Here is a 115,343-nt window from a genome sequence, read left to right as displayed (position 1 = left end):
AAAGGTGGAGATCCTCATGGAACAAGCTTTAAAAATTACAGGCGTATTATCTGACCCAACTCGTTATTACATTTATAAATATATTTCTCAAAAACATAGTTACGTAACTGTACAAGAAATTGCAGATGAGTTTGACATTCATCCAAACGTAGCACGTTTACATTTATCTAAATTAGAAGATGTTCATATGCTGAAATCGGAAACGAAAAAAACTGGAAAAGGCGGAAGACCAAGCAGATTATATGTATTATCTGAAGATGTGATTCAATTACAATTTCCATTCCGCGATTATCAATTGTTAGCAAGAATAGCATTTAATTCTTTACTTAGTCTTGGCGCCGCTGGTGAAAAAGCGCTATACGAAACAGGAAAACAATTCGGGGCCGAGTTAATGCAACAACATATGCAGCGTTTACATGTGAATGAAGATGCTTTAACAGTAGAGCAAAAAGTCCAAATTGCAAAAGAAGCTTTCTCAACAGCTGGTTTATCACCTGCATTTGAATTAAGTGCAGATGGAACGAAAATTTTCTACGATGTACACAATTGTCCATTTAAAGAGGTTGCTGTTCATCACCCAACTGAAATTTGTAATATGCACGGAGATATGATGAAAGGGATTTTTGAAATCCTATTCCCTAACACGGAATTAACACGAAATGATAGTCTACTAGATGGATGTAAATCTTGTAATTACAAACTAACAATTTAATTTTCTCATATAAAAAGAAGCCAATTATAATTGGCTTCTTTTTATATGAACGAATATTTACAATAGTAAGAAAAATAAACTATAATGAGGTGAGGTTTACTTTTTTTAGAAAAGGAGGGAGATGGCATGGAGCGCATGTTTCGCGTTCTCGGCTTTTGGACTGGAATTTTCTCGGTTATGTTTTACGTAGGGGATATGCATTCGACCGCACTACTATTTTTAGGACAAACAGGTTTCTTCGTACTTTTAAGCTATTTAAATTTAACAGAGCGTATGTATATATACGTATTCGGGGCATATTTAACTGTTTTCTTCATAGGATTTACATACTACACGACGTTTTTACTTGTCCCTGGAGCTGGACATTAAAGATGGCATTTTGCCATCTTTTTTTTAATTCCGCAATTCCCTAGTTGACTTATAGGTTTTATTACCTTATATTCTATATAACAGATTGGAATTAGGGGGAATCAACATGAATACACTGCTTGTCGGAATTAACGTTGCAGTCATGCTCATCTTAGTTGGCGTATTATATTATATGCAACGTAAGCATGTATCTTTTAATAAACGTGTATTTACTGCTTTAGGAGTCGGAATTATATTCGGTCTTATATTACAATTTATTTATGAGCCAACTTCTAAAGTAATTATTGAATCAAATACTTGGTTTAGCTTGATCGGTAACGGTTATGTGAAATTACTTCAAATGATCGTTATGCCACTTATTTTAGTATCTATTATTTCCGCATTTACAAAATTACAGTTAACGAAAAACCTTGGTAAAATTAGTGGTCTTATTATCGGAATTTTAATTCTTACTACAGGAATCGCTGCAGCTGTCGGTATTGCTGCAAGTGCAGGATTTGATGTATCAGCAACAGGCTTACAACAAGGTGATGCAGAATCCGCTCGTCTGAAGTTAGTTGAAGAAAGATTTACTTCTATTGAAAAAACAACAATTCCAGATAAATTATTAGAGCTGTTGCCTACAAATCCGTTTCTTGATTTAACAGGTGCTCGTCCAACATCAACAATTTCTGTTGTAATATTTGCAGCCTTTATCGGTATCGCCTTTATAGGGGTAAAACGAAAATATCCAGAACAAGCAGAACTATTTAAGAAAATGCTTGATGCTGTATATGCAATCGTAATGCGTATGGTAACATTAATTTTACGTCTTACTCCATACGGCGTATTAGCTCTTATGGCAAAAACAGTTGCTGGTAGCGACATTAATGCTATTTTAAAACTTGGTAACTTCGTGTTAGCGTCTTACGTGGCACTTATCTTAATGTTCGTTATCCACTTATTATTAATTGCTCTATCTGGTTTAAATCCAATTCAATATTTAAAAAAGGTGTTCCCTGTATTAACATTTGCATTCACATCTCGCTCTAGTGCTGGTGCAATGCCATTAAATATTGAAGCGCAAAAAGAAAAGCTTGGTATTTCCGAAGGGATTGCAAACTTCGCAGCATCATTTGGAGTATCTATCGGACAAAACGGTTGCGCAGGTATTTATCCAGCAATGCTTGCAATGATGGTCGCTCCAACTGTAGGAATCGATCCATTACAACCACAATTTATTTTAACTTTAATCGCTGTCGTTGCTATTAGCTCATTCGGTGTTGCCGGTGTTGGTGGCGGTGCAACATTCGCAGCGTTAATCGTACTATCTACAATGAACTTACCAATCGGTATTGTCGCTCTTGTTATCTCAGTTGAACCATTAATCGATATGGGTCGTACAGCTCTTAACGTAAGTGGTTCTATGACAGCAGGTCTTATTTCTAGTAAATGGCTTGGTGAATTAGATCAAGATACGTACAATCAAGATGATACAAAAACTGGTGAAATTGCTTCATAATAAAAAGGACGCTAACAAAAACTGTTAGCGTCCTTTTTTAGTTCTTTTCATCTTCCTCTTTATCTTTTATACATAAGGCATAACATATTGTTTCAAACACTATGTATAAAGCTCTACCAATTACTTCAGCCATGACAAGAACACCACTTATATATCATTACGTATAGATATAACGAAATTATACCATTTTTCATTTTTTTAATAACTATTAATTATAAACTAAAGACTAACTATTATTCCTCATCTGCAAACTGTAAAAACTCTTCCAACCGCTCCTTTAACTCCTCCTCTATCTCACAATAAGATTCATCAACAAGTTCACCACTTAACTTACTTCCCCAAAACCTTATTTGAAGCGGTACTCTTAAAAAATAATTACAACATTCCCAGATAGGAACTGTATAAAATTCAGTCATCTCTCCTTCTTCATCTAATACAGCTATCGAAATGGATGAATAATATCCTGTTTCAAAAGGATCTTCTTTATCTCTGATGAGTTCTATAAATAATTCCATGTTTTTTTCTATGTACAAATGTGAATAATCTTTAAAAAGTTTAAATGATATTCTCTCTATTTCCTTCTCCATACACTGAATTTGCTCTTTTAACTCCAATGTGAAATCTCGTTCTTTATACTTCATTTCCGTCTCCTTACACATAGAAAAAGAGAATACAATAACATATTCTCTTTTCTCAAATATATTTCATTATCTCACAGCCCGTCCTTCTTACAAATAACCATTTTGTTCGCACCATTTATGAAATTGTCCTACGTCTACTCCAACTAACACGATATCCTTTAGCTCTACATCAATGATTTGTTCTCCAATTACAATAGCAAACTGCGATTCTAATTTTGTCTCGCTGTTCTTTACAATTCCAATTCGGTTCCGATGCGGTCCATCTTTTATATATGCTTTTTGTCCTACAATATCAAAGTTCAAGTCTCTCACCTCTTTTATTGCGCTTAAATTTGAAATACGAACTCAAATTCGGAAAATTCCCTTTCCTTGCACTATTTCTCTATATATATGACGAAACAATAAAAGAGTCCTCCCTTCTTTACAATTATTTTTTCTTTGTTTCATTTTTGTGATTGAAACGTAAAGTTTATAATAAAATACACTTGGAAGCGCTTTCTATGTAATTTTTTATGTTATAATATATGAGTAGAACTTCGCAAAGAGGGTTAAAAAAAATGAATACAAAAATGATTAAAAAAGTAATTGACGCATTAAAAGTATATGGCTTTCAGAATGTATCATTCTGTGACAAAACGAAACAATTTTTATTTCATAACGAAATGGATATTATGAGCGGCTATGCAGAAATAACATATAGTAGTCAATTTGAAAAATTCAACGTACAAATTCATCCGATTGAAACACATCACCAAGCAGAGTTACAAGAGGTTGAAAGACATATACAGGCCTGTATAAGAAAAGTGGAATATTTAAACGCACTTCTTAGCGGACAAACAAAACTAGATGACAAAATTATTATAATGTAAAAAAAAGAACGTGAGAATATCACGTTCTTTTTTTTACATTATACGTTCATCTTTTCCTTCAATTGTAATCCTGTAATGGATTCTAACACATCCATTGCTTCTCCAAATGTCATATCAAAAATTGTCTTATCTTCTATGTATGGAAATTGTCTAAAGCGTTTTTCTAACATTTTCACGGCGTCCGACGTAAAGTGTACACTATCAATGCCAAATTCTGTTTCAAGAAGAACAATCCAATCTAACACATGAAAACCTAATCCATTTACGAATGAAATAAGTTTTTCTTCTGGCTGTGAAGATAAGAATACGTGTCGTTCCATCTCATCGAAAAGTTCTTCACCTAAAACTTCTGCTAATTCATCATCATGTTCGCGTTCAATAATCTCTTCATATCCGTAATCATCCACAAGCTCTTCTACTTCTTCACTATCCTCACAAAGCAATTGACTAAGAACGGCCTCTTTCTTAAATTCACTATTTTGTACGACTTCTAAAAAGCTCGTTTCCCATCCATTTTCTAATTTCATATTATATACTCCTTTATATACGTTTCTTATCATCACTGTACCCAAAAGATCACTTTTATAACCTTTTAGGTCATTACTATTATTTCACATGATTCATAACATGAGATGCAAATTCAGTTGCATCTCCTTCAAAAATATTTATTTCTGGCAAATGATAGAACGTTGTTTGAAGCGGGTTTCTTTCATGATATACATATATCTTTTTCTCTAGCGCAATCGCCATTCCAAACTCTGTATGGCTCCCGTTTCCGCCATCTAATATAAGTAAAAAGACATCCGCTTCTTTAATAGCATTCTTTTCTGCCTGACCAATTTCTCTTAATTGATCTTGATTCACTGCTCTTTCGTTTCTTGTCCAATCATATGTATGGTGCCATCCTGCATGTTTCAGTTCATTTGCTATAGAACGTACAAGATGTTTATTTTGGAATCCTGAGGCGACATAAAAATTCATTTATATACACTCCTTCATTATGTACGGGAAACTCCTTTTAGCGTTAATTGCTATAAACATAATAAAGAACGACTTCAAAAAAAAAATCCCCATCTTTAAAACTTATTTGCGTTTAAATGATGGGATTCTTCATGCTCTTCTTTTATTTTCTTCTTTTTATAACTTTCATCAGCTAACATTTCTAGTTCAGCTGTTATTTCTGATTTTTCAAGCTCTCTTTCTTGCGAAAATTTCCTTGAAATATAAACAATAACACTACCAACGTACAACACAAAGCATATAATAAGTGCAGTATTTTCATAGAGACTTAGCTCCAACACAGTCACTCCTAATCCATTCGTATTTTCACGCTTCATTAATTGGAATTTCCCTACTAATCCATTTGTTACCCCGCATTAACGGGCAGTAAAACCCCCACCTCAAAATTCAGCAAAAATAAAGAAGTTAGGTGTGGGATTAACTACCCGTAAAAGCCCGATTGGTTCAACTAATAATCAGTGGGGGATTAACCCCTCCCCACTGATTAAAGTTTCACTTTATTGTAACATAAAAATATCAATCCTTGGAATCTTTCATCCTACTAAAAAAGACATGATTGTTTCATCATGCCTCTGAAATATGTTGAATGATTGTTTGAATTGCTTCTTTTCCATTATATTTTTTTAGTGCTGTTTTATACATCTCATTATTTTGATTTAATTCTTCGACATGCTTTATAAGTGATTTCACAGTCACATCTTCTTCATACACTACGGAAGCATATCCTTGTCTTTCAAAAGACTCTGCATTTAGTATTTGATCTCCACGACTTGCAAATTTCGATAGCGGAATTAAAACCATCGGCTTTTGCAATGTTAAAAACTCAAAAATTGCATTAGAGCCCGCACGTGAAATAACAAAGTCTGTTATCGCTAATATGTCTGGCAGTTCCCCATGTATATATTCAAATTGTTTATATCCTTCTTTATTTTGTAAGCTTTCATCAAGATTACCTTTTCCGCAAAGATGAACAATTTGATATTTTTTCAGAAGTTCTGGTAACGCTTCTCGAACCGTTTCATTAATTTTCTTTGCGCCCAAACTTCCTCCCATAATTGTAATAACTGGCTTTTTACGTGAAAAACCTAAAAACGCTAAACCTTTTTCACGATTTCCCTTTAGCACTTCTTCACGTACAGGAGATCCTGTATAGATTACTTTTTCTTTCGGTAAATGTTTCGCAGCTTCTTCAAATGTAACAAATATTTTCGAAGCAAAACGGAGCGCAATTTTGTTTGCTAGTCCTGGCGTCATATCAGATTCATGTAATAAAACAGGGACTCTATTTAGCCAGCCTCCAATTACGACTGGTACAGATACGAAACCACCTTTTGAAAAAATCACATCCGGTTTTAGTTTTCGAATCCTTACATACGCATCCATAACACCCTTCATTACAAGAAAAGGATCTTTTATATTTTTTAAATCAAAATAACGACGTAGCTTGCCGCTTGCAATACTATAATACGGAATGCCTTCCTTTTCTATAATCGTTTTCTCAATTCCTTGATGAGAACCAATATAAGAAATATCCCAATTCTGTTCTTGTAAATGTGGAATGATGGCTAAATTAGGTGTTACATGACCTGCCGAACCGCCACCTGTAAAGACTATTTTCTTCATACGTCTCCCCCTTCTACACTATAATACACTAAAATATCTTGCCTCAGGGTGAGAAAATACCATAGCCGTTACAGACGCTTCTGGCTCCATCATAAATCCTTCCGTTAATGAAATACCTATTTCTTCTGGATGAATAAGGCGAAATAACTTTTCTTGATCCGCAAGTTCTGGACATGCTGGATAACCGAAAGACACGCGTATCCCTCTATATTTCGTACGGAAGCGTTCTTCCATCGTCAGTTCAGGTGAGTCCGGAATACCCCAGCGGTCACGGATAAGCATATGTGTTTTTTCAGCAAGTCCTTCTGCTAGTTCAAGCGCTAACGATTGGATCGCATGGCTGCGTAAATAATCACCCTTCGCCTTCCACTCTTCAGCAATGTCCCGAACGCCTTCCCCAACTGTAACAGATAGGAAAGCAACATAGTCCATCTCATCTCCAACTGGTCGTAAATAATCACCTAAAGTACGATATGGTGCTTTTCCTTGTCTTGGGAATGTGAAACGCTCTATAACACGCGTATGATCTTTTGGATCATATATTACAATGTTTTGTCCGTCACTTTGCGCTGGGAAAAATTGATATACCGCTTTCGGTTTTAACCAAGATCGTCCTTCCTGCAATAATTCATCTATTAAATCATTTAATTCGTGTGCTCTCTTATCTCCCTCTCGCAAAAGCTTCTTCACATTTCCTTTTAATCCAAGGTGATGTCCAAGTAGCATTTGTCTATTTAAAAATGGAGCGAGATGTGCAACTGGAATATCTCGTAATACAATTCGCTTTGTTGAATCAGGTATCATAACCTCAGCCTTCGGTAATGGTTCAATTACTGCTGGAATTTCTACTTTCTTCTCCTCTTTTTTTACGATATGAAGATGACGCTCTTTTTTATCTTGTTTCATCTTCTCGCGCTCTTCTTCTTTTTGAAGCTTATTAATAATATCAAGCCCCGTCATCGCATCACTCGCATAGCATACGAGCCCTGTATATGATGGGGATATACGGTTATCTGTAAACTTTCTCGTTAACGCTGCCCCGCCTACAACGATTGGAATATCAATATTTGCCGCTTTTAAATCTTCAGCAGTCGTTACCATTTGTTGCGCTGATTTTACTAATAAACCAGAAAGGCCAATAATGTCAGGCTTCTTTTCTTGTACTTCTTGTACAATTCGATCTGAGCGAACATTGATTCCTAAATTAATAATCTCATATCCGTTATTCGATAAAATAATTTCAACGAGGTTTTTCCCAATATCATGTACGTCACCTTTAACAGTTGCTAATAATACTTTCCCTTTTTTCGCACTCTCGCTAGATTCCATATGTGGCTCTAAATAGCTTACGGCAGCTTTCATACTTTCAGCACTTTGCAATACTTCGGCAACGATAAGCTCATTATTATTAAATAATCGTCCCACCTCATCCATTCCTGTCATAAGTGGGCCATTAATAATATCCAAAGGTTTTCTTCCTTCTGTAAGTGCGAGACTTAAATCTTCTTGTAGCCCTTGTTTCGTACCTTCTACAATGTAATTTGCCAGCCTTTCATCAAGAGTTAATGTTTCTTGGATAACGACATCTTTCTTTTTTGCCGCACGATAGAAATTTGTAAATTCTTCTAACGTCTCTTGCGTCGTTTCAAAAAGTAATGCATCTGCAAGACGTTTTTCTTCCTCTGGAATTGACGCATACCGTTCTAATTTTTCCGTATTCACAATCGCGTAATCTAATCCTGCTTTCGTTGCATGATATAAAAAGACGGAATTTAATACTTCGCGGCCAGCTGGTGGTAAACCAAATGATATGTTACTTACACCTAAAATCGTTAAACACTCTGGCAAGGCTTCTTTAATAAGGCGAATTCCTTCTATCGTCGCTGCCGCTGAACCAATATATTCTTCATCACCTGTACCTACAGGAAATACAAGTGCATCAAAAATAATATCTGACGGGCGTATACCATATTTCGTTGTCAATAACTCATAACTTCTTTTCGCGATTTCGAGTTTTCGTTCTGCACTAACCGCCATACCATCTTCATCAATTGTTCCTACAACAATAGCAGCACCATATTTCCGAAGAAGCGGCGTCACTTTTTTAAATCGTTCTTCTCCATCTTCTAAATTAATTGAATTAATAACAGCTTTTCCTTGAATATAAGTAAGAGCTCGCTCCATCACATTTTCATCTGTTGAATCAATCATAATTGGTACTTTTAACACTTTCGTAACTTCTGCCAAGAAGTTTTCCATATCTTCTATTTCATCGCGATCAGGATCTGCCATACAAATATCAATAATATGAGCATTTTTCTTCACTTGCGCTCTTGCGACTTCAGCAGCCTCTTCAAATTTCCCTTCTGCTACTAATCGTTTAAATTTACGTGACCCAATAACGTTTGTTCTTTCACCAACAAATAAAGGTCTCATAGAGTCATCATATTGAAGTGCCTCTAATCCACTAACCCCGTGTCCATCTCTTTCGTGGTGTTCACGCGGCTTAAGAGAAACTAATGCAGATTTCATTGCTTTTATATGTTCTGGTGTTGTGCCACAACAACCACCGATAATATTAACCCATCCTTCTTCAGCAAATCGCTTCACTTTTTCAGCGAGTGAAGATGGAGATTCATGATAATGTCCATCTTCATCAGGAAGACCTGCATTGGGATAACAAGAAATGTAACACTCCGACAAATCAGATAGTGAACGAATATGGTCTCTCATAAACTCCGGACCAGTCGCACAGTTTAATCCAACAGATAGTGGCTTCATATGTTCTACTGATAAGTAAAAAGCCTCAATTGTTTGCCCGGCCAGAGTCGTTCCCATCGGTTCAATCGTTCCTGAAATCATAATAGGTACAATTTTATTTAGCTCATCAAAAGCTGCTTGAATTCCAATATAAGCAGCCTTCACGTTACGCATATCTTGACTCGTCTCAACGAGTAATACATCTACGTCGCCATTTAATAAGCCTCTTGCCTGCCTTGTATAGGCTTCAATTAATTCTTCAAACGTTACACCACCAGTAACACTAATCGCTTTCGTTGTCGGCCCCATTGCTCCCGCAACATATACTTCTTTTCCGCTTTCGTTGACCGCTTGCTTTGCTAAACGTGCTGCCTTCTCATTTAGTTCCTCGTCTAAATGAGACAACGCATAATCACTTAATACAATGTTTGTCGCCCCAAATGTATTTGTTTCAATAATATCCGCTCCAGCTTCAATATAAGCTTTATGAATCTTTAAAATGACATCAGGTCTTGTTTCTACTAAATATTCATTACACCCTTCGTACTCTTCTCCTCCGAAATCTTCCGCAGTTAAGTCCTCTTGCTGGATCATTGTTCCCATTGCACCATCTAATATTAAGATGTTATTTTGTAATTTTTCTTCTATACATTTCATCAGTTAATACCTTCTTTCACTTCTTGCTTTTCTCTCACATATTTAACAAGATGTTCTGTAATTTCATATTTTAGAAATGGTGTAATAAGATAAATGCCGTTAAAATATTTCATCGCCACATCGATCAATTCTTGTGAAATGCGAATCCCTTCCTCAATTGCTGCCTCTTTCGTTTCATGTCCATCCATTCTCTCCCTTATTTCTTCAGGTAGAGTAATACCCGGCACCTCAAAATGAAGGAAATCTGCATTCCTTTTACTTATTAATGGCATAATCCCAATAAAAATAGGTTGTTCCAAATGCTTTGTCGCTTCATACACTTCTTCAATTAACGCGATATCATAAATTGGCTGAGTTAAGAAATATTCCGCTCCAGCATCTATTTTCCGTCCCATCCGCTTAACCGCTGCTTTTAAATGTCTTACATGCGGATTAAACGCACCTCCCACTGAAAACCTTGTTGCTGGACCTATTGATTTCCCTAAAATCGAGCGTCCGTCGTTCATTTCTTTAATCATTTTAATGAGCTCAATAGAGGACAAATCATATACAGAAGTGGCACCTGGAAAATCACCAACGCGTGCTGGATCACCAGTTAAAGCTAACACTTCTTCCATACCTAACGCCGATAAGCCTAATAAATGAGACTGTAGTCCAATGACGTTATGATCTCTACACGTTAAATGCGTCAATACCGGAATATCGTGCTTCGTTAATAATGCCCCCATTGCCATATTCGAGATGCGAGGCGATGCTAATGAATTATCTGCTAGAGTAATAGCATCTGCCCCAGCTCTTTTCAATGCTCTTGCTCCTTCAAAAAATCGCTGCGTATCTAATGTTTTCGGTGGATCTAATTCCACTACTACTGTCGTTTGTTTTTTTGCTTTCTCTGCTAATGTGACATGAGCTTTTGAACGTTTCTCGTGTGTATGAACTACTTTCGGTCTTTGAATCGTATCCTTTTCTATTACAGGTGTAACATTTGCAATTGCACGTTTCATACTTTCAATATGTTCTGGAGTCGTGCCACAACAACCACCTAATAACCGAATACCTTGCTCAATAAATTTCGGTGTCATCGCTTCGAAATAAGCTGGACTTCCCTCATATACGTAACGTCCCTCCACATAATTTGGGAGACCTGCATTCGGATATGCTGACAAGTACCCATTTTGCGGAATCGATATCATTTTAAAAGCTTCCGTCATGTGAAGTGGCCCTAGTTGACAGTTCAATCCAACAACATTTGCACCGTAATCTAAAAGTTGTTTTAATATTTCATTTACATCATTTCCATTTTGAGTTGTACCTGCCTCATGCAATGCTAATTGAGCTACAATTGGAATATTCGTTTGTTTTCGTAACACCTGAACAGCATGAAGTAATTCAAACTCATCATAGAAAGTCTCTAATAGCAGTCCATCAACCTGTTCTTCTAGTAATGCACTTGCCTGCTCAAGTAGCATAAATTCTCGCTCCATATCAGTTGTTGTAACAGCTCCGATATGTTTCATGCCACCAATTGTTCCTAAAATTGCATTTCTCTCTGTCACAGATGCTTTCGCCAATTTTACTGCCGCTCTATTAATTTCAGTAACTTGATTTTCTAAACCATACATACGTAATTTCGCTTCATTTGCTCCGTACGTATTTGTTTGAATTACATCAGCCCCAGCAGCTACATATTGCTTATGAATCGATATAATTAAATCCGGATCAGATATATTTAATTCTTCAAAACTACTTTGCAAGCCATGTGAATGTAATAACGTTCCAACCGCGCCATCACCTATTACAATTCCTTTTGATAATAAATCTAGTAATTTCACAAATCTCCCTCATTTCTATCAATATAAAAACCCCCTCTTCACTTTGAAGAGGGGGACATAATCAATCCTCCTCTTATCATGCAAAACATTCGTTTTGCAGGTATTAGCACCGTTTCAAACATTTTGTTTGAAGGTTGCTGGGTTTCACAGGGCCTTTCCCTCCACCGCTCTCAATAAGAGTTTGTCTTTATTATTTTATTTATGTAGCTAAAAGGAAATACGTTCCCCTTTTAACAATGTTTGTTAATTTTTTAATAAATTTAGCATGCACAAATGCAAAAGTCAATGACACTTGCGGAAAAATAAAAATTATTTAAAATAAAGTTGCAATTCAATTATCTTTTGTTGTAAAGTTAAAAACATAATAAAATTTCATACGAACATTCTTATCTAGAGAGGTAGAGGGACTGGCCCTATGACGCCTCAGCAACCATTAACATTTGTTAATAAGGTGCTAATTCCAGCAAATTGTGAAAGATTTGACAGATGAGAAGAAGACTCTATTCAAACCGAAAGCCTTCTTCTTTAGAAGGCTTTTTTTATTTTATCCCGCATTAACGGGCAGTAAGATTCCCAACTCAAAATTCAGCTAGAACAAAGAAGTTAGGTGGGAATCGACTGCCCGTAAAAGCCCGATTGGTGAGGGCTGATAATCAGTGGGGGATGCCCCCTCACTGATTAAAGTTTCACTTTACATTCACTTAATTGTTAATTTAAAAAGGAGGAATTTTCACATGTCAACTATTGAAACAAAACTAGCACAAATTGGAAACCGGAGCGAAACTACAACAGGAACTGTTAACCCACCTGTTTATTTTTCAACTGCTTATCGTCACGAAGGAATAGGTAACTCTACTGGCTTTGACTATTCACGAACTGGCAATCCAACTCGTGGTCTTTTAGAGCAGGCAATCGCAGACTTAGAATATGGTGAACAAGGTTATGCCTGTAGTTCAGGGATGGCAGCTGTTCTCCTCGTCCTCTCCCTATTCCGTTCTGGAGACGAACTTATTGTATCCGAAGATTTATACGGGGGCACTTATCGATTATTTTCTGAGCATGAAAAAAAGTGGAACGTTCGATGTAGATACGTAAATACACAATCTATTAAACAAATTGAGCAAGCTATCACAACTGAAACGAAGGCTATTTTCATAGAAACTCCAACTAATCCGTTAATGCAAGTTACCGATATTGCCGCTGTCGCAACCGTAGCGAAAAGACACGGACTACTTCTTATTGTAGACAACACATTCTATACGCCTTATATACAGCAGCCATTAACAGAAGGTGCCGACATTGTACTTCATAGCGCAACGAAATATTTAGGGGGACATAACGATGTCCTAAGCGGACTTGTCGTTGCAAGAGGAAAGGAACTTTGTGAGGAAATCGCTCATTATCATAATGCCTCTGGTGCGGTCTTAAGTCCATTTGACTCATGGCTATTAATTCGTGGTATGAAAACGTTAGCGCTTCGCATGAGACAACATGAAGAAAATGCAAAAGCAGTTGTTGCTTATTTAAATGATGAAGACGGGGTGACAGATGTATTTTATCCTGGAAGAGGCGGCATGATCTCATTTCGTCTGAAAGATGAAACATGGATTAATCCATTCTTACAATCTTTATCCTTAATTACATTTGCTGAAAGTCTTGGTGGTGTTGAAAGTTTAATGACGTATCCAGCAACGCAAACACACGCTGATATTCCTGAAGAAATCAGAACAGCAAACGGTGTATGTAATCGTCTTCTGCGATTTTCCGTTGGCATTGAAAATAGTAACGATTTAATTCAAGACTTAAAGCAAGCCATTAAACTTGTAAAAGAAGGTGTAAGAATATGAGTTATTCTATAGATACACTCTTACTGCACAACCAATATAAACATGACTCGCAAACAGGAGCTGTTAACGTTCCCATCTATAATACATCAACATTCCACCAGTTTGATGTAGATACGTTCGGAAAATATGACTATAGTCGCTCTGGTAATCCAACTCGTGAAGCTCTTGAAGATATCATTGCTTTATTAGAAGGAGGAACAAAGGGATTTGCCTTCGCATCAGGAATTGCAGCGATTTCTACTGCATTCCTCCTTCTTTCACAAGGCGATCACGTACTCATTTCAGAGGACGTATACGGAGGCACTTATCGAATTATAACTGAAGTGCTCTCCCGTTACGGTGTGTCACATACATTTGTTGATATGACCAATTTAAAAGAAATAAAGCAAAACATTAAGCCAAATACAAAACTCTTTTATGTGGAAACACCCTCTAATCCACTTTTAAAAGTGACAGATATTCGTGCTGTTTCTAAACTTGCAAAATCTATTGACGCCCTTACTTTTGTTGATAATACATTTTTGACACCACTATTCCAGAAACCACTTGATCTTGGCGCCGATGTCGTTCTTCATAGTGCCACAAAATTCATTGCCGGTCATAGTGATGTTACTGCCGGATTAGCCGTTGTAAAAGATGCCGAACTCGCTCAAAAACTTGGATTTTTACAAAATGCATTTGGCGCTATTTTAGGTCCTCAAGATTGTTCTCTCGTACTTCGCGGTCTAAAAACATTGCATGTACGTCTTGAGCATTCAGCTGCAAACGCCAATAAAATTGCACATTATTTACAAGAGCACGCTAGAGTTAAAAATGTCTATTATCCTGGCTTACAAACACATCTTGGATTTGATATTCAACAATCTCAAGCTACATCAGCTGGAGCTGTCCTATCTTTCACCTTACAATCAGAAGACGCACTCCGCCAATTTTTATCAAAAATAAAATTACCTGTCTTTGCAGTTAGTTTAGGAGCTGTCGAATCGATTCTTTCCTATCCAGCTAAAATGTCACATGCAGCACTGTCGCAAGAAGCTCGTGATGAAAGAGGGATTTCTAATTCATTACTTCGGTTATCCGTCGGCCTTGAAAATGTTGACGATTTAATATCCGATTTTGAAAATGCCCTTTCTTATGTAGAAGAACCTGTAAATGCATAGAACGAACAGAAGATATGAAATTAAGTTTTCATATCTTCTTTTTTATGCCGTTACGTATATTTTTTACTTTTCGTATAGTTCATAAAAAAACGAAAGAGCACCATCTATTTCTAAATAATGAATTAATTGATATATTAAGAAGTAAAAAAGGGGCAAAAATAATGGATACTTGTGCAGATGTTTTAATCGTTATCGATTTACAAAATGGAGTATGTTATAGCGAAGAGCATTTATTCGATTTACAAAATTTACTTACAAAAGTAAATAAAAGAATTTCTTCATACAGAAAATCAAATAAACCAATCATTTTTATTCAACATTGTGATGATGATTTAGTACCCGAAAAAGAACTTTGGGCTATTCATGCTGATCTAGATGTTCAGGAACAAGATTTTTTTGTAAGAAAAACACATGCCAATTCATTTTATAAAACAAACTTGAAAGAGATTTTAGAACAATTATCTGTACACCGTATTGAATTTTGTGGTGCCCAAACAGAGTACTGTATGGATGCTACGATTAAATTTTCCCATGGACTAGAATACGAAAACTTCATGGTACAGAAAGCAACCTCTACGTTAAATAATCCGTTTATGTCCGCAAAAGAGACAATTGATTTTTATGAGAACATATGGAACCGCAGATTTTTAAAGCTGATAAAAGATGAACTCTAGAATACATAACTACTTTCTTGGTAATTCTAAAATTTATCAGCTATACTCAAATATTTTGTTATCACCATAAAGAAGCTAACTACATTCAGCTTCTTTTCTTTTAACCTGTTTTATATTCTATATATAGCATTATAATTCCTTTTTCTTATTATTTTAAAAATTTTGTATATTCATTTGAAAGAATAAGAAAATCATGATAAAATTGTGTTACAAATATATCTATATCTTTCAATTTTTAAAACGCATCGAAATTTTCACCCAAAAGTGTCATTTTACAAAACCATGCAAATTTATCTACTTTATTTACATCAGGGTCTCTTTTCTTACAATTTCTTTACTTTAGGAATTTTTTTCTGCAACAACTGTTTTCTTTTCTTTAATTTTTTGGTATGTATAGTATGGTATAACAGCTCACACGGAGGTGGAAAAGAACATGTTAGAAACCTTTCAAAAAGAAATAGAACTATATGAAAGCAATGCAGAATTATTGAAAGTACTTGCTCATCCTGTTCGCTTATGTATTGTAAAAGGATTAATTGAACGTGGTCCAAGCAACGTTTCTACAATGTACACTGGCTTAAACATGCCACAATCTACAATTTCACAGCATTTAGCTAAATTAAAAAGTGCTAAAATCGTTTCAAGTGAAAGAAAAGGATTGGAAATTTATTACAAAGTAGAAAACGAGACAATTATTCAACTCGTTCGTGTATTATTAGGTTAAGAGCTCATAAACAGAGAAAAAGGGCGTATTTTATATTTTTTATCTCATATCTTTAATATAAATATATATCATGAGAGAAAATATATGATGCTACATAATTAAAAAGTCGTATTAAAAAACAAGACACAGAAATATGCTGTGTCTTGTTTTTTTATATTTTCAAATGCTGATCCAAGTGTAACTGTTGCATATGTTTCGTATGTATTACAACATCAAATGCACTCCCTAATCCTCCGCTCAAAATCATAGAACGAACTGCACGATTTTGTTTTTGAGTTTCAGAAAAAGGATTTCGATCTTGGTGACCCGTAAGCTGATCTAATATTCCTGCTGCTAACAAAAACTCCGATTGCTTCTTATGCCATACTATATTCATGCCTTGCAGGCTAAACATCTCTTTCAGCTCGTCCCAATGAATATGAGTAGTAAGATCCATTTCACCTGGATGCGCTAAAGGATTACGGATCAACTTATGCTCATAATATCCTCGTAAACTTCCTTCTTGATGTGCAGGATGCATCCATTCTTCTTTTGTGTATCCATAATCAACGGTAATACATACACCTCGTTGAAACCATTTCGCAATTTCTTCTATATATTCTTCCATCGCAAGTGGCACTTCAAAACGCTGACCTTCAGCAAGATGAATATTATATTTCAATAAGTATCGACCAATATTTTTCTGTAGCGGTCTACATACTTCTGCGAGTTTCCCTTCCTCTGTGTACGTAACACGTACTTCATACAATATTCCATTTCTCTTCTCAATTACTTCAACAGGAAATGCATCAAATAACTCATTCGAAAAAAGAATCCCTTCGAACGATTCTCCCATTTCACTATGCGACGTATAATACGACACATTAGAAAGCGAACAAAGATTTTTCTGCTGTAAGTTTTTATGAAAAGGGCTCATTTCAATCATTGAATAGTTTAAATCAATAAAGGTTTCTGGAGATACTTGCTTCCACTCTTGTAAAACATCATAGGCAAACCTTCCTGTTCCCCCACCAATCTCACAAATATTCGGAGCAACTTCACCATTTTCAACAAGACGAATAAAAAACTTAGCAAATGTTTTTGCAAAAACAGAGGATACGTTGCTACTTGTAAAAAAATCCCCTTGTCTTCCAATTTTTTCACGTTCCTTCATATAATAGCCATGTCCCTCTGTGTACAATACGAGGTTCATATACGTACTATATGAAATTGAATAATCCTTCTCTTTCTCCATCCATTCTTTTAAAATGAGCTCCATCTCCATACTAGCTCCTTACTGTAAAAATGGATTATTTTCTTTTTCAAAACCAATGCTTGTTTCTGGACCATGTCCACATAGCACCGCTGTATCATCTGGTAATACAAATAATTTTTCTTCAATACTTCCAATCAATTCAGCAAAACTTCCACCGGGTAAATCTGTTCTTCCGATGCTCATTTGGAACAATACATCACCAGAAAATACAGCATTCGCCTCTTTACAATAATAAGAAATACTGCCTGGAGAATGTCCTGGCGTCTCAAAAATCTCAAAATTAAATGAACCAATTGCTAATGCACCTTCTGCATCAATAATATGATCTGCTGGTTTTGCTGTAATACTGCGATTCATCATAAAAATTTGAGAACCATTTACAGTTGCATCGCCTAACCAATCTGCTTCTTCTTTATGTACGTACACAGGAATATGAAAAGCGTCTCTTACCGCGTCAACAGCACCAATATGATCAAAGTGAGCATGTGTTAATAAAACAGCAAGTGGCTTTAATTGTTCTTCTTGTAAATATGTAACGAGCTTCTCGCCTTCGTGACCAGGATCAAAGATAATACACTCATTTTGATCATTCGTTAAAATATAAGCATTCGTTTGTAGTGGGCCTAACGGCATTTGTATCCATTTCATATGAAAATCTCCTCCAATTATTAAACTTACTTTCAATGATACAACATTTTTTTCTCTTAGGAAAAGAAAGGATGCTATCTCGACAATCATTTTTAAAACATGTACAATATAAAAGAGTTAATATTCTAAAAACTCATATTGAGGAATGGGTAGACAGAGGAGGATATTGTATGGGCCTTGTTATTATTTTTGCGCTAGTCACTCTGTTAGCTGTATTCGCTACGCTTAGAACTCTTCGCGAAAAAAACTTATTCGCGGGCGGCTTTGCAATTGCAACTGTACTCGTTTTCGGATGGTTTACGATTATGACTGTTCTATATAACGGGTACCCACCAGCAGCTTAATTCATTTACATGTTATTCTTCATCAAGATTTCACACAAAAAGAGGAAGGGTTTCCCCTTCCTCTTTTCATATTTCACAACTTATACCATCTTCGCTTCGTATTTGTGCTTTTTTACAAGCCAAGCTCCTCCGATAACACCTGCATCATTACCAAGTATTGCAATCGCTAACTTTGTGCTCTTTACAGCACGTGAGAAAGCATATTGCTCGAAATAACGTTGAATTGGCTCTAATAGTGCATCTCCAGCTTTAGACACGCCCCCGCCAATAACAATTTTCTCTGGGTTCAACGTACTAGCAAGGTTCGCTACAGCTAATCCTAAATAAGAAGCTACTTTTTCTACTACTTCGCCTGCTAGCTCGTCACCTTGTCCAAGTGCTTCAAACACATCTTTTGATGTAATACGCCCTTCTTCTGCTAACATAGAACGTAGAACACTCTCTTTATTAGTCTCTTGTATTTTTTGCATAGCAACACGCACAATACCCGTTGCAGATGCTACAGTTTCTAAGCAACCAGACTTCCCGCAATTACATGGGAAAGCATTCTCTGTAACTACTGTAATATGTCCAATCTCACCAGCAGCTCCGCTTACGCCGTGTACAATCTCACCATTGGCGATTACACCACCACCAACACCAGTGCCAAGTGTCATACAGATTAAATCTTTTGCTCCTTCACCAGCACCTTTCCACATTTCACCAAGTGCTGCTAAGTTTGCATCATTATCAATAACAACAGGTAATCCTGTTTCTACTTCTAATAAATCTTTTAACGGATAGTTTTTCCATCCTAAATTAACCGCTTCATAAATCATTCCAGACGCCACGTGTACAGGACCAGGAGCTCCCATACCAATACCGATTAACTTGCTTTTCAATTCACCTAACTCTTCTAACTTTTTATCAATAGCTTTCGCTACATCAAGCGTAATATGTTTTCCTTGCTCATTTGTATTCGTAGGTATTTCCCACTTATGTAAAATTTCACCGTACACATTAATAAATGCTAATTTAATCGTTGTACCACCAAGGTCAACCCCAACTAACCATTTCTCTTCCATGTTGCTTACCTACCTTTATCTAATTCTTATTTAGCTCTTTTTGAATTTCTTGCTTCAATAAAAATAAAGCTGTTTGATAGTCTTGTGGATCGATTAACTGTGATTGATTTAATTCACGCAATTCATCTTGCATTAATTGTAAATCTGCAATTCGATCACCTGTATAAATAATCGTACCAAATTTCTTTAGCAATTGTTGAATATCATAAATAGATACCATTTCATCACCCTCTATGCTCACTTACTATAAAAAATTATAATAAGAAAACGTTCACATATTTTATTATAATCAAGAAGAAAAAGTCTCGTCAATTTTTATTTGTCTATACAAGCCCATTTTTAACCATTGTTCCTTTTTCTGTAATAATTTTTTCTACATTTTTATCAAATGGCTCTACTGGAATATGTTCTACCATTTGAAAACTATAAGCTAATGATAGCGTTTTCCCTTTATAATGCACGAGATAACGATCATAATAGCCACCGCCATATCCAATCCGTTCTCCTCGCTCTGTATAAGCTACGCCTGGCACGATTTGAAGATCAATTTCATCTGCATTCACTTCTTCCGTAAGCGCCGGAATTGGTTCACGTAAATTCATATACACTATTTCTAATTGATCAAAATTACTAATTTGCCGGAAAGACATCGTTCGTGTTCCTTTATTACACTTCGGAACAACAACTTTCTTTCCTTCTTCCCAAGCTTTTTCGATAATAGGATATGTATTCACTTCATTTTCCATTGAGAGAGTGATTCCAACTGTTTTAGCTTCAGCCCACTCTTTTTGCGCATACAACGAAAATGCAATTTTCTCTGATAAAGTTATATATCGTTCTTCTGATAAAGAATTCATGTGCTCTATTATTTGTTTACGTAAACGTACTTTCTCTTCTCTCACACACTTTCCCCCTCACAGTGATACTTTGCTCTACGATGATAGTGTATCACTTTTAACAGAGGAATCGAATAAAAAAAGAAGCAGTAGGAAAATATTCCTACTGCTTACTTTGTTTCACGGTGTAACGTAGACTTCTTGTCACGCTTGCAATACTTTTTAAGCTCGATACGCTCAGCGTTGTTACGTTTGTTTTTCTTTGAGATATAGTTACGATCTCCGCATTCTGTACATGCTAGAGTAATATTCACACGCATTCTTATTCCCTCCAGTACTAATAACTTAAATCAGACTATACTATAATACCACTTTTAAAATAAAAATTCTACACCTTTTGATATTGTCTAATTTTTTCTATAAGATTTTTCATGTTTTCCCTTGCTATTACTGGGTTTCTAGCATGCGAATACACTAAAAATTTCGGTTGTTTTGTGTCAGAAACGATATAAGACCACTCTTTTTCTGTATATTTGAACTGTACACCTTCAAATATACCTTCTTCTTTTCTTTCCATATCAGCTAATAATTTCCTCATTACTTTCCCTTTTTCATTCCATGAACATACAACTTCATCACAAAGTAGGTAGAGCGGCGGTGATTGCTCTACTATGCTGAGAAATGTTTTCCCCTGCAATGCTATTAACTCGAATAATTTTCCAATTCGATATAAAATATCTCGCTTCCATCTCGCTTGAAACGACTTTTTTTCATCCTGCGTATAAAATAGAAGGTAACATTCTCCTAATTTCAAAGACATCGGGTAAATATTTCCTGCCGATTCAAGTAATAAATCTGGAATATCTACCTCTTCAAAATCTGTTCCTTGGTAAATATTACTATGATTATCATATAACTCGAAATAATTTCCTTGCTCTGAAAACATAAGTGCCATATTTGCTTTACTTGATTTCATCAAAGCTTTCACATGATCCTTTTGTTCGCCCGCATAAATCCATGTAACTGTGCATCCGAGCCTTTGTAAAAAGAGCATCAGTAAATGTTGTAACATATCATTGCTCTTATTAATAAGAAGATGAAACTTTTGTTTTTGTATTTTCTCAATATCAACGCGCTCTAATACAGCCTCTATATAATCATGTAAAGAAACGTGGACTAGCTTATTTCGCCCCATTTCTTTCTCACATACGTAATAAAACGACTCAGACATATATACTTGTTCTATCGCTTTTTGCTGCTTATACGTTAATTGTACCCCATCCTTACCATATAACTTTATAACAACCTCTTTTTCATTTTCCACTTGAATGAAAACCCCACCAGCACATTGTAAATCCTGTATGCTATACTGAAAAAGCGACTCGTTCATTTCTTTGCATTCCATCGTATGAACCCCGATACCATGAATCGCATGAAGAAAGAGATTTTTATAAGAAGTCGTTTCTATATGTTCTTGACTCCCAATTAATATACTTTCCCCTTTCGCAAAAAGGGACCCGTACGCCATTGCAACCTTTACAATAAATTGAGGAGTGATCTCAACATTACCTCTTCCTACAATGCGGCTTTTTTGCAACCATCCTGCACTCTTTTCACTTTCTTGAACACCAGCCGACCCTACTACCGAATAGCTATCAATCGCCTTATATGGCCATAGTTTTCCCTTTTGCTTAATTACCGTACTTTTACCTATATGACAATGATCCGCTACAATGCTTTTTTGAAACAGTGTAACGTCATCTTCCACCATTGTATGCTCTCCTATTGTCGTTTCTAATAGCTCGCAATACTGCCCAATGTGCGCATTTGCAAAAACAATACTTTTTTGAAGATGAGAATAACTTGAAACAATACTATTTTTTCCGATAATAGAGTACGGTTCAATTACAGCTCCAGCACCAATCTTTGCTCCTTCTCCAATAAAAGAAGGACCGTGAATTTTCGTTCCTTTTCCTATCGTCACACCTTCTCCCATCCATACCATCGGCAATACTTCCGTATAAGGAATTGGTACTTGCAATTTTTTCGTTAACAAATCAAATTGTGCTTGTCGATATTGATCAAATGTACCGATATCTAACCAATAACCTTCTGATAAATATGCAAATAATGCGTTCTTATTTGCCAATAACGGAAACACATCTTGACTGAAATCAAAAAACTCTCGGGGCGGTATGTAAGAAAAAATTTCTGGCTCCATAATATATATACCTGTATTCACAATATTAGAGACTACTTCATTCCAACTCGGTTTTTCTATATATCGTGTAACCTCTTGTTCTTTGTTCATTACAACTAAACCGAATGAGAGTGGGTTTTCTACTTCCTTTACAAACATAGTTACCATTCTTTTCTTTTGTTCATGAAACGTAATTCCTTCTGATAATTGAAAATCAGTTAACGCATCCCCGCTTATGACAACAAACGTTTCATCTAAAAATGTTTCCGCTTGTTTAATACTCCCTGCGGTTCCAAGCGGTGGAGAGTCTTCAAAATAGTACAAGTTAACGCCCCATTTGCTACCGTCACCAAAATATTGCTTAATGGCTGTACTCATATACTGAACAGTAATTGCAATTTCACGAATACCATGCTGACGTAATAATTCAATATTGTATTCCAAAACTGGCTTTTCTAATAATGGCAACATCGGCTTTGGAGTATTACATGTTAATGGTCTAAGGCGTCGTCCTTTTCCTCCAGCTAAAATAACCCCCTTCATATACTTCAGCCTCCACTTATATAATGTTCAGTAACTTCATATACGATATGTATATTATCTACCCCGCATTAACTAGCAGTATAAAATGAAACTTTAATTCGTAGGGATTTTGTGCATCCCCCACTGATTATTAGCCTTGACTACTTGACTCGGGCTTTTACAGGCAGTAAAACTCCCTATATACATGTACCTTTTAAACGCCACAAAAGAAAGCGCTTACCATTAACTTAGTAAAATATTCCTTACTAAGTGAACAAACATATATGTCCTATTTTTTCCATTATATTATGATACATCTTATCATCATAAACTAAAGGAAACAACGAGCTTTTTTTGTCATGTTTTGACTAAAAAAAGCAGGTGATGTTTCACCTGCCTTTTTTCTTTATTCATTTAATAAGTAATGCTTTCCTTTTACTAAATAAAAAACATTTTCAGCAATATTTGTAATATGATCCGCTACACGCTCGATATATCTCGCCACAAAGGATAATTGTGTAATTTGTGTAATTGCTTCTGGTTGTTCTGGAACTGAAGATATAAATTCACGAATCGCTTTCCCATATATTTCATCAACTGAATCATCCATTTCGGCAATTTGTTTCGCAAAAGTTAAATTTTCTTGCTCATATGCTTCTAGCGCTAACTGTAGCATCTTATTTGCAATTGCAAACATTTCATCAAGATTGTGCAAACTAACAACCACTTCTTTTTCCCCAAGACGAATTGTTGATTTCGCAATATTAACAGCATGATCTGCAATACGCTCTAAATCTGTCGCTGTTTTAATTGAAATGAAAATCCTTCTTAAATCACTTGCTACAGGTTGCTGCTTCGTAATAAGCATAAGCGCAAGATCATTTATTTCCTCTTCTAAATTATCCATACGATAATCACCATCTATTACCTCTAACGCTTTCTCTACATCCCTTTTATGAAGACCTTCCATAGCAAGCAATAAAGCTTCCCTCGCTAGCTCTCCAAGCTCAATCACCTTTTGCTGTAACATTTTTAAATCACATTGAAACTGTTCTCTTACCATTGTTTCTTCCCCCTCAATATTATATGCCATTATATATAGATCTCCTACCTAGCCTACTTGTAATAAGCCTTAAGATAGGAGAAGTATTACTTCTCTAATTAAATGAGGTAAAAATAAGAAATACCCTCTGTTAAGAGGGTATTTGCTCTTAGCCTTGCAACGATATCAACCGAATCGGCCTGTAATATAATCTTCTGTACGCTTATCTGAAGGTGTCGTAAATAATTTATTTGTATCTGTATACTCCACAACTTCTCCACTTAAGAAGAAAGCAGTTTTGTCTGAAATACGTGCTGCTTGTTGCATGTTATGCGTTACGATCACAATACTAAAGTCTTTCTTTAACTCTTGAATTAATTCTTCTACTTTTAATGTTGAAATTGGATCTAGTGCCGATGTTGGCTCATCCATTAAAATAACGTCTGGTTCAATTGCTAAACAACGTGCGATACATAGACGCTGTTGCTGTCCACCAGATAAACCGTATGCATTATCATGCAAACGATCTTTTAACTCATCCCAAATCGCTGCTCCACGTAAACTTTTTTCAACAATTTCATCCAATGTTTTCTTATCACGAATACCATGAATTTTCGGGCCATATGCTACATTTTCATAAATAGATTTCGGAAATGGATTTGGCTTTTGGAACACCATTCCCACATGAGTTCTTAATTCTTCAACTGGGTATGATTTTTCAAATATATTGCGCTCTCTATATTCAATTACACCTGTAGTTCGCACGATTGGTACTAACTCTACCATACGATTTAATGTTTTTAAGTACGTTGATTTACCACAACCACTTGGCCCGATAATTGCTGTAACTTCATTCTCATGAATGCTTAAGTTAATATCTTTTAAAGCATGGTCTTCTCCGTACCATAAATTTAAGTTTTTCGTATCAAATACTACTTTCTTTGGTGCAGTCTCGATTTTCTCCTCGTTTTTCACCTGTACATTTACTACTGTTGCTACCATTTGAATTCCCCTTTCATCCATTTCCAACTTATTTTCGATTTCGTAACCATAAGACAAACATATTGATAAAGAGTAATAAACCTAACAAAACAATCATCCCAGCAGCTGCTACATACTGAAATTCTTCTTGCGGTCTACTCATCCAATTAAAAATTTGAATTGGTAAAACTGTAAATCTATCAAACATACTAAATGGAACATAATTTGCAAATGCAAGTGCCCCGATAACTAATAGCGGTGCCGCTTCTCCAATCCCCCTTGATATCGCTAACGTACAACCCGTTATAATTCCCGGGAAAGCAGATGGCAATACAATTTGATACATCGTTTGCCACTTCGTAGCACCTAATCCGTAAGAAGCTTCTAATAATGAACTTGGTACAGATCGTATCGCTTCTTGACTCGCTACAACAACTGTCGGTAAAACGAGTAAACTCATCGTCAGTGCCGCCGCAATAATACTCTCCCCTAAATGAAGAGCATATACAAAAATAGTTAAGCCGAGTAATCCAAATACAACGGAAGGTACTCCTGCTAACGTTTGATTATTAATTTCTATTACCTTTTTAAATATAGATTCCTTCGCATATTGCTCCAAATAAAGAGCAGTTCCAACTCCAAATATAAAGGAGACTGGTATAACAATACTCATGAATAATATTGTTCCTGACAAAGCTGCAGCAATCCCAGCTTCTTTCGGATTACGCGAAGCGAAGTTTGTAAAGAAATCTAACGAAAGGTAACTTATACCTTTTTCAAAAATTTGAAAAAGTAAAATAAGCAGTATTACTATTGAAAACAAAATTGCTATATAAAATAACAACTTGTAAACTCGATCTTTTAAAAAACGTGATGCCATATTTTCTTGTATTTTTTTATGATTCAACATTCGCATATTATGTCACCCTCCTAAAGCGGCGCATAATAGAGTATGAAATGATGTTCATTATAAGAGTAAACAAGAATAACGTTGCGCCTACAGCGTACATGCTGTAATACGTAATTGTTCCATGCGGAGCATCACCTAAGCTCACTTGCACAATATAGGCTGTTAGCGTTTGAATAGAGTGCGTCGGATCGAGCGATACATTCGGTGTAGATCCCGCTGCAATTACAACTATCATCGTTTCACCAATTGCTCTGGAAGCAGCTAATATGATCGCTGCCATAATCCCTGTAAAAGCCGAAGGAAACACGACTTGTTTTACCATCTCAAACCGAGTTGCTCCAAGTGCTAACGAAGCTTCTTTCGTTCCTTTCGCTACAGCTCTCATCGCGTCTTCAGATAGAGATGCAATTGTAGGTATCATCATAAAACCAATAACAATACCTGGACTAATCGCATTAAAAAACTGTAAATCTGGTATAATCCGTTGTAAAAGTGGTGTGACAACTGTTAATGCAAAAAAACCATATACAATTGTCGGGATACCTGCTAATAGTTCTAACATCGGTTTTAATACTTTCCTTGCACCGTTTGAAGCATATTCGCTTAAAAATACAGCACACGCTAAACCGATAGGAATTGCTACGAACATGGCAATTGCTGTTACAAGGAACGTTCCACATATAAGTGGTAATATACCGAATTTAGGATCTTCAAAAAAAGGTAACCATTCTTTTCCCGTCAAAAAGGAGTGTAATGGTATTGTTTGAAAAAACATCAATGTTTCATTTGCCAGTGTGAAAATAATTCCCAGTGTCGTTACAATAGACACGCTAGCAATTATTTTTAGTAATAACGGAACGATTCGATTGATTCGCTGCGTTTTTTTTCTTTGTTTTGTATTTCTTTCAATCAAATGTTGTACAGAAAATGTAATTTGACTTTTGTCATTATGAGCCAAAGATGAAAACCCCTTTCCACCCTGACATTACCTTTTTATTTCTGTTAACATCCGCAGCTGTTCATTGTATTTTTCTTTTGGTAATTTTACATATCCTACCTCTTCAGCGAGATCACCAACATGCTGAATCATAAACTCAATATAATTTGCTACATTCATTTTATTTCGGATAGATGCATCATTCACATAAGCAAATAGCGGCCTAGATAATGGCTTATACTTACCTGATTGAATGGTATCTTTCGTCGGAAGTACACCATTCACTTTTATTGCTCTCACCTTATCTCGATTGGCCATATAATAAGCATATCCTACAAAAGCAATGGCATTTTTATCATTCATTACCCCTTGCATAATAACTTGATCATCTTCAGACAAAGAGACTTTTTTTACAATGCGACTATTTTGTAAGATGACATTTTGAAAATAATCATACGTACCAGAGTCTACACCTGGCGCATAAAACTTCACCTGTTCACGTGGCCATGATGAATGAATTTGTGACCATCGCTTTTCGCTTTCATCTTCACTCCATAATAGACGTAACTCGTCTACCGTCATATTGTCTACCCAAGTATTTTGGCGATTCACAACGATCGTAAGACCATCGTAAGCGACTTCAAACGGTGTAAACTGAATGGAGTTTTTCTTCATTTCATTTTCTTCTACTTGTTTCATTGCTCTCGAAGCATTATTTATGTCTACTTCTCCTTTACTGAAACGATTAAATCCTCCTCCTGTTCCAGAAACACTGATGGAAATTTTCACGTTTGGATGCACCTTTGTATATTCCTCCGCTACTGCTTCTATAACAGGAAAAACTGTTGAGGATCCATCAACTCTCACTTCTCCCATTTCATTTACAGCAAATGCAGTAGACGTGCCAACATAAAGGAAACAAGTCGACAGTATGAAAACTTTAATCGATGCACTTATCCATTTCACGTGTTCTTCCTCCTAGAAGTAACCGGAAATAACAGGATTACAGATATAAGAATACTGCTAAACTATTAATTCGGTTTTAATTGTTTGTAAAAGTTTTGTAAAGTTCCACAAGAATCAACATTAAGTAAAACTTTAATCCGTAGCCATCGTTCATTTTCACTAATGATTGGTCCATAAAACCGTTATCCTCCAGAGGGGGGGCATAAATATCATTTGTGAGGCCTCTTAATTTTCCGATATAATATGCTTGTCCACTTTATTAAAACGTATGCATGAACCATAAAAAAAAGCACACTATCTTTTCAGATAGTGTGCTTTTTTTACAACTTTTTTATTCGTCATCTTGATCTCTATTTTTCTTTTTATTATCTATTTCATCTTTTGAAACTTCGCCATTTTCTACTTTTTTCAAATCAAAGTACGCGTCCATAATGTCACGGCTAATATATCCGTTAATACCTGATTTATCATCTACCCAAGGTACAACAACAGAAAATGCTACTTCAGGATCTTCAAGTGGCGCATAACCTACTAACGTTAAGTTATATGTTTCTTTACGCTCACCGTTTGCCTTTCTACCAATCTCTTTATCTCCGCCATACACAGTTTCAGCTGTACCTGTTTTACCAGCAGCTTTATATTGTGCGCCTGTAAAGTATTTCGCAGCTGTACCACCAGACTCGTTAAATACTTGTCTAAATCCTTCCTGAACACGTTTAATTTGTGATTCAGGCATATCAATACGGTTTAGTACTTTCGGTTCCATTGAATGAACAACTTTTCCAGTTTCTTCTGGTTTCGCTGCCGGTTGACGAATTTCTTTCACAACTTGCGGCTGCATACGGTAACCACCATTTGCAATTGTTGAAATGTACTGCGCTAATTGAAGTGGTGTGTACGTATCATACTGTCCAATTGATAAATCTAATAGGAAACCTGGCTGACTCCCTCTACCTGTTTGACCCGCAGATTCATTCGGTAAATCAATACCTGTTTTTACGCCAAGTCCAAACTGTCCGAAATAATAACGCATCGTATCAAATGCTTTTTGTGGTATATCTAACGTACCACCTCTCACATATTGAACGCCTGCGAGATTCATCGCTGTTTTAAACATATATACGTTAGAAGACATTTTTAATGCTGTCAAATCATTAATATATCCCATATTCTTCCAAGAAGCTTTTTGTGGTGTTCCCTTTAACCTGATTGGTTCATCAAATTGAACTGAACCTGGTTGAATCGCACCTGTTTGATATCCTGTAAGTACTGTCGCACCTTTTACAGTCGATCCCATTGGATAAGAACTTGTCATCGATCCTAATGCGAAATCTTGTACTTTCGTTTCGCCATTTTCATTCACTAACTGTTTCCCTGCCATAGATAAAACTTCACCATTTTTCGGATTCATCATTACAACGAATGCGCGATCTAAAAGAGGTTGCCCACCTTTATATTTCAATAAATTTTTAGTGATAATTTCCTCTACACGCTTTTGTAATTCCATATCGATTGTTAAGTTCAGGTCATTACCTCGTTGCCCTTGTGAGACATTAATCGTTTCTAAAATATTACCGTTTTTATCTGTAATATTTTTCACTTCTGCTTTCGTACCGTGCAGGCTATCTTCATATTGCTGTTCAAGATAACTTTTCCCTACACGATCATTACGATTGTAATCACGAACAAGATAGTAATCTAAACGCTCTTTCGGTAAACCTTCGTCAGAAGTTGTTACACCACCAAGTACACTTCGGAACAAATCACCATCATATGCATATTTTCGTTCCCAATCGACACTCGTATCTACTCCCGACAATTCTGCTAAATTTTCACTAATAATCGCATACTCTTCTGGTGTAGCATCTTTTTTAATAACTTGTGGCGTCATCGCATATCCGCCGTCCATTTTGCTTTTAATCGCTAGTATTTCTAAATCTTTTGCGGATAATTGATTCACTTCTTCTTCTGTCACACGACTTCGTTGACGCTCATCTAATTCTTTATCGTCAATTTTTTTATCTTTTAACTCTTGACGATCTTTATTCGTAATTTTTTCTTTAGCTTCCTCTTTATGCATAGCAAGCCAATAATCTTTTTTATCACGATCTGTTAATTTATCTGTCGGTACTTCAATCAACTCTGCTAGCTTTTTCGCTGTTTCTAAGCGAGCCTCTGCAGTTGATCCTTTCATTTTTGTAAATGTAATCGTACGAACAGCTGCATTATCTACTACAGCTCGCCCATAACGGTCAAATATTTTCCCACGTGGTACAGGATTACTTATCGTCGAGTTTTCTTTCCTCTCCACTTCATTCTTATATTCCTCACCGCGAACAATTTGTACATAACCAAGCCTTACAATAACCGCGGAGAACAATAAAAACACGCAGAAAAACAGCACGTTTAACCGAAAAGGAACGTGAGTCTTTTTCTTTTGTTGTTTCTGCTTCTTGCTCATACAAACCCCCTCTACCAACAGCTATGTAATGTGAAAGGGACACCTTCATACAGGTGTCCTCACTGCTGTCTTACATCTTTTTCTATTCTAGCATAAAACAACCGAGAAGTTAACCTTCTGGTTCTGTTTGATTCTGCGCAGTTGCTTGCGTTACAACACTTGTTTTACTTGCATTTCCCTCATCATATTTGACATTTTTAACTGCAAAATAAATAAGAAAATGTCCTGCACCTAAAATACATAATAAGTAAGGTAAACTTTTTTCGGGCGGAAAGAATAGTACAGCACATAAAAAACTTAAAATCGAGCAAATTCTTCCTGCATTTAACCATAATTCTCGGACAACTACATACTCTACACGCCACTCTCTCGCATTTTTCGCTCTGCCAATTACATCATATGTCATAGATCCGTACGGAACGAGCAAAATAGGGTATGCAACCGCAATACACGCTGCATAAATAAGTAATTTTGCGTATGTAACATTGAATATAACTAAAAATACGACAGCATATAAAATAATGCCTCCAAGCAAAATTGCTTTTTTCCGCCACTCTTTCTTTAACATACGAGTGACTAAGTAGTAACATACAAATGATACAGCAGAATTTACTAAGCTATATTTCCCTAAGGCGAGTTCGCTATCCGTCGCTAAATACACGTACACGGAAATCACAAAAATAAACGTTCCCTCTCTCAACCCTTGGAAAAAATGAGCACGTGTAATTCTTCCCCAATTTTTATCAATCTGCCGCTCTTTCAATACTTGTACAATTTCATACCGTCCTTCACATTCTCTCTTAGATACAAAAAAGCTTAAAATAACAGCAATTGCAAATAACAGTAACGAAAGAAAGAATATGACCGTATAGCCACTCCATTTTTCCATACGTGAAATTGTGTATCCAGCTGCTATCGGTCCAATCATGCCAGAGAAGGATGTAAGAAGTCCAAGAAACCCATTAAAGAAATCTCTTGTTTCTGGTTCTGTAATCTCAAATGTTAATAAGTTAAACGCGAGCCAGTAAAAACCATATCCGACTCCTAAAAGAGCCCCCATTAATAAAATATAGTGAGAAGCGCTTTTTCCCGCTACTAAAACAACGATAAAAAAAATAGCTAACGTGCCTACGCCTATTCGTAACAAGATTGAGCGATCAATACGCTTCGCTAATTTCCCACCTATAAGAAATGTGAGAGGCTGTAATACAACGCTGGCCAAATTATACAAGCCAAGATTCACATAATTTTGTGTTTGTTTCCATAAATAAATGTTAACAAACGTATTCGATAAAGAAATTGCGAGCGTGTATAAACCTCCAATAAGGAGCAATAACACTAAATCCCGATTCACTTCAACGTCACCAATTATATGTTTCCACTTCATACACAACTCTCCTTTACTTCATGTTCTAGTCTTCCAAAGACAAGCCCAATTATGTAAAAGGAAAGCATAGAAAAAAGCTAGGAGCATTCTCCTAGCTTTTTCTATCGTTATTACAATTATTTTGCTTCTTGGTAACGTTTTTCAGCAGCGTTCCAATCTACAACGTTCCAGAATGCACCGATGTAGTCAGGACGACGGTTTTGGTAATTTAAGTAGTAAGCATGTTCCCAAACATCTAAACCTACAACTGGAGTTTTACCTTCAGTTAGAGGAGAATCTTGGTTTGGCGTGCTTGTTACTTCTAACTCACCATTGTTTACTACTAACCAAGCCCAACCAGAACCGAAACGAGTTGCGCCAGCTTTTGCGAATTCTTCTTTGAATGCATCGAAGCTACCGAATTTCGCTTCAATTGCAGTCGCAAGTTCGCCTACTGGTTGTCCGCCGCCGTTTGGAGATAAGATTGTCCAGAAGAATGTATGGTTAGCATGTCCGCCACCATTGTTACGTACTGCTGTACGGATTGCTTCTGGTACTTCGTTTAAGTTTGCAACTAATTCTTCTACGCTTTTGTCAGCTAATTCTGCATGACCTTCTAAAGCAGCGTTTAAGTTTGTAATGTAAGTGTTATGATGTTTTGTATGATGGATGTTCATTGTTTCTTTGTCAAAGTGAGGCTCTAAAGCATCATACGCATAAGGTAAATTTGGTAATTCGTGTTTTGCCATTGTTATATTCCTCCCAGTTTATGTATTGCCACTTAAGTGACATACAACTTCATTCTACCCTAATTGCCATAGGGTGCAAACAAATAAATCGCATTGTCTTGCTATCATTAACGTAGCAAAAATCCCACTTCTTTTCAATTAAAATGCTCATATATTCCGTAAAAAAAGCTCCCTTCTACAAGGAAGCTTCCCACTGACATAATAAACATGTGAAATGGATATGGACCCTGTAGGACTCGAACCTACGACCGGACGGTTATGAGCCGTCTGCTCTAACCAGCTGAGCTAAGGGTCCACAATTATGTATGTAACAACATATTAAATAAAGGAATTCCTATCAGATATATCCTTTAAGAAATGTAAGATAAATTTACCATATGGCAAAGAAAAGTGTCAATTGTATTTTTCTCATATAAAAGAAGAAAATTAATAAAAAGAAATTTAGTTATCTCCACTATATGTAAATATAATATATCTTGAGATTCTCTAGATTCCTACGTTACAATGATTTTATACATACATAAAGGAAGTGAATCTATGTCCATATTTACCCAATTAGCAAAAAGCGTATATTCGCCTAAAGATATGGCGTTATTCCGTTTTCAAAAAATCGGAAAAACCATTTTGTATATTATGCTACTTTGTCTAATCACTACTATTCCAAGAACATTCTTTTACGGTAGCTTTATTCAAGATAGTGTTACCATGGTAAATCAAGCAATTGAAAAAGATTTACCTGATTTTAAAATCGAAAACGGTGAGCTAAAAGCAGATATTGAACAACCTATTCTAAAGGAAGAGGGAGATGCTCTTTTCGTATTTGATCCCAATACAACAGATATAGAAACATATCAAAACAAAACTGGTTTATTTATTTTAAAAGATAAAGTAGTTTCTATAGGAAATGGTCAAACACAAACATACTCCTATAATGATTTATTAGGGACATCTCTTGAGAAGAAAGATTTGCAAGATTTCATTTCTGTATTCGATAGTATTTATCCAATTTTACTAGCCGTTATTGGAGTGTTAGTGTACCTATTCCAATTGTTTATTACTTTCTTAGGAATTACTTTACTTGCGTTTATAGGTTCTGCTATGAGTGGTCAACGTAAATTATCTTATAAGCAAGTATGGGCGTTAACTGCATACAGCTACACAATCCCAACAATCTTCTTTATGATTATGGATCTATTCAAAATTGTTGTACCTGGTTCAACATTCATTTATATCGCAGTTGTTTTAATTGTTCTTTACTTAACGATTAAAGAAGTTCCAAAACCGAAAGAAAAATAAGAACGAAAAAAAATGCCTAAATAGGCATTTTTTTTTTGGACAAGCATATATTCCTAGCAAAGGAGTGAAGAATATGAAGAGATTAGGTATATTCTTATTCGTGCTTGTTCTTGGTTATATATTTTATTACGATATAAAAATCGGCACTTTACCGATGTTAAGTTCATATAAAAAAACAAATGCGGCCCAAACGATAAAACAAGAAAGTACAGACACAAAACAAAAGAAAGAGAACAAAGCAGAAAAAGAAACAGATGTAACTTATAAAACAATTGAAGTCAAAACAGGTGAGACAGTTCTTTCTATTACCGAACAAATTAATAAGAAAAAAATCCCTTCCATTGAAAAGGTAATTGATGACTTTAAACAACTAAACAAAAGTACATCTGCTACAAAAATACAAATTGGAAAGTCTTATAAATTCCCGTTATATCAATAAGCAATCACTTAATCCTTGTCAATTACATAAAGGCGCTGATACAATAGTAAAAGTGAAACCGAGCACTTCGGTTTCTATAGCCCTGTATCACGTATACTTTCATAGATATGAGGGACTAAATAAGAAACTTCTTTTATAAGGAGAGCGATCTATTCGTGAATGAAATGACTCATCGTACAAAAACACGTCCAGTTAAAGTCGGTAATTTAACAATTGGCGGTAATAATGAATTAATTATACAAAGTATGACAACAACAAAAACACATGATGTTGAAGCAACAGTTGCTGAAATTAAACGTTTAGAAGAAGCTGGCTGTCAAGTCGTCCGTGTTGCTGTTCCAGACGAACGCGCAGCAAATGCTATTGCTGATATTAAAAAACAAATCAACATTCCACTTGTTGCTGATATTCATTTTGATTATCGCCTTGCTTTAAAAGCAATTGAAGGTGGCATTGATAAAGTACGTATCAATCCAGGTAACATTGGTCGTCGCCATAAAGTAGAAGCTGTTGTAAATGCAGCAAAAGAACGCGGTATTCCAATCCGTATCGGTGTAAACGCAGGTTCATTAGAACGTCACATTTTAGAAAAGTACGGATATCCAACTGCAGATGGTATGGTCGAGAGCGCCCTACATCACATTAAAATTTTAGAGGACTTAGATTTCCACGATATTATCGTATCTATGAAAGCCTCTGATGTTAACTTAGCAATTGAAGCATACGAAAAAGCTGCTCGTGCTTTTGATTACCCATTACATTTAGGTATTACAGAATCCGGAACATTATTTGCCGGAACTGTAAAAAGTGCCGCTGGTCTTGGCGCAATCTTAAATAAAGGCATCGGAAATACACTACGTATTTCATTAAGTGCTGACCCAGTTGAAGAAGTAAAAGTTGCGCGTGAACTATTAAAGTCATTCGGTCTTGCATCTAATGCAGCAACACTTATTTCTTGTCCAACTTGTGGTCGTATTGAAATTGATTTAATTAGCATCGCTAACGAGGTGGAAGAATACATCTCTACACTAAAAGTACCGATTAAAGTTGCAGTACTTGGTTGCGCTGTAAACGGTCCTGGTGAAGCTCGTGAAGCTGATATCGGTATTGCCGGTGCACGTGGAGAAGGATTATTATTCCGTAAAGGGCAAGTTGTTCGTAAAGTACCAGAAGAAATAATGGTAGAAGAACTGAAAAAAGAAATCGATGTAATTGCTGCTGAAATGGCTGCTGAACGAGAAAAAGAAAAAGAAAAAGAAACACAAGAACAATAAAAAGAAGGTTGCCACAATATTTGTGGGCAACCTTTTTTTTACGTAAAAAAGCTCGTCAGTTATGTAACCGACGAGTTCTTATTTTGCACATTTTGGACAACGGCCGTATATTTCAAACTTATGCCCGGTTACTTCATAACCGTTAAAATCTTTATTCATAAAATCCATCGGGCAGGAAGTAATCTCTTTCGTCCCCCCGCAATCTAAACAAATAAAATGATGATGATGTTCCATAATAGAACATGTAAAACGAAAATGTTTTTCACCATTTAATTCCGTTTGTTCTAAAACACCGATTTCAGCAAACACCGTTAAGTTACGATAAATCGTATCAAAGCTAAGACCTGGATAATCATCCTTCATATGCTCTAAAACGTCTTTCGCCGTTAAATAACGATTGTGAGCTGCAAATAACCTGAGCATTTCTTCCCTTTTCCCAGTATGTTTGTATCCTTTATCTTTCATTAGGCGTAAAGCTTCTGTTAGATTCATATCTATCCCTACTTTATGCAGTTTTTTTCTTTTTCCATAAAATCGCACCAATTAAAATAAGAACTGCTATCATAACAATTGTACCACCTGGTGCTAGATCAAGTTGATATGAAGCAAACATTCCACCAATTACTGCAATTTCACCAAATAAAATGGAAAAGAAAATTGTTTGTTTAAATCCATTCGCAATACGAATACTTGCTGCAACTGGTAACGTCATTAATGATGATACGAGAAGAACCCCTACTACACGCATTGATACTGCAATGACAAGAGCAACCAATATAATGAAAATAAAGTGAATCCACTTTGCACTCAAACCGGTTGATACAGCATATTCCTCATCAAACGATAGTAAAAATAACTCTTTGTATAATAAAGTGATCGTTACAATAACAACAATTGCTACAATGCCGATGATAATTAAATCCGTACTTGTTACAGCACTTACACTCCCAAATAAATAACTAAATAAATCAGTGTTAAATCCATTTGCAAGTGATATAAAAATAACCCCAATCCCCATTCCTGCTGAAAGAATAATCGGAATTGCTAATTCTTGATAATGTTTATATACAGTACGTAATTTTTCAATTAGTAACGCCCCACCAATAGAAAAAATCATTCCCATATATAACGGATTTAAAAATCCTCCTGTGAAAATTGTTTTTTCTAGTAGTAAACTTGCAGCAATACCCGATAATGTCACGTGACTTAATGCATCCGCAATAAGCGACATTCGGCGAATGACAACAAATACACCGATAAGTGGTGCAACAAGTCCTATTAAAACCCCTGCATATAAAGAGTTACGTAAAAAGTCATATTGTAAAAAATCTTGTATCATTATATCCTCCCGTGATGCTCATGCTCGTGTTCTAAACGATGAACATGATGTCCATATAAGACGGACATTTCTGCATCTTCTAACTCTCGGAACTTCTCTACATTTCCATGGAAATGTAGATGTTGGTTTAAGCATGCAACATGTGTTACCTTCTCAGTAACAGCTCCCATATCATGAGTAACGAGAATTAATGTGATTCCTAACCTTTTGTTTAAATCCTCTAATATCTCATAAAAACTTTCTACATTCTTCACATCTATTCCAACAGTGGGCTCGTCCAAAATAAGTAATTCAGGATCACTAACGAGCGCACGAGCAATAAATACACGCTGTTGTTGTCCACCAGAAAGTTCTCCGATATTGCGCCCTTGAAACTCACTCATCCCTACATCAGCAATCGCTTTTTCTACCTTTTCCTTATCGTTTTTCGTGAAAAAGCGAAACAGCCCTTTTTTAGAAACGAGTCCCATTGATACAACTTCAAAAACAGTTGCCGGAAAACCAGAATTAAAGCTATTTGCCTTTTGCGACACATAACCAACTTTGTTCCATTCTTTAAACTTCTTACTATCAACACCAAACAAACGAATACTTCCCTGTTTTGGCTTTAAAACGCCTAATAAACATTTTAGCAAAGTTGATTTCCCAGAACCATTCGGCCCAACTAAACCTAAAAAAGCTCCCTTCGGAACTTGCAAATTAATATCTTCTAACACATTTCGATCTTCATATCGAAATGACAATCCTTCTATTTCTAATATATTATTCATATCATCTCACCTATTTTAATTCAGAATGATTCCGATTTATATCTATTTGAATTATAGTACAGCTTATTATAGTTGTAAACCAATCTGCCTAAAATATATCAATTTTTTCAAGAAACCTTTCTATTATAACAAAAAGCAGAGAAAAATTCTCTGCTTCCGAAAAATATTCCTATAAAATGAAACCTTAATCAGATGAGGCCATCCCCTACTGATTATTTGCCCTCAAATAGCGGGATACATGTTTTTTAGTGAATAGCCGATTTAAACTTTCCACCATTTGTCTCTTGTGTGCTCATAATCGTAACAAACGCATTCGCATCAATTTCATACACAATTGATTTTAACTTTGTCACTTCCAGACGCGTTACAACTGCATAAATAACTTCTTTTTCTTTATCCGTGTAACCGCCTTTCGCTACAAGCTTTGTAGTTCCACGACCAAGACGATGCAAAATCGCATTTGATACTTCCTCATATTGATCTGATACAATTAAAACTGCTTTCGTTTCATCTAAACCTTGAATGACTGTATCAATTGTTTTGAATGCGATATAGTACGTCATTACAGAATACATAGCTTGTTCAACACCAAATACAAATGCTGCCCATGCAAAAATGAATAAGTTCACAAACATTACAAATTCGCCCACAGAGAAAGGTAATTTCTTCGTTAATAAAATACCCATAATTTCTGTTCCGTCCATTGATCCCCCATGGCGAATAACGAGCCCTACACCAATACCTAAAATAAGACCACCAAACACTGTTGCTAAAATTGGCTCTGTTGTAAATGGCGGAACAGCATGTAACGTTGATTCAATAAACGCTAAAGCTACAATACCGAACGCCGAAGATAGCATGAATGTTTTTCCGATTTGCTTATAACCTGAATACATAAATGGGATATTGAGAATAACGACTAAAGTAGAGAAACTTAACCACCAAATATTAGGAGTAAGATAATCTAATATAAGAGAAATACCAATAATTCCACCATCAATAATTTTATTTGGCATTAAAAATAGTTCAATCGCTACCGCTGCGCATGCTGCCCCAAAAATAATCATAACTAAACGATAAATAAGATGGATAACACTTTCTTTTCGATGTTGCTTTTGTTCCATAAGTCCTCCTTATACTCTTTTTCTATAGTTTTGTCCTTATATTATAACATACGCTTCTTTTTCTCATGAAAAAAGAAACTCTACGCGAATATGTACAAGCTACGTACTCATATATTTCGATAGAAGAACGTGTGAAGGAGGATAACTCAATGAACCTCATTAAACAACTTGTAAATAAAAAATTAAATCATATTTCTACAAAAGAGTTATTGAAATATAGTAAAGAGTATGAAGTTTCTATTACGACTGCACAAGCGGATCAAATTGTTTTACTTATGAAAGGTAAGAATATTAACATTTACGATAATGACGAACGGCTAGAGCTCTTAAAACAAATAGCAAAAGTAACCTCCCCTGCTACTGCCCAACAAGTAAATACTTTATTTCAGCAACTACTAAAATAAGGAGGGGAAAATCCCCTCCTTATTGCTTATTGCGCTTTAATTTTCTCAAGAATCCCTTCATCAAAAGTACCATTTTTCAGCATTTCGATTTCTAATTTATATGGTGGCTTCTTATCTTTTTTATCTTCACCTACATATGGCGTTTCAAGAATTTTTGGTACGTGCATTAACTGCGGATGATGCACAATATGATGTAACGCTTTATAACCGATATGACCGAAGCCGATATTTTCATGACGGTCCTTTCCTGCGCCGCATACATTTTTACTATCATTAATATGAAGTACTTGCAAACGATCCATACCAACAATCTTATCAAATTCGTTTAATACGCCGTCAAAATCATTTACAATATCATATCCTGCATCGTGCGTATGACACGTATCAAAGCATACTGATAATTTTTCATTATATTTGACACCATCAATAATCTTTGCAATTTCTTCAAAGCTACGACCGCATTCTGTTCCTTTTCCTGCCATTGTTTCTAACGCAATGTTAACCGTCTGCTCTGGCGTTAATACTTCATTAAGCCCTTTAATAATTTGTTGAATACCAGCATCCGCTCCTGCACCAACGTGCGCTCCTGGGTGAAGAACGATTTGTTTCGCTACACCTAATGCCGATGTTCTTTCAATTTCCATGCGAAGGAAGTCTACACCTAATTGGAATGTTTCTGGCTTCGTCGTATTCCCAAGATTAATAATATATGGCGCATGTACGATAATTTCTTCAATACCGTTTAGTTCCATATGTTTTCTTCCTGCTTCTATATTCAATTCTTCAATTGGTTTTCTTCGTGTATTTTGCGGCGCACCTGTATAAATCATAAACGTCGTTGCACCGTATGAAACAGCCTCTTCACTTGCTGCTAATAACATTTTCTTACCACTCATGGAAACATGAGATCCAATCTTTAACATACAATCACCTCTTCAATATACAATAGATATAATGATAGCATAATTTGTAGAAATATGTAGTGAATTGTTTGTTCCTAAAACACTACGCAAATTGTAACTAGCTACACCGAAACTTTAATCAGTGTTTTTCCATTCCCCACCGATTATTATCCCGCAAATAGCCGGATAAAAAAAGATAAGGGGCTCCCCTTATCTTTTTTTATTGCTATATTTTTTCTTCACTTTGTCACGTTCTGTTGCAAGTTTACGTTTATAGTTTGGTTTTACTTTTTTCGGCTTTTTAATAACTTTCGTTGCCATAACGTCAAGTTCATCATTTGGTTTTTTACGGCTCTTACGACGACGACGTTCACCTAAATCCGCCCACTCATCTCCGCGTAACTCTACATGCTTGAACTCAATATGACGTTGTTTTTCTAAACTATCTAACGCTTCTTCGTTTGCTGGATCATAAATCGTCACTGCAATACCTGAATGCCCCGCACGTGCTGTTCTTCCAACGCGGTGAACGAAGAAATCTAAATCTGATGGAAGTTCGTAGTTAATAACATGACTAATTCCTTCAATATCAATACCACGTGCTGCTAAATCAGTTGCAACAATATATTGGAATTCAAGATCACGAATTTGTTTCATCATTTTTTTACGATCACGCGGTGATAAATCTCCGTGAATTCGTCCAACTTTTAAGCCACGTTCCATTAATCCGTCAGCAACTTGATCCGCCATTTTCTTCGTATTCGTGAAAACAACTGCTAAATACGGTTTAAATTGTAGCAACATTTTGTTCACTAAATCAATTTTGTTACGATGTTTAGAAGGTACTAAATAATGCTCAATATTCCCAGCCGCAACTTGTTTTGGATTAATATGAATATGCTCTGGATTCTCCATATATTTCTTAAGAAACGGTTTTAGTTTTTGAGGAATTGTTGCAGAGAAAACTAGCATTTGCAAGTTTCTAGGCATGCGTGATGCAATTTTGTCTACATCATGAATGAATCCCATATCAAGCATTAAGTCTGCTTCATCGACAATAATAGTATTTGCTTTATGAACAAATAATGCTTGCGCTTCTACTAAATCTTTAATACGTCCTGGTGTTCCAACTACAATATGAGGTTGTTTTTTCAACTTTTCAATTGATCGTTGTTTATCAGTTCCACCAATTAAACAACGTGCTGTAATCATTTGATCTTCCGCACAAAACTTTGTTAATTTCACGATTTCTTCGTAAATTTGTTGTGCTAACTCACGAGTAGGCGCTGTAATAACAAGTTGTACTTCTTCACGACTTGCATTAATTCTGTTCAATGTAGGAAGTAAGTATGCATGTGTTTTCCCAGAACCTGTTTGGGATTGTCCAATTACACTTACACCTTTTTTCACGACCGGGAAAATTTTCTTTTGAATTCCTGTCGGCTCTGTAAAGCGTAGTTCACGAACTGCATCTATTAAAAATGGTTTAAAATCATACTGTGTAAAAGTTTGTTGTGTCATAAGTTACACCTTCTTTCTAAATTTCTACTGCGCGCACAAATCAGTCAAGTCTACATTATATCGAAATCTACAAGTAAAATCCATCTTTAGTTTAGGTTTTTACTTCAAAAACTAACCTTCTTCCCTCTTATTGCATATTGTATGTGTATATACCTAACTGAAGAAAGGAGGATTTCTCACATGTTTCCAAAATCCCATACAAGGCAAATGTATCCGAATCAAGGACAGCAACCTTATACACCATATCCAATTCCACAACTACCACCGATGGCACAAAAAAAGAAAGGGTTCCTTGCTAAACTCTTTAAAAAACACGATCCAACCGAGCCTTTCATGCAAATGGTTCCACCTTATCGACAAATGGATGGACCGCCGCCAATGATGCACCAGCACCAGCAACCGCCGCCTCAATATCAACAACAATACCAATACCAACAACAATATCCGCAGCAATACTCACAACAATATCAACCATACATGCAGCAACATCCAGAGCAAATGATCCCCCCTCAAATGTATGAATCAAATGAAACGCGCGGCGGTGCAGCAACTACAGCAGCATCAAGTAGCGGCATCGGCAGTTTTTTTGCAAATTTAATTTCGAATCCAACTAATATGATAAACAATATTGAAAAAGTATCCCAAGTCGTTCAATCTGTAAGCCCTGTCGTCGAACAGTACGGTCCTATTATGCGTAACCTACCAAGCATTGTTAAAATCCTCACCTCTGGAAAAAGTACGGAAGAAGATCCCACTGAAAATCCAACTGAAGACATAACAGAAAAGGTTGAGGTAGCAACTCCGCCTCCTCCACAAAAAAAAAGAAAAAGAAAAAAAATAGTGATTGAGCCTGTCATAGAAAAAGAATTACGAGAGGAGCCTGTTCAAAAAATAGCAACAAAACCAAAACTATATGTGTAACAATCCTTTGTTTTCTATCCATTCCTCCTTTATAATGTAAAAGACTATGCACAAAAGTATCCCTTGTTTAGAAGGAGAGGATTACTCATATGAAAATTGTTAAAATTTCCCCTCGTGGTTATTGCTACGGTGTTGTGGACGCGATGGTTATTGCACGTAACGCCGCATTAGATACATCATTACCAAGACCTATTTATATTTTAGGTATGATTGTTCACAACAAACATGTAACAGATGCATTCGAAGAAGATGGCATCATTACATTAGACGGTCCAAGTCGATTAGAAATTTTAGATAAAATCGAATCTGGTACTGTTATTTTCACTGCACACGGTGTTTCTCCAGAAGTTAAACAACGTGCAAAAGAAAAAGGTTTAACGACAATCGATGCCACTTGTCCAGATGTTACAAAAACACATGACCTTATTGAAGCAAAGAAAGCTGAAGGTTACCATGTCATTTATATCGGCAAAAAAAATCACCCAGAACCAGAAGGCGCAGTTGGTATTGCACCTGACATCGTTCACCTTATCGAAAGAGCTGATGATTTAAAAACATTAGAAATTCCAACAGATAAAATTTTAGTTACAAATCAAACAACGATGAGCCAATGGGATGTTCAACATTTAATGGAGGACATTCAGAAAAAATTCCCAACAGCAGAATTCCATAAGGAAATTTGTTTAGCAACTCAAGTTCGCCAAGAAGCTGTCGCTAAACAAGCTGATGTTGCAGACTTAACAATTGTTGTCGGTGATCCGAAAAGTAACAACTCCAACCGTTTAGCACAAGTATCACAAGAAATCGCTGGTACGAAAGCATACCGTGTTGCAGACGTAAGTGAGATTAAATTAGAATGGCTACAAGGTGTAGAAAACGTAGCTGTTACAGCAGGTGCTTCTACTCCAACGCCAATTACGAAAGAAGTTATCGCTTTCTTAGATCAATATGATCCAATGAATCCCGCTACATGGGAGAGAGTTCGAAAAGTACCGTTACAAAAAATATTACCTCGTGTAAAAGTGAAAAAAGAACAATAATAAAAACCGTTGCCTATACGAGCAACGGTTTTTATTTTTCTTATACAAATGTAAATGGATCTGTATGTAATTGCGAAGCATGAATGTGTGCATTGAATTTCTTTGCATCCACTTTTTCTTGTAATTGCTTTTGTACACCTTGCTTCATTACTTTTTCAACGTTATGTCCTGGGTCAACTATATTTAAACCGAGCATCATCGCATCATGAGCAACATGATAATACATGTCACCTGTTACATATACATTCGCTCCTTTAAATTTAGCCTGATTGATGTATTTATTACCATCGCCACCAAGTACAGCTACTTTGCGCACTTTATCATTTAAATCCCCAACAACTCGTGCACCCTTTACATCTAATGATTTCTTTACATGTTCCGCAAACTGTCCAAGTGTCATTTCTTCTTGTAAATATCCTATTTTTCCAAGCCCTAATGTTTCACCTTTGTTATCAAGTGGATACACATCATATGCTACTTCTTCATATGGATGTGCAGTTACCATTGCTTTAATCACTTTTCGTTGTAGTGAAGCTGGAATTATCGTTTCGATTCGCACTTCTTCTACGCGTTCTAACTGCCCAGTTTCCCCGATATAAGGATTTGTTCCCTCTTGAGGTACAAACGTGCCTGTACCCTCGCTATTAAACGTACAGTGGCTATAATTGCCGATATGACCAGCACCTGCGTCTCCTAATGCTTTTCGTACTTCTTCTGCATGAGTTACTGGCACAAACACAACAACTTTTTTCATTTCTTCTGCATATGTCGGTGCCAAAACTTCTGTATTTTGCAATCCTAACGCCTCAGCAAGTAAATCATTTACCCCGCCCTTAGCAACATCCACATTTGTATGTGCTGCATAAATGGCAATATCATTTTTAATACACGTTTCAATAATTCTTCCGTACGCTTTATCTGTATGAATCGCTTTTAACGGATTAAAAATTAAAGGGTGATGTGCAATAATGACATTCGCCCCTAATTGAATTGCTTCATCCACAACTTCCTCCGTTACATCTAACGCAATCAATACGTGTTGTACGGGTTTATTAAGCGCTCCAATTTGCAGGCCAATCTTATCCCCTTCCATCGCCAAATGCTTCGGATACATACTTTCAAATAAAGAAATAATTTCATGGCCATTTGGAATTTTACTCATGATAAAACCTCCCGTATCATTTTCATTTTCGCTTCTACTTCCGCACGCTTCGCTTTTGTTTCTTCAGAATCAGCCGCACGTTCTAACTGCTTTAAAATATTTTGGAAGTTTTTCAATTCCCCTTCCCATTTTTCAACGAAAGCTTCACCTTTTTCTTTTATTAAGAATGGTCCCATAAATAATTCCGCTTGTTTATTTTCAGAATAAGGCACCGCAATGTTTCCTCGCTCGCCTACTAAAATCTCGTAAATTTTCCCATCTTCTTTTACGATTTTTTCATGGATAAGCTCCCATCCATTCTCAATAAACCATTCACGAATGTGATGCGCTGCAATATTCGGCTGTAAAATTAAACGAGTTACCCCTTCTAATTTTTCTTTACCACTTTCTAAAATGTCACGAATTAACGCTCCGCCCATTCCAGCAACCGTAATTACATCTACTTCTCCTGGCGCGATAACAGCTAATCCATTCCCTTTACGCACATCTACTTTATCTTGTAAGCCACTTTCAGCTACAGTTGCTTGCGCAGAGCGAAATGGCCCATCTACAACCTCTCCAGCAACTGCTTTTGTAGCAATATTATTTATAATTGTATAACACGGTAAATACGCATGATCCGATCCAATATCAGCAACTGTAGATCCTGCCGGTATTTCACGCACAACTTCTTCTAATCGTTTTGAAAGCTTTACTTCATTCATGTATTTCCATTACTCCTTCTCTTGTCAGTCTGTCTCCATGATAATGAATTTATAGTAGTTGTTGCAAGCCTATAACAACAATTCCATTCTCTATCACTCATCGTATTTTAGAAAATATAGAAAAACAAGCCCTTTGCATAAGCAAAAGGCTTGTCATACGGAACTTTATTTTTTCTTCGATAACCAATCAGCTACTTTAGCGGCTTGATCAGCTGGAACTATATTTGGTGGCATATTTCCTTTTCCTTTCGAAATAACTTCTTGAATCTCTTCTTTCGAAAGTTTCCCACCAATTTTTTGTAAATTAGGCCCTACTGCCCCTTGTAACTGATCACCGTGGCAGCTCGTACAGCTTTGCTTCACAATATCCTCTGGTTTTGATGCTGTTTGTGCTGGCTTCCCGCCATTTTTTGCATCAGCTAACTCTTTAGATTTATTTAGCCCCTGAAATGAAAATACAAACATAACGATAATACCTAATGCTGCAATAAGAGCGAACGGAATCAGCGGATTACGTTTCATATCTCTTCTCCCCCCTCTATACCCCTAAATAGTTAGATGATTCAGTCATTTACATTGTACTTGAAAACGCTCTATCAGAAAAGAGTAAACTACTAATCGTTAAAAATATTCCATAAATTCAGTTTATTGTTTTTTATTGTTTTTTATTGTTATATCGCTTATTATTTCGATAATTATTAACGTTTCTCATCATATTTTTCACTTTTCTACATATATTTTTGTATAGAATACACAAAATTAATCGAAAAATCGAAAAATGAGCATTTGCAAATCAAAAGACAATTCTGTAAAATAAATTACAAGAAATTGTAATCGTTGCCGATAGCTAAAGTTTAACAAAAGTTAACAAAATAAAAAAGTTTACTTCACAAAGGTGAAGTAAACTTAAAGGTAGCCTATTCTAAGAAATCCTTAAGACGCTTACTACGGCTTGGATGTCTTAATTTACGAAGTGCTTTTGCTTCAATTTGACGGATACGTTCTCTCGTTACGCCGAATACTTTCCCAACTTCTTCAAGCGTACGAGTTCGTCCATCATCTAAACCAAAACGAAGACGTAGAACATTTTCTTCACGATCTGTTAGTGTATCTAACACATCTTCTAATTGTTCTTTTAGCAATTCATACGCTGCATGGTCCGCAGGCGATGTTGCTTCTTGGTCTTCAATAAAATCACCTAAATGGGAGTCATCTTCTTCACCGATCGGTGTTTCAAGAGAAACTGGCTCCTGTGCAATTTTCAAAATTTCGCGTACTTTTTCTGGAGCAAGATCCATTTCTTCACCAATCTCTTCAGGAGATGGTTCGCGTCCTAAATCTTGTAGTAATTGACGTTGTACACGAATTAACTTATTAATCGTTTCAACCATATGAACTGGGATACGAATTGTTCGTGCTTGGTCTGCAATCGCACGTGTAATCGCTTGGCGAATCCACCAAGTTGCATACGTACTAAATTTGAAACCTTTACGATAATCGAACTTTTCAACCGCTTTAATTAGACCCATATTCCCTTCTTGGATTAAGTCTAAGAAAAGCATACCACGGCCTACGTAGCGCTTTGCAATACTTACTACAAGACGTAAGTTTGCTTCTGCAAGACGACGTTTCGCTTCTTCATCGCCTTCTTCAATACGCGTTGCAAGTCGAATTTCTTCTTCTGCAGATAGTAAATCTACACGACCAATTTCTTTTAAATACATACGAACGGGATCATTGATTTTAACCCCAGGTGGTACACTTAAATCATTAAGGTCAAATTCTTCTTCCGCTTTTGTAATTTGGCGATTATTAGGACCTTCGTCGTTGTCATTGTCACCAACTAAGTCAATTCCTTGTTCACCTAAATATTCATAGTATTCATCCATTTGATCGGATTCAATTTCAAATCCATTCATGCGTTCTGCAATCTCTTCATATGTAAGAACGCCACGTTTTTTTCCGAGCTCAGTGAGTTGTTCTTTCACTTGCTCAAGGGTCATTTCAGTTTCAATTTGTTTAGAACGAGCTGGTTTGTCAGCCATCTGTTCCCCTCCTTACGCGAGATACAAACATTCATTATACTAAAAATTTATCAAAAAAGCTATTTTCTCGCTTTTTGATTTTGTAAATATGCTACATAATATTTAGCAGCCTCTACAGGATCTGTTTTTTCCATTTGTTTTACCTTAAAGATGATTTCCATCTTTTCAAGTTTTTCTTGATGACGGTTGAGCGTCTCCAAATGGCCTTGTAACACTTCTTCTGTGTATTCTGGATTAATAAATTCATCCGTCGAAATATCAGTGATAATATTTTTCAACTTCTCATCAGAGAGCCAACTTAAAAATGTTCCGACTGAAGGTTCATTTCCCTTTTCATAATATGCGTATAGTTCATATAAAATCCCTTTATGTTCTTCTGTATGAAAATCTTCTATGTGGGATTCCATACGAACAGCCACTTCTGGACTTTGCAACATATGATAAATAATTTCTCTTTCTGCCCTTTCAAAACCTGTTAACTTCGGTTTTGTTTGAACAATTTGAGACGGCTTAGAAACCTGCTTTACTTGTTTTTGCTGTACCTTTTGTTCTTTGCGATATTGGTGCAATTGATTCAAAAGAGTTTCCATTGAATACGAAAATTCTTGCGATAATGACTTCAAATATGATTCTGCCTGCATCGCATCCTGTAGCAACGATAACTCTTTTAAAACACTTTTCACATATTCTTCTTTGCCAGACTCATCTTGCAAATTTTTCCCTAAACGCAAATAATTTATTTTAAAACCAACAAAACTTATACTTGATTTCACAAGATTTTCAAAAGCAGTTGTCCCATATTGTTGCACATATTCATCAGGATCAAGCTTATCTGGCAAGGATGTAACTTTCACTTGGCAACCAACTTTTAGCAATAATTGCCCTGCTTTCATCGTTGCTTCTCGCCCTGCTTTATCACCATCATAGCAAAGAACAACAGTTTCAACGTTACGTCGCAGAAGTTTTGCTTGTTCTTCAGTTAAAGCTGTTCCCATTGTCGCGACAGCTTCTTCCACACCACTTTTTACCGCAGCCATTACGTCGGCATACCCTTCAAAAAGGACCACTTGCCCACGTTTTCTAATAAACGGCCTCGCTTGGTGGAAGTTATACAACAATTTACTTTTATGAAAAATCGGTGTTTCAGGGCTATTTAAATATTTCGGAGTGTCATCTCCTAATGCCCTTCCACTAAACGCTATCACTTTACCTTGTAACGTATAGATTGGAAACATAACTCTTCCACGGAAGCGATCATAATGACTACCATCCTTCTCGCTTCTTATGAGAAGACCAGCTTGTTCCATACTAGACAGCGATAAACCTCTTTTTTGTAAAATTTTCGTTGCTGCATCCCAAGCAGGTGACGCATAACCAATTTCAAACTTCTCAATCATCTCTTTCGTAATACCACGTTTTAACAAATACGAAAGTGCTTCATTTCCTTCTTCTGTATTTACTAATAAATGATGATAATACTTTTTCAAAAGTTCATGAGCCTGTTGCATGATGACAGTGTCATCAGATATGTCTTCTTGTTGTCCTTGCCCTGATGTATACTCTGCAACCGCCATTCCATTTCTTTCACCTAGCTTTTGAACAGCCTCGGTAAAAGCCAATCCTTCCATTTTCATTAGAAAGGAAAATACATTTCCACCTTCTCCACATCCGAAGCAATGAAAAATTTGCTTATCAGATGAAACAGAGAATGAAGGAGAATTCTCACCATGAAATGGACAAAGGCCAAAATAGTTACGCCCCTGTTTTCTAAGTTGAACGTATTCACCAATCACTTCTACAATATCCGATGACGTCCGAATCTGTTCAACAACTTCTTCGGGAATTCTGTTCCCCATAAATCCATCTCCGTGTCGTATTTTGTATTCGATAAAAATTAAAAAATTCCTTTATAATTCGACAATATTTTTTCTAAACTTATTAGAAAGTGTTGTCGATCACGTTATCAAACGATTTTGTAGGCCCTTTTCTGCGTAATTTCGCACATACGTACCTACTATATAAAATTGTATCCATTTGCTCATCTGTTACAAATGTACCTCCTGGAGACAATACATATACACTTTTTTACAAGAAGACTAGCAAGCACCATATCCTATGTGATCACGAGATCTGTTTTTTGCATGTTGATACATATAAAAAATCAACTTTAGCTTATTCAGTATCTACATAGATCCAATTTTCCTTGCTACTTCCTTAAACGATGAGCATACGATGTGACAAACAAAATTTCGACATGAACTTTCGTTCCAACTTGCACTATTTTCAGCATTCACAGGCTATGCATCTGCATCAACTAATACGATATTGATGTTTTGCATATTTCTGTATTCTACATCCCTTCTGCGAATCCTTCCATAATGTGCGTTTTCTTGTATAGATTTTGTCGATTTAACGTAATTACATGTCTTTTCGTAAATCCTATCCCTAGTTTATTCTGAAAAATTAAAGTCTAAACGTAAAATATAGGTTTTTATCACAATTTTTTATTATAATATATTTTCTTCAACTACGCTACATATCCCTTTATTTTTTCATCTTCTATTTCAGGATAACGAAACCCTGCCTTTAGCATAATAAAAAGACAGAAGAATATAAGTATAACCACTCCGCTATAATCTATTACGAAATCAACAGGTATTGTGTTTCTCACGAGCGAAAAAAGCACATTCACCTTTGGTAAATGTGCTAAAACAATTTTTGGTTTTGCACTGCATTCACAATAATGTTAGCTGTTTCTTCAATCGCTTTATTCGATACATCAATTACTTGACAATTTATTTTACCAACTACATTCTCAAAGTGATCAATTTCTTCTTTAATACGGTTAATATTGGCATATGTTGCACCATCACTTAGTCCAAGTGATTTCAATCGCTCTTTTCGAATATGATTCAACTTATCTGGCGTAATTTTCAAACCGAAGCATTTTTCTTTAGCCACTTGATATAATTCTTCAGGCGGATCTACTTCTGGTACGAGCGGTACATTGGCAACTTTCAAACGTTTGTTATGAGCTAAATATTGAGAAAGCGGTGTTTTTGATGTGCGCGAAATCCCAATCAACACGATATCTGCTTTTAAAATACCACGTGCGTCTCTACCATCATCATACTTTACAGCAAACTCAATCGCTTCAATCTTTTTAAAGTATTCTTCATCTAATCTACGAACAACACCCGGCTCATATCTTGGTACTTGCCCTGTAATTTCTTCAATTTGATCGATAAGAGGCCCGATAATATCATATGCCTCTACGCCTTCTTTCGCAGCCTCTGTCACTAAATACTGACGCATGTCAGGCTTTACTAACGTAAAACAAATAAGCGCTTGATTGCTCTTAGCAATCGAAATCACTTCTTTTAATGTCCCTGTATCTTCTACATACGGTACACGTCTAATATCAGGAGCAAATGGGAATTGTCCCATCGCTGCTCGAACAACCAAATCAGCCGTTTCTCCAACAGAGTCGGATACGACATATACGATTTTATTATCCATTACATTACCTCACTTTAAACAAATTACACTTATTCGTTATTTACTAAGTTTACAAACGCACGTGTAATATTTGTTTTTGTAATTCGTCCAATCACTTCTAAACCTTGTTTCGTATCTTTTACAACTGGCATCGCATCAATCTGTCTTTCTATTAATTCCATCGCAATATCATATAAAGAATCTTCTCTACGACACATCGCAATGTTTGGCATCCTTGTCATGATAATATTAACCGGAAGAGAGGTTAAATCCTGCTTTCCAAGGCTAGCTCTTAATAAATCTTTACGAGATACAACACCAACTAATAGAATCGCCTGATCTACAACAAATAAGGTACCTACGTCCTCTAAAAACATTGTACAAATCGCATCGTATACTGATACATTTTTATCAATTACAGCTGGTCTAGATTGATAATCTTGTACTTTAATTTTCTTAACAGCCTCAGATAATAGCTGCCCCCCGGTTTTACCCGTATAAAAATAACCTACGCGTGGACGCGCTTCTAAATAACCAGCCATCGTTAAAATTGCTAAGTCTGGTCTTAGTGTTGCACGTGTTAATCCTAATTGCGCAGCAATTGACTCCCCTGTAATAGGACCGTGATCTTTTACAATCTGAATGATATGTTCTTGCCGTTTATTCAGCTCTATGATAATCACCACCTTTAATGCACAACGAAAAAAGTTATACTATCTCTTAAATATTATATACTAAATATGCTATTTGAAAAAGATAGGATGTAAAAAGGACCGTATACGGCCCCAAATTATATTTGAAACTTATCAAGTTGTTCTAAGAAACGTCTTGACTTCAAATAAATCCCGCAATATTCATCATAATATGTATTCAATACTAAACGCATTTGTTTTTTTGTGCTATCCTTCACCGATACATTGCCAAGTCTATGTAAATCGAAGTGGTAGAAAAGACGTAATAATTTATGAACAGCTTCCCCCACTGGTATACGATACTGGTCTTGCTCAGCATGACGCGAGCACAGAAAACCGCCTTCCCGGACAGAGAAGGCGACAAAATCTGTTTCTTGATGACAAATCGCACATGTATCAAAGTACGGGCGCATCCCTAATACCGGAAGCATTTTCGTTTGATAAATTAATGATAATACTTCTGAATCAACACCCTCACACATATAATGCAACGTTTGATATAACATTTCAAATAAATATGGATTATGTTTTTTATCTTCTGTTGCTTTATCAGTTAACTCAACAATAAATGATGCATAAGCAGTTAAAAATATATCCTCGCGAATTTCTTTCATAGTTGAAATAATCTCGCCTTGTTGCAAAGTTCCAAGTCCAGATCCCATTTGAATAAGAAAATTACCATGGGTCATAAGTTGCGAAACAGATGCTAACCGGCTTTTCGGTTTTTTCGCTCCTCTTGCCATTGCACTTACCTTACCCAATTCTCTTGAGAATATTGTAACAATCTTGTTCGTTTCTCCGTAATCTGTCGTACGGATAACGATGCCCTCAACTTTTTGAAACATGTTCGTCACCATCCAAGGTTTGAACAAAACGGGTCAAGAAATTGGAGAGTCTAGATGCGCTAGCTCCTCTTCATGTTGATCCATCTCATCGTTTACGTCTTTTTCCATTTCTTTCAAAAGCAAGTACGTTTCAATGCTTCCTGTTTTGGAGAAAAACTTCCAGGTAAAATCTAGCATAAGAATCCACCTTTCTCAATAAGCGTAGCCTATAAACCAATTTCTTTTGTTGTTATTAAATTGACCCATTTTGTCCATTTTCATGTGAGAAAAATTTTTCCTAATTTATCAAAACTCATAAAAACCAATAATCAGCGGATGAACAAAACATCCGCTGATTACAGCTTTACTCTATTTTAGTACTCGTCTTCGCGGAAACCAAGGTCACGAAGCTGAGACATTTTATTACGCCAATCTTTTTGCACTTTTACCCATACTTCTAAAAATACTTTAGAACCAAGTAATGCTTCAATGTCAAAACGAGCTCGCTTACCGACTTCTTTTAACATCTTTCCTTGCTTACCTATAATAATTCCTTTTTGTGATGCACGTTCAACAACAATCGTTGCGTTTATATAAACCGCTCCGCCCTCACGTTTTTGAATTGCATCAATAACAACCGCTACAGAGTGCGGCACTTCTTCACGTGTTAAATGTAATACTTTTTCACGAATAAGCTCTGAAATAATAAATCGCTCTGGATGATCCGTCACTTGATTATCTGGGTAGTATTGCGGTCCTTCTGGTAAATACTTTTTAATTGTTCCAATTAAAGCATCCACATTATTGCCGTCTAATGCAGAAATTGGTACAATCTCTGCAAACTCATATAGTTTACGGTATTGATCAATTAACTCTAATAATTGCTCTGGATGAAGTTGGTCAATTTTATTAATTACTAAAAATACTGGTTGTTTCGTTTCTTTTAATTTCTCAATAATGAATTCCTCACCACGACCAAATCCTTCAACTGCATTGACCATAAACAGAACAATATCAACTTCTTTTAATGTCGTTTGAGCCATCTTCACCATGAAGTCGCCTAATTTATGTTTAGGTTTATGTATTCCTGGTGTATCAATGAAAATTACTTGTGAATCATTTTCTGTATATACGCCTTGAATTTTATTACGAGTTGTTTGTGGCTTGTCACTCATAATGGCAATTTTCTGGCCGATAATACGATTTAAAAATGTAGATTTTCCAACATTCGGTCTGCCAATAATAGAGACAAAACCTGATTTATAACCTTTTCTATTCATGTAAATCCTCCGCTAAAAATGCTCCTGGTAACAATTCTCCAACTGTAGTCTCTTGAACGTCACCATGTAAATTTGATAGGTATACTTTCGTATCCTGTTTACATAATTCTACCATAACTTGTCGGCATGCTCCACAAGGAGGTACCGGACGCTTTGTATCCGCTACAACTGCAATAGCTACAAACTCTTTATCTCCTTCAGAAATCGCCTTAAATAAAGCTGTTCTTTCTGCACAGTTACATAAACCATATGATGCATTTTCAACATTACATCCACGATATACTTTTCCATCCTGTGTTAATAATGCTGCACCTACTTGAAATTTAGAATATGGTACGTACGCTTGTTTACGCGCTTCGATTGCTTCTTGAATTAATTGTTTACTATTCATATTCCCGCATCCTTCCTGTCCACAGCTGTGAATAGATACACTCTCTTATTAAAGGCCTTTACAGCACTTTCAAAGCTTCATAAAAGCTTTGGAATGCAACTATACCACATACGGCAAAAAGATAATAGCACCAATTATAACGGCTATTATCGCAAACAATAAAACCGATCCGGCTGCGACATCCTTTGCAATTTTCGCAAACGGATGTATATCGGTAGTCGCTAAATCTACTGTTTTTTCCACAGCCGTATTTACCATCTCTAAACTCATTACAATTCCTATTACAATAAGTAATACCATCCACTCTACTTTCGTAATATGGAAATAAAAGCCGCAGCATATAACAATGACTGCGGCTAAATAATGAATTTTCATATTTCGTTCATGACGAAGACAAAAGAATATACCTGCTATAGCATATCCAAAACTATTTATAAGTTTTCCTTTTTTCATCGACCTAATCCAAATGCCTCTAAAATTTCTTTTTGTCTTCCAAACATTTCTTTTTCATCCTCTTCTGTCATGTGGTCATAACCAAGTAAATGTAAAAAGCCATGTAACGCTAAAAAGCCAAGTTCACGATCAAAAGAATGTCCATACTCTTCAGCTTGTTCTTTCGCTCTCGGAATAGAAATAATAAGGTCACCTAACATACGAGGCATCTCTGCACCTACAATTTCCATTTCTCCTTCTCCCATTTCTTCCATAGCAAAGGAAATGACATCAGTAGGCTGATCCTTATCTCGGTAATCACGATTAATCTCGCGAATGCGTTCGTTATCTACAAATGTCACTGATAACTCCGCACCATCCTCTATTTTTTCCATTTGAGCTGCTTTTTCTAATATCTCACGAATTAAATTCACATATTCTTCTTTCACTTCTTCTGTTTCATCAATGAAATCAATTAATAAACTCATTCTTTCTCCTTCTCTTCCGGTGGTTCCGGATATGTAATACGCGAATGGAAAATACCATTTAACGTTTCACATAACGTTTTTCCAACGATTTGTAGTTCCTTAAACGTCAAATCACATTCACTAAATTGCCCATCTTGCAGGCGATCTTTAATAATACTTTGTACTAAATTATTAATTTGATCTGGCGTTGGGTGATTCATAGAACGTACCGCCGCCTCAACACTATCAGCAATACCAACAATTGCCGACTCTTTAGAAGTTGCTTTTGATCCCGGATAGCGAAACATCTCTTCTGTATATTTTTCTTTATCTTCTTTAATCGCCTTATAATAAAAATATTTAAGTAATGTTGTACCATGGTGTTGTCCAGCAATATCGATAATTTCTTGCGGAATATGGTATTCTTCGAGCATTCTGACTCCATCTGTTACATGAGCAATGATAATATCTTTACTCTTCACAGGATCTAATTTATCATGTGGATTTTCAATTCCCATCTGGTTTTCAATAAAGAATTGCGGTTGTACTGTTTTTCCTACATCATGATAATACGCCCCTACACGTGCTAATACACCATTTGCTCCAACCGCTTCACACGCTGCCTCAGAAAGATTCGCTACCATTACACTGTGGTGATACGTTCCTGGCGCTTCTAACAAAATTCTACGCAAAAGCGGATGATTCGGACTTGATAGTTCCATAAGCTTCATGCTTGATACAATTCCAAGTCCACTCTCTAAATACGGTAATATCCCCATAGCCAAAACGGATGAGATAATTCCTGAAACGGAAGCCATCAATAATTGCGTTCCAATTTCAAGAGGTGAAAAATTCCCATTACGTAATAATAATAACGCCGCTAAGACGACCACATTTAAGATAGAAACGAGTATACCAGCTTGCAAAATCATCGTACGACGATTTTTTTCTCTTAAGAAAATGCTTACTGATAATGAACTTAACAACACATAAATACCAACACTATAATTCAGTGTACTTGTTACCCCTTCATTAAACATAATACTTCCGCACACAGAAAAAATCATACTTGTTAAAAATACAAATCGATCGCCAATCATTAGTTTTACAAGTATTGTTCCCATCGCGACCGGGACAACATACGCAATTCCTGCATATTCAAGCTTTTGAAACAAACTAATCGTTTTCATTAAAACAATCGTGATAGATAAAATTGTAATATACGCTAAAATATACGGTCTATCTTCTCTTTTACGCTGTAAAAATACTTCAAACTGCTTATGCATAAAGTACAGTAGCACACCAATGAGCACTGCTAATCCAACATAAGGCTGAAAACTATTACCTTTCTCTAATAAACCGACTAATTTCAACTGATTATACATATCACTTGAAATTGTTTCACCTTCTCTAACAATAACTTGTCCTTGAAGAATATAAACAGGTGGAACTAAATCTTCTTCCGCTTTCTTCTTCTCTTTCGTTACAGCCGGATCATAAAAATAATTTGCTGTAATCGCATATGATCCTAGCGCGTTCACAGCTTCCTTCAATCCACTATTCACATTGAGGCTTTTCATTTCATTAACAAATCGCTCTTTTGCTGCTATTTCTTCGGACATTTTAATATTTCCACCCATAATAACACTAATAGACGTTAGAGCCGCGTTCTTTGCTAATTCTAATTGATCCGGTTCTGCATTAATAAAATATAATAAATTCTCATCAGATAATTCCTTTGTTAAATTAGATGGCAACTTCTTCTTCAATTTTTCTAATTTATTTGCATCAGTCATCTTTTTTTGCTCTTCAGGTCCAGCAGCTTTCATCTCTTGAATTGCTTCATTTACCTTAGCAAAAACATCATTTACAATATCTACTCTATTTTGTTTATATTCACTTCTATATGTATATTGATCCCCAACTTTTTGAGCGGCCTCTTGTTTTTTTCTGTCCGTTATAACCTTATCTTCAATTTTAATAGGAGAATGAATTGTTTTTTTCGCAATAGAATACATATCAACATCTAATTGCTCTGGTTTTACATTATTCATAAGTGCAAAAAACAGCACTGCTCCTAATAAAACGTAAGAAATCCAACTTAGTTTTTTCGAATGTTGTAAATTACGAAACCACTTAGAAATTTCTTCAGATCTTAACATGATTTCAATACCTTCTCCTCTCCAGAAATAAAGTGAAACTATTTATAGCTTTCATTTCTTCTAGCCAACGATACTTTTAAGTAACATTTTGATACACCAGTACCTTTAGTTTATTTCTCTTATCTTTTATGATAGTAAAAAATATGCCGTTCGCCAACCTTAATACAAAAAGAAATGATCCTGACAAATAGGATCATTCCATTTTATCATATGCCTCAATAATACGTTGCACCAGCGGATGCCTCACAACGTCCGTTTGTTCTAATGTAATGAATGAAAGACCTGATACACCAGATAAAATGTTAGAAGCTAGCGAAAGCCCTGATTTTACCCCTTTTGGTAAGTCTACTTGTGAAGGGTCCCCCGTAATAACCATTTTAGAGCTAAAACCTAATCTAGTTAAAAACATTTTTATTTGTGCACCCGTTGTATTTTGCGCTTCATCTAAAATAACAAATGAATCATCGAGCGTACGCCCCCTCATATAAGCAAGAGGTGCAATTTCAATTACCCCTCGCTCCATCATACGTTGCGTATATTCTTGTCCAAGAATATCGTGCAAAGCATCATACAATGGACGTAAATACGGATCTACCTTCTCTTTCAAATCTCCTGGTAAAAAACCTAAACTTTCTCCAGCTTCTACAGCCGGTCTCGTTAAAATAATTTTCTTTACATACCCTTGCTTTAAAGCTCTCACAGCCATTACTACAGCTAAGTATGTTTTCCCAGTCCCAGCAGGTCCCATTCCAAATACAATATCATTCTTCTTCATTGCATGAATATATCTTCTTTGCCCCATTGTTTTTACACGAATGGATTTACCTTTTGCCGTTTTAAAGATTTCTTCTTCATATAACTCTTCAAATTGAGCAATTTTCCCTTGTTGTGCGAGCTGAATTGCATACGCAACATCTCTTTCTGTAATTGATATACCTTTTCGAATAACAACAAGTAATTGCTGTAAGATTTTTTCTACGAGTGTCACAGTTTCAACTGCTCCAGATGCATGAACAGTTTCACCTCTAGTTACAATCGATACATTCAGTTCCCGTTCAATTACTTTCAAATGAGCATCATTGACTCCAAAAAGAGCGATTGCTTCGTTAGCATTTTCCAATTGTTGGTTCATTTCTACTAATTGTTCTGCCATTACTCAGTCTCCTTGAATATCGGATTCGGATATTGGTTGTGGCTCTGCAATATTTTCGATCACAGTATAATGCAATGTGACTTTTAGTTGATCCGCCTCAACCTCTTTACTCAAAATCTTATCACTTACAATCATAGCATGTTCATCCAATTTTTTCTTTAGTTCTTTTTCAGCCATCTCTTTCGCTACTTTCATTGCCTGTTTTTCTGTATATTCCCGATTCGCTTCTTCCTCTTCTCGTACAATATCTTTTTCATACGCGATCGGCAGTGTAAAACCAAATAGTTTCACATCATGTTTTACACTTTCAGTACGAGAGCGTTTATACTTATCATGTTGAAATCCCCATATTTTTATTTTCACACTCCCAAATGTAAGGTAATGCTCATTATATGCATTGCCAGTATATACTTGAAATTGCGTCTTTAGTGGCACACTCACCTCAGATGTGTACCACGTTTCTCCATATACAATACCTTTCGCCGAAACAATCGTCGGACTCTCCTCATTACCGTATATCCCTGATACGAGAAGCTGTCCTTTTTCAACATGGTCATTTTTCAAGACAACTGGTTTTCCTACTTCAACAAATGTTTTTGTCACAATCGCTTCTTTTTTTGCAACTAAATTTTGCGGCCTTTGTTCCTTTTCTTTTTTCGGCTCGTTTTTTTCAACAATTTTAAAATGGTACGTCGTTCCTCTTATTTCTAATCCCGCCCAAGTAATCGCATTAATATTGTCTGTCAAATGACGTTGTACATCTTCTACATTAGGCATTTGGAATTGTAATTTCCCTTTTTTAATACCCATTTTGTCCAATTCTTTCATCAATATATATTCTGTTTCAGGTTTCGCTCCTGTAATTTCAATTTTCCAAACCATATTGGATAATGCAATCATGCCAAAAAAGAAAATTAAAAAACCAATTAAGAATCCACTATTTTTAATTAAACGCTTATTCAAAAAAGGAAAACCGTAACGCCCAATAAAATATAGTTTACATTCATTTTTTCTATAAATTGGTTTTATTTTCTTCACATCTCGTAATAACATACAAAAAACTAACGTTTCATCAGCAATCTTCTTAACATCCCAAACTAATAATTTTCTACGTACACATTCGTTAACGAATCGTTCCGCACCTCTACCTTCAATTCGTACTTTTACATATCCAAGCCACTTTATAAACCATTTATTTTTCATCTACTATCTCCACTACCTTTCCAAAAGTATACACACTACTTTTTTCACTTTAATTAGCAAAATAGCTCGTACGAAAATGAAATAAAGAGTTCTACCACCCATAAATAGCGAGATAAACTGAATAGTAAGGTCGAATCACGAAAATAACGAAGAAAAACTTCACATATGGAAGTTTCCCTCACTCCTCTTTTTTTTCGTTTTCTAAAAACGTCACTTGCTCAATTATTCCTTCAAGCAAAAGTTCTTCTGGAAGGATTGTTTTAATAATAAAGGATTGCCCTTTAATTAATAATTGACCGTGCTTTAATAACAATCTTACTTCTTTATCTGAAAACACTAATAAACCCCGATGATTCTCTATATAGATATGCACTTGCCCAACAAGCGTGATCCGAGGTAGATCCATTAGCACATCCACTGGCAGGTCTATTTGCTTTGTTAACCAATTCTTCATTTGTTCTAATTTTTTCATCTCAAAAGACCCCCTCTCATCCCATATGTATGAAAAAAGAGCTTGTAATATCACGTCCAAACTGAAAAAAAGCATAAAAAAACGTCTCATACGAAATGAGACGTTTTTTTATGCTAATAGCTGGATAACCAACTTATTCACAAGTGATCCGTCTGTTTTACCTTTTACTTTCGGCATAACAGCAGTCATCACCTTACCCATATCTGCTTTAGAAGTCGCACCAACTTCAGAAATAACTTGCTTAATTACATTCGCTAGTTCTTCTTCTGTTAATTGCTCCGGCAAATATGCGCTTAAAATCTGAATTTCACTTTGCAGTTTATTAACAAGGTCTTCACGACCAGCTTTTTTAAATTCAAGGAGGGAGTCCTTATACTGTTTTACTTCACGAGCTAAAACTGTTAATTCCTCTTCTTCAGTAAGAGTATGTTGCAGTTTAATACCTTCATTTTGTAAAGCAGCCTTAACCATACGAATAACGGTTAATTTTTCTTTTTGTTTATTCTTCATCGCTTGTTTCATATCATCGTTTAAACGACCGAGAAGACTCATAACTTACACCCTCTCTTAGAATTTACGCTTTCTTGCCGCTTCAGATTTCTTCTTACGTTTTACACTTGGCTTTTCATAAAACTCGCGCTTTCTTGCTTCAGCAAGTGTACCAGTTTTAGAAACCGATCTTTTAAAACGGCGAAGTGCATCCTCCAAAGACTCGTTTTTACGAACGACTGTTTTTGACATTCTCTTTCCCTCCCTCCGAAACATCACACTTACATACTAATTTCAGCATGCAAAAAGAAACCCTTCTTCAGCATGTCTTTTACGATTATAATACATTTTATCACTTCAGGTCAACTATTTGGCAGAATAAAAGAAGAATAGATGCCTTTCCCTGTTCAAAAGCTATGTAGATAGCTATTATCCTTTTCCCCTGAAGACAACTATATTTTTATCATTACATCTTTTTTAATACAAGAAAATATTAAATAACTACTCATTCGACGCACCTGCCTTTTCAGTACTTAACTTCTCCACGAAAAAAAAGCATGCAAATCGTTTCCGTTTGCATGCTTTTTTTATCCCGCTATTTGCCGGGCAGTAAGACCCCAATCTCAAAATTCAGCAAAAGCAAAGAACTTAGGTGGGAGTCCGGCTGATAATTAGTGGGGAGGAACAAAAACCCCACTGATTAAAGTTTCATTTATGCGCTTGCTGATTCTTTTTTTACATTATCTTCAAGAACACGAACAAATTGTGCTTCGTTATATGGATAACCAGCTTTCGTAATTTTCACTTTCACTAGCTTACCAATTAATTCTTCTGATCCTTCAAATACAATTTTTAAGTAGTTATCCGTATATCCTACATATAACCCTTCACGGTCGCCCTCTTTAAATTGCTCTTCCGGAATGATTTCAAGCACTTCCCCTTCAAACTGTGACGCATACTCTTTCGCTAATTGGTTAGATAATTCAATTAAGCAATGAACACGATCATTCTTCACATCTTCAGGAACTTGATCTTCCATACGTGCTGCAGGTGTTCCTGTACGCTTTGAGTAAGGGAATACGTGTAACTCAGAGAAGCGATTCTCTTTAATGAAATTGTATGTTTCCATGAATTCTTCTTCTGTTTCACCTGGGAAACCAACAATTACATCCGATGTAATTGCAAGGCCTGGTAACGCTTCTTTCAATCGATCTAAACGCTCTTGGAAAAATTCCATCGTATATTTACGACGCATACGCTTTAATACAGTATTAGATCCAGATTGCAATGGAATGTGCAAGTGACGTACAACTACTTCAGACTTATCTAACACTTCAATTACTTCATCTGAAATTTGACTCGCTTCAATAGAAGAAATACGAAGACGTTTTAATCCGCCTACTTCCGCTTCCATGTCACGAAGTAATCCAGCTAAGTTATAATCTTTAATATCTTCACCGTACCCACCTGTATGAATACCTGTTAATACGATTTCTTTATAACCTGCATCTACTAATTGCTGCGCTTGTTTAATAACTTCTTTCCCATCACGAGAACGCATTAAACCACGTGCCCAAGGAATAATACAGAATGTACAGAAATTATTACAACCTTCTTGTATTTTTAAAGATGCACGTGTACGATCCGTGAAATAAGGTACATCCAGTTCTTCGTATACACGTGTTTTCATAATGTTGCGGACAGCATTAATTGGTTGACGCTCTTTGCGGAACTCTTCGATGTATCCTAACATCTTTTCACGATCCTGTGTACCAACTACAATATCTACACCTGGAATCGCCATAATTTCCGCTGGAGATGTTTGTGCATAACATCCCGTTACACAAATAACCGCATCCGGATTTTGACGAACAGCACGTCTAATAACTTGACGGCTTTTCTTATCTCCCGTATTCGTTACTGTACACGTATTAATAACATATACATCAGCTTTCTTTTCATATTCAGTTCTTTCATATCCACCTTGTTTAAACAATTGCCAAATGGCTTCTGTTTCATAGTGGTTTACTTTACAACCTAACGTATGGAACGCAACAGTTGACATTGATCATCACCCCATCAATTCAAAATGATACGAAGCAGCACTTAACGCGTATAACGGCGCCGTTTCTGTTCTTAAAATTCTTGGTCCTAAACTACATGGTACAAATTTATGTTCACGAAGCGTAGTAATCTCTTCCTCCGCTAAACCACCTTCTGGTCCAAATACAATCAATAGTTTTTGGCCTGGTTTCATCGTCGTTAAAGCTTTAGCAAAATTGGATTTCTCACCTTGTTTTGCTTCCTCTTCGTACGCAACAAGACATACATCATACTCATTACTCATTGAAAGCAATTGCTTAAATGATGCCGGAGCATGCACTTCTGGAATTTCGCTTCTATGCGATTGTTCCGCAGCTTCTTTCACAATTTTTCTTAAACGCTCAACTTTTTTATCAGCTTTTTTTGCATCCCATTTTACAATAGAGCGAGATGCTTGAAATGGTAAAAATGCGGCCGCCCCAAGCTCAGTTCCTTTTTGGAAAATTAACTCTAGCTTGTCTCCTTTCGGCAGTCCACTTGCAATCGTCACGAAAACAGGAAGTTCACTTGACGCCTCTACCCATTCTACAATAGCCGTATTAATAAATTCACTGGTAATTTCATCAATTGAACATACTGCTGTTTTTCCGTTTACACAGCAATAAATGTGATCACCAGCTGACATACGCATCACTCTTGCGATATGATGTACGTCATCACCTACAATGCGAATACTTGTCTCATTTACATATTTCTCTTCTACAAAATAACGTTGCATATAATCACCTTAGTAGAGTTTCGTTCCTTTCGTAAGTCAACACTTACGAAAAGAACGAAACGTTATCATTTTTTCATATAACAAACGGCAAGTCCCTCACCTTATAGTGAGAGACTCCCCTTTTCATTATAAACTAAAATCTATATTACGCATTTCGTGCAATAATTGCTACCCAATCTTCCATTCGTAATACTTCTTCAATTGTAAATCCAGCTTTTTCTAGCGCTTCAGAAATTATCTTTTCCTTCGCTGCAATAATACCCGATGTAATAAATAATCCGCCCGACTTCACAACTCGTGCTGCATCTTCAGGGAATAAAAGAATAATTTCCGCTAATAAATTAGCTACGATTAAATCAACAGGACCTTCAATACCTTCTAAAAGACTATTTTGCCCAACAGACACGATATCATCTGTTTTATTTAAACGTACATTCATTTCTGCACTTTCCACTGCAACCGGATCTAAATCATACGCTTGAACAGAAGACGCACCTAATTTTGCCGCTGCAATACTAAGTACACCAGAACCTGTTCCTACATCAATGACAGTATCACCTGGCTGAACTGTTTTTTCTAAAGCACGAATACACATCGTTGTTGTCGGATGAGTTCCTGTCCCAAACGCCATACCTGGATCTAATTCAATAATTTTTTCTTCTGGAGAAGCTGGTGTATATTCTTCCCACGTCGGCACAATTGTGAATGTATCAGAAATTTGTACTGGATGGTAATATTTTTTCCAAGCAGTAGCCCAATCTTCTTCATTGACTTCGTTAACGGTAATATTTCCAGTACCAATTTCGATGTCGTAAGATGGAAGCATATCAATAGATGATTTTACACCCGCAATCGTTTCCTGTAAAGAATCCGTTTGTGGGAAATATGCTTTTATTAATACACCTTCCGCCGGATATTCATCTGGGTTCAATGCATAAATTTCACCATATTGTTGCTCGCGCTCTTTCGTCAACTCCGCTGGATCCTCAATCGCAACTCCACTAGCACCCGCTTCATGTAAAATATGAGAGACAGCTTCTACTGCTTCTTCTGTTGTATGAATACTAACTTCTGACCATTTCACAATTTACCAACTCCATTTTTCATTTCCATTATTCCCCTTTGAAAGCACGTTTAAGCTTTCCAAATAAACTATCATCCTGCTCTTCTTGTCCCGCAAATTCACGTAATAACTCTTTTTGATGTGAAGTTAATTTCGTCGGTACAACAACACGAACGACTACATATTGATCTCCTTGACCGTATCCACGTACGTTCGGAGCACCTTTTCCTTTTAAGCGGAATTCTGTTCCTGTTTGTGTTCCTGCTGGAATTTTCAGCTTCACTTTCCCATGAACAGTAGGAACTTCCACTTCAGCACCAAGTGCCATTTGCGCAAATGTTAATGGCATTTCACAAATAATGTGATCTCCTTCACGCTCAAAGAATTCATGATTTCTCACATGAACAACAACATATAAATCTCCTGCCGGTCCGCCATTTACGCCCGCTTCGCCTTTTCCAGATACACGAATTTGTTGACCATTATCGATACCTGCCGGAATCTTAACGTTGATTTTTTTACGTTTACGTACTTTACCAGAACCGTGACATGTCGTACATTTTTCTTTAATCATTTGACCAGTTCCTGAACAATGACCACAAGCTTGACGGTTTACGATACGACCAAATGGTGTATTTTGTTCTACACTTACTTGCCCTGATCCTGAACAATGTTTACATGTTTCTTTTGAAGTTCCTGGTTTCGCTCCGCTACCTTTACAAGTATCACATGGATCTTCTACTGGAATCTCAACATTTAATTCTTTACCAAAAATAGCTTCCTCAAACTCTAAAGTAACTTGATATTGTAAGTCAGCACCTTGACGTGGAGCATTTGGATCACGACGTCTACCACCGCCGCCGCCAAAGAACGAACTAAAGATATCTTCGAAACCGAAGCCACCGCCGAAGTCTCCTCCGCCGCCAAAGCCACCGAAACCTTGATTTGCACCAGCATGACCAAATTGATCATATTGCGCGCGCTTTTGATCGTCGCTTAATACTTCGTATGCTTCTTGTACTTCTTTAAACTTTTCAATTGCATTTTCTTCTTTACTTACGTCTGGATGATATTTTTTAGCCAAACGACGATACGCTTTTTTTATTTCATCTTTTGAAGCACCCTGGCTAAGTCCAAGGATCTCATAATAGTCTCGTTTACTCATAAATTTACAACCCCCGAATCTTTCACATAAACGTAATTTTAACACCGAAAGAAAGTGCTTTGCAACAAAGTTTCCTCACTTACAGTATGCAAAGTAAAAAACTTAAGAACCTCACACTTTTCTTTTCATTCGTGAAAAAAGCCAAAGTCAAGGCACGCTTGACTTTGACTTTTTGTCATCTTACTTATTTATATTACTTATCTTCTTTTACTTCTTCAAACTCAGCGTCTACTACATTGTCTTTCTTCGCGCCAGCATCTTGTGCCCCTTGCGCACCTTCTGCTTGCCCTGCAGCTGCTTGAGCTTGCTCGTATAATTTAACAGTTAATTGTTGTACGATTTCTTGTAAAGCGTCTTTTTTCGCACGGATTTCCTCAAGCTCGTTCTTCTCGATCGCAGCTTGTAATGCTTCTTTCGCTTCTGTTGCTTTTGCAACTTCAGCCGCATCCACTTTACCTTCTAAATCTTTTACAACTTTATCCGTTTGGAATACAAGTTGGTCAGCTTCGTTACGAAGTTCAACTTCTTCCTTACGTTTTTGGTCAGCGTCAGCATTTGCTTCTGCTTCTTGTACCATACGATCTACTTCTTCATCAGAAAGACCTGAAGAAGATTGGATTGTAATAGTTTGCTCTTTGCTTGTTCCTAAGTCTTTTGCACGTACGTTAACGATACCGTTCGCATCAATATCGAATGTTACTTCGATTTGTGGAATACCACGTGGTGCTGGTGGAAGGTCTGTTAATTGGAAACGACCTAATGTTTTGTTGTCAGCTGACATTGGACGCTCACCTTGTAATACGTGAATGTCTACTGCCGGTTGGTTATCAGCAGCTGTTGAGAATACTTGTGACTTACTTGTTGGAATTGTAGTGTTACGCTCGATTAATTTCGTGAACACACCACCCATAGTTTCAATACCTAAAGAAAGTGGAGTTACGTCTAATAATAGTACGCCTTCTACATCACCAGTAAGTACGCCACCTTGAACTGCAGCACCTAATGCTACAACTTCATCAGGGTTTACACCTTTATATGGTTCTTTACCAGTTTCACGTTTAATAGCTTCTTGTACAGCTGGGATACGAGTAGATCCACCAACAAGGATAACTTTATCTAATTCGCTTGGAGCAAAACCAGCGTCTTTTAATGCACGACGAGTTGGCTCTAACGTTCTTTCAACAAGACCTGCTGAAATCTCTTCGAATTTCGCTCTTGTTAACGTTAATTCTAAGTGTAATGGACCAGCAGCTCCAGCACTAATGAATGGTAATGAAATTTGTGTTTGTGTTACGCCAGAAAGATCTTTTTTCGCTTTTTCAGCTGCATCTTTCAAACGTTGAAGTGCCATTTTATCTTGGCTTAAATCAATGTTATTTTCTTTTTTGAACTCAGCTACTAAGTGGTCAATAATAACTTGGTCAAAGTCATCTCCACCAAGACGGTTGTCACCAGCAGTTGAAATAACTTCAAATGTTCCATCTGCTAACTCAAGGATAGATACGTCAAATGTACCGCCACCTAAGTCATATACTAAGATTTTTTGCTCTTCATCTTGTTTTTCTAAACCGTAAGCAAGCGCTGCTGCTGTTGGTTCGTTAATGATACGCTCAACTTCTAAACCAGCGATACGACCAGCATCTTTTGTTGCTTGACGTTCTGCATCGTTGAAGTATGCAGGTACTGTAATAACAGCTTTCGTTACTGTTTCACCTAAGTATGCTTCAGCAGAAGCTTTTAAGTTTTGTAAAATGATTGCAGAAATTTCTTGAGGTGTATAATCTTTACCTTCAACTTCTACTTTGTAGTCTGTACCCATATGACGTTTAACAGACATGATTGTATTTGGGTTTGTAATTGCTTGACGCTTTGCAACTTCCCCAACTTGACGCTCTTCATTTTTGAAAGCTACAACAGAAGGTGTTGTACGGTTTCCTTCTGGATTTGGGATAACCTTTGGTTCTCCACCTTCCATAACAGCTACACAAGAGTTTGTTGTACCTAAGTCAATACCGATAATTTTACTCATGGCGAATCCTCCTACTTTTATGTAAATTATTGATTTACTTTTACCATTGATGGGCGAATCACGCGGTCTTTTAGTTTATAACCTTTTTGGAATTCTTCAACTACCGCGTTCGATTCAAATTCACTATCTTCCACTTGCATAATAGCTTGGTGTTCATTAGGATCAAACTGTTTACCAACAGCTTCAATCGCTTCAACACCTTCTTTAGTCAACGCTTCTAGCAATTGACGATGCACCATTTCCATACCTTGTAACAAGGATTTCGTTTGCTCATCAGTCGCTTCCACTTGCATCGCTCTTTCAAAATTATCAAGAGCTGGCAAAATATCTGAAACTAGACTTTGTGCTCTATATTTTTCAGCAGCCTGTTTATCCATTTGGACACGACGCTTATAATTTTCAAAATCAGCTTGTAGACGTAATGTGCGACCTTCCGTTTCCGTTAGCTTCGCTTGTAACTCATCTACTTTTTCTTGTAAAAGAGCAGCCTCACTTTTTTCTTCTACAGTTTTTTCACTGTTTTCTGTCGTGACAGCTTCTTCAACTTGCGCTTCTTTTACTTCTTCTACCACTTGTTCGTTACGCTCTTCCACAATATTCACCTCCTTAAAAGGTATTAGGTATTATGCTGAACACAATTACCTAAGCATTATATATTACACACAGCAATGAAAATTTCATTACTTGAGCGAATGTATTACTCTCATTTACTTTTTAAGCCCATCAGTAAATTGTCTCGTAAATAACTGTAACAAACTAATTACCCGAGAGTATTGCATTCTTGTCGGACCTAAAATAGCAATTGTTCCAAGCTGTTCTTCTCCAATCGAATATGTTGCAGAAATTAAACTACAATCTTCCATGGCTGTCGCAGAGTTTTCCCTACCAATGTTCACTTGAATACCTACTTGTTTATGACGCAAAATGTCATAAAACTCGGCTTCATTATCAATCATCGTCAACAAGGATCTTACTTTGTGAATGTCATGGAACTCTGGTTGCGAAAGCATATTTGCTTTGCCTCCAAAGTATATCTTTTCCGATAAAGGAACTTGAAATGTACCATCTAACATTTTTATTGCACTATCGTAATTATGAACATATCCACGTAAAACTGTAACAATCTCTTTAAAGATTTTGTTATGCAGTTCTGCCATTGGTACACCCGATAGCTTTTCATTTAAAATATTAACCATTTTTTCTAAATCTGATAAATCAACAGATTCCGGAACGGTAATCGTTTTGCTTTGTACATGCCCTGTATCCGTTACAATAATAGCGACTGCAGTTTGACGATCAAGCGGTACAATTTGTACGTTTTTAAGTTTATTTGTGCTTAACTTCGGTCCAAGAACAATGGCCGTATAATTCGTAAGCTCTGATAAAATTTGAGCCGATTGCTGTGCAATCTTTTCCGCTTCAAAAATTCTTTCAGCAAATAAATCTTTAATTTGTACAATTTCATCGTTCGGTAAGTTTTGCGGCGCTAAAAGATGGTCTACATAAAAACGATATCCTTTTTCAGAAGGAACACGTCCTGAAGAACTATGCGTTTTCTCAATAAACCCTAGTTCCTCTAAATCAGCCATTTCATTTCGAATAGTAGCTGAACTAAACGTAATTTCATCTTTCTTAGCCAACGTCCTCGACCCAACAGGTTGCGCTGATCCAATAAAGTCATCAATAATTGTTTGTAAAATTAAGAGCTGACGTTCCGTAAGCATCTCATCATCACCTCTGTTAGCACTCTTTGTCTTCGAGTGCTAAATCTATTAATAACTTACCAAAATTGACATTCAATTGTCAACGGAAACGTCACGAAATAATGAAACTTTTTCACGTTTATGGAACATTTAATTAGTCAATCAAAAATGATTGGAATACTTCATTCCCTAATAATTTTCCTTTTCGCGTTAAACGAACATATCCATCTTTCTCTTCAAGCAATCCTTGTTCTTGATTTTTTTGCAACTGCTTCGCGAAAACTTGATTCATCTCCATATTAAATTTCTTTTGAAACAATATTTTAGATACACCTTGTGTTTTTCGAAGTCCTAAGAACAACTCTTCTTCCATTCTTTCTTTCTCCGTCACCGCGTGAACATCTAAATACGGAAATCCAGTTTCATCAATTTTATTGAAATATTGCTTGAGCGGCCCTACATTTTGGATACGTTCTCCATTTACATAACTGTGCGCTCCAGCTCCAAATCCATAATACTCTTCATTATTCCAGTATGTGAGATTGTGTCTACTTTCATTATCACCTTTTGAGAAATTGCTAATTTCATACTGGGTATAGCCGTGTTTCTCCATTTCATCCATTACCATTTCATACATTTTCGCTTCATGATCTTCACCTGGAAGTCTTAATTTCCCTTTATTCATTAAGTTATAAAACACAGTTTTCGGTTCCACAATTAATGAATATGCCGAGAAATGTTGTACACCAAGCGTAAAAGCAATGTCTAATGTTTCTTTTACATCTTCTATCGTCTGCCCTGGCAGAGCATAAATAATATCTACATTTATATTTTTAAAGCCCACTTCCTGCGCTTCTCTAATTGCTACAAACGCATCTTCCCTCGTATGCTTACGCCCAATTTTCTCAAGCAACTCATCCCGAAATGTTTGCACACCAAAACTAATTCGGTTCACTCCACCTTCTAGCAATACATTTAACTTCTCTTTCGGTAAATCACCTGGATTCGCTTCAAATGTTAATTCACAATTTGGAGCAAACGGACGTAAGCGACGGTTTATAATATCTAGTAACTTTTTTGTCTGTTCCATATTTAACGCTGTCGGAGTTCCTCCACCAACAAAAATCGTTTTCATACTATCAAACGGTACTTTTTGAACTGTATTTATTATTTCTTTCTCTAAATACTCTAAATATTGATCGACCGGTTGGCGTTCAATAAACACTTTATTAAAATCACAATAGTGACAAATATGCTGACAAAATGGAATATGAATATATGCAGCTTGCACCAAATATAACTCCTACCTTTCTAAAAAGAAAACCTCCGCACTCCGGAGGAATCTTCACTTCTCTAACGTATTACGAATTTGTTCCATTCGCATTTTTCCCCAATCATACATCATTTCAACGATCGGTAAAAGCGACATGCCTAATTCCGTCATATAATACTCTACTCGCGGAGGAATTTCTGGGTATACTGTTCGGTCAACAATCCCATCTTCCATTAACTCTTTTAATTGGTTCGACAAAACTTTATGAGAAATGCTTGGGAATAATCGTTGTAATTCACTAAAACGATGAGGCCCTTCCACACCAAGATGCCACAGTATCACAACTTTCCACTTCCCGCTAATAATAGAAAGCGTCAATTCCTTTTCACAATTAAAATTGCCATTTTGTATTTTCTCGTGAATATCTTTTCGAATATTTTCGGACATTAATAGTCTCCTAACTCTATATCAATCATTCATAAATATAGCCACCTCACTATTGTAAATGAGAGAAGCTACGTTGTCTAAAAAGTAATTATACATAAAAAAGAAGCCGTATAAACGACTTCTTTTTTTATCTCAATTCGTACGAAATAACAATCAATTATTAGTTGTCATCCATTTTCAGTACAGCCATGAATGCTTCTTGCGGTACTTCTACAGAACCAACAGACTTCATACGTTTTTTACCTTCTTTTTGCTTATCAAGAAGTTTACGCTTACGAGAAATGTCACCACCATAACATTTCGCAAGTACGTTTTTACGCATCGCCTTAATTGTAGAACGTGCTACAACCTTGTTTCCGATAGTCGCCTGAATTGGTACTTCGAACTGTTGTCTTGGAATTAATTCTTTTAATTTCTCTACGATTACTTTACCACGGTCATATGCTGAATCACGGTGTACGATAAATGATAGAGCATCGACTTGTTCGTTATTTAAAAGAATATCCATTTTCACAAGTTTCGATGGTTTGTAACCAATTAACTCGTAGTCAAACGATGCATATCCTTTCGTATTTGATTTCAACTGATCGAAGAAGTCATATACGATTTCTGATAACGGAATTTCGTATGTTAGTGTAACACGTGTTTCATCTAAATATTGCATATCAATAAACGTTCCACGTTTACCTTGGCAAATTTCCATTACAGCTCCCACATAGTCATTCGGAACCATAATTGAAGCCTTCACAAACGGCTCCTCTACACGATCGATAGACTGTGGATCTGGCATATTAGATGGATTATCAACAATAACATCTTCACCGTTTGTTAAATAAACTTTATAAATAACGCTTGGTGCTGTTGTAATTAAATCGATTTTAAATTCACGTTCAATACGTTCTTGAATGATTTCCATGTGAAGAAGTCCTAAGAAGCCACAACGGAAACCAAATCCTAGCGCTTGAGATGTTTCTGGTTCAAACTCAAGAGCAGAATCATTTAACTCTAATTTTTCTAACGCATCACGTAAGTCGTTGTAACGGGCAGAATCAATTGGATATAAACCACAGAATACCATCGGGTTTAACTTACGATACCCTGCTAACGCCTCTGCAGCCGGACGTTTCGCATGTGTGATCGTATCACCTACGCGTGTATCACCTACGTTTTTAATAGATGCCGCTAAGAAACCTACATCACCTACTGTTAACTCGTCACGTTGCGTTGTTTTCGGTGTAAACACACCTACTTCTGTTACTTCAAATTCTTTTCCAGTTGCCATCATACGTACTTTATCGCCAACTTTTACCGTTCCATTTACAACACGGATATATGCAATTACACCGCGGTACGGGTCATATAAAGAATCGAAAATCATACATTGTAAAGGCTCTTCTGAATCCCCCGTTGGAGCCGGTACCTTTTCAACGATTTGTTCTAAAATATCTTCAATACCAATACCAGCTTTCGCTGAAGCAAGTACAGCTTCCGATGCATCTAAACCAATTACATCTTCTACCTCTTGACGTACACGCTCTGGGTCCGCACTTGGTAAGTCGATTTTATTAATAACTGGTAATATTTCCAAATTATTATCAAGCGCTAAATATACGTTCGCTAATGTTTGCGCCTCAATCCCTTGTGCTGCATCCACAACAAGAATTGCACCTTCACAAGCCGCTAAACTACGAGATACTTCGTACGTAAAGTCGACATGTCCTGGTGTATCAATTAAGTGAAGAATATATTCTTCGCCGTCTTTCGCTTTATACGTTAGTTGTACTGCATTTAATTTAATTGTAATACCGCGCTCACGCTCTAAATCCATAGAGTCAAGCAATTGAGCTTTCATTTCACGTTGTGTTAACGCGTTTGTTTTCTCTAAAATACGGTCTGCTAACGTTGATTTTCCGTGGTCAATATGAGCAATGATAGAGAAATTACGGATTTTGGACTGTCTTTTTGCTCTTTCTTCTTTGTTCATCTATGTTCTCAACTCCTAATAGTCTCGCCAATATACACTAGCACTGATTATATCAATAGAGCAGCAAAGATTCAATGAAAACTCGTGCTGCTTACAATACAAATCATTCTATCTATATCTTATGCGAACAAACCATAAGAGACAAACCTTTTTCAAATTTAAAAACGGCTGTCGTACAAAATGGTAAGACAACCGTTCTTCCTGCTACCCTTAACTAAAAATATCTCTCACTTTCCCAACAACTATATCCGTTCCAAACTTTGTTACTTCATAAGTAGCACTTGCTATTGCCGTACCAATTCCTTCTACAACATTAAAGCTTTTTAAGCTTTCTAATTGTTTTTGTTTTTCAGTAACGGAAAACGAACTTCCCAAAATTTCTGATTCAGCACCCGCACCCTCTGTTCCTGTCATATGAGCTATTTGTTCATACGACATTTGCTGATAACCTTTCATACTTTTCAAACCATGATTAGCAAGTGCCACCCCTGCTATTATCATAAGTAAACATAAGGCCGCACTACATATACATAAAAGCGAAAAACGGCTTAAACGATTATCGTCTCTTCCCATCAATGTGTATATGCTCCTGTATTATCTTGGTCAATTTGATGATGCAAGGCTGCATTTAAACCACTCGCTATTACATTTGCCATATCTTCTATGAAAGCATCCACTTCTTTCGGAGTCACCATTAAATTATGGCCAAGAGGAGATAACACTTCATAAATTAATTTTCTCTTCTCTTCATCTTCCAGTGTACCTACAGCACCTAAAAACATATTCCGACTCTTGTCATCCGGCATATCTTCTTCTGTTAATTTTTTCTTTTCTCCAAATGTAAAACCGGCTGGCAACAAAGAACGGGAAGGTTTGTTTCCTTCTTTCATCTCCCGTCCAAAATGTTTCAAAATAAAATCAATTGTATCGCTTGTAATCGAAACTGCATCAACCACAGTCGGAACACCAATCGCGATAACAGGAATACCCAATGTTTCTTTACTGAGTTCCTTACGCTTATTCCCAACACCCGATCCAGGATGAATTCCCGTATCAGAAATTTGTATCGTACTATTTACTCGTTCAATAGAGCGGGCAGCTAATGCATCAATTGCAATGACAAAGTCTGGCTTCGTCTTCTCAATGATTCCATAAATGACATCGCTCGTTTCGATTCCTGTAATTCCCATTACTCCCGGCCGAATTGCACTAACAGGCCTAAACCCTTCTTCTACACTTTCAGGCTGCAATTGAAACAAATGTCTCGTTACCAATACATTTTCTACAACGATCGGTCCAAGCGCATCTGGCGTTACATTCCAATTCCCAAGACCAACAATTAAACAACTCGCTTCTTTCGTAACGCCAACCTCTTCTAAGAAATAAGAAAATTCTTTTGCAAAAATGCGCTCTACTTTTTGTTGCAGTTCCGTATCTTGTTGACGTATGCCTTGTACTTCAAGCGTTAAATAACTCCCAGGTTTTTTACCCATCGATTCAGAGGCAATTTCATCAATCGTTACTTTTGTAATGGTAATACCTTCTTCTTCCCTCTCTTTTACAATAACTCCTTGTATCCCTTTTTGCTCTTCTTGACTCTCTTGCAGCATTTCATGTGCCTCTACAGCAAGGTCCGTTCTAACACTATATTTACTTAAATCTAATGGTTCTTTCATCGTATCTCCTCCGTAATTCATAGTAAATATCGTTAGATTTCCCAAAGTTATATAAGGTCATTCTTTCCTTTACGTGAAATTTCATTGATATACTATTGCAATTCTCTTCACCGTTTGATAGAATATCACTTGTTCTATGTTAAGAATCGAGTCATTCGATTGCACCAGGGAGGTGAAAAGTATGGCAAACATCAAATCTGCTATCAAACGCGCTAAACTTAGCGAAGAGCGTCGTTCACATAACGCTTCTATCAAGTCTGACATGCGTTCTGCTGTTAAAACTGTAGAAGCTTTAGTTACTAATAACGATCTTGAAAATGCTAAAGAAGCTTTCAAAACTGCTTCTAAAAAACTTGACAAAGCAGCTCGTAAAGGTCTTATCCACCAAAACGCTGCAGCTCGTCAAAAATCTCGCTTAGCGAAACAAGTAAACGCGTAAGGCGTTTAAAAAACGATCCATTTGGATCGTTTTTTTATATACAAAAAGTTCACGTGCTAAGCACGTGAACTTTTTGTTTCATCACATATGATTTAACCGCATTAAGAAAAACTCAAGTACAAGTTTCTTATCCATTTTTCCAGTCTTCATACTATAATCAGCTTCCGCTAATTCTATAATCACTTTTTTTAATTCTTCAAAAGAGAAAAACTTCGTTTGATTCATCGCTAACTTTACACGATATGGATGCACACCAATATGAGACGCAATTTGATTTTGTCCATAACCACGCTGCTGTAACTCTTTCACTTGATAGAGCAAGCGGAATTGACTTACTAATAACGCAAGCAGTTTAATGGGTTCCTCTTGCTGCGTAAATAATCCATCCAAAATTTGCATCGCACCCGCGATATCTTTTTTTACCACTTTTTCTGTCAAAGCAAACACATTTTGTTCAACCGATTTTGGCACAAGCTCCGCAACAAGTTTCGGTGTAATCTCTCCGCCCATACCGACGTATAACGTTAACTTGTCCATTTCCTTCGCCAACATCGTTACATTACTTCCCACAAGCTCTAATAACAAACTAACAGCTGCATTATCTATATGCACATGCACTTCATCTGCACGAGCAACAATCCACTTCTGAACATCCTGCACTTGCATCGCATTCGCTTCTACTAAGTCCGCTGTTTTCTTTAATAGTTTTGTAATTTTTTTTCGTTCATCAAGTTTTTCGTAAGGCGCAACAAAAACAAGAATAGAAAATGGAGAAGGCTCCCCAATATATTCTTCTAAAATTTTTATATTTTGCTCTAATTTTTCTTTTTGTGAAGTTAAAAATAGTGGTGATTTTATTACTATCACTTTACGTTCCCCGAAAAAAGGAAGTGTACGTGCATCCTCAACCACATCTTCTAAATACGCTTCTTCTAAATCATATGTCACAACATTAAACTCGCGATTTTCCTCTTCAAGCGCTTCTGTTGTAATAAGCTTTATCGTTTCACTTATAAAAAACGCTTCCGTTCCATACAGTAAATACAACGGCGCAAACTGCTTCTTTTTAATCTTTTTATGTATATCACTCATACTTTTTCCTACTCCCTAACTTGGCAATATATATTTATACTAATGCCCTAGCTTTCGTTTTACAAGTACAAAGGAACAGGCTTTATGACCCGTTCCTTTATTTATATTAAACGCCACGCAATAAGCCCCGGGTTTCTTATTGGTGTGCGGTAATCACCTTCCCTTTATTATTCACAATAAAAATTCAAGTATAAGTGCCAACTGTTAACATGCTTGGAAACAAAAAACTCACGTTCCTTAACGATTTAAAAGTAGTAAAAACGCTCGATTTCTCTTCATATGGAAATTGTAGATTTTTTTCTGACAATATTTTATACTAAAGTGGAATGTTGGGGAGGGATTCTAAATGAATGATTTTGAACAAAACGTTCAAAGTAAACGCAATGACGCTATTGATTCAGGGGTAGGATTTATCGTCTCATTTGGTTTTTTCGCAACACTTTTCATCATTGCAACTGTTATTAAATTTATCGGTTCTTAAAGACTGCTGCTTACTGGCAGTCTTCTTTTTTATCTATTATGTGTTTCATCATATGTGATTTTGCTACGAAAGGTTCCGTGTTCCACTTTAAAAACATAGGAAATAGCGCCTTGCTTATCCGTACGCCATATTTCAATCCCCATCTTCTCTAAACGCTCTATCACCTCCTTATGAGGATGCCCATACCTATTAGCTCACCGACAGAAATAATCGCTACATCAGGCTGTACAGCGCTCAAAAAAGGCACTATAGATGACGTATTACTCCCATGATGAGCAACTTTTAAAACATCCGCCCGTAAATCTGGATACGTAGCTATTAAAAATTTCTCTCCTTCTTCTTCTAAATCACCTGTAAACAGCCACGTTACCCCTCCTAAATTTGCCCATATTACAATTGAAGCGTTATTTTCACTCCTCGCTTTTCCTGTTGGAGCTAACACAAAAAATTCCGCTTCATTTACGCTCCAACTCTCTCCTTCTCCCACTTCACTTATTTTCACTTCCTTTTCTAATGCCTGTTTCTTTAATACTTTTTCTAATACCGCATCTTGTTCTTTTCGGCCAAATACAACTTCTTTTACGGTTATATTTGATAATAACTCTTGCGCAGCACCTATATGATCCGCATCTCCATGCGTTACGATTAATTTATCGATTGTTTTAATCCCTTCCTTTTGTAAATAAGGGATTAAAATATCATTTCCAACAGAAAATTCATGCTTTTTCCGTTGCCATTCTTCCTTATTTGCACGCATTGTTCCACCAGTATCAATGAGGTAAATCTCTTTATCGTACGGGAGGCGAATTAAAATTGCGTCTCCCTGTCCAACATCAAGAAATGTAACACTCCCACTTTCTCTAAAATACGGATATACATAATGACATGTACAAACAAAAAGAAATATACCCGAAGCTACGAACATAATTTTCTTCGACACCCGCCTTTCCCAAACCATCAATATACTAACAATACTCGCGTAATATAGAGCTACAAGAAATATAGGTGTTTGCCCGAAAACAAGGCGGATAAACGGTAAATTTTCACAATAACTTAGAAAATCATTAGAAAGATTCAAACCTATTGATAGTACATTCGCAAGTCCTTTTGCAAGAAACGGGACGATTGGTATACATACCAAAACGATAATACTACCCGGCAATACAATAAGAGATAAAAACGGAACGTATAGGATATTAAGAAAAATACTATATGGAGAAAAATAACCGAAGTGATATAACAAAATCGGAGTACTAACGAGTTGTGAAATAAAAGAAATATAAATGGAATTTCGGATTACTCCATTACTACTATCTAGTAAAAGCGGGGCTGACAAAAGCAAGGCGAAACTACCAACGAACGAAAACTGAAAGCCAATATCAAAAACAAGATACGGATCAAATATAAGCATACATATAGCTGTAACGCTTAAAGCATCTAAGCTAGATAAACGAATAGAACATATGAAAGCAATCAACATCAAAACTCCTGTTATAGAAGCTCTTATAACAGACGGTGCTGCTCCTGCTAAAATCATATATAGAGGAATACAAAAGATAAGACATACTGTCGCTACCTCCCTCGTTACACCACTTCTTAGCAAAATAAAATACACAATCACCATTAACAATACGATATGCGATCCTGAAATCGCCAACAAATGTACAAGACCAAATTGCTGATATTGCTCTTCAACTTCAAATGTCATTTGTTGTCTATCACCGAATACTAATGCATTCATAAAAGCACCTGATTGCGCTGGAAACATTTCTGTAACGCCCGAGATTGCTTGCTGTCTCAAAAGAAGAATCCATTGCACGAGTGACAACGATGTTTTTTGGCATTCAGAAATATATGTAGCCTCCAATATGAAATGAATATTTTGCTTATACAAATAATCACGATAATTAAAACCATGAAAATTCCGAGCTATTGGTGGTTCTTTCCTCTCACCTTCGAATACACATGATACTCCTGCATGTAATTGTCGCAGTTGTTTCTTTTCCAAGGCCGATTTAATTTTGTAACTTAACTGCACTATATTTTTATTCTGATCTTCAACTTGAAATGTTAGGCGATCCCCGTTAATAAGAGGTGTATTTTGTATTCCCCCCCTTGTAACTTCGTAAGATTCTCCTAGAGGCTTGTTTTGCCCTTGAATATACGTAGTGTACATAGCGCCACTAAAACACGCTAACATACAAAAAAAGAAGGTTTTACGCGAAGTACGGTATAAACAATAGAAAACATACAAAACGAGACAACAAGTCAGCAATAAAACTGAAGTGGAAAAGGCAATTGCAATCCCTATGATAAACGAGATTGCAACATAGCCCCATTGTCCATACAACTCATACTCACTCCTTATAGCATCATTTTTGCTTTCGTGAATACATGCTGTAATTCTTCCATTGATAAGTTTTCTTTTTCTAAAGATGCAAATAGTTCTTTTAACTCAATATGACGCTTTTGATCCTCTAATGCTGCAATATTATATTCTAGCGGAACGTGTTTCACTGTTACATTCGCTTTTTCAAATAACTCTACGGCATATGGATGATTTTTATAATCCTGCGCATAATAAACTGCTGTAATACCACTTTGAATAATCGCCTTACAGCATTGTAAACAAGGGAAATGCGTAACATAAATTTCCGCTTCCTCCGTTTTCACACCGAATTTTGCACACTGTAATAAAGCATTCATTTCTGCGTGAATTGTACGAACACAATGATTATCAATAACGTAGCATCCATCATCTATACAATGTACGCCACCTTTAATTGAACCATTATATCCACCAGCAATAATTCGTTTATCACGAACGATTGTCGCTCCTACTGCAAGCCTTGTACATGTACTACGTAAAGATAGCAGATGGCTTTGCGTCATAAAATATTGATCCCATGAAATTCGTTCCATATTTTTCACCTACTTTTTTGTCTACTTGTAGTGTAGCGAATGAAGAAAAACTTCGTCAATCTTTTACGGAATAATAATTTGATCTTTTATTTTTTCCAATGACTTCACACCGATCCCATCAATCTCTAACAAATCTTCTATTTTCTGAAAAGGACCATGTTCTTCTCGATATTTCAAAATACTTTCTGCTTTCCGAGAACCAATGCCTGTAATTTTTTCAAGTTGTTCTTTAGAAGCTGCATTTATTTGAACTTTCCCCTCCCCCTTTGCAATAGCAGCTACCTCTTGCACTCGTTCGTTTTCATTCGGTACATAAAGGATCATTTGGTCTTGTACCATTTGTGCTAAATTTACCTTCTTCCTATCTGCCTCGGGTAAAAAACCACCTGCCTTTTCAATAGCATCCTTGACCCGGTCCCCTTCTTTCATTTCATACACCCCCTCTTTAACAACAGCCCCTTTCATATCAATTACAATTATTTTTTTCTGCTGCTTTGTATCCGATATTTTCGGTTTACTTTTCTTCTCTAGCTCTTTCGCTTGAACATCCGTTGCAATGACCGTTCGCTCTGTATGCTGGTTCGTTTTCCAAAAAAGAAGAAAAAATACAGTTCCAATAATAGCTACTAATCCTAACCATTTCTTTGGAAAATCCCACATCATTTTACACCTCTAATCATAAATTTATAACATCATTCATATTGTTTAGGAGAAAGCTGTTACGAAGGAGGGATGAAACATTGAACATAGGAATTATAGGGACAGGGAACATGGGGAATATACTAATCGACGCATTTTTAGAAACCCGTGCTGTCAAACCTTCGTGCCTTACAATCATTAATCGAACGCCCGCCAAAGCATATCATATAAAGGAAAAACACCCTTCTGTTCATATAGCCAAAACTATCGATGAGGTAATCGAACGATCACATCTTATTTTTATTTGCGTAAAGCCAATAGATATATACCCGATCCTACAAAAATACGCTGAACATTTTTCTGATAAAAAGTGCTTAGTTTCTATCACAAGTCCAATATCTCCGTCACAATTAGAGACGCTTGTACCTTGCCACATTGCACGTATCATTCCGAGCATTACAAACCGCGCCCTGTCTGGCGCATCACTATTTACATTTGGAAGTAAATGCTCTGAAGAGTGGCAACAAAAGCTATTTCGCCTATTCAAAAACATTTCTACTCCTCTTATGATAGAAGAAGATATAACGCGCGTTTCATCTGATATAGCAAGCTGCGGCCCTGCATTCTTTAGTTATTTATTACAATGTTTCATTAACGCTGCTGTAGATAAAACAAATATTACACATGAAGAAGCCACTACTTTAGTAAGTGAAATGGTCATTGGAATGGGAAAACTACTTGAAAAAGAGATTTTCACATTGCCTACTTTACAAGAAAAAGTATGTGTTAAAGGCGGCGTTACAGGAGAAGGCATTCGTGTTTTAGAAGAACATGTTGGGGATATGTTTCATAAATTAATTGAGCGGACACATGAGAAATTTGATGAAGATTTAAAATGCGTCAATCAACAATTCAATAAACACACATAATAAATACGTCATCGTCATTCCAAATCCTTTTTATAAATACTTACTTTTTTACATTACATTTTCACTTAAACTAGCATTTTCACACTTCACGTATATCATCTTCCTATTATGCTAGAACTAAAATTACAACTTCTTTATAAAACAAAAGCAACCTTCTCGGTTGCTTTTGTTTTATGCGTTTTTCTTCGCCATGAAGAAAATACGCTCTGTTTGTTCTGTAACTTCAAGTCGCTCAAAGTCACCAGTCACACGAAGCACTGTAAAACCAGCTTCTTCAAGCCATTTCGTTAACTCTTCAACCTGATATGCACGTTGCACGTGACATTCGTCAAAACGATGGTACACATCTTCTTCTGGGTCTTGAACAAAGAATGTTAAATCATGTTCTACACTATTTGATTCTTCACCAGGGAAGCAATTCCAAATAAGAGATATTTCTTCTCCATTCACTGTGTATGTTTCATTTTGAAATACATGATGTATTTTATATAAAGAATGTACATCAAATAAAAACAAACCATCTTGACGTAAATGGTGAAACACTCTTCGAAATGTTTCTTGCACTCCATCTTCTTGCAATACATAATTTAATGAATCACAAAAGATCGTTACACAGTCAAACTCACCTGGAACATCAAGCTCTCGCATGTCTTGTTGGTAAAAAGGAATAAAGTATCCTTCTCCGCCTAGTTTTTGCTGAGCGACCGTTAACATCTCTTCTGAAAGATCGACACCGATTAAATCGTAACCCTTTTGTACAAGCGGAAGTGTTACATTACCAGTACCGCATGCTACATCAAGAATCTTCGCCTCTTTCATATCCGCTTGCTGTAAACTTTCCTCTGTGAATTCCACCCATTTATCATAAGGAACATCATTCATTAGTTCGTCGTACAACAATGCAAATTGTTCGTATTTCATTGGTCTAGCTCGTCTGTAATATCCTCACGTGGCACATCGCCCCAAAGACGCTCTAAATTATAGTGATTACGCTCATCTTTATGGAATACATGAGCAACTACATCTCCAAGGTCAACTAGTACCCAGCGTGCTTCGTCAAAACCTTCCATACGTTGTACGTCGATTTCAAACTCATGTGCTTTTGATTTAATTTCACGCGCAATTGCTTGCACTTGCTTATCTGAGTTACCGTGACAAATAATGAAATAATCTGCAATTGGTGAAATACCTTGCATATTTAGGACAACCATATCTTCTGCTCTCTTATCATCAGCCGCTTTTGCTGCTAATACTAATAAATCTTTATCTTTCATTTACTAATTTCCTCCTTGATAACTGCGTTGTATGTTTGGAATGTTAATGGATAAATCGTTTGATTTTTTTCCATTAAAAATTGAATTGTTCGCTTTAACGCAAATAATAAAGCTTGATTCATATCCGTATATGCGAGTTTACGAGCTTCCTCCACCCCTGGAAACTTTCGCCCAGGCTCAATGTAATCAGCTACATAAATTACTTTATCTAACATCGTCATTTTCTCATGACCACTTGTATGATATGTAATAGCTTGCAGGATTTCAGGATCCGTAATGCCTACTTCTTTTTCTACTAAGTATGCCCCAACAGGTGCATGCCATAACTCTTTGTTATAACAAAGTAAATCTTTCGGCAAATCTTCACTTTTAATAATCTCTTCCATCTCAGAAATCGCTCTACACTTCGCATAATCATGGAATATAGCTGCAACTTCAGCCTTTTTTTCATCCACACCGTATAACTTAGCAAGTTCAATTGCTGTCTCCATTACACCTATTGTGTGTATATAACGTTTTTCATGCATTTGTTGTTTGACAATATGAAGTGCTTTCTCACGATTCATACAACCCATTCCTCTCAATATACACCTGTACTTTTTCAGGAAGTAAATATTTACATGTTCTCTTCTCTTTATATCTCTCACGCAATAAAGATGAAGAAACTGCAAACTCCGGAATTTCCACAGTGGTGATAGGATAAGGCGTACGCAATGTATAACCAGGTCTTGCAACCCCAACAAACGTCACAAGATCGAGTAACGCTTCAATGTTATACCACTTCGGTAAATACTCAACCATATCTCCACCAATAATAAAGTGAAACTGCACATCCGGATACTTCTTCGTCAATTGTAACATAGTGTCATACGTATAAGATGGGCCCTTCCTGCTTAGCTCTTCTAAACAAATAGAAAAATGTTCCTCTGCCTCAGTCGCAAGCTCTAACATTTGTAAGCGATTTTCTACACTTGTAATATTCCGCCCTTGTTTATGCGGCGGAATTTGGTTCGGTAAGAACCATACTTCTTCTAAATTCAAAGCGTGATATACTTCATTTGCAATTAGCAAATGCCCATAATGCGGTGGATCAAACGTACCGCCAATGATGCCAATTTTTCTCAAAAGAAACGCCCCTTCCTTTTACCTACAATAACTCTCTTCATTCCTATCCGAAGAGAGTTACTGTTAATAAAAGTTCAATTGGTTTCGCTCTCTACATCATTACGCACTAACGATAAAGAATATCATATGCTATTCTTTTGATCGCGGAAGTTTAATTTGTTTATTTTCTCTAGATTCTTTGTATAAAACGATTGTACTTCCAATTACTTGAACGATTTCAGCACGTGCGCCTTTTGCAAGTTCTTCTGCAACTTCACGACGATCGAATTCACAGTTTTGTAGCACACTTACTTTAAATAGTTCACGAACTTCTAAAGTATCTGCGATTTGTTTAATCATATTTTCATTTACTCCGCCTTTTCCTACTTGAAAAATTGGTGTTAAATGATGTGCTTGTGCACGTAAAAATCTTTTTTGTTTTCCTGTTAACATATATGTTAGCCTCCAAGCTTTCTTATAACTAATTGTTTCATTCTATCGATATTTGGTACACGCCCTGTCCACATTTCAAATGCAAGCGCACCTTGATAAACAAACATATCAATACCATTTTGAATCATTGCACCTTGCTCTTTTGCCTCACATAAAATTTTCGTTTCAAATGGATTATAAATTATATCTGATACAATCGTCCCTTTTTTTAACGAAGAAATTTGTAATGGCGTATGTTCAACGCGTGGATGCATACCTATTGTTGTCGTCTGAATGATAATATCATAATTCCCTTGTTCTTCCGTTGCTTTTTCTAGCGATAAAGCAACAGAATTAACAGTAGCCGTACATGCAGCAATAAGTTCTTTCGCCTTATCTACTGTACGATTAGCTACATCAATCTCTTTCACACCTACATCAGCAAGAGAAAAATAAATAGCTCGACTAGCACCACCTGCGCCAAGCAATAAAATACGTTTCTCCTGAAGTGGTTCACTACTAATTGACTGCAGCGCTCGGACAAAACCAATTCCATCTGTATTGTAGCCAATCAATTTCCCATCATTATGAATCACTGTATTTACTGCACCAATTTGTTTTGCTAGTGGGTCAATCTCATCCAAATAATCCATAATAGCAACTTTGTGCGGAGTTGTTACATTAAATCCTGAAATACCTAATGCTTTTAAACCTCTTACTGCTTCCCCTAGTACTTCCTCTTTAACAAGAAATGCATGATAATGGGCATCCATATTCAAGTGTTCAAATGCACCGTTATGCATAACGGGTGATAATGAATGTCCAATTGGATTTCCGATTACACCATATAATTGTTTCATAAATCCCTCTCCATATTAAATTAAAGATTTACGTAGCGAAACACTTACTCCTTTTGGTACGTGTGCAACAATTTTTGCTCCCGGTTCGTTTACCGTAACCCATCCTAATCCAGAGAATACAACATCCGTTTTTGGTTCACGAATATTAAATTCGTATTTCACTAACTCTGGCATATTTTCTAATTCTTCTGGTGTTGGCGGGCTTAGTAAATCCCCAGCATGATTTTTATACAATTCATCTGCTTTCTCAAGCTTTGTACGATGGATTGTTAAACGATTCGAGAAGTGACAAGTAAATGCACGACGACCACCACTTACATAATCAAAACGTGCCAATCCACTGAAGAATAATGTTTGTTCTTCATTTAATTGGAACACCATTGGCTTAATTTCTTTTGTTGGTGTAATAAGCTTTAAGCTTTCTTTTCCAACATAATGAGCCATTTGATGGTGGTTAATAATACCTGGCGTATCATATAAAGAAGATTCTTCGTCTAACGGAATATCAATTAAATCAAGTGTTGTTCCTGGGAAATGAGATGTTGTAATTACATTTTCAGTCTCATCACTAAATTCTTTAATCATACGATTAATAAATGTTGATTTTCCTACATTCGTACATCCAACAACGTAAACATCTTTTCCGCCGCGGTAATACTCAATAGCATCTGCCAGCTCAGCAATCCCTTGTCCCTTTGCTGCACTAATTAAAAAGACATCTTCTGGCTTTAATCCTAGCTGCTTTGCACTATAGCGCATCCAATGCTTTACTTTATCATGTTTTACTGACTTAGGAATTAAATCAGCTTTATTTCCAACAAGTAATACTTTATTATTTCCCACGAAACGATGTAAGCCAGGTAACCAGCTACCATTAAAATCAAAAATATCTACAATCTTAACTACTAATGCATCTGATTTTCCAATTCCGTTTAGAATACGTAGGAAGTCATCATCTGTTAATGATACATCTTGAATTTCGTTGTAATGCTTCAAGCGAAAACAGCGTTGACAAATTACTTGTTCTTTCTCTAAAGATGAGGCAGGAGCATATCCTACTTCATTTTTATCTTCTGTTTGAATTTCTACACCGCAACCAATACATTTAATTGTTTCAGTCAAACTTTATTCCTCCCAGTTAATTAAACCTTTTTTCTTCATATTTCTCATAATTCTTCGTTCAATTTTTCGATTAAAGCGCGTTACTAATCCGTCCGTTTGTGCTACCGGTACAACTAAAATCGTATGAAGTCCCACTCGGTTTCCACCTAACACATCCGTTAGTAACTGATCCCCAATTACTACAACTTCATCTGGCTGCAGGTGCATCTCTTGTATCGCACGCTTAAACGCGCGAACAAATGGCTTACGCGCACTATGAATAAATGGAATACCTAATGGATCAGCAAAGTCTTTCACACGTTGCTCATTATTATTTGAAACGACCGTTACTTGAATGCCTTGCTCTTTCATTTTCAAAAACCATTCTTCAAGTTGTGGCGTTGCATTTGGACGATCCCATTCAATTAACGTGTTATCTAAATCAGTAATGACACCTTTAATTCCACGTTTTTTCAAATCTTCTGGTTGAACATGATATACATTTTTCACATATTCATTTGGTAAAAATAGCTTCAATTTCTTTCACCTCTTTGAGGAGTTTTCATAAAAATTTTTCGACAACATATTTCGATATATGACCTGTGGATAAAATTGTACACATTTTCCACATTAATTTTTCAGCTAATTTGGAATTTACTAACAATCTATACACATTTTATCCACCTAGGTATGTGGATAACCACTCGTTTGTGACTGTCATATTTTTTTGGTACATTAAATGCAACAACGAATCAATCCTTAAATTATTAGGAGGTGACTCACCTTGAAAACAAAATATATGGAACAGTTATCTACTGAGTTACTCACTGAGTCTTATTATAAAGCAAAAGAACTAAAATTAAATCCCGACTTCATTTTACTTATAAAACAAGAAATGATTAGACGCTCATTAGAGGACAAGCTTGTCAAATCGTCTTGATTACATATAAAGCGAAATTTTAATGAGCTAACTTGTAAAAAGAGCCATCCTGCGATGGCTCTCGAATAAACAAGTACTCCCATCTAGGGAATTTCATCATTAAGCATCTTTGTCCATAACTCTTGCTTACAGTTATAAAATGTTTTCTTTACTTATGAGGCGAACGAGTAGCAATTTTTTCACCAAGACGAAGCTCTTGTCCACTCTTCAAATTCTGCACTACTTCTATCATATCTTTTTCAAACAATAACACAACTGTTGAGCCAAATGTAAAGTATGCCATTTCTTCACCTTTTTGAACAGTACTTCTTTCATGCAACAGCTCAATACTATTGACAAACATAGCTCCTACTTTTACAAGTGCCATATGTTCACCGTCACTATTTACTTCTGTAACAGAGCGATAATTTTTTGATAATGGCTCTTTCCCGTATTCCATACCAGCTGCATTTACCGGATATGATTTTCTACCAAGTACAAACCTTTCAGTCACAGAACCAGAAAGCGGACTATGAATACGATGATAATGACTTGGGCTTAAATAAATAACCATGTATGTACCACCTACATATCGCTTTGCACGTTCTTCATTACCTAGCATATCCACGATTGAATAACGCTTACCTTTAATATCAAATGTTTTTGTGTCCTCAATAGGACCGTGATCAGCAAAAACACCATCAACAGGACTAACGATACTCGATGCATCTGTATCAACACTACGCTTTCCTTCTTTTAGCTTACGCGTAAATAATTCATGCAATGTTCTATATTCCTTCAAACCCTTTTCCATCTCACCTTGGTTAATTTGAAAAACTTTCGCATACGATGGAATAATGATAGAGCTCAAACGAGATTGTGCAAATTTACGTAATATATAAGAAGTAAAACGACCATTTGTAAGTTCGATCATAAGTCGATATAATGTACGTCGCAAATTGCGAAACCTCCTAATCAGTCTATAACTTTAGCTTCCCCTTCTTTTCCTTCTATATCATATGTAAAATTGGTTCTTATTCCCACATATCATATAGAACCGTTTCATTATACATGCGGAAAACTAAGTATGGTATTATTCTTAAATTGTTTAGCACCCTCTAATATTACAGATAGAATCCGTCATTTTCAACAGTGAACATAGATTTATTCTGAACACAACTCTTTTTCTTTCCTTATTTACAAAAAGAAAAGCAGCCCATTTTAAAATATGGCTGCTTGCAATGTACATTATTCTTTCGCTTTTTTCTCTTTCTCAGCTCTTACAAATTCATGGAACATTTTCATTAAAGCGCGCTTTTCAATTCTTGATACGTAGCTTCTGGAAATACCAAGTGCCTTCGCAATCTCTCGTTGCGTTTTCTCCTTATCAAGCCCCAGTCCAAAACGCTTCACGATTACTTCTTTCTCTCGTTCGTCTAAAATATCGATATACTCTTTAATCTTTTCTAACTCCATACTAAGCTGAATCATATCAATTACATCTTCAGACTCTGATTTTAATATATCAATAAGCGATATTTCATTCCCCTCTTTATCTTGCCCGATTGGATCATGAAGTGAAACGTCTTTTTTCGTTTTTTTCAGTACACGTAAATGCATCAAAATTTCATTTTCAATACAACGTGCTGCATACGTCGCAAGTTTTGTTCCTTTTCCAGCCGAATAGCTCTCGATGGCTTTGATGAGCCCAATTGTACCAATTGAAATTAAATCTTCTGCATCTTCCCCTGTGTTTTCAAATTTTTTAACGATATGAGCTACAAGCCGTAAATTATGTTCAATTAACAGATTTCTCGCTTGAGCATCACCTTGCTCCATTAACTCTAAGTACTTTCTCTCATCGTCTGATGATAACGGCTGCGGAAACGCATTATTCTTCACATAAGAAACAAAGACAAACACTTCTCGAACCATATATCCAATTGCGGCGAATAGACTCAAACCTTTCACCTCCGCCAAAATAGTGGTCTTTATTATGTGTATGTGGGCGTGAGGTTGTTTGTGTCTGTACGATATAAATATGGAATCCTTAGCTTTTTGTCGAACGAAATAAGTCTTTCATACCTTGAATATTTTTTCCAATGTATTACAATATGTAAGATTCCAAAATTTTGAAAGAGGTGTTTTCATGCGATACGCTACATCAAAAATCAGAAACCTTGTAATACTCACATCATCATTTTTCTTACTTTCAGCTTGTGGACAACAAACGTCTCCTACAAAAACCGAGGCTACTAAACAAGATACTGCCGTATCAAAAGACAGTACAAAAACGGAAGATACCCAAAAAACTGAAGACAGTGCAAAAGCTGAGAACAACGCAAAAACCGAGAACAACGTAAAAACTGAGAGTAACGCAAAAACTGAGAACAACACAAAAACTGAGAACAGCACAACAACTAAAAACAACGCAAAATCTGAGAACAGCACAAAAACTGAAAATAATACGAAACCTGAAGCAGAATCTAAAAACACACAAAAAGAGCAACAACCAGCTAAGCAACCAAATAAACAAACTGATACTATTACATTCACAAGTGAAGATGCTATAAAAGTTCTAGAAAAAAGAATGGGAGCTCGCTCAAATGAAATTCGTTACGGCTCCAGCGAAGACAAACTAATTGGCACAATAAATGGTATTAAGCTATACGACGTATTATACGGACGCGAATCTCCTGAAAACTCTCGTGCGCTAAATTTTGCAGTGGGATCTGATGGAAACCTATATGATTGGTCAAAAGCTCAAGATGGTATTCTTCAACCACTTAACGGCAATTAATAAATGATTCTAAGAACATAGTAAAAGCCAATCGATACGTATCGATTGGCTTTTACTAATACTCACTCCAAATTTTCTCCCCGGTATGCGCACCAATATAACGAATTTCTCGACTACAGTCGAAGGGTGCTTTATGATTTTCATCTGTTGTTTGTTTATACAATAATTTATATACTGTTTCTTCTGCATCATTATCTATGTCCCATTCTAAATTAACTCGGATGGCCTCTTTGTATATTTGTAATGCTTTTTCTTTTGTTACTTTTGGTGTTGTTTCATATGTAAGCAATTTTTTTATAAAGTTGCTAGACTCTCCAGAGTAGTGCATCACAGCACCATTTTCTGTATTAATGTTGAGCATGATATATTTTCCCGCTACACAAAAGCCATTTACATATATCGAAAAGGAAAATCTCTCTATCCCCTCTTCCGATTCATAATCATCCCAAAGCTGAACATACTTTGTTGCATTTGGAATAATTACCTCTAAAAATTGAAGTGCTTTTTCTAAACATTGCTCTCTTGATAATATTGATTTCCTGTCCTTCTCGTCCGTCCACATTAAACAGGAAATCAATTGATTTGTTTTTTTATCTACAGTAATTACAACGAATTTATCATGCTGCAACATAGGAAAATTCTTTTTATAGAACTCATTCATTGAATATGGATCCTTCACTTCTATTTCTTTTTGCACTGCTTCTTTCAATACAGATTTCATTTGGACTTCATACTCATCTTCTTTTTCATCTACTTTTATAAACTTTTCTACGTCCCAATCTAATAAATCGAAAACATCTTTTTTCTGCCTACTTTTTACTGTTTTTTCAACAGGTACTGTAGGAGCTAATTTATAGTGTTCCGGTTCAAATAAATTTTCTCCCGTACTGGCATCAATAAACGCATGGCTAGGTTCTGGCTCATATACAAGATGGTACCCGGTTCCTTCTTCTCCACTTTCATATTTACATGAAGAGAATGTCAAATCTACAAATACAAGTCTCATATCTTGTCTAGCTTTTAAATTCTCTAAAACGATGCTCTTCTCAACAATTTCATTTGGCCATAGCGGTTTTTCTTGTATAGCTTTTTGTCCATTATAATAAAAGTGGACAACTTCCTCTGAGGAATGAACGTGCACAATACAGCCTGTATTCGGCAATGGATAACCATTCACTTCTTGCATATAATTTACTTCTTTCCGACCACGCCTGTCGTCCTTAACCGTTACATATGTATAAAATTCATATCCTTCTTTTGTATATTTTTTTAAGAATGCATTTGCAATCTCTCTTGCTTTATTCTCTCCTATCGCTTCCTTACCACTCGAAAAATATTTTTTATCATCTATACTAAATTCGATTAAATTACCAGTATGTCTATTCAGCGTAATTTGTATCGTTCTCTCCTCATCCTCTTTATGTTCCCACCATAATAGATGATATGGGTCATCCACACCTTCTTGATCATCTACGACAAGCCTGTAATCATCTGGAATATCAATCATATGAGCCACTTGCTCTTTTCTTTCTTTATCTTTTTGATTCATCATACCTCTCCTTCATTACAATTTAAGGTAATTATAACAAATAAAACTAAATGGCTATAAACAAAAAAAGACTAGAGATATCTCTAGTCTTCTACTTCGTCTCACGATGTAGCGTTACTCGCTTTAATCGTGGACAATATTTTTTTAGTTCGATGCGCTCTGGATTGTTTCGTTTATTTTTTTTAGAAATATAATTACGATCACCGCACTCTGTACAAGCCAATGTAATATTTACACGCATATGTAATTCTCCTTTCTTTCAAAGATTACAAACTAAAACGTAATGATTACGATTTATATGTTATATAACTTTATTCTATTTGTCAATTACAAAACAAAAGGGATCTAAATAGAACCCTTTTGTTTAAGTAATCTATACCTTTTTTAAAATGTTTCATATGTAACAAACTCACTAATCGGCTTTCGATATCCTCGTGGGCGAATTTTAGTAGTATCGCTTTTTCCTATCGTAATCATTAAAACAGGTACTACATGCCCCGGCATATTTAATTCACTTTGCACTGCTTTTTCATCGAAACCGATCATTGGGCACGTATCATAGCCGTAATATTTAGCTGCATACATAAAAGTCATCGCACTTAACGATGCATTTCTAATCGCTTCCTCTTCCATGAAGCGTTCTCCTTTTCCTTCATATAGCCCTTTCGTTTGCTTAATTGTATCTTCATATTCACATTCATCAATCATCTTTAAAACCTTCATACCAAAATAAATATTTTCGACATTTTGGTATGCTCTCTTATCACCACAAACAAGTATTACCGCAGATGCACTTGAAACTTTATATTGTCTGAAAGCTAACTCTTTTAATCTTTCTTTTCGCTCTTGATCACGAATTACAACATAATGTGTATGTTGCAAATTGTAACAAGATGGCGAAAGCTTTGTTAGCTCAAATATTTTTTTAAAATCCTCATCAGGGATTTCTATTCCTTGTACAAATTTCATTGCGGAACGTCTGGCAATTGCTAATTCTTCAAAGTTCACCGTATAGCCTCCTTAATAACCGTAAATTCAAATATACATTAATTTATACAATTAAATAAATCAAATGAAAACACTTTAAATTATGGATAATAATGATGCTTTACAAGAAAAAGACAAAAATCTGAAACAATTAGTTCATACGAAATTCACACGAATCTATTACTATAAGAATTGTACATAGTGAATTTATTAACAATCACGTTTATTCATATAGAATCTTACTCGAAAGGAGTTGAAAGTATGAAAACTAAATATCGTTTTATGATCTCATCATTTGCTGCTTGCGCTTATATGCTTTGGTATTTAGTATAACAACAACCTCACTTGTAAATAGGAAAAGGTGTGTATATAAATGGAATATAATCAATCAACAGTTAACTACTGGAAAGCTTTTGTACTACCGTATACATTTGCTTTAGAAGAGTTAAAAACTAAATTTGAAATTATGAACCGGGAAGCTCAATTTTTAGAGGATTACAACCCGTTTGAACATATAAAAACAAGATTAAAACAACCTGAAAGTATTATTAAAAAGCTTGAGCGTAAAAATTTATTACCGACAGTTGAGAATGCGCAAACGCATTTACAAGATATCATCGGCATTCGTATTACATGTTGCTTCGTAGAAGATATTTATCATTTAAAAGAAGTCATTCAAAAGCGTGAGGATATGGAAATCATAGAAGTAAAAGATTATATCGCTAATCCAAAGGGCAACGGATATAAAAGTTTACACATGATCATTAAGTATCCTTTATCACTGAATTCTGGTACAAAAGATGTCTTTGCAGAAATCCAGTTACGTACACTTGCTATGGACTTTTGGGCAAGTTTAGAACATAAACTTTATTATAAATATGAGGGGAAAATACCTGAGTATTTAAAAGATGAACTACATGATGCAGCAATGAAAGCTGAAGATCTTGATAATAAAATGGCAACAATCCGCCAAGATATTGATGAGATCGAAGCATGCTCAAATCAAATTATGTTACCACTATAAAAAAAGGTTCTCGCCAACGAGAACCTTTTTTATTTCGCTATTTACAGGTAGGAAGACTCCCTGATTAAAGTTTCACTTTATTTCTTCCCTATCGTGCGAACTTCTTCAATTTTCCAGCCATCTTCTTCTTTTCCAAGCGCATACTGTACATTTTTCTGAAGAGTGACCTCCCCATCTCTTTCCTTTTCCTTTGTTTCAACTACAACATACCCTGCTTTACTAACTTTCATGTCTATATGTTCCAATTCAATTTTCTTATTTCCCTTTTGAAAAGCGGCTTCTTTTTGTGTTTTTAAATCTTCAGCACTAGGCATCTTCTTTGAGAATAACTCCATATGTTCAGCAAGATTTTTTTCATTTGTCGTCCATACAAATTTCTCCATAACATCTTGAATCGATTTCTCTTCTTCTTTCGTTATTTGTACCTTTTCCTCAGTTTTTGTAGTAGTAGATTTTTGTTCTATATGATTCTCCTTGGATTGACACCCGACTAGCAATACTACACCTATTAGAAGGGATCCTATTCCCATGAAAAAATCCTCCATCTTTCCCATCTCCTAAAAAGAAAAGTGAGGCATTTCGCCTCACTTTCATTTATAATTAGCGTCTTCCTTTATTCGGATCGCCACCGCCAACAATATCAAAGACACGTTTAGCGATATTTGTATTCTCTTGAACGCCAGAGAACAAGTATTTACCTGGGCCAAATGCATATACGTTTACATCTTCCCCTGTATGTCCACCTGTCGTCCATCCTGTAACCGAACGTTTATTGAAAATATCCTCAATCGTATTATCAATCTTTGTTACATCTTTTGAAGGAGCTATATCATTTACCGCTTTAATTTCTTCTGGTGTTAATTGTAAATCAATATATTTTTTCAATGTTTCTTCTACATTTGCACCTTTTGCAATCTCATTTGCCATGAAGTCTGGTGTGCGTTTTGCAGCTTTAATTGGATCTACTTTAAAGTTATACTCACCATTCGCACCTAAAGATAACCCGCCAGTAGCGTGGTCCGCCGTTGCAACGACTAACGTATTTTTATCTTTTTTCGCAAACTCAATCGCTGCTTTAAATGCTTTTTCAAAGTCTTCCATTTCACTCATTGCACCTACGATATCATTATCGTGTCCAGCCCAGTCGATTTGACTTCCTTCAACCATTAAGAAGAAACCATTTTTATTTTTGTTCAAACGCTCAATGGCTGCATTTGTCATTTCTTCTAATGAAGGTGTTTTATCGGTACGGTCAATCATTTTATCTAAACCGCCTGGTGCAAATAAACCTAGAATTTGATCGTTTTTATCATTTAACAATTGATTTCGATCTATTACGTAGCTATAACCAGATTTCTTGAATTCTTCTGTAAGATTGCGATCTTTTCTAACAAAGTTATTTACACCGCCGCCAAGCATAACGTCTACTTTATGCTTTCCTTTAATTTTCTCATCAAAATAATCATTTGCAATTGCGTCCATATTTTTACGACTAATGTCATGCGCACCGAAAGCCGCTGGTGTTGCATGTGTAATTTCAGAAGTAGCAACTAATCCTGTTGATTTCCCTTTTTCTTTCGCTTGTTCAAGAACAGTTTTCACTTCTGCTTTATCATTATCAACTGCAATTGCTGCATTATATGTTTTAATTCCTGCTGACATAGCTGTTGCTGCAGATGCAGAGTCTGTAATATTTTCATGTTCATCTTCCGGATATGTCTTTTGCGTTCCTACAAGATGCTTATCAAATTCTGTAGATTCCATCTCAAAAGTTTTTGGATTATCTTTCATATAACGGTGAGCCGTCATATATGAAGGTCCCATACCATCCCCAATTAATACGATGACATTTTTAATCTTTGCATTGCTTCCGCTCTCATCTGCATTAACCTCACTAGAACGAGTAAAATTCCATGTTGCTACCGAAGTAACAGCTAACGACGCCACAACTGCAAATGGCCATGCTTTTTTTACAAACTTTTTCACTATATTGTCCCCCTAATTAGGTTATTCATTTCCCACTATCAAATTTAATAGAAGACTATTAAGAGAAAATTAGTTATATGTAAATTTTTTGTTAACTTATGTAAATATCAGTTATAATTTGTATAACTTTGTCCTTTCATAGCAACCTCCTTCCCCTTTACAATCAAAATATAAATAAGTTGGATTTCATTTAAAGTAAATCTCTTATTTAACACTTTCAATCTACTTTTATGAAAATTAATAGAAATGTGGTGAGCATTTATGAAAACAATAAAGCTAGATGAATCTTTTATTTTTGATTTACTCGACCTTTGCAAATCTATTGGATGGTTACAAGATACAGCATTTATGAAAAAACAATTCGAAATGTATCTTTCTCTCGGCACACTTATCGGTTATATGCATGAAAATAAATTGATTGCAGCTGGAGGAGTATTTCCTTTTAAAAATAGTTTTTCTACTATTGGCATGTTAATCGTCCATCCTAATTTTCAAGGCCGAGGCATCGGGCGTATTTTGCTAAATCGTTGCTTAGAACACACTCTCCCAAAAAAACCAATTGCACTTATTGCAACAAAAGCTGGCGAGCCTCTTTATACATCATGCGAATTTCAAACAGTAACGACGATTCATCGTTTTGAAAAACAAACTACTAAGACACATATTTCTCATACACAACAAGTGACAGAACCCGATCTTGTATCACTTATTTCTCTCGATCAAATTACAACTGGTGCGAATCGTTCTTTACTTTATTCATTACTATTACCAAGAACGAGCCACTCTTTTAAAATTGAGAGAAATAACTGTGTAGAAGCTTTTTCCTTATGTATACAAAAAGGTAATATATTATGCGTCAATCCGCTTATCGCAAAACAAGAGAAGGATGCTATTCAATTAATCAAGAAGATCTGTGAATATTGGAATGGCACAGTAAGGATTGATGTCCCACATTCACAATTTTCATTTCGCAAATTTCTTCAAACAGAAAATTTCCAAGAAACGCTCCTTTCACCTCTTATGATGAAAAATGGTAGCCAACTTCCTGGAAATCGTAATATGCTATTTGCTATGATAGACACAGCGTTATGTTAGAAAGGGGACACCTAATTGAAGCGATTTAGCTATTTTATGGTAGGTTGTCTTACTCTTACACTATTAGTAGGATGTAGTGCAGCAGAAAAGCCAGTAGAACAAGTAAAACAAGTAAAAAATACACTTACAGCGAAGCTAGCTACCGAGGAAAAAATGGTAGAAATAGATGGTCAAACCATTTACTTTAAAAAGATTGGTAATGAAAAACCACCTTTACTTATGATCCATGGATTTGGAGGATCGTCAGATGGTTTTCAAAAAATTTACTCAGACTTAGCAAAAGATCATACAATTATTTCTGTAGATGCTTTAGGATTCGGGCGCTCATCTAAGCCAATGGATTTTTACTATTCTTTCCCAACCCATGCAAATTTGTATTATAAACTAATGAAAAAACTAGGTTATGATTCGTTTGCAATACTGGGACACTCAATGGGCGGAGAAATTTCTCTTAATTTAACGTATTTATATCCTGAAGCCGTTACCCACCTTATTTTAACCGACGCTACAGGCGGCCCTCATACATTCGTTAATAAACAAGGTTCATCAAAACCACAGTTATCGACTGATTTAAATACCGTTTCTACTATTGCAGATTATGATGAGAGCAAAGTGAAATCCAAGCGTAATGATGAAGAGCATTACAATAAAATGAAATTATGGCCTAGACGTCTTCAAATCAATGCAAATGAAATTAAACAACCAACCTTAATTATATGGGGAAGAAATGATAGTAGCGTTTCTTGGAAAGAAGGAGAAACGTATCATCAATTCTTAAAAAATAGTACTTTCCATATTATCGAAAAAGGTTATCATGCACCATTTCGTCAAGAGCCACAAGAATTTGTAGGGTATGTAAAAGACTTCTTTAAGAACAATAAAGTTGAAAAATAAAATAAGCGGGTATCTCATTTTGAGATACCCGCTTTCATATATTAAGCAGCTTGCTTTTGGCGTTTTTGAGTTTTTGATCCTAATACTTTCGGAATAACGAAACCATCTATTCCAAATTTACCAGCGTTCATACCAGAGACTAGAACAAACATTGATAGGATAACCATTTCAGGGTTTACACCAATTGACCCACTAAACATATAGGAAAAGTTCATTAAAAGACCGAAAAAGACCGCTGTTTTTGTTAAACAGCCTACAATTAAACCAATCCCGACTAAAATCTCTCCCCACATTACAAGTGTATTAAATAGATCAACGTTTGGAATTGCGAAGTCTTGTAAAAATGATGCCCACCAAGATTGAACAGCCGGTTGTGCTCCTTTAGATTTTTCAATTGCACCTTCTAAATAACCAGTTGCATCGAATCCTTTTCCTTGTAGTTTACCGATTCCAGCCATTAACCATGTGTAACCAAGATACACTCGAATTATTGCCAACACAAAAGAAACTGCTTTGTTTTCTCTTAAAAATTGAATAACCATATCTTCCTCCTAAAGTTGTAATTAAGTTAGTTACAGATAATATAATAACATTAGTTACTTATTTTTAAAACGTTAATTATGAATAATTCGTGACATGTGTATGAAACATTAAAAACTAACGTTTATATAGTAACTTTTTTTACCTATAAAAACTTGAACATATCATACCATAGGTGATAATCATTTTCATTGAAGAAAATGTAAAAAAAATGTGAGTTAAATGTGAAACGCCTATATTCGAATATAGAATAAAGGCGTTTTTCACTATTTATAGAATTGAAATGTATGTGTCTCCTCATCGATTAATTTCGCCTCTTGAAAAGCATCTTCTAACGTTTTTTCATGGTTAATAAGCCCATAAAATAAGCGTATTGTAAGCATAAGTGCTGCATTCCCATCTACATAATCTATCGATCCAATATACGATTTCGCCCCACTACGTAAGAAAGATTCTGCTAGTTTTCTCTCCCCTAACGTACACCCACTATTTACAATATGTGTATTATGCAATTTTGCATATTTATAAATTTCTGCTGTACCAAAGTATCCCCTCGGTTCATCTTGTTCATATATATCTTCACCTAACTCTTCCATGACAAACTTTCCTTCCTCACCATGAAAGCAAAAAATAACATAATCGATATCGTTATATAAACCCTTTCCAGAAAGAATATTAATGAACTCTCTCGGTCTACCAATCCAGTATGTTACAACTTTTGCCCCAAAATATTCAAGCGATGCTCGGATTGATTGCGCCTCTAAATCCGAATTAAAACCAACTACTAATGCAACATTCAACATACACCCTCCATCCTATCATTAGATCTCATCCATCAAACTTTTAAGCGATAGATCCATTTCATATATACCCGTTTCTTGCAAAAAATCAGATCTAGTTAAAACGACTTTCTGTACATATTGCCGATACGCTGTAATTGTCCCGTCGTGAGATACAATACAAATCCTTTCAGCACCTAGCTCATAACACCAAAGAAGAAATTCATCTACTATTTGCTGACATCTATTCTCTGAAACAGTATTTATACCTTCCGTCCATAACTGCTTATTTGTATTTTTCTCTATCGAAAAATGTGGAAATAAATTTGTTATCATTCCCTGATCTACTATGTGATCACATGGCAATGTTTTCGCTCCATCTCGATAAGGAAAAATACGTGGGGATACATATGGATGGACGATTGTTTGACAAGATACTTTCGCACTCCATATTGCCGCCGTTTGTAAAGTTCTAAGTGTAGGGCTAGCAATTAATATATCCGTTTCTTGCAATGGCACATTGCATTGAAGTAATTTAGCCTGACTCTTTCCCTCATCCGTTAATGATGGATGCAACACTTGTAAACTTGACGGCAAATCTTTTGTATGTTCACCTTCACCGTGCCGAACAAAGATTAATTTCATAATCACCCTCCTCTCACTATGAAATCCTCCTACATATTTCTTCCCTATATCATCCTTTATTCCTTCTATATGAAAAATCGCGATGTAAAAAATATTTGACACAATAAATTGGAAAACATTACAATTGTATATGTAAAATACTTTTTACAAGAAAGAGGGGAATCACAAATATGAAATGGATAACCATCTTAATTGGAATGATTATATGGGGATATATAAACGGATTTTTTAGTAGTGATAAAACTGCTAATCCTTGGATTACAGATGATGAACGTGAAACAAAAATTAAACAGAAAGCAATTACAGCAAGCTGGTCTGGTGTTTTTATATTTTGTACCATTAACCTCTTAAACAAATGGTTAGGTGTAGGAACAAGCAATACATCACCTTACTTACCGTCTTCTGTCGCAACTATTTTAAAAGAAAATGTAGAGTTACAAATTTTATTTATGCTATTTATTACGTATGGCATATTTTACGTATATTATCGAAGAAAACTAAGTGCTTAACTTTTATCTCATGATTATCCGCCTAAATGGTTATAGTAATTAGGACGAAATGAAAGGAGCGATATAAAAATGAGTAACTCGAATGACTTTTTAGATACACTACATGAAAAACAAGCAAAAGATGAACAAAACAGAAAGCGTCAGGGGAACGGAAACCCCGCAAAAAAAAAGCCAAATAAAACACATAAATAACAATAAAAAACGTGCCTAAAATTATCTTTTAGGCACGTTTTTTATTCTTCTTTTACCGAGATGACATTTTCCCAGTTCCATTTCTCATAATACCATTCTGGTACATCTATATTTTCAATCCACTTCTTTTCCTGTTTTCCATCACTATCGGAAACCCATACATTGGCTTTCTTACGGTCTGAACGTATCCATATTAATTGATTGTTCTTCTTCATAAAGATGGGATGATAGTCACCTTGCTTATGAGGTGGCTTTGTGATTTGATGTTGTTCGTCGCTTGTACTATCGATCTCATATAAAGATGGTAGTGGCCTTTTTTCTGGCGGAGTTTCTATCCCTGCCTCTTTTGCTCGTGAAACGATTATTACTTTATCATTCTTCCATGCAAAATCCCAATCGACATATCCTTTCGGCGTAAATGTATTCTGCTGAAGTGCTGGCAGTTCTTTTACTTTTAAATGTTTATTCTCTAACGCAACTCTCCCGCTCCCTTCAATATAAGCTAATATATTGTTGGATGGCGCCCATTTGAACCATTGTGGGTTTAATAACATTTGATCTACCTTTTCAAATCGACTTCCATCTGCTCGAACTAAGCAAAGCGTATTACTATCAGCTGACCATGAAGCTGTCGGTACCGCTAAAAATGAAATCCACCTTTGATCTGGTGACCACTCAAACCCACTTGCAACTAGCGCTAGAAAATCATCATGTTCATTTGGTAATGCATACAAATGCTTCATTTTGTGAGGATTCATATGTGCATCTTTTTGCACTTCATATAGCTGAGCTCCTGTCCACCCTGTTGGAATTAAGTGTGCTTCAGAGGATACAAGAAACTTCTTTCCATCAGGGTACCATGCATAATCACCTACACCAGCCGATACATTTTCAAAATCTGTATTCTTTTTTTTGACATCAAACGTATTTAATGTATTCGCAAATACAAATGCAATTAGATTCTCTTTCGGTGACCATTGATAATTCGATACTTCAGATTGCAATGGCCTAACTTTCTTTCCATCTTCCAGTTGGTACAACTCCAAGGTGTTTTGCTTCTTTCCTTTAGCATAGGCAAGCCATTTTCCATCATAGGACCATTTCGGCTCTGTTATGTACTCACCTTTTGTTATTTGTTTTTCTTTCCCATCAATTTTAATCCAAAGGTCATGATGACGAATAAAAGCAACTTTCACCCCATTATGTTCCGCACTAGTACTAAAAATTGAAAATAAAAAAATAAACAAAACCACACTACTACTCACGATATTTTTTTTCATACGTCCCTCCATTTTTCTTATAGCATTCCTCATATTCCGCTTACTATATCCTAATTTCGCTCCATATTAATTGCACAATTGTTGTGGATTTATACTCAGTAAGGATGTGCTTCCCCCACTGTGGATGAGCCATTCGACATAATTCCAAAAAATTCCCCAAGAAATTTTTAATTCAAAGAGGATTGGTATGAATTATGTCGGAAGTATAGTTTAGCCAACATTCGATTTTATATTTCAGAACAAAAATGCAAGATAACTTTTCGGAATATTAGCACTTTTTATCAGGGGGAGTTTCAATGAAAAAAACTACATCTGCACTATTAAGTATGGCGCTTGTCTTTTCTAGTTTTGGAGCTTTAAGCGCGCATGCTGAATCGCTGCAAAAGGAGAAGCAATTTAGTCCACAGTTAAAAGCGAATATTGAGCAATGGGGAGAAAACAAAATCGCGCAAAATGTTGAAACAAAAACATCAAAAGAAATTTCAGTCATTGTAGAATTGCAACATGCTCCGCTCGCTTCACAAAGTAACATTCAGCATGCTCCAGATTTTAAAAATGAAAATGTGCAATCATACCATGCACAACTAAAAAAAGCGCAAGAGGATACAACAAAGAAAATTAAAGAAAAAGCACCAAAAGCAAAGATAAAAGAAACGTATAGCACGTTATTTTCTGGATTCTCTATTTCTATCCCAGGAGATCAAGTTGCTGCTTTAGCTTCTTTACCCGAAGTAAAAGCTGTTTATCCGAACTTAACATATAAATTGCATGAAACAGCAAAAAGCGCTACTAAAGAAGAAGCGCCAAATATCGGTGGACCGACAATCGGTGCACCTGAAGCATGGAATTTAAAAGATCCATCTGGAAAACCGCTTGATGGAAAAGGTATGAAAGTCGCTATTATTGATTCTGGCGTAGACTATACACCCCCCGACTTACAAGCAAACTATATCGGTGGATACGATACAGTCGATGAGGATAACGATCCGATGGATGGTATAACGTACACGGTACTCATGTAGCTGGCATTATTGCTGGTAACGGAAAAATTAAAGGCGTTGCTCCGAATGCTTCTATACTCGCTTACCGTGTCATGAACGATGGTGGAACTGGTACGACCGATGATATTATTCAAGCTATTGAGCGCGCTATTCAAGATGGTGCTGACGTTTTAAATTTATCTCTCGGTCAAGATTTGAATGTCCCTGATCAACCTGTAACAATGACGTTAGAACGCGCAGCAAAACTTGGTGTTACTGCAGTCGTTTCAAATGGAAATGATGGACCAAAACCTTGGTCTGTTGATGCTCCTGATAACGCAAGTAGTGTCATCTCTGTTGGTGCATCGACTGTTTCTATTCCATTCCCAACATTCCAAATAGCTGGTTCTAATAAATCTTACCAAGGATTACCGTTATCAAAAGCAGATTTCCAAGTAGGAAACGATGCTCAGCTTGTCTATGTTGGCTACGGTAATTCAAGCGATTACGCTAAACAAGATGTGAAAGGGAAGTTCGCCCTTGTTTTACAAGGAACTTCAAGCACGTTAGTAAAGGCAGAACAAGCGAAACAAGCTGGAGCTATCGGGGTGCTACTAATTTCTAATGAAAAAGAAATTAATATTACGCCTGAATATTTTGGCCGTGAAGAGATAGCTCTTCCAGTTATGCAACTATCAAATACAAATGGCGAAGAATTGAAAAATTTAATTACAAAAAGAAAGAAAAATATAAAGATTGGACAACCGAACAAAACCGAACTGATTGGTAACTTCAGCTCAAGAGGACCATCACAAGAAAGTTGGCTCATAAAACCTGATGTTGTTGCACCTGGCGTACAAATTACTAGTACGGTACCAAGGGGTGGCTATGAATCCCACAACGGAACAAGTATGGCTGCTCCGCAAGTAGCGGGAGCCGTTGCCTTACTGCGTCAAATGCATCCTGATTGGACGACAGAACAATTAAAAGCAGCTCTTGCCAATACTGCAAAAACATTAAAGGATGTCAATGAAAATACATATCCTGTCATGGCCCAAGGATCAGGTTTAATTAACATTCCAAAAGCAGCCCAAACAGATGCATTAGTGAAACCGAACAATGTAAGTTTCGGTCTTATTAAGCCAAATAGTGGCAAAGTGAAACTAACACAAAATATTACGTTACAAAATCTTTCTAACAAAAAGAAAAACTTTTCAACTCGTATTGAATTACTAGATACAAAAACAAAAATCCAGACTTCTTTCCCTTCTTCAATTAGTTTAAAACGAAATAGTAACATCGAAAAGCCTTTTACTATTACTGTGGATAGCTCCTTACCACAAGGTGTATATACAGGAAATCTGTATGTAAAAGAACAAGGTAAAACTGAAGAAATGCGTATCCCATTTACATTTAGTATTGATCCGAAAGAATACAAGCGTATCGATGGCGTTGAAATCGTTAATTCTACTTTCAGTCCAAATAATGACAACATACTAGATGACAACCTAATCAATTACTATTTAGTTACACCTGTTGAGGATATAGCGTTTCATGCTAATTTAATTACGAAAGACCGTGTGACATATCAAGGCATGGTATATCAAGGCAAAAACGAAACACCTGGTTATAAATCTTTCAAATGGAATGGTACAAGAAAGGACGGATCTCCGTTGCCTCATGGCTTATACCAAATCGAAGCTGTTGCTTCTAACTCTGGTGGAGAAACAAAACAAACAGGAGCTGTATTTATCGACCGAACAGCACCTAAGTTAACACACGAAATTGATCAAGAAAATCTCAGAATTAGAGGAAAAGTTGATGATATTCTACTAGATTGGATGACAGAATCTGGTTGGATTGCACCTGGTATTCCAGTAAGAATGCAATATGAAATTAACGGAAATGGTGTATGGGAGAGTGCATTCCTAAACACTTGGGAGAAAAACTACGAAATTTATTTCGATCGTAATCAATTACAAGAAGGAAAAAATACTATTCATATTGTAGCAACCGATGCAGCTGGAAATACGACTAATTTAAATGTTGATTTAGAAGTGAAATAAAGTGAAACTTTAATCAGCACTCACCAATCGGACTTTTACGGGCAGTAAGGCTTCCATCTAACTTCTTTGCTCCGGCCAAATTTTGAGGTAGGAGTTTTACTGCCCACAAATAGCGGGATAAAATTATTGTTGACAATCTTTTAAAAATAGTTTTATAATACAAAACATAGTTTAGTTGAACGAATTATATATCGGCTTTGAAGGAATACTAGTAGCGACTTATATCCCTGTCTCAGAGAACTGATGGTTGGTGCGAATCAGTACATATACAAGCGTGAATTACAATTCTGGAGCTTCTTTCCCGTAGTGCACATAATGCATGAAGAGAAAGACGGAGCTTTCCGTTATCTTAAAGTGAGTGGTAAACAATTTTTCTGTTTACAATTAGGGTGGTACCGCGATTTTTATCGTCCCTATCGGATTTTCCGATAGGGGCTTTTTTGCGTCCTTCCCTTTTGCACAATTTCATATATACGCGTTGAAAGAATCGCAGTAATATCTTATATCCCTGTTACAGAGAGCTAATGGTCGGTGGAAATTAGCACATATATAAGTATGAATTACAATTCTGGAGCTTCTTTTTCGTAGTGCTTGTACGCATGAAGGAAAAGACGGAGTTTTTCCGTTATCATTAATTGAGATGTAAGTATGTTTTCACTTACAAATAGGGTGGTACCGCGATTCTTTCGCCCCTATCGGATTTTCCGATAGGGGCTTTTTCTATTTCTCACAGAAACAAATGTTAAATAATTCCGAATCTTATGATAAAATTTTATAAGCGCTTACAATTTTGAAAGGTGGTGGTTCCAGCTATACCCAACCAATATTCAATTTTATAGAAAACAAGGAGGATGTCTAAATGACAAAGAAAACAGAAATTCCATCGCATTTAAAACCATTCGTATCCACGCAGCATTATGATCAATATACACCGGTGAATCACGCTGTTTGGCGTTACATTATGAGACAAAATCATAGTTTCTTAAAAGACGTTGCTCATCCAGCCTATGTGAACGGACTACAATCATCTGGTATAAATATAGATGCAATTCCAAAGGTAGAAGAAATGAATGACTGTTTAGCACCAAGCGGATGGGGAGCTGTAACAATTGATGGACTTATTCCCGGCGTAGCATTCTTTGACTTCCAAGGACACGGCTTACTACCAATCGCAACAGATATTCGCAAAGTAGAAAATATCGAGTACACACCAGCTCCAGATATCGTACACGAAGCAGCAGGACACGCACCTATTTTACTGGATCCTACATATGCGAATTATGTGAAACGCTTTGGACAAATTGGTGCGAAAGCTTTCTCTACAAAAGAAGAACATGATGCTTTTGAAGCTGTTCGTACATTAACAATCGTAAAAGAAAGCCCTACTTCTACTCCTGACGAAGTTGCCGCTGCTGAAAATACTGTAATTGAAAAACAAAAGTTAGTTTCTGGTTTATCAGAAGCTGAACAAATTTCACGTCTTTTCTGGTGGACAGTAGAATATGGGTTAATCGGAAATATAGATGCTCCAAAAATATATGGTGCTGGTCTCCTTTCTTCTGTTGGCGAAAGCAAACATTGCTTAACAGACGCTGTAGAAAAGGTTCCATTCTCTATCGAGGCATGTACAGGTACAACTTATGACGTAACAAAAATGCAACCACAACTATTTGTTTGTGACTCATTTGAAGAGCTGACTGAAGCACTTGAGACATTTGCTGAAACGATGGCCTTTAAAACAGGTGGAAAGGAAGGTTTAGAAAAAGCGATTCGCTCTGAAAACTATGCAACTGCTGAACTAACTAGTGGATTACAGATTACAGGTACATTCAGCGAGACAATTGAAAACGATGCAGGTAAAGTGATTTACATGCGAACAAATTCGCCAACTGCATTAGCAATTCATAATAAACAACTAGCGAATCATTCTACATCTATACACAGTGACGGCTTTGGAACACCAACTGGATTACTCACTGAAAATATTGCATTAGAAAATTGTACAGATGAACAACTACAATCATTAGGAATTACAATTGGAAATATTGCTGAGTTTACTTTTGCAAGTGGTATTCATGTAAAAGGAAAAGTAACAGATATTATAAAAAATGATAAGAAAATTGCTCTTATTTCCTTTATCGATTGCACAGTTACTTATAACGCCCGCGTATTATTTGATGCTTCATGGGGTGCATTTGATATGGCTGTTGGCTCACAAATCATTTCAGTATTCCCAGGAGCAGCAGATGCAGCATCATTTTTCCCAATTGATGAAGAAACAGAGGAAACTCCAGCACCTCTTGCATTAACTAAGCTGGATCGTATGTATCAAACAGTTCGTGATATTCGAGGTGGAGGTATTTTACACGACGCACATGTCGATCAATTAGTAGCAATTCAAGAGGTATTAAATAAATTTTATCCGAAAGAATGGCTGCTTCGCCTTGAAATATTAGAATTACTTTTAGAGCATAACAAAGGGCACGAAACATCAGCAGCATTATTACAACAACTTTCTACTTTCACAACTGACGAAGCTGTAACACGCCTTATTAACAATGGTCTTGCACTACTGCATGTAAAGGATGTGAAAAATGATGCTGCGATTAACTGAAGAAGAAGTTCAAGGGGAATTATTCAAGGTGGATAAATGGATAGTAAAAGATGAAAAATGGATTGAACGAAAATATATGTTTTCCGACTACTTAAAAGGAGTCGAATTTGTCTCTGAAGCCGCCAAACTATCAGAAGAACGTAATCACCATCCATTTATCCTTATCCAGTATAAAGCAGTCATTATTACTTTGTCATCTTGGAATGCAAAAGGTTTAACGAAACTAGATTATGAGCTTGCAAAGCAGTTTGATGAACTATTTTTACAAAACGAAAAAGCAATTATAAGAAAGTAAAAAAAGAGAAGCCTTTTTTAGGCTTCTCCTTTTATTTTGAAATGAATACAATGTCCAAATGGGTCCTCAACTTGTAATATTCCATCTTTGTACGTAGCGACTTTGCCAATATTTTTTAAGCTTTCACATACTTGCTCTTTTTGTTTTTCATCCGCTAGTACAATTGTGAAATATTTCAAGCCGACGGAATTTGGCATTTGCGGCGGTATTTCTTCACCTTGCCACGTATTTAAACCGATATGGTGATGATAGCCACCTGCCGATACGAACAACGCTCCATTACGAGCTGGGATTGTTACTTCAAAACCAAGACCATCCACATAGAAACGTTTCGCTTCTTCCAAATCAGCTACATGGAGATGAATATGTCCCATTACAGTACCCGCCGGAAATCCATTCCATGTACTTCCTTGCTGTAATAGTTCTTCACCAGCTAACGGGTTACTAACAAATGGTAGTTCTCCATTCTCATCACGCCAAACTTCTTTTTGGCGATCATGATAAATTTCAATCCCGTTTCCATCTGGATCAGCTAAATAAAGGGCCTCACTAAAGTAATGGTCGGCTCCGCCGTGCAGTGGATATACCATTTCTACAAGATGACGAAGAATATTCGCTAAATCCTGTCTGCTTGGTAATAAGATTGCGTAATGATATAACCCCGTTCTCCCTCTTTGCTTTGGTAAAGCTTCTTTCTTTTCTTCAATGATAAGGAGTGGTTCGTTATTTTCATTCCCAAATGTAACAACCATTTCATCTTCTTTTAGTACTTTCATACTTAGTACTTCTGTATAAAACTCTAGTGATTTCTTTATATTTGATACATATAAATGAACAACATCAAGTGTTGTGTCGGGATGAAGTTGAAAACTCATCTTGTTAGCCCCCCATTTAATTTAGTTCTTCTTTAACATTCTCTCTTTTAAGAAATTATCTACAAAACCGTCTGCTTTCGCAACAAATAAGTACGCACCCATTGCTAACAATGCAAGTTCTAATTCGAAGCCAGGATTTTTTCCATCTCCTAATAAACCAGCTGACCATTTTACTTTTACAATTGCTCCAACCATTACAAGTGCAAATAATAATCCAATATATCTTACACCTAAACCTAGAATTAACAATATACCACCAACTACTTCCGCTGTTGCTACACCGTATGCAAGACCTCCTGGTAAACCAATGCTTGTAAACCACCCTGCAATATTGTCAATCCCCGATTGGAATTTTGTTAAACCGTGCATAAAGAATGTTACCCCTAACACGATACGAATAATTAAGTTACCGATATGTTGATTCATTTCATTCTCTCCTTTATAGTTTTCTTATACAAAACTTTTATTTACAATACAAAACATACACTAATTTTTTTTATTCGTCAATTCATTTTCACTGGGAAAAAATATATTTTTTTTGCTATGATACAAATAGTTGTTTACAAAAAGGAGCTTGATTTTATGAATATTGGTTCTGCAATACGTGAAATTCGTCAACGTAGAGGCATAACAATTGCACAAATTTGTGAGGGAACAGGTCTTTCTAAAGGATTTATGAGTCAGGTTGAAAATAATAAAACATCACCATCTATCTCAACTTTAGAAACAATCTCCAATTTTTTAAACGTTCCCCTTCCCTATTTATTATTAGAACAAAAAGATCGGCTGAAAGTTGTCAAAAAGGTAGAGCGTAAATACAGTGTATACGGAAAAGATGAACAAAGAATTGAACATGTTGCAGAGCAAGGTGGCCTTCGCCTAAATCTTGTGGAAATTCCTGCTGGGTTTCCGAAAGAAAATATACCAAATGCCCATGAAGGGGAAGAATGTCACCTTGTATTACGCGGAAAACTAGAAGTTCAACATGGAGAAGATATTGCAATTGTAGAAGAAGGTGATTCTTTCTCTTGGAATGCATGTGTTCCTCATATTGTTCGTAATATAGGAGAAGAAACTGCATTATTACTCATCTCTAGTCATGCAGAAAATCGAAAACGTGTTTATTAAATAAAAAAGAAGCCTGTAAATCAGGCTTCTTTTTTATCCCCTTATAACTCCATAACTTGTCCCAACTAGTACAGTCTTTTCATGTTGATTGCGATAAACTGACTCGATTGAAACCTTTTTATATCCTTCCATCTGTTCAATATTTGTTAAAGTTAGTTCACAAGTGATCGTATCTCCTGTAAAAACCGGTCTAATAAACTCACTTACTAATTCTCTTGCTATGTAATGTAATTCTTCTCCTACTTTCGTTCCAATACTAGCAGTTAATAAACCATGAACCATTAAACGTCCATTTTCATCATATTCCATATGATGCCTACCTTTATCTCCTGTAATATTTGCAAATTCAAAAACCTCTTCCTCAGTAAATCTTCTTTCGTATTTAAATACATCCCCAACTTTTATACTCATTTTTATCCCCCTAATAATAAACAGAATTTTCTTTCATTTTACCATAAAATGAGTCTCAATTCATTTTCTATTACAAAAGAATTAGAAATGCTTATAACTGTACTATTTCTTTGCTTTTCGCTCATTTACCGATGACCATCTCTTTTCGCAACTTGATACCCGTAGTACGCACATGTTCCATTTCTCGATAACTCTCTCACCTCAAAACCACAACTTCTATAAAAATCAAAATTACTCGCAGATGTATGTGCAAACCAGTCTCCATGTGGCAACTTTTGCAAACAAAGAGCGACAAGTTTCTTACCTAATCCCTTCCCTCTATATTCACATTTCACAACTAAATTTACTATGTTCGCGATCATAATTCCATCAGAAATGACTCTAACCATCGCAATCATCTCTTCTTCATCCCAAATTGTGAATGCCCATGTTGAATTTTCAATTGCTATCGTGAATTTTTCAATTTGCCAAGAAGGGATATTATCATTACTCCAACCAGCATCTTCGAATAAGGTTTTAATTGCATATGCTGGCACACCATTCGTTCCCTCACGAATAATAAGGCCATTATGATAAATATACATGTAATCCCCCCTTTATTTTTATATACCATTCTTCAAAAGATGCAATTTACCTTTTTTCATCCAACGCGTTTAATGGAATAAACGAGAACGTCCATCCCATGAAATGAAGTTGTTTTCTCATAACTAAGCCCTGTTTTTCTAGCAACAAAGATTGAGGCGGGGTGATCCGGATTAATAAGAGAAATTAATTTATTCATTCGTAACGCTTGGAAACCATAGTCTCGAAATGCTGCCGCTGCTTCTTTCGCATACCCTTTTCCCCAATACTGAGGTAATAACCAATAACCAATTTCAATTTCTTCTTTTCCATCTATCTGCTGCTTTACTAACCCTGCATGACCAATTCTTATTCCCGTTTCCTTTTCAATCAATACAAATAAACCAAGACCGTTTTTATAGCTAGGAATCACCCACTCCTCCAAACTTTTTTTACATTGCATATATGTTTTTAACGTCCCATTTCCAATATAGCGCATTACCTTCTCATTTCCCCATAGCGAAGCATAGAACTGCAAATCATCCATTGTATATTTGCGAATTTGTAAACGATCTGTATGAAACATCTCTGCACTCCTTCCCTCGAATTTGTACTTAACTACACGACCATGTTTTGTATGTATATGAATTGTTACTATCTATTATAAAGTGAAACTTTAATCAGTGGGGCGGTTTTGTTCATCCTCACTCATTATTAGCCTTCACCAATCGAATATTTACGGACAGTGAACCTCCCGCCTAACTTCTTTTCCCTAGCTGAATTTTGAGGTGGGAGTCTTACTGCCCACAAATAGTGGGATAAATGAACTAATGACTAAATACAGAATATTCAATCTCTAAAGAATTAAAAAAAGACAGTAGACAAATATTGTCTACTGCATCCATATCATAACTAGCATAAAGAAAACTACAATTGAGGGGGGTGTAGGATTTTCAAATATACTAGATACTTATCCCGTTCTAACGGGCGGTAAACTTTTCAATTATATGAAAGTGAAAAGTTTACCGCACATAAGAACCTTTGCGGTCATTAAGAGAGCACCGTTAAGTACTCAAATACACGCTGTGCTTTTTCTCCACCCATTCGTGCATGTTGAAGAAGGGAAATACCATGTGGACCCGATGCACGCAATGCTTCTGGTTGTGCTACTAAAATAGCTTGTACAACTTCTAATTCTCCAAGCATCGCGGCCGCGAAAATGTCCATTCGAGCACCCTTTTCTAGTAAATAGAGAGCAATATCTTTACGACCTACATGTGCCGCTGCTCCTAACGCACTTTCCCAATCTGATCCGCCCCAATTGTAAGAGGCATGAAGTAAGCTTGGCGATTCAGCCAACAGTTCTTGTACTTTTTCTAAATCTCCGTGAGCTGCCATAACAAATTCTCTTACTAACTCAGTGGTAATACATTCTTCTGTTCGCATCTTGCTCCTCCTTTTTTAGAAATTCGTTTTGGTGTGAAAAATGGCTTGTCACTTCCTTGAAAAATATCTACCTCTATGCCGAACACACGTTGAAACATTTCATGACATAACACTTCTTCTGGTATACCGTCATACTGAAGCTGCCCTCGCTTTAATACGAGTAAACGATCACTATATTGAGCCGCTTGGTTAATATCATGTAAAACCATTACAATTGTCATGCCAAACTCCTCGTTTAATCGTTTCACAAGTTCCATTACTTCCAACTGATGAACGATATCTAAAAAGGTTGTTGGCTCATCTAATAATAAGACATTTGTACGTTGTGCTAGCGTCATTGCAATCCAGGCACGTTGTCTTTCTCCTCCTGATAAAGATTGTAAAAGACGATATTCATACCCTTCAAGATTTGTAACAGACAATGCCCAATCAACAATTTCTTCATCGTCTTTATTTAAGCCACCTCTCCATGATTTATGAGGTCCCCTTCCAAATTCGATTAATTCTTTCACTGTTAAATCTAATTGATGATCATGCATTTGTGGTAACATCGCTAATTGCTTCGCTACATCGGTACTTTTCATCGTATGAATACTTTTTCCATCTAAAATGATATCCCCTTCGCTTTGTTTAAGTAGTCTTGCCATTAAACGAAGCAAAGTAGATTTCCCTGATCCATTCGGTCCAATTAAACTAACGACCTCTCCAGCTTTAATATGTACATTCATATTTTGCATTTGAAATCTTTCAGAATGTGCGTAAAACACTTTATTAACGGAAATCACGTTGTCTTCCTCCTCTATGAATTAAATATAAGAAGAACGGACCGCCTAAGAAGGATAATAAAATACCAACAGGCAATTCAATTGGATCGAACCAACTTCGAGCTATCGCATCCGCGAAAACAAGTAATATCCCTCCGCCAAGGCATGATAATGGCAGTAAATATTTATAGTCATTTCCAACTAATAAACGTAACATATGTGGTACAACAAGACCGACAAATCCAATAAGACCAGAAACACTAACTGCAATTCCAGCTAATAGTGTACTTACTACTATTAAATAAAACCGGCTTCTCTCCACGTTATGACCTAATAATTTCGCCATTTCATCTCCAAGCATTAATACTCGAATATGCTTTATACCAAAGAAGGCTAATATAATAGCGAATATTGCATAATAAATAATCATGTTTAAATGTGCCCAACTTACACCACCAATGCCACCTGCTAACCAAGGTAACACCGATTGTACTTTGTCACTATGTAATAACATTAACGCTGACGTCGCTGCACCAATTAATGCATTGATTGATACACCTACTAAGACAATCCTTGAAGGCGGCGCCCCTTTTTGCCATGATAAAGCATAAATGACCATCGCCGTTATGAAAGCTCCTATAAACGCCCCGAGCGGTAAAAATGCCATATGCTGAGGGAATAAAATCATAATTACAATTGCTACAAGGCCTGCTCCAGATGAAACCCCGATAATACCAGGGTCTGCAAGAGGATTTCTCATAACCCCTTGCAGCAGTGCACCAGATGCTGCTAAACATGTTCCTACTATAAATCCAACGAGCACTCTCGGTATACGAAGGTCCCATACAATTCGATGAACCGTCGAACCTTCATCTTGTATCCCTGTTAGAATATCTCGTAAAGAAAAGGATAGGCTTCCTGCGAAAAGACCGTAAAAAAGACCTAAAATCGCTAATACAACTAAAGTAACTGCTATGATCCACCTTTTTTTCGCAAAAGGATGTTCCCTTTCCCTTACTACTTCACTACTTTCCATACGTATCATTTCCTTACATCTTGTATACTTTTATACATAAAGTCCATTGCTTCTGTAACTTTTGTTCCAGGATTTGATCCAAATAAGTCTGGTGGCAAAATAACTACACGATTTTGTTTTACTGCATCTAAATTTTTCCACGCTGCATTTTTCATCATTTCGCCTTCAAATGCTTTTTTAACGCTATTTGGATCTCCATGTGTAATTAAATAAATCACATCTGGATTTGCCTCAATAATACGTTCTACACTTAGCTGCGCATATTGCGGATATTCCTTCATTTCCGGAAAATCAGCTGCAATATTTTTCCCGCCTGTTTTTTCTAAAATATCGCCTGATAAAGATGTTGGTAATGCTGCTAAATAAGTACCTGGTGCTCCGTATACTAACAGTGCTTTCACATCACTCTTTTTCTCATATGTCTTCATTTGATCATTAATTTTTTGATTAAGTTCTTTTGCTTTATCTTCTTTCTTCATTATCGTTCCATATAGTTCAATATTCTTTTGAATATCTTGTACAGAATTCGCAGAAGAAATCATTACTTTCGTTCCTTGTCCTTCAACCGTTGGAACATTCTTTTGAAACCCATTGTTAGCAATAAGTACATCCGGTTTTAAACTAGCAATTTGCTCAAAATTCGGTTGATGTGCATTCCCGATTACTTGTACTTTCTTTAAATCCTCTGGAAGAGTTATTTTTGCATCCGGACGACCTACTATTTTTCCGCCTAAAGCATGAATAATATTCATGTCTCCCATACTTAATGTTGCAAAACTCTCTGGCACTTTATCGAATGTTACCTTTCTTCCTGACAGGTCGGTAACTTCGATTTTCTCTTTTCCTTTTTCTGTTTTTGTTGCAGATGCTTTTTCGTCTCCCTTTGCATTGCAACCTATTAACAAGAAAAAAATAGATAAAATCGCTGTGAATAGCGTAATAGATTTTTTCATTCTTTCACCTCTAACTGATAATGATAATCATTAACTACTATTCTACTTTAATTGATAAGGATTATCATTGTCAATATAAACCGCATACATTTTTTTCAAAAACAAAAAGCACTACAAAAAGATTCGTTCTTTTCGTAGTGCTCTATTTCATAATATTACTCACATTCATTTCCCTCTAACTGATCTCGCATCACTTTCACACGCTGAAAGAAAAAGAATGATAAACTTAAAAATATAATGGTGCTCCCCATCATAACAAAAGATTGTATTGTTTCTTTTGCTCCATTCGGAATCAATAAGCCAACCATTAACAATGTACTTACAGCGAGAAGGATTTGTCCGAACCGAGTATAATCTTCTATTTTTCCTTGTAATTCTTTCATTAAATTCTCACTCCTCTATTTCACTGTATCATATTCTATTAAACTTAAAGACCAGTAAATACAGCCATTCTGGGAGATGTTTTCCAAATGAAAAAGAGCCGCTTTATTGCGACTCTTTCATAACCATTACTCCCCTTTATATGCTTCCATATAAATTTCTTTCAACTCTGAAATGAGAGGTAATTTTGGATTAGCTGTTGTACATTGATCTTCAAAAGCTCTTTCTGCTAATAATCCAACAACCTCTTCAAATTGGTCTTTAGCAACTCCTTGTCCTGCAATACTCATATTTATATTTAAGCTTTTTCCAAGCTCAATAATTGCTTGGACGAGTGATTCCACACCTTCTGCTGTCGAGCCTGCTGGAAGCCCGAGCATTCTCGCAATATGTGCATAGCGTTCATCAGCTACAAAGTGCTCATATTTTGGGAACAACGCGTGTTTTCTTGGCTTAATAGCATTATAGCGAACTACGTGCGGCATAAGAATTGCATTGGCACGCCCATGCGGAATATGAAATTCCG

General features: G+C 36.1%; 121 protein-coding genes, 1 tRNA gene, 2 pseudogenes, 2 riboswitches and 2 other annotated features (1 of these 128 running past the window's edge). Of the genes and pseudogenes, 29 read left to right on the top strand and 95 right to left on the bottom strand.

Going from position 1 to position 115,343, the window contains the following annotated elements:
- The first annotated feature begins 16 nt into the window (after positions 1-16).
- The 3 genes from FS802_RS20035 (at position 17) to FS802_RS20025 (ending at position 2,582) form a co-directional block, all read left to right on the top strand.
- A complete protein-coding gene (locus tag FS802_RS20035) occupies positions 17-712 on the top strand; it encodes a helix-turn-helix transcriptional regulator (RefSeq protein WP_000434122.1) in 696 nt (231 codons plus the stop codon).
- 126 nt (positions 713-838) lie between these two features.
- Positions 839-1,081, top strand: a complete 243-nt coding sequence (locus FS802_RS20030) for a DUF2626 domain-containing protein (RefSeq protein ID WP_000440714.1) — start codon at positions 839-841, stop codon at positions 1,079-1,081.
- 106 nt (positions 1,082-1,187) lie between these two features.
- Complete coding sequence (locus FS802_RS20025) at positions 1,188-2,582, top strand: L-cystine transporter (RefSeq protein WP_001094342.1); 1,395 nt, start codon at positions 1,188-1,190, stop codon at positions 2,580-2,582.
- Between the two features lie 233 nt (positions 2,583-2,815).
- On the opposite strand, the gene FS802_RS20020 is transcribed toward FS802_RS20025, so the two are convergent.
- Together FS802_RS20020 and FS802_RS20015 are read right to left on the bottom strand one after the other, a co-directional pair.
- On the bottom strand, positions 2,816-3,223 hold the full coding sequence (locus FS802_RS20020; RefSeq protein ID WP_098653276.1) for a hypothetical protein: 408 nt from the start codon (positions 3,221-3,223) through the stop codon (positions 2,816-2,818).
- A gap of 87 nt (positions 3,224-3,310) precedes the next feature.
- A complete protein-coding gene (locus FS802_RS20015; protein WP_001008334.1) occupies positions 3,311-3,526 on the bottom strand; it encodes a DUF3912 family protein in 216 nt (71 codons plus the stop codon).
- 254 nt (positions 3,527-3,780) lie between these two features.
- Between FS802_RS20015 and FS802_RS20010 the strand changes: the two genes are divergently transcribed.
- Positions 3,781-4,092 carry a hypothetical protein gene (locus FS802_RS20010; protein WP_001093232.1) on the top strand — a complete coding sequence of 104 codons (312 nt, stop codon included), beginning with the start codon at positions 3,781-3,783 and terminating at the stop codon, positions 4,090-4,092.
- 38 nt (positions 4,093-4,130) lie between these two features.
- On the opposite strand, the gene FS802_RS20005 is transcribed toward FS802_RS20010, so the two are convergent.
- From FS802_RS20005 to FS802_RS19975, 6 genes are all read right to left on the bottom strand, one after another.
- Positions 4,131-4,619 (bottom strand): hypothetical protein, encoded by a 489-nt coding sequence (locus FS802_RS20005; RefSeq protein WP_000764275.1) that lies wholly within the window; start codon positions 4,617-4,619, stop codon positions 4,131-4,133.
- Positions 4,620-4,698: 79 nt separating this feature from the next.
- The gene (locus FS802_RS20000; RefSeq protein ID WP_001012498.1) at positions 4,699-5,073 is read right to left on the bottom strand and encodes a nucleoside 2-deoxyribosyltransferase; all 375 of its coding nucleotides are present in this window, start codon (positions 5,071-5,073) and stop codon (positions 4,699-4,701) included.
- 95 nt (positions 5,074-5,168) lie between these two features.
- Positions 5,169-5,429 (bottom strand): DUF3966 domain-containing protein, encoded by a 261-nt coding sequence (locus tag FS802_RS19995; RefSeq protein WP_000817963.1) that lies wholly within the window; start codon positions 5,427-5,429, stop codon positions 5,169-5,171.
- A gap of 247 nt (positions 5,430-5,676) precedes the next feature.
- Positions 5,677-6,735 carry an undecaprenyldiphospho-muramoylpentapeptide beta-N-acetylglucosaminyltransferase gene (gene murG, locus FS802_RS19985; RefSeq protein WP_098653275.1) on the bottom strand — a complete coding sequence of 353 codons (1,059 nt, stop codon included), beginning with the start codon at positions 6,733-6,735 and terminating at the stop codon, positions 5,677-5,679.
- A gap of 18 nt (positions 6,736-6,753) precedes the next feature.
- Positions 6,754-10,152 (bottom strand): methionine synthase, encoded by a 3,399-nt coding sequence (metH, locus tag FS802_RS19980; RefSeq protein WP_000649692.1) that lies wholly within the window; start codon positions 10,150-10,152, stop codon positions 6,754-6,756.
- Positions 10,152-11,984 carry a bifunctional homocysteine S-methyltransferase/methylenetetrahydrofolate reductase gene (locus FS802_RS19975; protein WP_144525395.1) on the bottom strand — a complete coding sequence of 611 codons (1,833 nt, stop codon included), beginning with the start codon at positions 11,982-11,984 and terminating at the stop codon, positions 10,152-10,154. The genes metH and FS802_RS19975 overlap by 1 nt, the downstream gene beginning before the upstream one ends.
- Before the next feature lie 70 nt (positions 11,985-12,054).
- A riboswitch (SAM riboswitch) is annotated at positions 12,055-12,164 on the bottom strand.
- A 203-nt stretch (positions 12,165-12,367) separates the two neighbouring features.
- A riboswitch (SAM riboswitch) is annotated at positions 12,368-12,477 on the top strand.
- 241 nt (positions 12,478-12,718) lie between these two features.
- On the opposite strand from FS802_RS19975, the gene metI reads away from it, so the two are divergent.
- The 4 genes from metI (at position 12,719) to FS802_RS19955 (ending at position 16,389) form a co-directional block, all read left to right on the top strand.
- Positions 12,719-13,831 carry a cystathionine gamma-synthase/O-acetylhomoserine thiolyase gene (gene metI, locus FS802_RS19970; protein WP_098653415.1) on the top strand — a complete coding sequence of 371 codons (1,113 nt, stop codon included), beginning with the start codon at positions 12,719-12,721 and terminating at the stop codon, positions 13,829-13,831.
- Positions 13,828-14,991 carry a cystathionine beta-lyase gene (gene metC, locus FS802_RS19965; protein ID WP_098653273.1) on the top strand — a complete coding sequence of 388 codons (1,164 nt, stop codon included), beginning with the start codon at positions 13,828-13,830 and terminating at the stop codon, positions 14,989-14,991. Before metI ends, metC begins: the two co-directional genes overlap by 4 nt.
- A gap of 161 nt (positions 14,992-15,152) precedes the next feature.
- Positions 15,153-15,665, top strand: a complete 513-nt coding sequence (locus FS802_RS19960; RefSeq protein ID WP_000379163.1) for a cysteine hydrolase family protein — start codon at positions 15,153-15,155, stop codon at positions 15,663-15,665.
- A 433-nt stretch (positions 15,666-16,098) separates the two neighbouring features.
- A complete protein-coding gene (locus FS802_RS19955; protein WP_000894375.1) occupies positions 16,099-16,389 on the top strand; it encodes an ArsR/SmtB family transcription factor in 291 nt (96 codons plus the stop codon).
- 151 nt (positions 16,390-16,540) lie between these two features.
- Here FS802_RS19955 and FS802_RS19950 read toward each other — a convergent pair whose 3' ends face one another.
- Positions 16,541-17,653, bottom strand: a complete 1,113-nt coding sequence (locus FS802_RS19950; protein ID WP_144525394.1) for a class I SAM-dependent methyltransferase — start codon at positions 17,651-17,653, stop codon at positions 16,541-16,543.
- 9 nt (positions 17,654-17,662) lie between these two features.
- Complete coding sequence (locus FS802_RS19945; protein ID WP_098653271.1) at positions 17,663-18,292, bottom strand: MBL fold metallo-hydrolase; 630 nt, start codon at positions 18,290-18,292, stop codon at positions 17,663-17,665.
- Positions 18,293-18,462: 170 nt separating this feature from the next.
- Between FS802_RS19945 and FS802_RS19940 the strand changes: the two genes are divergently transcribed.
- Positions 18,463-18,636 carry a DUF2759 domain-containing protein gene (locus FS802_RS19940; protein WP_000524847.1) on the top strand — a complete coding sequence of 58 codons (174 nt, stop codon included), beginning with the start codon at positions 18,463-18,465 and terminating at the stop codon, positions 18,634-18,636.
- Positions 18,637-18,716: 80 nt separating this feature from the next.
- On the opposite strand, the gene glcK is transcribed toward FS802_RS19940, so the two are convergent.
- The 14 genes from glcK to FS802_RS19870 all read right to left on the bottom strand — a co-directional run bounded on the left by glcK (position 18,717) and on the right by FS802_RS19870 (position 32,965).
- Complete coding sequence (gene glcK / locus FS802_RS19935) at positions 18,717-19,700, bottom strand: glucokinase (protein WP_000391711.1); 984 nt, start codon at positions 19,698-19,700, stop codon at positions 18,717-18,719.
- Positions 19,701-19,719: 19 nt separating this feature from the next.
- Positions 19,720-19,920, bottom strand: coding sequence for a YqgQ family protein (locus FS802_RS19930; RefSeq protein ID WP_000253699.1), 201 nt, complete (start codon positions 19,918-19,920; stop codon positions 19,720-19,722).
- A 103-nt stretch (positions 19,921-20,023) separates the two neighbouring features.
- On the bottom strand, positions 20,024-20,602 hold the full coding sequence (locus FS802_RS19925) for a 5-formyltetrahydrofolate cyclo-ligase (protein WP_098653270.1): 579 nt from the start codon (positions 20,600-20,602) through the stop codon (positions 20,024-20,026).
- 104 nt (positions 20,603-20,706) lie between these two features.
- Positions 20,707-20,856 (bottom strand): 50S ribosomal protein L33, encoded by a 150-nt coding sequence (rpmG, locus tag FS802_RS19920; protein ID WP_001265616.1) that lies wholly within the window; start codon positions 20,854-20,856, stop codon positions 20,707-20,709.
- A 68-nt stretch (positions 20,857-20,924) separates the two neighbouring features.
- Positions 20,925-23,279, bottom strand: coding sequence for a sugar phosphate nucleotidyltransferase (locus FS802_RS19915; protein WP_098653269.1), 2,355 nt, complete (start codon positions 23,277-23,279; stop codon positions 20,925-20,927).
- 385 nt (positions 23,280-23,664) lie between these two features.
- The gene (gene phoU / locus FS802_RS19910) at positions 23,665-24,321 is read right to left on the bottom strand and encodes a phosphate signaling complex protein PhoU (RefSeq protein ID WP_033657724.1); all 657 of its coding nucleotides are present in this window, start codon (positions 24,319-24,321) and stop codon (positions 23,665-23,667) included.
- A 165-nt stretch (positions 24,322-24,486) separates the two neighbouring features.
- Positions 24,487-25,302 carry a phosphate ABC transporter ATP-binding protein gene (gene pstB, locus FS802_RS19905; protein ID WP_000226689.1) on the bottom strand — a complete coding sequence of 272 codons (816 nt, stop codon included), beginning with the start codon at positions 25,300-25,302 and terminating at the stop codon, positions 24,487-24,489.
- Positions 25,303-25,330: 28 nt separating this feature from the next.
- Positions 25,331-26,197 (bottom strand): phosphate ABC transporter permease PstA, encoded by an 867-nt coding sequence (gene pstA / locus FS802_RS19900; RefSeq protein ID WP_098653268.1) that lies wholly within the window; start codon positions 26,195-26,197, stop codon positions 25,331-25,333.
- Position 26,198: 1 nt separating this feature from the next.
- Positions 26,199-27,149, bottom strand: a complete 951-nt coding sequence (pstC, locus tag FS802_RS19895; RefSeq protein WP_000940910.1) for a phosphate ABC transporter permease subunit PstC — start codon at positions 27,147-27,149, stop codon at positions 26,199-26,201.
- Positions 27,150-27,176: 27 nt separating this feature from the next.
- Positions 27,177-28,094 carry a phosphate ABC transporter substrate-binding protein PhoX gene (gene phoX, locus FS802_RS19890; protein WP_098653267.1) on the bottom strand — a complete coding sequence of 306 codons (918 nt, stop codon included), beginning with the start codon at positions 28,092-28,094 and terminating at the stop codon, positions 27,177-27,179.
- Between the two features lie 331 nt (positions 28,095-28,425).
- A complete protein-coding gene (locus FS802_RS19885) occupies positions 28,426-30,555 on the bottom strand; it encodes a peptidoglycan D,D-transpeptidase FtsI family protein (protein ID WP_098653266.1) in 2,130 nt (709 codons plus the stop codon).
- Between the two features lie 109 nt (positions 30,556-30,664).
- Positions 30,665-31,942, bottom strand: a complete 1,278-nt coding sequence (locus FS802_RS19880; protein WP_088059687.1) for an MFS transporter — start codon at positions 31,940-31,942, stop codon at positions 30,665-30,667.
- Between the two features lie 116 nt (positions 31,943-32,058).
- Positions 32,059-32,670, bottom strand: a complete 612-nt coding sequence (gene sodA / locus FS802_RS19875) for a superoxide dismutase [Mn] (RefSeq protein ID WP_001052034.1) — start codon at positions 32,668-32,670, stop codon at positions 32,059-32,061.
- A 221-nt stretch (positions 32,671-32,891) separates the two neighbouring features.
- Positions 32,892-32,965, bottom strand: a tRNA-Ile gene (locus FS802_RS19870).
- Positions 32,966-33,207: 242 nt separating this feature from the next.
- On the opposite strand from FS802_RS19870, the gene FS802_RS19865 reads away from it, so the two are divergent.
- The 3 genes from FS802_RS19865 (at position 33,208) to ispG (ending at position 35,679) form a co-directional block, all read left to right on the top strand.
- A complete protein-coding gene (locus tag FS802_RS19865; RefSeq protein WP_098653265.1) occupies positions 33,208-33,966 on the top strand; it encodes a DUF1189 domain-containing protein in 759 nt (252 codons plus the stop codon).
- A gap of 73 nt (positions 33,967-34,039) precedes the next feature.
- Entirely contained in the window at positions 34,040-34,405 is a 366-nt protein-coding gene (locus FS802_RS19860) for a hypothetical protein (RefSeq protein WP_000825407.1), read from the top strand.
- Positions 34,406-34,569: 164 nt separating this feature from the next.
- On the top strand, positions 34,570-35,679 hold the full coding sequence (gene ispG, locus FS802_RS19855) for a flavodoxin-dependent (E)-4-hydroxy-3-methylbut-2-enyl-diphosphate synthase (protein ID WP_122950842.1): 1,110 nt from the start codon (positions 34,570-34,572) through the stop codon (positions 35,677-35,679).
- 78 nt (positions 35,680-35,757) lie between these two features.
- Here the strand turns inward: ispG and FS802_RS19850 are convergent, their stop codons facing one another.
- The 4 genes from FS802_RS19850 to FS802_RS19835 all read right to left on the bottom strand — a co-directional run bounded on the left by FS802_RS19850 (position 35,758) and on the right by FS802_RS19835 (position 38,912).
- Positions 35,758-36,171, bottom strand: a complete 414-nt coding sequence (locus tag FS802_RS19850) for a Fur family transcriptional regulator (RefSeq protein WP_001054512.1) — start codon at positions 36,169-36,171, stop codon at positions 35,758-35,760.
- A 13-nt stretch (positions 36,172-36,184) separates the two neighbouring features.
- Entirely contained in the window at positions 36,185-37,018 is an 834-nt protein-coding gene (locus tag FS802_RS19845) for a metal ABC transporter permease (protein WP_000613831.1), read from the bottom strand.
- Entirely contained in the window at positions 37,018-37,788 is a 771-nt protein-coding gene (locus FS802_RS19840) for a metal ABC transporter ATP-binding protein (protein ID WP_001059649.1), read from the bottom strand. Before FS802_RS19840 ends, FS802_RS19845 begins: the two co-directional genes overlap by 1 nt.
- Positions 37,789-38,033: 245 nt before the next feature.
- Entirely contained in the window at positions 38,034-38,912 is an 879-nt protein-coding gene (locus FS802_RS19835; protein WP_000435956.1) for a YitT family protein, read from the bottom strand.
- Between the two features lie 149 nt (positions 38,913-39,061).
- On the opposite strand from FS802_RS19835, the gene FS802_RS19830 reads away from it, so the two are divergent.
- On the top strand, positions 39,062-39,316 hold the full coding sequence (locus FS802_RS19830) for a DUF2624 domain-containing protein (protein ID WP_001048965.1): 255 nt from the start codon (positions 39,062-39,064) through the stop codon (positions 39,314-39,316).
- A gap of 26 nt (positions 39,317-39,342) precedes the next feature.
- Here the strand turns inward: FS802_RS19830 and FS802_RS19825 are convergent, their stop codons facing one another.
- Together FS802_RS19825 and FS802_RS19820 are read right to left on the bottom strand one after the other, a co-directional pair.
- The gene (locus FS802_RS19825) at positions 39,343-40,239 is read right to left on the bottom strand and encodes a deoxyribonuclease IV (protein ID WP_000912444.1); all 897 of its coding nucleotides are present in this window, start codon (positions 40,237-40,239) and stop codon (positions 39,343-39,345) included.
- A gap of 189 nt (positions 40,240-40,428) precedes the next feature.
- Positions 40,429-41,739: a DEAD/DEAH box helicase gene (locus FS802_RS19820; protein ID WP_000194012.1), complete on the bottom strand. Its 1,311-nt coding sequence runs from the start codon at positions 41,737-41,739 to the stop codon at positions 40,429-40,431.
- 180 nt (positions 41,740-41,919) lie between these two features.
- Between FS802_RS19820 and vrrA the strand changes: the two genes are divergently transcribed.
- On the top strand, positions 41,920-42,660 hold the full coding sequence (gene vrrA / locus FS802_RS19815; RefSeq protein ID WP_000484131.1) for a VrrA/YqfQ family protein: 741 nt from the start codon (positions 41,920-41,922) through the stop codon (positions 42,658-42,660).
- Between the two features lie 89 nt (positions 42,661-42,749).
- A complete protein-coding gene (locus tag FS802_RS19810; protein ID WP_000706674.1) occupies positions 42,750-43,700 on the top strand; it encodes a 4-hydroxy-3-methylbut-2-enyl diphosphate reductase in 951 nt (316 codons plus the stop codon).
- 40 nt (positions 43,701-43,740) lie between these two features.
- On the opposite strand, the gene FS802_RS19805 is transcribed toward FS802_RS19810, so the two are convergent.
- The 31 genes from FS802_RS19805 to gpr all read right to left on the bottom strand — a co-directional run bounded on the left by FS802_RS19805 (position 43,741) and on the right by gpr (position 74,835).
- On the bottom strand, positions 43,741-44,862 hold the full coding sequence (locus FS802_RS19805; RefSeq protein ID WP_098653264.1) for a Nif3-like dinuclear metal center hexameric protein: 1,122 nt from the start codon (positions 44,860-44,862) through the stop codon (positions 43,741-43,743).
- Positions 44,859-45,566: a tRNA (adenine(22)-N(1))-methyltransferase gene (locus FS802_RS19800; protein ID WP_001006530.1), complete on the bottom strand. Its 708-nt coding sequence runs from the start codon at positions 45,564-45,566 to the stop codon at positions 44,859-44,861. Before FS802_RS19800 ends, FS802_RS19805 begins: the two co-directional genes overlap by 4 nt.
- A 165-nt stretch (positions 45,567-45,731) precedes the next feature.
- The gene (gene cccA / locus FS802_RS19795; protein WP_000828147.1) at positions 45,732-46,088 is read right to left on the bottom strand and encodes a cytochrome c550; all 357 of its coding nucleotides are present in this window, start codon (positions 46,086-46,088) and stop codon (positions 45,732-45,734) included.
- Between the two features lie 395 nt (positions 46,089-46,483).
- Positions 46,484-47,611, bottom strand: a complete 1,128-nt coding sequence (gene rpoD / locus FS802_RS19790; protein ID WP_000764061.1) for an RNA polymerase sigma factor RpoD — start codon at positions 47,609-47,611, stop codon at positions 46,484-46,486.
- Between the two features lie 59 nt (positions 47,612-47,670).
- Complete coding sequence (gene dnaG, locus FS802_RS19785; RefSeq protein WP_098653263.1) at positions 47,671-49,467, bottom strand: DNA primase; 1,797 nt, start codon at positions 49,465-49,467, stop codon at positions 47,671-47,673.
- Positions 49,468-50,317: 850 nt separating this feature from the next.
- Positions 50,318-51,130, bottom strand: a complete 813-nt coding sequence (locus FS802_RS19780) for a pyruvate, water dikinase regulatory protein (RefSeq protein WP_000368940.1) — start codon at positions 51,128-51,130, stop codon at positions 50,318-50,320.
- Positions 51,131-51,159: 29 nt separating this feature from the next.
- Entirely contained in the window at positions 51,160-51,792 is a 633-nt protein-coding gene (ccpN, locus tag FS802_RS19775; RefSeq protein WP_002077328.1) for a transcriptional regulator CcpN, read from the bottom strand.
- 107 nt (positions 51,793-51,899) lie between these two features.
- Positions 51,900-52,646: a DNA repair protein RecO gene (recO, locus tag FS802_RS19770; protein ID WP_000487012.1), complete on the bottom strand. Its 747-nt coding sequence runs from the start codon at positions 52,644-52,646 to the stop codon at positions 51,900-51,902.
- A gap of 33 nt (positions 52,647-52,679) precedes the next feature.
- Positions 52,680-52,823, bottom strand: coding sequence for a YqzL family protein (locus tag FS802_RS19765; RefSeq protein ID WP_000883924.1), 144 nt, complete (start codon positions 52,821-52,823; stop codon positions 52,680-52,682).
- 176 nt (positions 52,824-52,999) lie between these two features.
- Complete coding sequence (era, locus tag FS802_RS19760) at positions 53,000-53,905, bottom strand: GTPase Era (protein WP_001080239.1); 906 nt, start codon at positions 53,903-53,905, stop codon at positions 53,000-53,002.
- On the bottom strand, positions 53,898-54,296 hold the full coding sequence (locus tag FS802_RS19755) for a cytidine deaminase (RefSeq protein ID WP_001086293.1): 399 nt from the start codon (positions 54,294-54,296) through the stop codon (positions 53,898-53,900). The genes era and FS802_RS19755 overlap by 8 nt, the downstream gene beginning before the upstream one ends.
- A 99-nt stretch (positions 54,297-54,395) precedes the next feature.
- Entirely contained in the window at positions 54,396-54,749 is a 354-nt protein-coding gene (locus tag FS802_RS19750; RefSeq protein ID WP_000715484.1) for a diacylglycerol kinase family protein, read from the bottom strand.
- Positions 54,746-55,216 (bottom strand): rRNA maturation RNase YbeY, encoded by a 471-nt coding sequence (gene ybeY / locus FS802_RS19745; protein WP_000054689.1) that lies wholly within the window; start codon positions 55,214-55,216, stop codon positions 54,746-54,748. Before ybeY ends, FS802_RS19750 begins: the two co-directional genes overlap by 4 nt.
- Positions 55,213-57,357, bottom strand: a complete 2,145-nt coding sequence (locus FS802_RS19740; protein WP_098653262.1) for an HD family phosphohydrolase — start codon at positions 57,355-57,357, stop codon at positions 55,213-55,215. Before FS802_RS19740 ends, ybeY begins: the two co-directional genes overlap by 4 nt.
- Positions 57,358-57,550: 193 nt before the next feature.
- Positions 57,551-58,510 (bottom strand): PhoH family protein, encoded by a 960-nt coding sequence (locus tag FS802_RS19735; RefSeq protein WP_000840500.1) that lies wholly within the window; start codon positions 58,508-58,510, stop codon positions 57,551-57,553.
- Between the two features lie 3 nt (positions 58,511-58,513).
- On the bottom strand, positions 58,514-59,713 hold the full coding sequence (gene yqfD / locus FS802_RS19730) for a sporulation protein YqfD (RefSeq protein WP_000792474.1): 1,200 nt from the start codon (positions 59,711-59,713) through the stop codon (positions 58,514-58,516).
- Positions 59,714-59,891: 178 nt separating this feature from the next.
- Positions 59,892-60,185 (bottom strand): sporulation protein YqfC, encoded by a 294-nt coding sequence (gene yqfC / locus FS802_RS19725; protein ID WP_000732264.1) that lies wholly within the window; start codon positions 60,183-60,185, stop codon positions 59,892-59,894.
- 108 nt (positions 60,186-60,293) lie between these two features.
- The gene (locus FS802_RS19720; protein WP_000054579.1) at positions 60,294-60,737 is read right to left on the bottom strand and encodes a GatB/YqeY domain-containing protein; all 444 of its coding nucleotides are present in this window, start codon (positions 60,735-60,737) and stop codon (positions 60,294-60,296) included.
- 15 nt (positions 60,738-60,752) lie between these two features.
- Complete coding sequence (rpsU, locus tag FS802_RS19715) at positions 60,753-60,926, bottom strand: 30S ribosomal protein S21 (protein ID WP_000048061.1); 174 nt, start codon at positions 60,924-60,926, stop codon at positions 60,753-60,755.
- 460 nt (positions 60,927-61,386) lie between these two features.
- A complete protein-coding gene (mtaB, locus tag FS802_RS19710; RefSeq protein ID WP_098653261.1) occupies positions 61,387-62,739 on the bottom strand; it encodes a tRNA (N(6)-L-threonylcarbamoyladenosine(37)-C(2))-methylthiotransferase MtaB in 1,353 nt (450 codons plus the stop codon).
- A 6-nt stretch (positions 62,740-62,745) separates the two neighbouring features.
- Entirely contained in the window at positions 62,746-63,495 is a 750-nt protein-coding gene (locus FS802_RS19705) for a 16S rRNA (uracil(1498)-N(3))-methyltransferase (protein ID WP_064474770.1), read from the bottom strand.
- Between the two features lie 145 nt (positions 63,496-63,640).
- Positions 63,641-64,579: a 50S ribosomal protein L11 methyltransferase gene (gene prmA, locus FS802_RS19700; protein ID WP_000872122.1), complete on the bottom strand. Its 939-nt coding sequence runs from the start codon at positions 64,577-64,579 to the stop codon at positions 63,641-63,643.
- Between the two features lie 28 nt (positions 64,580-64,607).
- Entirely contained in the window at positions 64,608-65,723 is a 1,116-nt protein-coding gene (gene dnaJ / locus FS802_RS19695) for a chaperone protein DnaJ (protein ID WP_088064429.1), read from the bottom strand.
- A 193-nt stretch (positions 65,724-65,916) separates the two neighbouring features.
- Entirely contained in the window at positions 65,917-67,752 is a 1,836-nt protein-coding gene (gene dnaK, locus FS802_RS19690) for a chaperone protein DnaK (RefSeq protein WP_000034697.1), read from the bottom strand.
- Between the two features lie 26 nt (positions 67,753-67,778).
- Positions 67,779-68,345, bottom strand: coding sequence for a nucleotide exchange factor GrpE (gene grpE / locus FS802_RS19685; protein ID WP_000392716.1), 567 nt, complete (start codon positions 68,343-68,345; stop codon positions 67,779-67,781).
- A gap of 114 nt (positions 68,346-68,459) precedes the next feature.
- A complete protein-coding gene (gene hrcA, locus FS802_RS19680; RefSeq protein ID WP_000954947.1) occupies positions 68,460-69,476 on the bottom strand; it encodes a heat-inducible transcriptional repressor HrcA in 1,017 nt (338 codons plus the stop codon).
- A 133-nt stretch (positions 69,477-69,609) separates the two neighbouring features.
- Complete coding sequence (hemW, locus tag FS802_RS19675) at positions 69,610-70,749, bottom strand: radical SAM family heme chaperone HemW (protein ID WP_033657623.1); 1,140 nt, start codon at positions 70,747-70,749, stop codon at positions 69,610-69,612.
- A gap of 51 nt (positions 70,750-70,800) precedes the next feature.
- Complete coding sequence (locus FS802_RS19670; protein WP_001293536.1) at positions 70,801-71,175, bottom strand: winged helix-turn-helix transcriptional regulator; 375 nt, start codon at positions 71,173-71,175, stop codon at positions 70,801-70,803.
- A gap of 160 nt (positions 71,176-71,335) precedes the next feature.
- Positions 71,336-73,159: an elongation factor 4 gene (lepA, locus tag FS802_RS19665; RefSeq protein WP_001030960.1), complete on the bottom strand. Its 1,824-nt coding sequence runs from the start codon at positions 73,157-73,159 to the stop codon at positions 71,336-71,338.
- A gap of 210 nt (positions 73,160-73,369) precedes the next feature.
- Positions 73,370-73,735 carry a YqxA family protein gene (locus FS802_RS19660; RefSeq protein WP_098653260.1) on the bottom strand — a complete coding sequence of 122 codons (366 nt, stop codon included), beginning with the start codon at positions 73,733-73,735 and terminating at the stop codon, positions 73,370-73,372.
- Positions 73,732-74,835 (bottom strand): GPR endopeptidase, encoded by a 1,104-nt coding sequence (gene gpr / locus FS802_RS19655; protein ID WP_000662624.1) that lies wholly within the window; start codon positions 74,833-74,835, stop codon positions 73,732-73,734. The genes FS802_RS19660 and gpr overlap by 4 nt, the downstream gene beginning before the upstream one ends.
- A gap of 181 nt (positions 74,836-75,016) precedes the next feature.
- Between gpr and rpsT the strand changes: the two genes are divergently transcribed.
- Positions 75,017-75,274, top strand: coding sequence for a 30S ribosomal protein S20 (gene rpsT, locus FS802_RS19650; RefSeq protein WP_001274014.1), 258 nt, complete (start codon positions 75,017-75,019; stop codon positions 75,272-75,274).
- Between the two features lie 81 nt (positions 75,275-75,355).
- Here rpsT and holA read toward each other — a convergent pair whose 3' ends face one another.
- On the bottom strand, positions 75,356-76,366 hold the full coding sequence (holA, locus tag FS802_RS19645) for a DNA polymerase III subunit delta (RefSeq protein WP_098653259.1): 1,011 nt from the start codon (positions 76,364-76,366) through the stop codon (positions 75,356-75,358).
- Between the two features lie 346 nt (positions 76,367-76,712).
- On the opposite strand from holA, the gene FS802_RS19640 reads away from it, so the two are divergent.
- A complete protein-coding gene (locus tag FS802_RS19640) occupies positions 76,713-76,847 on the top strand; it encodes a YqzM family protein (protein ID WP_000997609.1) in 135 nt (44 codons plus the stop codon).
- 29 nt (positions 76,848-76,876) lie between these two features.
- Here FS802_RS19640 and FS802_RS19635 read toward each other — a convergent pair.
- From FS802_RS19635 to FS802_RS19625, 3 genes and pseudogenes are all read right to left on the bottom strand, one after another.
- Positions 76,877-79,197: pseudogene (locus FS802_RS19635) on the bottom strand (DNA internalization-related competence protein ComEC/Rec2).
- 14 nt (positions 79,198-79,211) lie between these two features.
- A complete protein-coding gene (locus FS802_RS19630; RefSeq protein WP_098653257.1) occupies positions 79,212-79,769 on the bottom strand; it encodes a ComE operon protein 2 in 558 nt (185 codons plus the stop codon).
- Between the two features lie 63 nt (positions 79,770-79,832).
- Positions 79,833-80,432, bottom strand: a complete 600-nt coding sequence (locus tag FS802_RS19625; protein ID WP_098653256.1) for a helix-hairpin-helix domain-containing protein — start codon at positions 80,430-80,432, stop codon at positions 79,833-79,835.
- Positions 80,433-80,509: 77 nt separating this feature from the next.
- Here FS802_RS19625 and comER point away from each other — a divergent pair, with 77 nt between their 5' ends.
- Positions 80,510-81,337 carry a late competence protein ComER gene (comER, locus tag FS802_RS19620; RefSeq protein WP_098653255.1) on the top strand — a complete coding sequence of 276 codons (828 nt, stop codon included), beginning with the start codon at positions 80,510-80,512 and terminating at the stop codon, positions 81,335-81,337.
- Between the two features lie 171 nt (positions 81,338-81,508).
- On the opposite strand, the gene FS802_RS19615 is transcribed toward comER, so the two are convergent.
- The 8 genes from FS802_RS19615 to FS802_RS19580 form a co-directional block, all read right to left on the bottom strand.
- The gene (locus FS802_RS19615; protein ID WP_000873068.1) at positions 81,509-82,258 is read right to left on the bottom strand and encodes a class I SAM-dependent methyltransferase; all 750 of its coding nucleotides are present in this window, start codon (positions 82,256-82,258) and stop codon (positions 81,509-81,511) included.
- Positions 82,255-82,611 carry a ribosome silencing factor gene (gene rsfS / locus FS802_RS19610; protein ID WP_000653202.1) on the bottom strand — a complete coding sequence of 119 codons (357 nt, stop codon included), beginning with the start codon at positions 82,609-82,611 and terminating at the stop codon, positions 82,255-82,257. Before rsfS ends, FS802_RS19615 begins: the two co-directional genes overlap by 4 nt.
- Positions 82,608-83,177, bottom strand: coding sequence for a bis(5'-nucleosyl)-tetraphosphatase (symmetrical) YqeK (yqeK, locus tag FS802_RS19605; RefSeq protein ID WP_098653254.1), 570 nt, complete (start codon positions 83,175-83,177; stop codon positions 82,608-82,610). Before yqeK ends, rsfS begins: the two co-directional genes overlap by 4 nt.
- Positions 83,167-83,736: a nicotinate-nucleotide adenylyltransferase gene (nadD, locus tag FS802_RS19600; RefSeq protein WP_001226041.1), complete on the bottom strand. Its 570-nt coding sequence runs from the start codon at positions 83,734-83,736 to the stop codon at positions 83,167-83,169. Before nadD ends, yqeK begins: the two co-directional genes overlap by 11 nt.
- A 129-nt stretch (positions 83,737-83,865) precedes the next feature.
- A complete protein-coding gene (gene yhbY, locus FS802_RS19595; protein WP_000955225.1) occupies positions 83,866-84,168 on the bottom strand; it encodes a ribosome assembly RNA-binding protein YhbY in 303 nt (100 codons plus the stop codon).
- A 5-nt stretch (positions 84,169-84,173) separates the two neighbouring features.
- Positions 84,174-85,007 carry a shikimate dehydrogenase gene (gene aroE, locus FS802_RS19590; RefSeq protein WP_098653253.1) on the bottom strand — a complete coding sequence of 278 codons (834 nt, stop codon included), beginning with the start codon at positions 85,005-85,007 and terminating at the stop codon, positions 84,174-84,176.
- A gap of 15 nt (positions 85,008-85,022) precedes the next feature.
- On the bottom strand, positions 85,023-86,129 hold the full coding sequence (yqeH, locus tag FS802_RS19585) for a ribosome biogenesis GTPase YqeH (protein WP_000140794.1): 1,107 nt from the start codon (positions 86,127-86,129) through the stop codon (positions 85,023-85,025).
- Between the two features lie 3 nt (positions 86,130-86,132).
- Positions 86,133-86,645, bottom strand: coding sequence for a YqeG family HAD IIIA-type phosphatase (locus FS802_RS19580; RefSeq protein WP_000765308.1), 513 nt, complete (start codon positions 86,643-86,645; stop codon positions 86,133-86,135).
- 247 nt (positions 86,646-86,892) lie between these two features.
- Here FS802_RS19580 and sda point away from each other — a divergent pair, with 247 nt between their 5' ends.
- Positions 86,893-87,048: a sporulation histidine kinase inhibitor Sda gene (gene sda / locus FS802_RS19575; RefSeq protein WP_000853283.1), complete on the top strand. Its 156-nt coding sequence runs from the start codon at positions 86,893-86,895 to the stop codon at positions 87,046-87,048.
- A 148-nt stretch (positions 87,049-87,196) separates the two neighbouring features.
- Here sda and FS802_RS19570 read toward each other — a convergent pair whose 3' ends face one another.
- Both FS802_RS19570 and sigK read right to left on the bottom strand, forming a co-directional pair.
- A complete protein-coding gene (locus FS802_RS19570; protein WP_098653252.1) occupies positions 87,197-87,985 on the bottom strand; it encodes a phosphatidylserine decarboxylase in 789 nt (262 codons plus the stop codon).
- Between the two features lie 290 nt (positions 87,986-88,275).
- Positions 88,276-88,989 carry an RNA polymerase sporulation sigma factor SigK gene (gene sigK, locus FS802_RS19565; protein ID WP_000051382.1) on the bottom strand — a complete coding sequence of 238 codons (714 nt, stop codon included), beginning with the start codon at positions 88,987-88,989 and terminating at the stop codon, positions 88,276-88,278.
- A 187-nt stretch (positions 88,990-89,176) separates the two neighbouring features.
- Here sigK and FS802_RS19560 point away from each other — a divergent pair, with 187 nt between their 5' ends.
- Entirely contained in the window at positions 89,177-89,827 is a 651-nt protein-coding gene (locus FS802_RS19560; protein WP_098653251.1) for a hypothetical protein, read from the top strand.
- A gap of 55 nt (positions 89,828-89,882) precedes the next feature.
- Here FS802_RS19560 and FS802_RS19555 read toward each other — a convergent pair whose 3' ends face one another.
- The 3 genes from FS802_RS19555 to FS802_RS19545 all read right to left on the bottom strand — a co-directional run bounded on the left by FS802_RS19555 (position 89,883) and on the right by FS802_RS19545 (position 92,384).
- The gene (locus FS802_RS19555) at positions 89,883-91,379 is read right to left on the bottom strand and encodes a YcdB/YcdC domain-containing protein (protein ID WP_144525392.1); all 1,497 of its coding nucleotides are present in this window, start codon (positions 91,377-91,379) and stop codon (positions 89,883-89,885) included.
- A gap of 88 nt (positions 91,380-91,467) precedes the next feature.
- Positions 91,468-91,617 (bottom strand): 50S ribosomal protein L33, encoded by a 150-nt coding sequence (rpmG, locus tag FS802_RS19550; RefSeq protein ID WP_001265617.1) that lies wholly within the window; start codon positions 91,615-91,617, stop codon positions 91,468-91,470.
- 143 nt (positions 91,618-91,760) lie between these two features.
- Positions 91,761-92,384: a nitroreductase family protein gene (locus FS802_RS19545; RefSeq protein ID WP_001008509.1), complete on the bottom strand. Its 624-nt coding sequence runs from the start codon at positions 92,382-92,384 to the stop codon at positions 91,761-91,763.
- A 352-nt stretch (positions 92,385-92,736) separates the two neighbouring features.
- Here FS802_RS19545 and FS802_RS19540 point away from each other — a divergent pair, with 352 nt between their 5' ends.
- A complete protein-coding gene (locus tag FS802_RS19540; protein WP_048562265.1) occupies positions 92,737-93,387 on the top strand; it encodes a GTP pyrophosphokinase in 651 nt (216 codons plus the stop codon).
- A gap of 77 nt (positions 93,388-93,464) precedes the next feature.
- Here FS802_RS19540 and FS802_RS19535 read toward each other — a convergent pair whose 3' ends face one another.
- The gene (locus tag FS802_RS19535) at positions 93,465-93,932 is read right to left on the bottom strand and encodes a hypothetical protein (protein ID WP_098653249.1); all 468 of its coding nucleotides are present in this window, start codon (positions 93,930-93,932) and stop codon (positions 93,465-93,467) included.
- A gap of 55 nt (positions 93,933-93,987) precedes the next feature.
- Positions 93,988-95,373 (bottom strand): alkaline phosphatase, encoded by a 1,386-nt coding sequence (locus tag FS802_RS19530; RefSeq protein ID WP_098653248.1) that lies wholly within the window; start codon positions 95,371-95,373, stop codon positions 93,988-93,990.
- Positions 95,374-95,634: 261 nt separating this feature from the next.
- On the opposite strand from FS802_RS19530, the gene FS802_RS19520 reads away from it, so the two are divergent.
- Together FS802_RS19520 and FS802_RS19515 are read left to right on the top strand one after the other, a co-directional pair.
- Positions 95,635-96,468 (top strand): GNAT family N-acetyltransferase, encoded by an 834-nt coding sequence (locus FS802_RS19520; RefSeq protein ID WP_098653246.1) that lies wholly within the window; start codon positions 95,635-95,637, stop codon positions 96,466-96,468.
- 15 nt (positions 96,469-96,483) lie between these two features.
- On the top strand, positions 96,484-97,362 hold the full coding sequence (locus FS802_RS19515) for an alpha/beta fold hydrolase (protein ID WP_000819825.1): 879 nt from the start codon (positions 96,484-96,486) through the stop codon (positions 97,360-97,362).
- 41 nt (positions 97,363-97,403) lie between these two features.
- Here FS802_RS19515 and FS802_RS19510 read toward each other — a convergent pair whose 3' ends face one another.
- From FS802_RS19510 to FS802_RS19500, 3 genes are all read right to left on the bottom strand, one after another.
- The gene (locus FS802_RS19510) at positions 97,404-97,904 is read right to left on the bottom strand and encodes a DoxX family protein (RefSeq protein WP_088107368.1); all 501 of its coding nucleotides are present in this window, start codon (positions 97,902-97,904) and stop codon (positions 97,404-97,406) included.
- Between the two features lie 264 nt (positions 97,905-98,168).
- Positions 98,169-98,705 (bottom strand): delta-aminolevulinic acid dehydratase, encoded by a 537-nt coding sequence (locus FS802_RS19505; RefSeq protein WP_098653245.1) that lies wholly within the window; start codon positions 98,703-98,705, stop codon positions 98,169-98,171.
- A gap of 18 nt (positions 98,706-98,723) precedes the next feature.
- Positions 98,724-99,326, bottom strand: a complete 603-nt coding sequence (locus FS802_RS19500) for a histidine phosphatase family protein (protein WP_078182761.1) — start codon at positions 99,324-99,326, stop codon at positions 98,724-98,726.
- 170 nt (positions 99,327-99,496) lie between these two features.
- Here FS802_RS19500 and FS802_RS19495 point away from each other — a divergent pair, with 170 nt between their 5' ends.
- Together FS802_RS19495 and FS802_RS19490 are read left to right on the top strand one after the other, a co-directional pair.
- Positions 99,497-99,835: a phosphoglycerate mutase gene (locus FS802_RS19495; RefSeq protein WP_070169126.1), complete on the top strand. Its 339-nt coding sequence runs from the start codon at positions 99,497-99,499 to the stop codon at positions 99,833-99,835.
- A 69-nt stretch (positions 99,836-99,904) separates the two neighbouring features.
- On the top strand, positions 99,905-100,027 hold the full coding sequence (locus FS802_RS19490) for a DUF4023 domain-containing protein (RefSeq protein ID WP_000071861.1): 123 nt from the start codon (positions 99,905-99,907) through the stop codon (positions 100,025-100,027).
- Positions 100,028-100,068: 41 nt separating this feature from the next.
- On the opposite strand, the gene FS802_RS19485 is transcribed toward FS802_RS19490, so the two are convergent.
- Entirely contained in the window at positions 100,069-101,307 is a 1,239-nt protein-coding gene (locus FS802_RS19485) for an eIF2A-related protein (RefSeq protein WP_144525390.1), read from the bottom strand.
- A 296-nt stretch (positions 101,308-101,603) separates the two neighbouring features.
- Between FS802_RS19485 and FS802_RS19480 the strand changes: the two are divergent.
- The 3 genes and pseudogenes from FS802_RS19480 (at position 101,604) to FS802_RS19470 (ending at position 107,262) form a co-directional block, all read left to right on the top strand.
- Positions 101,604-104,353 (top strand): annotated as a pseudogene (locus FS802_RS19480) (S8 family serine peptidase).
- A 188-nt stretch (positions 104,354-104,541) separates the two neighbouring features.
- Positions 104,542-104,771: a binding site (T-box leader), on the top strand.
- A 51-nt stretch (positions 104,772-104,822) separates the two neighbouring features.
- Positions 104,823-105,050: a binding site (T-box leader), on the top strand.
- A gap of 162 nt (positions 105,051-105,212) precedes the next feature.
- Complete coding sequence (locus tag FS802_RS19475) at positions 105,213-106,967, top strand: aromatic amino acid hydroxylase (protein WP_088107371.1); 1,755 nt, start codon at positions 105,213-105,215, stop codon at positions 106,965-106,967.
- Positions 106,948-107,262, top strand: coding sequence for a 4a-hydroxytetrahydrobiopterin dehydratase (locus FS802_RS19470; RefSeq protein ID WP_098653243.1), 315 nt, complete (start codon positions 106,948-106,950; stop codon positions 107,260-107,262). The genes FS802_RS19475 and FS802_RS19470 overlap by 20 nt, the downstream gene beginning before the upstream one ends.
- Positions 107,263-107,279: 17 nt before the next feature.
- Here FS802_RS19470 and FS802_RS19465 read toward each other — a convergent pair whose 3' ends face one another.
- Both FS802_RS19465 and FS802_RS19460 read right to left on the bottom strand, forming a co-directional pair.
- Positions 107,280-108,137 carry a VOC family protein gene (locus tag FS802_RS19465; protein ID WP_000009828.1) on the bottom strand — a complete coding sequence of 286 codons (858 nt, stop codon included), beginning with the start codon at positions 108,135-108,137 and terminating at the stop codon, positions 107,280-107,282.
- Positions 108,138-108,158: 21 nt separating this feature from the next.
- Positions 108,159-108,563, bottom strand: coding sequence for a DoxX family protein (locus FS802_RS19460; protein ID WP_001071551.1), 405 nt, complete (start codon positions 108,561-108,563; stop codon positions 108,159-108,161).
- 156 nt (positions 108,564-108,719) lie between these two features.
- Here FS802_RS19460 and FS802_RS19455 point away from each other — a divergent pair, with 156 nt between their 5' ends.
- On the top strand, positions 108,720-109,265 hold the full coding sequence (locus FS802_RS19455) for a helix-turn-helix domain-containing protein (protein ID WP_001020697.1): 546 nt from the start codon (positions 108,720-108,722) through the stop codon (positions 109,263-109,265).
- Between the two features lie 33 nt (positions 109,266-109,298).
- On the opposite strand, the gene FS802_RS19450 is transcribed toward FS802_RS19455, so the two are convergent.
- The 9 genes from FS802_RS19450 to adhE all read right to left on the bottom strand — a co-directional run.
- Positions 109,299-109,676: a hotdog family protein gene (locus tag FS802_RS19450; RefSeq protein WP_000025009.1), complete on the bottom strand. Its 378-nt coding sequence runs from the start codon at positions 109,674-109,676 to the stop codon at positions 109,299-109,301.
- A gap of 125 nt (positions 109,677-109,801) precedes the next feature.
- Entirely contained in the window at positions 109,802-110,260 is a 459-nt protein-coding gene (locus FS802_RS19445; RefSeq protein WP_098653242.1) for a GNAT family N-acetyltransferase, read from the bottom strand.
- A 56-nt stretch (positions 110,261-110,316) separates the two neighbouring features.
- Positions 110,317-110,895, bottom strand: a complete 579-nt coding sequence (locus FS802_RS19440; protein WP_098098261.1) for a GNAT family N-acetyltransferase — start codon at positions 110,893-110,895, stop codon at positions 110,317-110,319.
- 392 nt (positions 110,896-111,287) lie between these two features.
- On the bottom strand, positions 111,288-111,683 hold the full coding sequence (locus FS802_RS19435) for an ankyrin repeat domain-containing protein (RefSeq protein ID WP_001258431.1): 396 nt from the start codon (positions 111,681-111,683) through the stop codon (positions 111,288-111,290).
- Positions 111,650-112,468: an ABC transporter ATP-binding protein gene (locus FS802_RS19430; RefSeq protein ID WP_061672377.1), complete on the bottom strand. Its 819-nt coding sequence runs from the start codon at positions 112,466-112,468 to the stop codon at positions 111,650-111,652. Before FS802_RS19430 ends, FS802_RS19435 begins: the two co-directional genes overlap by 34 nt.
- Complete coding sequence (locus FS802_RS19425; protein WP_002096299.1) at positions 112,455-113,483, bottom strand: FecCD family ABC transporter permease; 1,029 nt, start codon at positions 113,481-113,483, stop codon at positions 112,455-112,457. Before FS802_RS19425 ends, FS802_RS19430 begins: the two co-directional genes overlap by 14 nt.
- A gap of 5 nt (positions 113,484-113,488) precedes the next feature.
- Positions 113,489-114,436 carry an ABC transporter substrate-binding protein gene (locus FS802_RS19420; protein ID WP_000748444.1) on the bottom strand — a complete coding sequence of 316 codons (948 nt, stop codon included), beginning with the start codon at positions 114,434-114,436 and terminating at the stop codon, positions 113,489-113,491.
- A gap of 155 nt (positions 114,437-114,591) precedes the next feature.
- Entirely contained in the window at positions 114,592-114,819 is a 228-nt protein-coding gene (locus FS802_RS19410) for a YrhC family protein (RefSeq protein WP_000661459.1), read from the bottom strand.
- Between the two features lie 126 nt (positions 114,820-114,945).
- Positions 114,946-115,343 carry the end of a bifunctional acetaldehyde-CoA/alcohol dehydrogenase gene (adhE, locus tag FS802_RS19405; RefSeq protein ID WP_098653241.1) on the bottom strand. It continues 2,206 nt past the right edge of the window, so the window shows 398 of its 2,604 coding nt (coding positions 2,207-2,604); the start codon falls outside the window, past its right edge; it ends in the stop codon at positions 114,946-114,948.

This window comes from Bacillus sp. DE0042, assembly GCF_007680225.1.
GTDB classification, from domain to species: domain Bacteria; phylum Bacillota; class Bacilli; order Bacillales; family Bacillaceae_G; genus Bacillus_A; species Bacillus_A wiedmannii.
Note: the sequence above shows the minus strand (reverse complement) of the source record. Positions and strands in the feature narration are given on the sequence as shown.

Excerpts from the sequence above, each read along its gene's own strand:
- FS802_RS20035 (WP_000434122.1), top strand. The coding sequence starts at position 17 with ATGGAACAAGCTTTAAAAATTACAGGCGTATTATCTGACCCAACTCGT.
- FS802_RS20030 (WP_000440714.1), top strand. The coding sequence starts at position 839 with ATGGAGCGCATGTTTCGCGTTCTCGGCTTTTGGACTGGAATTTTCTCG.
- FS802_RS20025 (WP_001094342.1), top strand. The coding sequence starts at position 1,188 with ATGAATACACTGCTTGTCGGAATTAACGTTGCAGTCATGCTCATCTTA.
- FS802_RS20020 (WP_098653276.1), bottom strand. The coding sequence starts at position 3,223 with ATGAAGTATAAAGAACGAGATTTCACATTGGAGTTAAAAGAGCAAATT.
- FS802_RS20010 (WP_001093232.1), top strand. The coding sequence starts at position 3,781 with ATGAATACAAAAATGATTAAAAAAGTAATTGACGCATTAAAAGTATAT.
- FS802_RS20005 (WP_000764275.1), bottom strand. The coding sequence starts at position 4,619 with ATGAAATTAGAAAATGGATGGGAAACGAGCTTTTTAGAAGTCGTACAA.
- FS802_RS20000 (WP_001012498.1), bottom strand. The coding sequence starts at position 5,073 with ATGAATTTTTATGTCGCCTCAGGATTCCAAAATAAACATCTTGTACGT.
- FS802_RS19995 (WP_000817963.1), bottom strand. The coding sequence starts at position 5,429 with ATGAAGCGTGAAAATACGAATGGATTAGGAGTGACTGTGTTGGAGCTA.
- murG (WP_098653275.1), bottom strand. The coding sequence starts at position 6,735 with ATGAAGAAAATAGTCTTTACAGGTGGCGGTTCGGCAGGTCATGTAACA.
- metH (WP_000649692.1), bottom strand. The coding sequence starts at position 10,152 with ATGAAATGTATAGAAGAAAAATTACAAAATAACATCTTAATATTAGAT.
- metI (WP_098653415.1), top strand. The coding sequence starts at position 12,719 with ATGTCAACTATTGAAACAAAACTAGCACAAATTGGAAACCGGAGCGAA.
- metC (WP_098653273.1), top strand. The coding sequence starts at position 13,828 with ATGAGTTATTCTATAGATACACTCTTACTGCACAACCAATATAAACAT.
- FS802_RS19960 (WP_000379163.1), top strand. The coding sequence starts at position 15,153 with ATGGATACTTGTGCAGATGTTTTAATCGTTATCGATTTACAAAATGGA.
- FS802_RS19955 (WP_000894375.1), top strand. The coding sequence starts at position 16,099 with ATGTTAGAAACCTTTCAAAAAGAAATAGAACTATATGAAAGCAATGCA.
- FS802_RS19950 (WP_144525394.1), bottom strand. The coding sequence starts at position 17,653 with ATGGAGATGGAGCTCATTTTAAAAGAATGGATGGAGAAAGAGAAGGAT.
- FS802_RS19945 (WP_098653271.1), bottom strand. The coding sequence starts at position 18,292 with ATGAAATGGATACAAATGCCGTTAGGCCCACTACAAACGAATGCTTAT.
- FS802_RS19940 (WP_000524847.1), top strand. The coding sequence starts at position 18,463 with ATGGGCCTTGTTATTATTTTTGCGCTAGTCACTCTGTTAGCTGTATTC.
- glcK (WP_000391711.1), bottom strand. The coding sequence starts at position 19,700 with ATGGAAGAGAAATGGTTAGTTGGGGTTGACCTTGGTGGTACAACGATT.
- FS802_RS19930 (WP_000253699.1), bottom strand. The coding sequence starts at position 19,920 with ATGGTATCTATTTATGATATTCAACAATTGCTAAAGAAATTTGGTACG.
- rpmG (WP_001265616.1), bottom strand. The coding sequence starts at position 20,856 with ATGCGTGTGAATATTACTCTAGCATGTACAGAATGCGGAGATCGTAAC.
- FS802_RS19915 (WP_098653269.1), bottom strand. The coding sequence starts at position 23,279 with ATGAAGGGGGTTATTTTAGCTGGAGGAAAAGGACGACGCCTTAGACCA.
- phoU (WP_033657724.1), bottom strand. The coding sequence starts at position 24,321 with ATGGTAAGAGAACAGTTTCAATGTGATTTAAAAATGTTACAGCAAAAG.
- pstB (WP_000226689.1), bottom strand. The coding sequence starts at position 25,302 with ATGGTAGCAACAGTAGTAAATGTACAGGTGAAAAACGAGGAGAAAATC.
- pstA (WP_098653268.1), bottom strand. The coding sequence starts at position 26,197 with ATGCGAATGTTGAATCATAAAAAAATACAAGAAAATATGGCATCACGT.
- FS802_RS19885 (WP_098653266.1), bottom strand. The coding sequence starts at position 30,555 with ATGAGCAAGAAGCAGAAACAACAAAAGAAAAAGACTCACGTTCCTTTT.
- FS802_RS19880 (WP_088059687.1), bottom strand. The coding sequence starts at position 31,942 with ATGAAGTGGAAACATATAATTGGTGACGTTGAAGTGAATCGGGATTTA.
- sodA (WP_001052034.1), bottom strand. The coding sequence starts at position 32,670 with ATGGCAAAACACGAATTACCAAATTTACCTTATGCGTATGATGCTTTA.
- FS802_RS19865 (WP_098653265.1), top strand. The coding sequence starts at position 33,208 with ATGTCCATATTTACCCAATTAGCAAAAAGCGTATATTCGCCTAAAGAT.
- FS802_RS19860 (WP_000825407.1), top strand. The coding sequence starts at position 34,040 with ATGAAGAGATTAGGTATATTCTTATTCGTGCTTGTTCTTGGTTATATA.
- ispG (WP_122950842.1), top strand. The coding sequence starts at position 34,570 with ATGACTCATCGTACAAAAACACGTCCAGTTAAAGTCGGTAATTTAACA.
- FS802_RS19850 (WP_001054512.1), bottom strand. The coding sequence starts at position 36,171 with ATGAATCTAACAGAAGCTTTACGCCTAATGAAAGATAAAGGATACAAA.
- FS802_RS19845 (WP_000613831.1), bottom strand. The coding sequence starts at position 37,018 with ATGATACAAGATTTTTTACAATATGACTTTTTACGTAACTCTTTATAT.
- FS802_RS19840 (WP_001059649.1), bottom strand. The coding sequence starts at position 37,788 with ATGAATAATATATTAGAAATAGAAGGATTGTCATTTCGATATGAAGAT.
- FS802_RS19835 (WP_000435956.1), bottom strand. The coding sequence starts at position 38,912 with ATGGAACAAAAGCAACATCGAAAAGAAAGTGTTATCCATCTTATTTAT.
- FS802_RS19830 (WP_001048965.1), top strand. The coding sequence starts at position 39,062 with ATGAACCTCATTAAACAACTTGTAAATAAAAAATTAAATCATATTTCT.
- FS802_RS19825 (WP_000912444.1), bottom strand. The coding sequence starts at position 40,239 with ATGTTAAAGATTGGATCTCATGTTTCCATGAGTGGTAAGAAAATGTTA.
- FS802_RS19820 (WP_000194012.1), bottom strand. The coding sequence starts at position 41,739 with ATGACACAACAAACTTTTACACAGTATGATTTTAAACCATTTTTAATA.
- vrrA (WP_000484131.1), top strand. The coding sequence starts at position 41,920 with ATGTTTCCAAAATCCCATACAAGGCAAATGTATCCGAATCAAGGACAG.
- FS802_RS19810 (WP_000706674.1), top strand. The coding sequence starts at position 42,750 with ATGAAAATTGTTAAAATTTCCCCTCGTGGTTATTGCTACGGTGTTGTG.
- FS802_RS19805 (WP_098653264.1), bottom strand. The coding sequence starts at position 44,862 with ATGAGTAAAATTCCAAATGGCCATGAAATTATTTCTTTATTTGAAAGT.
- FS802_RS19800 (WP_001006530.1), bottom strand. The coding sequence starts at position 45,566 with ATGAATGAAGTAAAGCTTTCAAAACGATTAGAAGAAGTTGTGCGTGAA.
- cccA (WP_000828147.1), bottom strand. The coding sequence starts at position 46,088 with ATGAAACGTAATCCGCTGATTCCGTTCGCTCTTATTGCAGCATTAGGT.
- rpoD (WP_000764061.1), bottom strand. The coding sequence starts at position 47,611 with ATGGCTGACAAACCAGCTCGTTCTAAACAAATTGAAACTGAAATGACC.
- dnaG (WP_098653263.1), bottom strand. The coding sequence starts at position 49,467 with ATGGGGAACAGAATTCCCGAAGAAGTTGTTGAACAGATTCGGACGTCA.
- FS802_RS19780 (WP_000368940.1), bottom strand. The coding sequence starts at position 51,130 with ATGGATAATAAAATCGTATATGTCGTATCCGACTCTGTTGGAGAAACG.
- recO (WP_000487012.1), bottom strand. The coding sequence starts at position 52,646 with ATGTTTCAAAAAGTTGAGGGCATCGTTATCCGTACGACAGATTACGGA.
- FS802_RS19765 (WP_000883924.1), bottom strand. The coding sequence starts at position 52,823 with ATGCTAGATTTTACCTGGAAGTTTTTCTCCAAAACAGGAAGCATTGAA.
- era (WP_001080239.1), bottom strand. The coding sequence starts at position 53,905 with ATGAATAGAAAAGGTTATAAATCAGGTTTTGTCTCTATTATTGGCAGA.
- FS802_RS19755 (WP_001086293.1), bottom strand. The coding sequence starts at position 54,296 with ATGAATAGTAAACAATTAATTCAAGAAGCAATCGAAGCGCGTAAACAA.
- FS802_RS19750 (WP_000715484.1), bottom strand. The coding sequence starts at position 54,749 with ATGAAAAAAGGAAAACTTATAAATAGTTTTGGATATGCTATAGCAGGT.
- ybeY (WP_000054689.1), bottom strand. The coding sequence starts at position 55,216 with ATGAGTTTATTAATTGATTTCATTGATGAAACAGAAGAAGTGAAAGAA.
- FS802_RS19740 (WP_098653262.1), bottom strand. The coding sequence starts at position 57,357 with ATGTTAAGATCTGAAGAAATTTCTAAGTGGTTTCGTAATTTACAACAT.
- FS802_RS19735 (WP_000840500.1), bottom strand. The coding sequence starts at position 58,510 with ATGGCAGAACAATTAGTAGAAATGAACCAACAATTGGAAAATGCTAAC.
- yqfD (WP_000792474.1), bottom strand. The coding sequence starts at position 59,713 with ATGAAAAATAAATGGTTTATAAAGTGGCTTGGATATGTAAAAGTACGA.
- yqfC (WP_000732264.1), bottom strand. The coding sequence starts at position 60,185 with ATGAAAAAATTAGAACAAATGAAGAATTGGTTAACAAAGCAAATAGAC.
- FS802_RS19720 (WP_000054579.1), bottom strand. The coding sequence starts at position 60,737 with ATGAGTCTTCTCGGTCGTTTAAACGATGATATGAAACAAGCGATGAAG.
- rpsU (WP_000048061.1), bottom strand. The coding sequence starts at position 60,926 with ATGTCAAAAACAGTCGTTCGTAAAAACGAGTCTTTGGAGGATGCACTT.
- mtaB (WP_098653261.1), bottom strand. The coding sequence starts at position 62,739 with ATGTCAACTGTTGCGTTCCATACGTTAGGTTGTAAAGTAAACCACTAT.
- FS802_RS19705 (WP_064474770.1), bottom strand. The coding sequence starts at position 63,495 with ATGCAACGTTATTTTGTAGAAGAGAAATATGTAAATGAGACAAGTATT.
- dnaJ (WP_088064429.1), bottom strand. The coding sequence starts at position 65,723 with ATGAGTAAACGAGACTATTATGAGATCCTTGGACTTAGCCAGGGTGCT.
- dnaK (WP_000034697.1), bottom strand. The coding sequence starts at position 67,752 with ATGAGTAAAATTATCGGTATTGACTTAGGTACAACAAACTCTTGTGTA.
- hrcA (WP_000954947.1), bottom strand. The coding sequence starts at position 69,476 with ATGCTTACGGAACGTCAGCTCTTAATTTTACAAACAATTATTGATGAC.
- FS802_RS19670 (WP_001293536.1), bottom strand. The coding sequence starts at position 71,175 with ATGTCCGAAAATATTCGAAAAGATATTCACGAGAAAATACAAAATGGC.
- lepA (WP_001030960.1), bottom strand. The coding sequence starts at position 73,159 with ATGAACAAAGAAGAAAGAGCAAAAAGACAGTCCAAAATCCGTAATTTC.
- gpr (WP_000662624.1), bottom strand. The coding sequence starts at position 74,835 with ATGAAAGAACCATTAGATTTAAGTAAATATAGTGTTAGAACGGACCTT.
- rpsT (WP_001274014.1), top strand. The coding sequence starts at position 75,017 with ATGGCAAACATCAAATCTGCTATCAAACGCGCTAAACTTAGCGAAGAG.
- holA (WP_098653259.1), bottom strand. The coding sequence starts at position 76,366 with ATGAGTGATATACATAAAAAGATTAAAAAGAAGCAGTTTGCGCCGTTG.
- FS802_RS19640 (WP_000997609.1), top strand. The coding sequence starts at position 76,713 with ATGAATGATTTTGAACAAAACGTTCAAAGTAAACGCAATGACGCTATT.
- FS802_RS19630 (WP_098653257.1), bottom strand. The coding sequence starts at position 79,769 with ATGGAACGAATTTCATGGGATCAATATTTTATGACGCAAAGCCATCTG.
- FS802_RS19625 (WP_098653256.1), bottom strand. The coding sequence starts at position 80,432 with ATGATGTGGGATTTTCCAAAGAAATGGTTAGGATTAGTAGCTATTATT.
- FS802_RS19615 (WP_000873068.1), bottom strand. The coding sequence starts at position 82,258 with ATGAAATACGAACAATTTGCATTGTTGTACGACGAACTAATGAATGAT.
- rsfS (WP_000653202.1), bottom strand. The coding sequence starts at position 82,611 with ATGAAAGATAAAGATTTATTAGTATTAGCAGCAAAAGCGGCTGATGAT.
- yqeK (WP_098653254.1), bottom strand. The coding sequence starts at position 83,177 with ATGAATCGTGAGAAAGCACTTCATATTGTCAAACAACAAATGCATGAA.
- yhbY (WP_000955225.1), bottom strand. The coding sequence starts at position 84,168 with ATGTTAACAGGAAAACAAAAAAGATTTTTACGTGCACAAGCACATCAT.
- aroE (WP_098653253.1), bottom strand. The coding sequence starts at position 85,007 with ATGAAACAATTATATGGTGTAATCGGAAATCCAATTGGACATTCATTA.
- FS802_RS19560 (WP_098653251.1), top strand. The coding sequence starts at position 89,177 with ATGCGATACGCTACATCAAAAATCAGAAACCTTGTAATACTCACATCA.
- FS802_RS19555 (WP_144525392.1), bottom strand. The coding sequence starts at position 91,379 with ATGATGAATCAAAAAGATAAAGAAAGAAAAGAGCAAGTGGCTCATATG.
- rpmG (WP_001265617.1), bottom strand. The coding sequence starts at position 91,617 with ATGCGTGTAAATATTACATTGGCTTGTACAGAGTGCGGTGATCGTAAT.
- FS802_RS19540 (WP_048562265.1), top strand. The coding sequence starts at position 92,737 with ATGGAATATAATCAATCAACAGTTAACTACTGGAAAGCTTTTGTACTA.
- FS802_RS19535 (WP_098653249.1), bottom strand. The coding sequence starts at position 93,932 with ATGGAGGATTTTTTCATGGGAATAGGATCCCTTCTAATAGGTGTAGTA.
- FS802_RS19520 (WP_098653246.1), top strand. The coding sequence starts at position 95,635 with ATGAAAACAATAAAGCTAGATGAATCTTTTATTTTTGATTTACTCGAC.
- FS802_RS19510 (WP_088107368.1), bottom strand. The coding sequence starts at position 97,904 with ATGGTTATTCAATTTTTAAGAGAAAACAAAGCAGTTTCTTTTGTGTTG.
- FS802_RS19505 (WP_098653245.1), bottom strand. The coding sequence starts at position 98,705 with ATGTTGAATGTTGCATTAGTAGTTGGTTTTAATTCGGATTTAGAGGCG.
- FS802_RS19500 (WP_078182761.1), bottom strand. The coding sequence starts at position 99,326 with ATGAAATTAATCTTTGTTCGGCACGGTGAAGGTGAACATACAAAAGAT.
- FS802_RS19495 (WP_070169126.1), top strand. The coding sequence starts at position 99,497 with ATGAAATGGATAACCATCTTAATTGGAATGATTATATGGGGATATATA.
- FS802_RS19490 (WP_000071861.1), top strand. The coding sequence starts at position 99,905 with ATGAGTAACTCGAATGACTTTTTAGATACACTACATGAAAAACAAGCA.
- FS802_RS19485 (WP_144525390.1), bottom strand. The coding sequence starts at position 101,307 with ATGAAAAAAAATATCGTGAGTAGTAGTGTGGTTTTGTTTATTTTTTTA.
- FS802_RS19475 (WP_088107371.1), top strand. The coding sequence starts at position 105,213 with ATGACAAAGAAAACAGAAATTCCATCGCATTTAAAACCATTCGTATCC.
- FS802_RS19470 (WP_098653243.1), top strand. The coding sequence starts at position 106,948 with ATGATGCTGCGATTAACTGAAGAAGAAGTTCAAGGGGAATTATTCAAG.
- FS802_RS19465 (WP_000009828.1), bottom strand. The coding sequence starts at position 108,137 with ATGAGTTTTCAACTTCATCCCGACACAACACTTGATGTTGTTCATTTA.
- FS802_RS19460 (WP_001071551.1), bottom strand. The coding sequence starts at position 108,563 with ATGAATCAACATATCGGTAACTTAATTATTCGTATCGTGTTAGGGGTA.
- FS802_RS19455 (WP_001020697.1), top strand. The coding sequence starts at position 108,720 with ATGAATATTGGTTCTGCAATACGTGAAATTCGTCAACGTAGAGGCATA.
- FS802_RS19450 (WP_000025009.1), bottom strand. The coding sequence starts at position 109,676 with ATGAGTATAAAAGTTGGGGATGTATTTAAATACGAAAGAAGATTTACT.
- FS802_RS19445 (WP_098653242.1), bottom strand. The coding sequence starts at position 110,260 with ATGTATATTTATCATAATGGCCTTATTATTCGTGAGGGAACGAATGGT.
- FS802_RS19435 (WP_001258431.1), bottom strand. The coding sequence starts at position 111,683 with ATGCGAACAGAAGAATGTATTACCACTGAGTTAGTAAGAGAATTTGTT.
- FS802_RS19425 (WP_002096299.1), bottom strand. The coding sequence starts at position 113,483 with ATGGAAAGTAGTGAAGTAGTAAGGGAAAGGGAACATCCTTTTGCGAAA.
- FS802_RS19420 (WP_000748444.1), bottom strand. The coding sequence starts at position 114,436 with ATGAAAAAATCTATTACGCTATTCACAGCGATTTTATCTATTTTTTTC.
- FS802_RS19410 (WP_000661459.1), bottom strand. The coding sequence starts at position 114,819 with ATGAAAGAATTACAAGGAAAAATAGAAGATTATACTCGGTTCGGACAA.